Genomic DNA, 113,062 nt, shown 5'->3' on the forward strand with positions numbered 1-113,062 from the left:
AACCGACCCCGCCGGCGCCGCCGACCCTGACGACGCCCCTGCAAGTTGGCGAGGCCGGGGCAGGATAAAAGAGGTTTGGGGGGGTGGGGATAGATTCCAGGTCGATTTTCGATGAAGACCGCAGTCAGCCCCTCTCCCCGCGCACAGCGCGGGGAGAGGTTGGGTGAGGGGCTTGGGGATGAGTGGAAACGAAAAACGTGGGAGAGCGCTCGTTTTCGGAATGCACGCCCGGGCTCCTCCCCCGGCCCCTCACCTAACCTCTCCCCGCAAGCGGGGAGAGGGACCACAAAACAAAACCGCCCGGGCCTCTCGGCGCCGGGCGGCGGAAAATAGTCTCGTAATCCGTAAGGATTACTCGCTCGCGGCCTTGGGCTTGGTCTCGACGCGCTCGGCGATGCGGGCGGACTTGCCGCGACGGTCGCGCAGATAATAGAGCTTGGCGCGGCGGACCTTGCCGCGGCGGACCACCTTGATCGAATCGATCAGGGGCGCATGGACCGGGAAGACGCGCTCGACGCCCTCGCCGTAGGAAATCTTGCGGACGGTGAAGCTCTCATTGAGGCCGCCGCCGTTGCGGGCGATCACGACGCCCTCATAGGCCTGCACGCGGCTGCGGTCGCCTTCCTTCACCTTCACGTTCACGATGACCGTGTCGCCGGGACGAAAGTCGGGGATCGCCTTCCCTTCGATGAGCTTGGCGGCCTGTTCGGCCTCGAGCTGCTCGATGATGTTCATAAAAAACTCCTGCCGTTTCGTCTGTAGCCTTTCGGCCGACGAGCGTTTCGGAACGCTGTTTTAGTTGAGGCTGCTCCCCTTACAGCAGGGGGCGGCGTTTGTCGAGTGCGCATGCGCGAAAGAACCCTCCCGCGCCGCAAAAGAAAGTGGCGCGCCGGGGAGGCTCCTTATGGCGCCCGACCTATATAGCCTTGCCGGGGCGGCTGGCCATGAAAACTCGAGAACGGGAGCGCAAAATGACCCAGCAAGAGGAGCGCCGGGGAGAACGCGGCGGCGCCACGAGGGCGGCTTCGGACATTATGAGCGAGGGACGGCAACGGATCGAGGATTTTACCGACGCCCAGACTCAGTTCTGGGACCGCATTCAGGACTCCAACCGCAAATGGCTCGACCGGATGCAGAGCGAGGCTTCCATCGCCGCCGACTTCGCCAATAAGCTCACCGCGGCCAAATCTTTCACGGAAACCGCCAACATTTTCCAGAATTGGACGGTCAAACATATGGAAATGGCCACCGAAGACGCACGCCGCATGCTCTCCGACACGCAGGAAATCATTGCCGCGGGCACGCGCTTTTGGACGAATATCGGCAATGGCAAGAGCCGCGGGCATTAACGCGGCGTTTTGCGACATTCATACCATTTTCGTTTGAACGCTCTTATGGAGCTTCGTCATTCCCGGCGGGCCGAAGGCCCGACCGGGAATCCAGAGCCATCGTAGCTCGTGTCGCTCTGGATTCCCGATCGCTCGCTGCGCGAGCGTCGGGAATGACACTGAGCAAAGCAAGCGGATCTCTTCGAAGGCCCGCACGCCCAGAGCCCGTCATTGCGAGCGAAGCGAAGCAATCCAGTGCGTCCCTGGATTGCTTCGTCGGCTCCGCCTCTTCCTGTGTGTCCAAGCGGCGCGGGCGTCGGGGATGACGCCGAACCAATATTATTCGGTCTCGCGGTCGTGCGTGAAGCCGACCTTTATCGTCACCTGATATGTCTCCACATTGCCCTTGTCGATGCGGCCGCGGATCTGCACGACCTCGAACCATTGGAGATTGCGCAAGGTCAATCCGGCGCGCTGTATCGCCGTGCCGATCGCCCCTTCGACGCTGTCTGGCGAGGTGCCGACGAGTTCGACAATTTTGTAGACCGAACTTTCCATGAAACGCCCCTGCCGCTCGAACTGAACGTGAATGTAGAGCGGAGCGGCTTTAGGTCATCGGCCGCGGTTGTGACGACGCGCTAGAACTTCTTGACCTCTATCCCATGCTTCTGCAGCGCATAGCCGATCTGGCGCGGCGTGAGGCCGAGAAGACGCGCCGCCTTCGCCTTCACCCAGCCGGCGCGCTCCATGGCGTCGACGAGCTTCTCGTAATCGGTGCGCGGGTCTTTCTCGATCACCGTGCAGTTCTCGGCGCCGGGACAGGTGTCGCCGGGAGCCGGCGCGCAAGCGCTCGGCGCCTCGGCGGGCGGCGGCGCGGGCGGGCGCACCGGCTGCGGCGCGACGATCGGCAGCGGCGTCACCCCCGTCGGCCATTTCGACGACGAGCCGCTCCAGAGGATGGAGGAAAGACAGCCGTCCTTTCGGCAGGAGAAATCCTTGTCGATGATGATGTCGCCATGGGCGAGCGTCGCCGTGCGATAGATGCAGTTCTCGAGCTCGCGAATATTGCCGGGGAAGCCGCATTCGTTGAGCACGCTCATCGCGGATTCCGAGAGTTTCAGCTTGCCGCCCTGCTCCGTGTTGAAGCGGCGCAGGAACTCATTGGCCAGAAGATCGAGGTCGCCCTTTCGGTCGCGCAGCGGCGGCAGGAAGATCGGCACGACGCTGATGCGGTAGTAAAGGTCGGCGCGGAATTCGCCGCGCTGCACCGCTTCTTCGAGATTGCGGTTGGTCGCGCAGACCAGACGAACGTCGACTTTCAGCGTGCGCGCGCCGCCGACGCGCTCGAATTCGCCCTCCTGCAGCACGCGCAGAAGCTTTGCCTGAAAGGCCGGCGTGATCTCGCCGATCTCATCGAGAAACAGCGTGCCGCCATCGGCAAGCTCGAAGCGGCCCTTGCGCATATTGGCCGCGCCGGTGAAGGCTCCGCGCTCATGGCCGAAAAGCTCGGATTCGAGCACGCTCTCGGGCAAGGCCGCGCAATTGAGCTTGACGAAGGGCTTGTTGCGCCGTGGCGACTGATCGTGGATCGCGGCGGCGAACAGCTCCTTGCCAGTGCCGGATTCGCCGCGCAGCAGAACCGTCGATTTGGCTTTGGCGACGATGCGGATTTTCTCGACCACGGCGCGCACGGCGGGACTGTCGCCGACGATGCCCTTGAGGCCTTCCGCCTTCACTTCCGGCGGAATGGCCGACTTTTCGCGCCAGGCGCTTTCGATCATCAGCCTTTCGCGATCGCGCGCGATGAGCTTGTGAAGCCGCAGCGTCTGCCCGACCAGATTGGCGATCATGGTGAGAAAGCGCACGTCGTGATCGAAGAGCACGGACGAGCGCGTGTTGCGCGCCCGATCGACTGTCAGCGTGCCGACCACGGCGTCGCCATCCTTGATCGGCACGCCGATCATCGAGAAGGACTGACCGTCTTCATTCCCCCAGTCGGCGAGGTCCATCCCTTCGAAGAGCGGCGACGTCGCGACGTCATCGACGACGACCGGCATTTTCGTTGCAACGATCTGCCCGACGGCGCGTTCGGGCAGCCGATCGAAAAACACTTTCGCCGCGCCCTCGCTCCACCCCGAGCCGACGACAACCTCGGGCGCGCCTTTTGAATCGAGCAGCGCGATCAGCCCATGCCGCATGTCGAGAAAGCTGGAGAGAAGCGTCAAGACGCCCGCGAGCACATTCTCCAACCGGTTCGGCGAAGCGAGCAGTTTCGAGATTTCGTAGATACCGACCAGCGCGGTTTCGCCGGAAACCATCGTGCGCGGGGGAGGGGCGCCAATGGAGCCGCCGAGTTCAAGACCCATGGGAGCCTCATGACAGGCGTTGTTGTGCATCACGTCATACAAGCAAGCATCACGCCAACGCCGAAATCATCGATAAGACATGGAAGATCAAGCTATTGCAAAAAGCCGCCTAGTCATTGGAACGATTATAAAAACAAAGAAGGCGCCGCGAAATTGTCCCTGGCGCCGCTTCCGTTGGCGCCCATTTCGAGTGCATGTGACGCGCTCGATTGAATGTCGCCTTGCGAACATTTGTCCGAAGGCTTTGCGACAACTCGCCGCGCCTTTCCGAGGCGGCCAGCCAAACCTTCTACGACAGCATTTCCAATTAGTTACTGCAGATATTTACCCATGGCACGCTTGTTGCGGTCAAACCGCCAACGCCAACGGCCGACATTGGAATTGTTCCAGACGCCCCCTCAGGGGGACCACAACAAAATGCTTGAGAGGATTACGCAATGGACGACTCTCGCTCTTTCGAAACCTATGAAGCCGAACCCACTTCCGCGCCCGCGCAGCTCGACGACATCATGCAGAAGATGGCCGAGCACAAAGGCTGCGGCACGTCGGGCGGCAGCGGCAAAGCTAGCTGCGGCACCGGCGCGGGCGAAAACGACATGCCCACCGAAATCTGGGAGAAAGTCAAGAACCACCCCTGCTACAGCGAAGAAGCCCACCATCACTATGCGCGCATGCATGTCGCCGTCGCGCCGGCCTGCAACATTCAGTGCAACTATTGTAACCGCAAATATGACTGCGCCAATGAATCGCGTCCCGGCGTCGTCTCCGAGAAGCTGAGCCCCGAGCAAGCCGCCAAGAAAGTGCTCGCGGTCGCCTCCGCCATTCCGCAGATGACGGTGCTCGGCATCGCCGGCCCCGGCGACCCGCTCGCCAATCCCGGCAAGACGTTCAAGACCTTCGAGCTGATCTCGGAAGCGGCTCCGGACATCAAGCTCTGCCTCTCGACCAATGGCCTCTCGCTGCCCGACCATGTCGAGACGATCAAGAAGTTCAACGTCGATCACGTCACGATCACGATCAACATGACGGACCCGGACATCGGCGCTGAGATCTACCCCTGGGTGTTCTGGAAGCATAAGCGCGTCACGGGCAAGGAAGCTGCGAAGATCCTCACCGATCGTCAGTTGAAGGGCCTCGAGATGCTGACGGCCAACGGCATCCTCTGCAAGGTCAACTCGGTGATGATCCCGGGCATCAACGACGACCACCTCGTGACGGTGAACAGAGAGGTGAAATCGCGCGGCGCCTTCCTGCACAACATCATGCCGCTCATCTCGTCGCCCGAGCATGGCACGGTCTTCGGCCTCAACGGCCAGCGCGGCCCGTCCGCGCAGGAGCTGAAGGCGCTGCAGGATAGCTGCGAAGGCGAGATGAACATGATGCGCCATTGCCGCCAGTGCCGCGCCGACGCGGTGGGCCTGCTCGGCGAAGACCGCAGCGCGGAATTCACGACCGACAAGATCATGGAGATGGACGTCAATTACGACCTCTCCGCGCGTCAGGCCTATCAGGAGAAGGTCGAGGAAGAGCGCCAGGCGAAAGTCGCCGCGCGCAACGCCGAGCTGGAAACGCTCGCTGGCGAAAACGCGGATCTCAAGATCCTCGTCGCCGTCGCGACCAAGGGCTCGGGCCGCATCAACGAGCATTTCGGCCATGCCGACGAGTTCCAGATTTACGAACTCTCCAGCAATGGCGCGAAATTCGTCGGCCATCGCCGCGTCGACCTCTACTGCCAGGGCGGCTATGGCGAGGAAGAGGCGCTCGAGACGGTCATCCGCGCGATCAACGACTGCACCGCGGTCTTCGTCGCCAAGATCGGCCACTGCCCGAAGGAAGATCTGCTGAAGGCCGGCATCGAACCCGTGGATCAATACGCCTACGAGTTCATCGAGCAGTCGGCGATCGCCTACTTCAAAGACTACCTCGCCAAGATCAAGAGCGGCGAGATCACCCATGTCACACGCGGCGACGCCACGATCCGTCAGGGCGCCTTCGTCTCCGTGGACGCGTAGCGCGCTTCCGATCGGGCGGAAAACGCCCGATCGACAACAAATCGCGCTTTATCGAGATGTCGGAGCAAGTTCTCGAGGAGCTTGCTCCGAAGCCAAGCAAAGGAGCTCAGGTCATGACTTACAAGATTGTCGCTTCTCAATGCACGTCGTGCTCGGCTTGCGAGGCGGAATGCCCGAACGTCGCCATCTCCGAGAAGAACGGCACCTTCGTGATCAATCCGAAAAAATGCACGGAATGCATCGGCTATTTCGACGTTCCGCAATGCGTCGCCGTCTGCCCGGTGGACGACACCTGCGTCATCGACACCTCCCTCCCCCGCTACCAGCCGAGCGCCTAATGAATATCGCCTTCACCCCCGCCGCTGAAAAATTCATCCGCCGTCTTGTCATGTTCGACGGCGGCCCGGGCTATGGCCTTCGTCTCCTCGTGTCGCCGGGCGGCTGCTCGGGCATGTCGGCGGAATTCTCCGTCGAGCCCGCGCCGAAAGAAGGCGAGCAGGTTTTCCAGCATGCGCAGTTCAAGATGTTCTTGCCCGCGCAAAGCCGCCTGCTGCTCGACGGCGTGACGATCGACTTCAAGGAAACGGCGACCTCCACGGGCTTCGCCTTCATCGATCCCAAGGCGAAGAGCTGCGGTTGCTCATCCAAGACCGAAGCTCCCGCCTTCGAGGAAACGGCGTGAGAGTGTGACATGACGCGTGACGCGGCAGTGCAAACAGGCGCGGCGGAGCAGGACTTTCTTGCTTCCATCGTCCTCGGAGAGGGGCTCCCGGAAGAGGTCGAACGCCTTTTGCACGCCGCGGCCTTGTCTTACGATCAGGATGACGTGGCGCATAAATATCTGATGGAGGCGCGCGCGCTCGCGCCGACCCATCCGGCCACGCTGATCGGCCTCTACCGCTTCTACTTCTACAAGGGCCGCCTCAGGGAGTGCCTCGGCGTCGCCGAATCCTGCCTGACCCGCGCAGCGATCGACAATTCGCTGCCGCTCGACTGGCGGCAAGTCACGGCGCAAGACGCCGCTTTCGGCGACTACGACGCCATCGCCCCGCGCTTCTTCATGTTCTCGCTGAAAGGCTACGCCTATCTCAGCATGCGCCTCGGCGATTTCGAGGAAAGCGCCGCGGCGATCGACAAGCTTCTGGAGCTCGACCCGGCGGACAAGATCGGCGCGAAAGTGCTGCTCGGCGTCCTCGAACGCAGAGGGCTGGAAGATGTCGACTGACGATATCGACGAAGCAATCGACTGGCAGGGAAACGCCGTCGATTGCGCGGACTGTGACCATCAAGATCGCCTGAACGCCGAGCGCTGCAAGCCGCTGCGCGCCTGCGTGCACGATCGCTACGCCCGGCGCATCGACCGTTTCTTCGACTGGAATCCCGATCTCGCGCGCAATTATCTCACCCACGGCTATTTCGAGGTGCGGGCCTGCGCGTCGAAGGCGGCGGAGATCTTTCTGCTGCCCGCGATGCTCGACGATCCGGAGGAGGCGGTTCGCTGGAGCGCGGCGCGCCGCCTGCCCAACCGCTACATTCTGCGCCTGCGTAACGATCCGCACCGCGAGGTGCGCATCCGCATCGCGCTCCGCCTCGAGGGCACCGACCTGCTGCCGATGATCAACGACGAAGATTATGCGGTGCGACAGGCCGTCGCGAAAAAGCTGCCGCCGGACCTTCTCGTTCTGATGATCAATGACGAAGACGCAGGCGTGCGCCGAGTCATTGCGAGCCGCATCGCGCAAGAGGCGCTCATGCGCCTGACGAGAGACCACGATCCGGTCGTGCGTCTCGAAGCCGCCAAGCGCCTCGAAGCGGGTGACCTCGAAACGCTGATCAAAGACGCCGATTGGCGCATTCGTTACGAAGTGGCGCAAAGAGCCGACGTCAACTTTATCGGCGCGCTGGTCGACGACGACGATCCGCTCGTGCGCGAATGCGCAAGGGATCGGCGCAAGGCGGCCGGATTGGAAACATCCCCCAATGTCATCATGACGCAGAAGCGGAGTGATCAATGACAAATATCAGCAGAGACAGCGATCACGTCGAAGTCGATGGCCCGCCCTATTTCGACTATGGCGACAAGGTGCGCGCGAAACGCACGATCCGTAACGACGGCACTTTCCCCGGCAAGGACATTGGCGAAGTTCTCGCGAAGAAGGGCGAGATTGGCTACATCGTCAATATCGGCACCTTTCTGCAGCAGTTCTACATCTATGGCGTAGAATTTGAATCTACCGGCAATCGCGTGGGTATGAAACGCAAAGAGCTGGAAATGGTCGAGATCGACAGAGAGGATGACCGATGAGCGCGAGATATGACTGGGGCCAGCGTGTGCGCGCCGCCACCGACCTCGTCAATGATGGCTCGTACCCGGATCGCGCCCTGGACGAGCTGCTGGTCAAGAATGGCGACTTGGGTGAGATCGTGAATATCGGAACCCATGTCGATACGGAGATGGTCATCTATCTCGTCGAATTTTCGCCGCAGCTCGTCATCGGTTGCCTGGAGGACGAAATCGAGCCTGCCTGAGCCAGCCTGATTAATCTCTTTGCAACCCGCCAACGAAAGAGGCGCAACGTGAAAGTCATGATCCGCAGAGACGCAGAAGGCAGCCTCTCGGCCTATGTTCCAAAGAAGGATCTCGAGGAACCGATCGTCGAGGTCGAGAGGCCCGAACTGTGGGGCGGCTCTGTCACGCTTGCGAATGGCTGGGTGCTCAAACTTCCGGAAATGGCGGCCGGCACCTCTCTCCCGATCACCGTCGAAGCGAAAAAGATCGGAGGAGAATAAGATGACTCTCGCCCCTGCGCAGGTTGCACAAATTGACGCGGCGCTCGTGAAAGCCAGCGCCGACTCGCAGACGCTCGCGTCCATTCGCCAGCTTGCGCCGGGGCTGATGGTCACGCGCTGCGACGCGCTCGACATGCGCGAGGAGACTCCCTTCCGCATCTACGAGAACTGCTCGCTCTATCTCGTCGACGGGCGCGATCACTGCTGGAAAATCACCCAGGATCCAGGCTGCGCGACGGGCATCGCCCTCGCCCCCAATGGAGGCGCCGCATGAAGACTACTCTTCTGCCGTTGAACGATCCGGATCTTGCGCAAACCGATCTCGAGGCGGTTCTCGGCGTTCTTCAATCCGCGCGCGTCTCGCAGGGCGGCGTCGTCGATCAATTCGAGGAAGAGTTCGCCCGCTACATCGGCCGCAAACATGCTGTCTGCGTTTCCAGCGGCACGATCGGCCTGCTGCTGATCCTGCGCGCGATCGGCGTCGGCGCCGGCGACGAGGTGATCGCTTCCTCCTACTCCTTCTGCGAGACCGCGCATGCGATCACGCTCTGTGGCGCCCGTCCGGTCTTCGCCGACATCGACTACTGGGCCGGCACGCTCGATCCGGAAAAGGCGCGCAAAGCGATCACGGAAAAGACCCGCGCCATTGTCGCCGGCAACACCAACGGCCATCCGGCGCCCTGGGGTCCGCTGCGGGAGATCGCGACCGCGCATAATCTCGCGCTGATCGAGGATTCGACCGAGGCGATCGGATCGATCTACCAAGGCAAGATTGTCGGTTCCTTCGGCGATTGTTCGTTGTTCGACTTCTCACAACCCGGCGGACTGATCTCCGGCGAAGGCGCGATGATCGTCACGGACAATGATGATACCGCCACCATGCTGCGCCGGCTGCGCAATCGCAAGATCGAGGAGCGCTCCTCGGTCGTGCTCGGCGCCTGGCCGCCCTTGCAGGCTGGTCTGTCGGACATTGCCGCCGCGCTCGGCCTGGCGCAACTGCGCCGCATCGAGCTGCTGCTGGCGCGCCGCAAGCGCGTCGAGCGCTACTTCCTCGAATATGTGCGTTCCTTCGAGGGCATCAAGGATCCCTATATCGCGCCCGAGGTCGATCAGGTTCACTGGTTCCTTTACGTCGTGCATCTTGGGACGCGCTTCTCGCGCTCCAGCCGCGATTCGATCATCGACGATTTGCGTCAGGAAAATGTCGAGGCGGCCGCCTTTTCGAGCCCGTTGCATCTGCAACGTCACTACTTCGATCTCGGCTATCGGCGCGGCGATTTGTTCGTGACCGAAAAAGTCGCGGACCGCGCCGTCGCCCTGCCCTTCCACGCCCACCTCTCCGAAGACCAGGTCGCGTTCATCGTGGGCACGATGAAGGACGCGTCGATCAATGTCGGCGCCGGAACCGCCATCTACCTTTAACGGCCGCAATTGGCCCCAACACGCAAGGAGCGTAACAAAATGCCTACCGTGACCATTCTTCCCTCGGGCAAGACCGTCGAAGCCGCGACCGGCAGCCGTCTGCTCGACGCCATTCTCGCGGCAGGCGAACCGATCGTCAGCAAATGCGGCGGCGAAGCGAAATGCGGCGCGTGCCATCTCTTCGTGCAGGAAGGCAGGAAGAGCCTGTCGAAAACCACGCGCGCTGAAAATGAGAAGCTCGACTCCATTGTCGGCGTCGGCTCGAAATCACGTCTCGCCTGTCAGGCCATGCTCGGCGCCGAAAATGTAACGGTGGAGTTGCTGGGCTTCGGCTCCGGCTTTTAGTCCGACAAAGGAGACAAAAATGACAGACACAGTCCTGATCCACGTCCGTTTCAACAATGACGGCAGCGTGCTCGAGATCCAGGATCGTCCGACGAGCCTCACGCCCGAGCAATGGTTCACCAAGCTCTCGGAGAAAGCCGCGAACAGCTTCCAGGCGCTCACCGGCGGTCGCGGCGTGTTCCGCGTTTCGTCCGACGACGTCACGGCGCTGAAGGCGGCTGTTCTGCAGTAAGGCTCAACGTCGATCGCTTGGCGAGAGGATTTGAAACATGCTCAGTGAAATCGTAACGGCCTTTCGTCGAGGCGACGTGATTCCTTATCTGGGGCCGGGCGTGACCGGCCTCCCCGGGGAGGCGGCGCCACCGTCGCTTCCCGAAATTCTCGTGCAGCAACTCGTCGCTGGCGCGACGGTGCCGCATAAAATCCGCAACAATCTCACAGCGGCTTCGCAATATATCGAGAATTTCAAACATCGCAAGACGCTGACCTGTCTGATGGCCAAGGCCTTTGCAGTCGAGTGTGAGCCGAGCGCCTTTCACAAGTGGCTCGCGACGCAAGAGCAACTGCCGTTGATCGTGCACGCCTGGTACGACGATCTCGTCGTCAAATCCATGGCGGCGCGGAGCGATTGGGGTCTTGTTCAGGGCGTGACGCAAAGCGAACATTTCGGCGACTGGGTGAATTGGTTCCGCGCCGACCTCTCCGCCGTCCCGACGAAGGAATTCATCCGCGACGGCTCGGGCGCCAAGGCGCCTGCGGAAGCGCCGGACGAGACGCTCAAATGGCGCACGCTCGTCTATGAACCGCTTGGCGCCGTGACGCCTGCGTCGAACTTCATCGTGTCCGACTCCGACTATGTCGAAGTGCTGACGGAGATCGACATCCAAACACCGATCCCCGACTCGGTGCAGACCATCCGCAAGGGACGCAACTTCCTCTTCCTCGGCTGTCGCTTCACCAACCAGTTGGAGCGCAGCTTCGCGCGCCAGATCATGAAGCGCTCCTCGGACACGCATTGGGCTTTGATCGAGGGCGAGCTGACGCGCAACGAGGAGAAATTCCTGCGCGAGCAAAATATCCAGCGCATCGACGCCAAGCTTGCGGATTTTGCCGCCGAGCTGGCCCAATCCAATCTCGCCGCCGTCGCCGCTTGAGTGAAAGAGAGAGAATGATCGAGGATCTTCCGCAAGTCTTCAAATACCACGTCTTCACTTGCTTTCAGCAGCGCCCGACGGGACATCCGCGCGGCAGTTGCATGACCTCCGGCGGAAAGCCCTTGTGGGACCGCCTGCAGGCAAAGCTCAATGTGCAGCCCAACCCCGATATTTCCGTGACGGCGACCGGTTGCCTCGGCTTTTGCCGCGCGGGCCCGCTGATGGTCGTTTACCCGGAGGGCGTTTGGTATACGCCGCGCACGGAAGCCGACATCGACGAAATCTTCCAATCGCATTTCACCGAGGGCAAGCCGGTCGAGCGGTTGATTATCGTGCCGCAGCTTTGAGATCGAGCATCGCATAAGAAAAGAAGCCGCCGGCAAAACCGGCGGCTTTTTTCATTGTCGTAGAGCCGTCATTGCGAGGAGTGGAGCGACGAAGCGATCCAGGGTCGTCGTAGCTGCCTGGATTGCTTCGCTCCGCTCGCAATGACGAGGTTAGCGTTGGGCCCGAACCCGGCAGGGCGCGGACAAACTCAGAGCCGTCATTGCGAGGAGCGAAGCGACGAAGCAATCCAGGGCCGTCGTAGCTGCTCTGGATTGCTTCGCTTCGCTCGCAATGACGAGGTAGCGCTGGACCTCAACCCGGCACGGCGCGGACAAACTCAGAGCCGTCATTGCGAGGAGCGAAGCGACGAAGCAATCCAGGGCCGCCGTAGCTGCCCTGGATTGCTTCGCTCCGCTCGCAATGACGGAGTTGCTTACACCGGTTCCTTCGACGGGTTCCCCTCCGCGTCCTTGAATGGAAACAACCCCGACTGGAAACATTGCGTCATATGTTCCGCCCGAGCGATTGCGGCCGAGGCCAGCTCCTCGGGCATCGTCTCTTTCGCAGCCTCGGTGAAAAGCGACAACCAGCGGGGAAAATGTTCGACTTCGATCGGCAGCTTCACATGAACGCCGAAGGGCGTGCCCTGATAGCGCGTCGTTCCCAGAAGCGCATGCGACCAGAAATTCGAAACGATCTCCAGATGCGGCTCCAGCTCGGCGATCGTCTTTTCGAAGACGGGACCAAGCAAGGGATCGGCGCCGCCTTTCTCGTAGAAGCGCGTGACGCAGGCGCGAATGGCCGCTTCTGCGCTGGCATTGTCCGCTTTGGCCTCCTCAACCGCCGTTTCCATTGTCGCCTCCTCGTCGCTCAGCGCACATTGAGCACGGTCAGCGGAATTGTCACGCCGCCCGTGCCGCGGCCAAGCATCGCGTCCACCTTCTGACGAACGAATTCCACCTTCAGAGGCTTGGCGATAAAGCCATGAGCGCCGGCCGCAACGCATTCCTTGCCGAAGGCATTGTTATTCGGCTCGACCACGATCAGAATTTTCGCCTGAGGCTGCTCCTGCCGAAATTTGCCCAGAAGCGCCAATCCCTCTGCCTGCGGCAGAGTTTCCGCGAGAAGAATGAGATCCGGCGGCTGCGTCTTACCCTTTTCGAAAGCGATCGCCGTGCTCGCCACTTCATGCGCCTCGAATTCGTCGTGCAACATGAACTGAAGCGCCGCGCGAAAGATCTCATTGTCGTCGACAATGAACACCCGCTTGTTCTCCAGCGCCTTCGACATTTCCACGCCGATCTGCATTTCCCTTACCTCGTTCACGTTGCGATTGCCCGTTTTTCAAGCAAGCGACATGCCGAGGCGCTTGTGGGAAGCTGAGCTTTGGCGTTTGTCAGTTCGCTTGCGAACATCACTGTCGGCTTTGACACACGTGCCCGAGCGCCTCCCGAGCCGACCCTAACTCAAGCAAATCCAATATCTTAAGCATTTGTTACCGAGCTGGCACGCCCTTTGCGCAATACCCCACGCAAGGCTTTTGGCTGCCGGTTCAAATAGTCAATTGGGAAACGCCGGTCGCCCGCGCCTCGTCGCAGAGTGAGTGAACTTCGGCATGCGTGTGGCGCGCGCCGATCATGATGTTAGGTCCAAACAAGGAGAATGCAATGTCGCTTCGACAGATCGCTTTCTACGGAAAGGGTGGCATCGGTAAGTCGACCACCTCTCAGAACACCCTCGCGGCGCTCGCCGAGATGGGCAAGAAGATCCTCATCGTTGGCTGCGACCCCAAGGCCGACTCGACCCGTCTGATCCTTCACGCCAAGGCGCAGGACACCATCCTGTCGCTCGCCGCTGAGGCCGGTTCGGTCGAGGACCTCGAGCTCGAAGACGTGATGAAGGTCGGCTACCAGGACATCCGCTGCGTCGAGTCCGGCGGTCCGGAGCCGGGCGTTGGCTGCGCGGGTCGCGGCGTTATCACCTCGATCAACTTCCTCGAAGAGAACGGCGCTTACGAAGGCGTCGACTACGTCTCCTATGACGTGCTCGGCGACGTCGTGTGCGGCGGCTTCGCGATGCCGATCCGTGAGAACAAGGCGCAGGAAATTTACATCGTCATGTCCGGCGAGATGATGGCCATGTATGCGGCCAACAACATCTCCAAGGGCATTCTGAAGTACGCCAACTCCGGCGGCGTGCGCCTGGGCGGGCTGGTCTGCAACGAGCGTCAGACGGACAAGGAGCTCGAGCTTGCCGAGTCCCTCGCCAAGAAGCTCGGCTCCAAGCTCATCTACTTCGTGCCGCGCGACAATATCGTTCAGCACGCCGAGCTGCGCCGCATGACGGTCATCGAGTATGCGCCCGAGTCCCAGCAGGCCGCCCATTACCGCAACCTCGCCCAGCGCGTGGACGGCAATGCGGGCAACGGCACGATCCCGACGCCCATCACCATGGACGAGCTCGAGGATCTGCTCATGGAGCACGGCATCATGAAGGCCGTCGACGAGTCCCAGGTCGGCAAGACCGCCGCGGAACTGTCGGTCGCCTAAATTTCGCCAACTGCCCGGCTCTTTCGAGAGCCGGGCCTACCATCCTCTAGAAAGGCCTCCGTCATGAGTGTGGCGCAAGCTGAATCCATCGAAGACATCAAGGCCCGCAATAAGGAACTCATTCAGGAAGTCCTGAAGGTTTATCCGGAAAAGACCGCCAAGCGTCGCGCCAAGCACCTCGGCACGTTCGAAGACGGTAAGCCGGATTGCGGCGTCAAGTCGAACATCAAATCCATTCCGGGCGTCATGACCATTCGTGGCTGCGCCTACGCCGGTTCGAAGGGCGTTGTGTGGGGTCCGATCAAGGACATGATCCACATTTCGCACGGCCCGGTCGGCTGCGGCCAATATTCCTGGGCGTCGCGCCGCAATTATTACATCGGCACGACCGGCATCGACACTTTCGGCACGATGCAGTTCACCTCCGACTTCCAGGAGAAGGACATCGTGTTCGGCGGCGACAAGAAGCTCGCCCAGATCATGGACGAAATTCAGGTCCTCTTCCCGCTGAACAAGGGCATCACCGTTCAGTCCGAATGCCCGATCGGCCTCATCGGCGACGATATCGAAGCCGTCTCCAAGGCCAAGTCGAAGGAATATGAAGGCAAGACGATCGTCCCGGTCCGCTGCGAAGGTTTCCGCGGCGTGTCGCAGTCGCTCGGCCACCATATCGCCAACGACGCGGTTCGCGATTGGGTGTTCGACAAGATGGACGGCAAGCCCGCCCGCTTCGAGGCTACGCCTTATGACGTCGCGATCATCGGCGACTACAACATCGGCGGCGACGCCTGGTCTTCGCGCATTCTGCTCGAAGAAATGGGCCTGCGCGTCGTTGCGCAGTGGTCCGGCGACGGCACCATCGCGGAGCTCGAAGCGACGCCGAAGGCGAAGCTGAATGTTCTGCACTGCTACCGTTCGATGAACTACATCTCCCGCCACATGGAAGAGAAATACGGTATTCCGTGGTGCGAGTACAACTTCTTTGGCCCCTCCAAGATCGAAGAGTCGCTGCGCAAGATCGCGTCGCACTTCGACGACAAGATCAAGGAAGGCGCCGAGCGCGTCATCGCGAAATATCGTCCGCTGATGGACGCCGTCATCGCGAAGTATCGTCCGCGCCTCGAAGGCAAGAAGGTCATGCTGTTCGTCGGCGGCCTGCGTCCGCGCCACGTCATCGGCGCTTACGAAGACCTCGGCATGGAAGTCGTGGGCACGGGCTATGAGTTCGGCCACAACGACGACTATCAGCGCACGTCCCACTATGTGAAGGACGGCACGCTGATCTACGACGACGTCACGGGCTTCGAGTTCGAGAAGTTCGTCGAGAAGATCCAGCCGGATCTCGTCGGCTCGGGCATCAAGGAGAAGTACGTCTTCCAGAAGATGGGCGTGCCCTTCCGTCAGATGCATAGCTGGGACTACTCGGGCCCCTACCACGGCTACGACGGCTTCGCGATCTTCGCGCGCGACATGGACATGGCGATCAACTCGCCGGTCTGGAAGATGGCCAAGGCTCCCTGGGCCGCCTGATCTCCGTAACAAAAAGGTCTCGCCTCTCCCCTGGGGGCGAGACCGGCTAGCGGAAACGAGAGGAACTCCGAATGCCACAGAATGCTGACAACGTTCTCGACCACTTTAATTTGTTCCGCCAGCCGGAATACAAGGAGATGTTCGAGAACAAGAAGAAGAACTTCGAAAACCCCGTGGCGGACGCCGAGCTCGAGCGCGTTCGCGAGTGGACCAAGACCGAAGAATATAAGGAAAAGAACTTCGCCCGCGAAGCGCTGACCGTCAATCCGGCCAAGGCCTGCCAGCCGCTCGGCGCCGTCTTCGCGGCCGTCGGCTTCGAAAGCACCCTGCCCTTCGTCCATGGCTCGCAGGGCTGCGTCGCTTACTATCGTTCGCACTTCTCGCGTCACTTCAAGGAGCCGACCTCCTGCGTCTCCTCCTCCATGACGGAAGACGCGGCGGTGTTCGGCGGCCTCAACAATATGATCGACGGCCTGGCGAACGCCTACAATATGTATAAGCCGAAGATGATCTCCGTCTCCACCACCTGCATGGCGGAAGTCATCGGCGACGACCTCAACGCCTTCATCAAGACCTCGAAGGAAAAGGGCTCGGTTCCGCAGGAGTTCGACGTCCCCTTCGCGCATACCCCGGCTTTCGTCGGCAGCCACATCACCGGCTACGACAATGTCATCAAGGGCGTGCTGGAGCATTTCTGGGACGGCAAGGCTGGCACGGCCCCGGCTCTGGAGCGCAAGCCGAACAACAGCATCAACTTCCTCGGCGGCTTCGACGGCTACACGGTCGGCAATATGCGCGAAGTGAAGCGCATCTTCGAGTCCATGGGCGTCGAATATACGCTGCTCGGCGACAACAGCGACGTGTGGGACACGCCGACCGACGGCGAATTCCGCATGTATGACGGCGGCACCAAGCTCGAGGACGTCGCCAACGCGCTGCACGCCAAGGCGACCATCTCGATGCAGGAGTTCTGCACCGAAAAGACCCTGCCCTATATCGCCACCAAGGGCCAGGAAGTCGTCGCTCTGAACCATCCGGTCGGCGTCGCCGCGACCGACAAGTTCCTCATGGAGATCTCCCGCATCACGGGCAAGCCGATCTCCGCGGAGCTGACCAAGGAGCGTGGCCGTCTCGTCGACGCCATCGCCGACTCTTCCGCCCACATCCACGGCAAGAAGTTTGCGATCTACGGCGATCCGGACCTGTGCTACGGCCTCGCGGCCTTCCTGCTGGAGCTCGGCGGCGAGCCGGTTCACGTCCTCGCCACCAATGGCGGCAAGGCCTGGGCGGAGAAGGTGCAGGCGCTGTTCGACTCGTCGCCCTTCGGCAAGAACTGCCACGTGTATCCGAACAAGGATCTGTGGCACATGCGCTCGCTGCTCTTCACGGAGCCGGTCGACTTCCTCATCGGCAACACTTACGGCAAGTATCTCGACCGCGATACGGGCACGCCGCTCATCCGCATCGGCTTCCCGATCTTCGATCGCCACCACAAGCACCGTTATCCGGTGTGGGGCTATCAGGGCTCGATGAACGTCCTGGTGTGGATCCTCGACGCGATCTTCGAGGACATCGACCGCAACACCAATGTCGTGGCGAAGTCGGACTACTCCTTCGACATCATTCGCTAAGCAAGACAATTTCGCCGGGCCAATTGGCCCGGCGAATGCTTCTCTAAGCGTAAGTTCAGTTAGTTTGCTGTCACTCCCGCGCTCGGAACGAGCGATCCGGCATCCAGAGCAAAGCTGGCGCGATTTTGGCTCTGGATTCCCGAACGATCATTCAGCGCCTCGGGGATGAGCAACCCACCCTGAAGCGCTCGAGCGGAACGGCATCAAGGCGCGACGAACGCGCGACGCAGTCAGCAGGAGGCATTTGAATGGCGAGTCTGTCGGAAAAAATCCAGGACGTCTTCAACGAGCCGGGCTGCGATAAAAACCAAGGCAAATCCGAAAAAGAACGCAAAAAGGGCTGCACCAAGCAGCTCGCGCCCGGAGCCGCCGCCGGCGGTTGCGCCTTCGATGGCGCGAAGATCGCCCTGCAACCCATTACCGACGTCGCCCATCTCGTGCATGGCCCGATCGCCTGCGAAGGCAATAGCTGGGACAATCGCGGGGCCAAGACGTCCGGCTCCTCGCTCTATCGCACCGGCTTCACGACCGACATCGCCGAGAACGATGTCGTGTTCGGCGGCGAGAAACGGCTCTATCGGTCGATCAAGGAAATCATCGACAAATATGATCCTCCGGCGGTCTTCGTCTATCAGACCTGCGTGCCGGCGATGACCGGCGACGACATCGAAGCGGTGTGCAAGGCGGCTGCGGCGAAGTTCAACAAGCCGGTGATCCCGGTGATCTCGCCCGGTTTCGTCGGCCCGAAAAATTTGGGCAATAAGCTCGCGGGCGAGGCAATCCTCGACCATGTGATCGGCACGCAAGAGCCCGAATACACCACCCCCTACGACATCAACATCATCGGCGAATATAATCTCGCCGGCGAATTGTGGCAGGTGAAGCCGCTGCTCGACGAGCTGGGCATCCGAATTCTCGCCTGCATCTCGGGCGACGCGAAATATCATGAGGTCGCTTCGTCGCACCGCGCCCGCGCGGCGATGATGGTCTGCTCCAAGGCGATGATCAATGTCGCGCGCAAGATGGAGGAGCGCTACGACATCCCCTTCTTCGAGGGCTCCTTCTACGGCATCGGCGATATGAGCGACAGCTTGCGCGAGATCGCGCGGCTGCTGATTGAGCGCGGCGCGCCCGCGGAGCTGATGGATCGCACGGAAGCGGTCATCGCCCGAGAAGAGGCGAAGGCCTGGGCGCGCATCGCGCCTTATCGCAAACGCCTTGAGGGCAAGCGCGTGCTGCTCATCACCGGCGGCGTGAAAAGCTGGTCGGTTGTCGCGGCGTTGCAGGAGGCCGGTCTCGAACTCGTCGGCACAAGCGTCAAGAAATCGACGAAGGAAGACAAGGAGCGCATCAAGGAGCTGATGGGCCAGGACGCCCATATGATCGACGACATGACTCCGCGCGAGATGTACAAAATGCTTCGCGAAGCGCGCGCCGAAATCATGCTCTCCGGCGGCCGCTCACAGTTCATTGCGCTGAAGGCGAAAATGCCCTGGCTGGACATCAACCAGGAGCGCCATCACGCCTATGCCGGTTACGAGGGCATGGTCGAGCTCGTCCATGAGATCGACAAGGCGCTTTACAACCCGGTGTGGGAGCAGGTGCGTCGTCCGGCGCCTTGGGAAGAAAAGAGCTGGGAACAGCGCGCCGACGAAGCGATCGCTGCTGAGGCAGCCGCCCTTGCCGCCGATCCGGTAGCTGCCGAAGCGGCGCGGCGCGACAAGCAGGTTTGCTCCTGCAATCTCATCTCGGTTGGCGCGATCGAAGACGCGATCCGCGACGGCGCCAATGACGTCGCCGCTGTCGGAAAAGCGACGGCCGCAGGCACGGGCTGCGGTGGTTGTCAGGAACGCATCGCCGCCTTGCTCGAGGCGGCGTCCAACGCGAGCGCGGTCGCCGCGCCGCAAGCGGCTTGAGGCTCGATATGGCGCGCGTCACCGTCTCCAAGAAATCCTGCGCGGTAAATCCGCTGAAAATGAGCCAGCCGATCGGCGGCGCCCTCGCCTTCATGGGCGTCTCAGGCTGCATGCCGGTGCTGCATGGCTCGCAGGGCTGCACCTCCTTCGGTCTCGTGCTCTTCGTTCGGCACTTCAAGGAAGCCATCCCGCTGCAAACCACGGCGATGAATGAAGTCGCGACGGTTTTGGGCGGCCTCGAAAACATCGAGCAGGCGATCCTCAACATCGTGAAACGCGCCAAGCCGCAGGTCATCGGCATTTGCTCGACCGGCGTGACGGAAACCAAGGGCGACGATGTCGACGGCTATCTGCAGTTGGTGCGCAAGCGCCACCCGGAACTCGACGACATCGGCATGGTCTATGTCTCGACCCCCGATTTCAAGGATGCGTTCCAGGACGGGTTCGGCAAGACCGTCACCAAGCTGATCGAAACCTTTGTGCCCGACGAAATCCCCTCGCGGCGTGCGCCGCAGCGCGTGAATGTGCTTGCCGGCTGCCATCTCACGCCCGGCGACATCGACGAGCTGCGCGACATCATCGAAGCCTTTGGATTGGAGCCGACCTTCCTGCCGGATCTCTCCGGCTCGCTCGACGGGCATATTCCCGACGACTTCACGCCGACGACGCTGGGCGGCGTCACCAAGGAAGACATCGCCGCCATGGGCAGCGCGGCCTGGACGATCGCCGTCGGCGAGCAGATGCGCGCCGCTGCGGAATTGCTGCAAAAGCGCGCCGGCGTGCGCTACGAGCTGTTCGAGCGGCTCACTGGCCTCGCGCCCAATGACGAACTCATCGGCCTGCTGTCACGGATCAGCGGTCGTCCGGTTCCGATCAAATTCAGGCGCCAAAGGGGTCAGCTTGTCGACGCCATGCTGGACGGGCACTTTCACTTCGGCGGAAAGCGCATCGCCATCGGCGCCGAGCCCGATCTTTTGTTCGCGATCAGCCAATGGCTGACGGAAATGGGCGCGGAAGTGACGGCGGCCGTGACCACGACACACTCGCCGGTGCTCGAAAAGATCATGACCGAAGAGGTGCTGATCGGCGACCTCGAGGATTTGGAGAACCGCCTTGCCGGCTGCGATCTGATGATCACCCATTCCCACGGGCGCCAAGCCTCCGAACGCAGCGGCGTGCCGCTCTATCGCATGGGCCTGCCGATGTTCGATCGCATCGGCGCGGCGCATGAGCTGTCTGTCGGATACCGCGGCACGCGCGATCTCATCTTCAAGCTCGGCAATTTGTTCATCGACCAGGTTCCGGAGCCCACCACCGAGACGTGGCGCGGGGAAAGCGCGGAACACGACGGCACGACGCTTGCGTCGGAGAATGACATCGCGCCGATCAGCGCTCACTGACGACATAGGAGGCGTCATGAAAGTCGCATTCGCCACCCAAGACCTCGAAAGGGTCGACGCCCATTTCGGCTGGGCCAAGAACATCGCGATCTACGATCTCTCGCCCGACTCCTACACTTTCGTCGAGGCCGTCGCTTTTTCCGGCGACCTTCAGGAAGACGGCAACGAGGATAAGCTGCAGCCGAAGCTCGAAGCGATCAAGGATTGCGCGATCCTCTATGTGGCCGCGATCGGCGGCTCGGGCGCCGCGCGCGTCGTTGCATCGAACATTCACCCGATGAAGGTCAAAGAGCCCGAAAAGATCACCGATCTGATCGAGAAGCTCCAGGTCGTGCTGCGCGGAAATCCGCCCCCATGGCTGCGTAAGGTTTTGTCGAAGAGCGGCGACCGCAACTTCGATTTCGAGGAGGAGACCGAAAATGTCTGAAGCCGCCGCCGTAGAAGCCGCATCGAAGCCCGAGGACAGCATCTTCCTCAAGGAGCTGATCAAGGTCTGGCGCGCGCAGGACACGCATGGAACCTGGGAGAAGAAGACCGACCTCAGCCTCCTCGATCCCTATATCGTCACCAAGGAGCAGCGCAAGGAAATCCCGATCATCGGCGATCCGGACCCTGAGATGCTCTGGCGTCTCGAGCTGTTTTACAACGCTGTCGGCCTCGCCATCGAGCGCCGCACGGGCTGCATGGTGCAGCCGATGATGAAGATGAGCCATGAGGGCTTCGGCCGCATGATCCTGACCACCGGCCGTCTCATCGTCGTGAACAAGCAGTTGCGCGACGTGCATCGTTTCGGCTTCGAGTCGTTCGAGAAGCTTGCGTCGGAAGGCGAGAAGTTCGTCGACGCCGGCGTCGAGATGATCGAGAAATTCCCCGAAGTGGCCAAGTTCTGATCGGAGGCGCGGAGAATGAGCAGCGTCGATGAATTGAAGGCGGAGATCAAAAAGCTCTCGGCCAAAGCGATGAACATGAAAATGAACCTGCACGACCTCTCGGAGGAGCTGCCGGTCAATTGGACTACCATCATGTCGATTGCGCAGGAGACTCATGACGCCTATGCGGCGTTGGAGGCGGCGCGCAAAAAACTCAAGGAACTCGAGGCTGCCTAAATGAGCGAGTTCAAGACGCGAGACGGCTCGCCTTATACGCCGCTCTATCTCACCGACATCAACGCCGAGACCTGCATCGGCTGCGGACGTTGCTTCAAGGTCTGCCCGCAAAGCGTGATGGCGCTTTACGGCGTCAATGACGAGGGTGAAATCCTCGGCATTGTCACCGAGGACGACGACGATGATTTCGACGGCGATCTCAACCGCAAGATCATGAAGGTGGAGCACGCCGGCGCCTGCATCGGCTGCAACGCCTGCTCGAGGGTCTGTCCGAAAAACTGCCAGACCCATTTGCCCGCGGAAGAGATCGCGGCCTGACCGATGAATATGCTCGCGCCCCCCCATCGACAAATGGCGGGCGCGCGCCCTTTACCAACGGCCGAGCAGATTTACTGCGCCATCCGCGCAGACGCCACCAATCTTGCCGCAGCCGATCCTTTTACCGCGCATGTCCTCGGCTGCGCGCTGACCATCGGCCTTTCCGAGGCGCTGGAACGTGGAGATACGCTCTCTTCCGGTCTCGGGCTCGACCGCGCCAGCCTCGAAGCTTTGACAACGCAATGGGCTCCGGGCGCGCGGCAATTTTTCGACCTTCAAGCCGAACCGGAAAAACTCGATCTCGACGAGGAAGAGACACAGCTTCACGAGCTGCTCGCCCGCTTCAAATCGGACACCACGCCGCTCTGCGCCTGGATGATCTCGATCGTCGCGCGTCGCGCCATGTCGCCGCGCCACCTTTGGCAAGATCTCGGCCTGATCGAGCGCAGCGAGCTCACCAAGCTGATGGCGCAGTGGTTTCCGGCGCTTGCGGCGGCCAATGTCGACAATATGAAATGGAAGAAATTTTTCTACCGCAAGCTTTGTGAGCTCGAGGGCTTTTCGCTCTGCGCGGCGCCAACCTGCCGCGAATGCGGCGATTTCGACAATTGTTTCGGCGCGGAAGATGGCGCGAGCGTGCTCGCGCGTCTGTCACAGCGCTGATCCTCCCCCGACGCATTCCGCCGAGCGCCTGAAACAGCTTTGTCAGTTCTCTGACAATGTCTGCATTACAGACAAGCAAGGTCATAAAGACCCTTTGGATTTCCATAAGATTCCGCGCTGGCACATCGGTTGCTTTTCCCTTGTCAGACAATCTTAACGAGGGAGCTGTCGCGATGATCGAGCTGACGGATAGCGCGGTGACGGCGGTAAGGTCGGCTATTGCCGGCGCCGGCCAGGAAGTTGAAGGCCTGCGTATCATGGTGGAGGCCGGCGGCTGTGCGGGCCTGAAATACTCAATGGGTCTCGTCAATGAAGCGGACCCCAACGACCATATCTTCGAGAATGACGGCGTGAAGGTCTATGTCGAGGAAGGTTCGCTCGTCTATCTCGACGGCACCAAGATCGACTTCGTCATCGGCCTCGAAGGCTCTGGTTTCACCTTCGACAATCCGCAAGCCAAATCGAGCTGCTCCTGCGGCAAGTCGTTCGGCTGAACCCACGACATCTCGACGGTTCAGACGCGACGCGGGAAGCGCCCAGGAGGCTGGCGATGTGGGATTATTCTGACAAGGTCAAGGATTACTTCTTCAATCCGAAGAACGCCGGCGTTCTGGGCGAGGCCAATGCTGTCGGCGAAGTCGGCGCAATCTCTTGCGGCGACGCGCTGAAGCTGATGCTGAAAGTGGACCCGGAAACGGAAATCATTCAGGACGCGAAGTTCCAGACCTTCGGATGTGGTTCCGCCATCGCCTCCTCCTCTGCGCTTACCGAGCTCGTCATCGGCAAGACTCTGGAAGAGGCCGTCTCCATCACCAACCAGGACATTGCGGATTTTTTGGGCGGCCTGCCGCCGGAAAAGATGCATTGCTCGGTGATGGGCTATGAGGCGCTGCAGGCGGCCATCGCCAATTTCCGCGGCGAGGAATGGCACGACGACCATGAGGAAGGCGCCCTCGTCTGCAAATGCTTCGGCGTCGACGAAGGCGTCATCGAACGCGCCATCCGCATGAACAAGCTGACCTCGATCGAGCAGGTCACGGATTACACCAAGGCCGGCGGCGGCTGCCTCACCTGCTTCGACAAGCTCGAAGAGCTTCTCGCCAAGGTGAATGGCGAACTCGTCGCGGAGGGTCTTCTTGCCGAACATGCGGCCTATCGCATCGGCGGCTCCGACGCCGCCGAACTCAAGGCTAAAGCGAAGGCGAAAAAGGAAGCAGAAAAGGCCCCCGTGCGGGAAGTCGCCGCTCAAGCGACGTCTCCGATCGCGCCCTCTTCTCCCCTGCCGCCGCCTTCCGCCGGCATGACCAACCTCAAGAAGATCCGGCTGATCGAAGAGGCGATCGAGGAGCTTCGGCCGTATCTCAAAAAGGACGGCGGCGACTGCGAGCTGATCGACGTCGACGGCAATAATGTGATGGTCAATCTCAAGGGCGCCTGCATGGGCTGCCAGATGGCGAGCGTCACCATCTCCGGCATTCAGGAACGCCTGATCGCCAAGCTCGGCATGCCGATCCGCATCATTCCCGTGAAGAACAACACTCATTGAGGGGGAAGACCATGCGTCCAGTCTATCTCGACAATAATGCGACGACGCGGGTCGATCCGGTGGTCGTCGACGCCATGCTCCCCTTCTTCACGGAGCAGTTCGGCAATCCGTCGTCGATCCACTCTTTCGGCGCGAGCGTCGGCGTGTCTGTGAAGAAGGCGCGCCAGCAATTGCAGCAATTGCTCGGCGCGGAGCATGATCACGAGATCATCTATACGGCGAGCGGCACGGAAGCCGACAATACCGCCATTTTGTCGGCGCTGGAGGCCATGCCCGGCCGTGACGAGATCGTCACCAGCGCGGTGGAGCACCCGGCCGTTCTCGCGCTCTGCCAGCATCTGGAAAAGATCGGCCGCGCCAAGGTTCATTATATCGGCGTTGACTCGCTCGGGCGGCTCGACATCGAAGCCTATCGCAACGCGCTTTCCGACAAGGTCGCTCTCGTCACGCTGATGTGGGCGAACAATGAGACCGGAACGCTCTTCCCGGTGGAGGGGCTCGCGGAGCTGGCCAAGGAGCATGGCGCGCTGTTTCATACCGACGCTGTGCAGGCCGTCGGCAAAGTGCCGATCGTCCTCAAAGGCAGCGCCATCGACATGCTGTCGCTTTCCGGCCACAAGCTGCACGCGCCCAAGGGCATTGGCGCGCTCTATGTCAAGCGGGGCACGCGCTTCAAACCGCTGCTGCGCGGCGGCCATCAGGAGCGCGGGCGCCGCGCGGGCACGGAGAATGCGCCCGGCATCATCGGCCTCGGCAAGGCGGCGGAACTGGCCATTGAACATATGGTCGACGAGCAGACGCGCGTGAAGGAGCTGCGCGACCGTCTCGAAAAGGCGATCCTGCAGCGCATTCCCAATTGCTTCGTCAATGGCGACCCGCGCGAACGCCTGCCGAACACGAGCAATATCGCCTTCGAATATGTTGAAGGCGAAGCGATCCTGCTGCATCTGACCCGCCAGGGCATCGCCGCCTCGTCGGGCTCGGCTTGCACCTCGGGTTCGCTGGAGCCTTCGCATGTGATGAAGGCGATGAATGTGCCGTTCACGGCGGCGCATGGCTCCATCCGCTTCTCGCTCTCGCGCGACAATGTGCCGGAGGATGTCGATCAGGTGATCGAGGCGCTGCCGAAGATCCTCGAAAAGCTGCGCGAGCTCTCGCCCTTCTGGGACGGCGCGAACAAGGACCCCAAAGATTTCAAACCCGTCTATGCGTGAGTTGAAGCCGTGAACGTCGACCACCCCCGCATTTTTATCAATGACACGACGCTCCGCGACGGCGAGCAGGCGCCGCGCGTCGCCTTCACGGCGCGCGACAAGGTTGCGATTGCGAAAGCGCTCGCAGCCGCGGGGGTGGATGAAATCGAAGCCGGCACGCCGGCCATGGGACGCGACGAAATCGACGCCATCGGCGGCGTTGTGGCCGAAGGTCTTCGCTGCCGCGTGATGGCCTGGTGCCGGTTGAATAAGAGTGACGTCGATGCGGCTTTGTCGGCCGGCGTCTCGCATGTGAATATCTCCGCGCCCATGTCGCGGCTGCAGATCGGCGTCAAGCTCGGCGTCGATGTCGCAACCGTGGCCGAACGTGTGCGCGCGGTCGTTTCTTACGCTTGTGAGCGGGGTCTCACTGTGGCGCTCGGCGGCGAGGATTCGTCCCGCGCCGATCCGCGCGACATCGGCGTCATTCTCCGCGCCGCACAGCAAGCCGGCGCCTGGCGCTATCGCTTCGCCGACACGCTCGGCCTGCTTGACCCGTTCTCCGCCTTCGAGGCGATTTCCAATGTCCGGGCGGAGACCGATTTGCCGATCGAATTCCACGGCCATGACGACGTTGGCCTTGCGACCGCCAATACGCTCGCGGCCATCCGCGCCGGCGCCACGCATGCCTCGGTCACCGTGCTCGGTCTTGGCGAACGCGCCGGCAACGCCGCTCTGGAAGAGATCGCTGTCGCGCTCGGCCATGTCGCGCGGGGCCGCACCAATATCGCCGCCGATCAGCTCCCTGGGCTGGCGAAGCTCGTTGCCCGCGCCGCGCGCCGGCGCATCGGCCGCTCGAAGGCGATCGTCGGCGCCGACGTCTTTACCCATGAGTCGGGCATTCATGTCGCCGCGCTCTTGAAAGACGCGCGCACCTATCAGGGGATCGACCCTGCGCTGCTCGGCCGGCGCAACACTGTCGTGCTGGCCAAGCACTCGGGCGTCGCGGCGCTGAAAAGCAAGGGCGCGGAACTGGGTTTCGACATCGACCGCGATCTGGCGAATGCGCTTCTCGCACAAATCCGCCAGCGCGCGAACGAGAAGGCGGCGCCAATGACGAAGCGTGAGTTGAAGAATCTCTTCAAGAGCGCATGCGGAGGCGCGCCATGAGTCTCGCCGCCTCAGCTCCGCTGACAACCGCCACAACACCGACGCTTTTCGTCAAATTGCGCGGCGACGTCTCCTGCGTTCTGAGCAGAGATCCCGCGGCGCGCAATTCGCTCGAAGTTGCCCTGCTCTATCCGGGCGTTCATGCGATCCTGTTTTATCGCATCGCCAACAGCCTTTGGCGCCGCGGCGTCAAATTCCCGGCGCGATTCCTCTCCTGGTTCGCGCGGCTGATCACTAATATCGACATCCATCCCGGCGCGACGATCGGCGAGCGTCTCTTCATCGATCACGGCGCGGGCGTGGTGATTGGCGAGACGGCGGTCATCGGCGACGACGTCACGCTCTATCACGGCGTCACCCTCGGCGGCACGTCATGGGCGCCGGGCAAGCGTCATCCGACGATCGAAAGCGGCGTGCTCGTCGGCGCCGGCGCTAAAATCCTCGGCCCGATCACCGTCGGCGCGCGCTCCCGCATCGGCGCCAATTCGGTCGTCATAGAGGACATTCCGCCAGAGATGACGGTCGTCGGCATTCCCGGCCGCATCGTGAAAGTGGAGCGGCGCCGCTCGGGGCCGGACGGTCGCATCGACCTCGAACATCATCTCATTCCCGATCCGGTCGGCGACGCCATTTCGGTGCTGATCGACCGGCTCGACTTCCTCGAAACGCGCCTCGCGCATCTGCAGGCGCGCAAGAACGAAACCCTTTCGAAGACCATTGAAAAGGAGACGACGCCATGAGCGTGTTCGACGAATTGCGGAAGCTTCACTCCGCCGAGGATTTCTTCGAAGCGCTCGGCGTCGATTACGACCCGGCCGTGGTGCGCGTCGCGCGCCTCCATATTCTGCGCCGCATGGCGGAATATCTCTCCAAGAACGACTTCGACGGCGTCCCCGACGAAGAAACGCGCGCCGCCTGCAAAGAGACGCTCACCAAAGCCTATGAGGATTTCGCGGCCTCTTCGCCCATCGCCGAGCGCGTCTTCAAGGTCCACAAGGACGCCGTGAAGCCGAAAGAAGAACCGGCGAAGCCCTTCGTTCCCTTGACCACGCTGACCGTCGCCCGCAGCTGAGCCAGGAAAAGACAAAATGAAAATCCTCGTCTGCATCAAGCAGGTTCCGGATAGCGCGCAAATCCGCGTTCATCCCGTGACCAACACGATCATGCGGCAGGGCGTGCCGACGATCATCAATCCTTATGATCTCTTCTCGCTGGAAGAGGCGCTGCGCCTGCGCGACAAATTCGGCGGCGAAGTCACCGTGTTGACCATGGGCCCGCCCATGGCCTCGGAGTCGCTGCGCAAGGCTTTGGCGATCGGCGCCGACCGCGCCGTGCTGCTCACCGACCGCTTTTTTGCGGGCTCCGACACGCTGGCCACCACCTATGCGCTCGCGCAGGCGATCCGCAAGATCGAGCAGACCTTCGGCAAGCAGGACATCGTCTTCACCGGCAAGCAGACGATCGACGGCGATACGGCGCAGGTCGGTCCTGGCATCGCCAAGCGCCTGAACCTTTTGCAGCTCACTTACATCTCCAAGCTCGTCGACTGCGATCCCGAGAAGGGCGAAGTCGTCGTCGAGCGCCGCGCCGAGGGCGGCGTGCAGGTTCTCAAGACCGCCATGCCCTGCCTCATCACCATGATCGAGGGCTCCAATGAAGTGCGCCGCGGCGCCTTCAACGACGCGCTGCGCGCCGCCCGCGCCGAGATCGTCACCTGGAGCGCCAAGGACGCGGAGATCGAGGATCTCACGAAATGCGGTCTCAAGGGCTCGCCGACCATCGTGAAGAAGGTCTTCGCGCCGGCGCCGCGATCAGAGAAGGCCGCTTTTGTCGAGCCCGGCAAGACGGCGGGCGATTCCGCCGAGGCGCTGATCGCCTCCATCTTCGGGCGCCATCCGGCGCTCGAAGCCGACATGACCAAACTCGCTTCCGGACTCTAGAGCGCGTGGCGAAAAAGTGGAAACCGGTTTTTTGCGCGAAGCGCGCTCGAAAATTCGAAACAGGAGCTGACGATGTCCCCCACGCCGCCGCCCGCCACTCGCGCTAGCGCAAAAAAAGAGCTGCCGGAGCATTTCCGCGGTTACAAGCATGTTTGGGTCTGCGTTGAACAGGAGCGCGGTGACGTTCACCCCGTCTCCTGGGAGCTTCTCGGCGAAGGCCGCAAGCTTGCCGACAAACTCGGCGTCGAGCTCGGCGCCGTCGTGCTCGGCGGCCCCGGAGAGGGCACCAAGGAAGCGGCGGCCGAGGCCTTCCGCTACGGCGCGGATGTCGCCTATCTCGTCGAGCATCCGGTGCTGACGGACTATCGCAACGAGTCTTACGCCAAGGCGGTGACTCAGCTCGTCAACGCCTATAAGCCGGAAATCCTGCTGCTGGGCGCGACGAATCTCGGCCGCGACCTTGCGGGTTCGGTAGCGACGACGCTGCTCACCGGCCTCACCGCCGACTGCACCGAGTTGGCGGTCGACGCCGATGGCTCGCTCGCCGCGACGCGCCCGACCTTCGGCGGCTCGCTGCTCTGCACGATCTACACGCTGAATTATCGCCCGCAGATGGCGACCGTGCGTCCGCGCGTGATGCCGATGCCGGAGCGCGTCGCCGATCGCGTCGGCCGCATCGTGCCCTTCACGCCCGAGCTCGACGAAGACTCGATCATCACCAAGCTGCTGCGCTTCATTCCCGATCGCGACTCCAACAAGAGCAATCTCGCCTTCGCGGATGTGGTCGTCGCCGGCGGCATGGGCCTGCAGAGCGCCGAGAACTTCCAGCTCGTGAAGAACCTCGCCTCCGTGCTCGGCGCCGAATATGGCTGCTCGCGTCCGGTCGTGCAGAAAGGCTGGGTCCCGGCCGAGCGCCAGATTGGTCAGACCGGCAAGACGATCCGGCCGAAGCTCTATATCGCCGCCGGCATCTCGGGCGCGATTCAGCATCGCGTCGGCGTCGAAGGCGCGGATTGCATCGTCGCGATCAACACCGACAAGAATGCGCCGATCTTCGACTTCGCGCATATCGGCATCGCGACCGACGCCATCCGCCTGCTGCCGGCGCTCACCGAAGCCTTCCGCGCAAGACTGTCGCCCCATCAGCGTGATCGGCTCGCGGGCTAATGAACACTTCGAAATTATCCGGCGTGGCGCCGGTTGCATGTGAATGGAGACTGCCATGATCGAAGAAAGATTCGACGCGATCGTGATCGGCGCCGGAATGGCCGGCAACGCCGCGGCGCACACCATGGCGTCCCGCGGCCTCAAGGTACTGCAGCTCGAGCGCGGCGAGTATCCGGGCTCGAAGAATGTTCAGGGCGCGATCCTCTACGCCGATATGGTCGAGAAGATCATCCCGAACTTCCGCGAGGAGGCGCCGCTCGAGCGCCATCTCGTCGAACAGCGTTTCTGGATGATGGGCGATCGCTCCCACACCGCCATCCAATATCGCAACGACGACTTCAACGAAGACAAGCCGAACCGCTACACGATTGTTCGTTCGCAGTTCGACCGCTGGTTCTCCAAGGAAGTGCAGGCGCAGGGCGCGATCGTCATCTGCGAAACGACGGTGATGGAGCTGGTGAGCGACGCTTACGGCAAGGTCATCGGCGTGCGCACGGATCGGCGCGGCGGGACCATCTTCGCCGATGTCGTCGTGCTGTGCGAAGGCGTCAATGGCCTACTTGGCACGCGCGCTGGCCTGCGTCCGTCGCCGAAGCCCGAGCATGTCGCGCTGGCTGTGAAGGAAATGCACTTCCTGCCGCGCGAAACGATCGAAGCGCGCTTCAATCTCCATGGCGACGAAGGCGTCGTCGTCGAGGCGGCCGGCGTCATCTCCAAGGGCATGACGGGCATGGGCTTCGTCTATACCAACAAGGAGAGCATTTCGGTCGGCATGGGTTGTCTGGTTTCGGACTTTGCTGAAAATAAAGATACGCCCTACGGCCTGTTGGAGGCGTTCAAGAACCACCCCTCGATCAAGCCGCTGCTCGAAGGCTCGGAAGTGAAGGAATATGCCGCCCATCTGATCCCCGAGGGCGGGTACAACACAATTCCGGAGCTTTTCGGCGATGGTTGGGTGGTTTGTGGCGACGCCGCGCAACTCAACAACGCCATTCACCGCGAAGGCTCCAATCTCGCGCTGACATCGGGCCGTCTTGCGGGCGAAGCGATCTTCCAGATCAAGTCGCGCAAAGACGCTATGACGAAGCAGAATCTGGCGCTTTACAAAAAGCTCCTCGACGACAGCTTCGTTATGAAGGACCTCAAGAAATACAAGGATATGCCGGCGCTTCTGCACGCCAATTCGCAAAATTACTTCCTGGCTTATCCGCAGCTCGTCTCGAAGGCCATGGAGAATTTCCTGCGCGTCGACGGCACGCCGAAGTTGGACAAGGAGAAGGCCACCATCGGCGCCTTTATAAAGGAACGCAAATGGTCGGGTCTCTTTGGCGACGCTTGGAAGCTTGCGCGCGCCTGGCGCTGACGCATCGAGTTGGCGTTGTTCTTGCGTAATCGAGGAAAGAACATTCCGAGAGGAGAAATCCTATGTCCCTCGCCGCCCGAGTTGAGGAAAAACTCTACCAAAATCGCTATCTCGTGGACGCAGGCAAGCCGCATATCGCCATTCGTCCGCACGAAAAACCCTCTGAAAATCTCCTGGCGATGACTCACATCTGCCCGGCGGGCTGCTATTCTGAAACCAGTTCGGGACAGGTCGAAATCACGCCGGACGGCTGTCTCGAATGCGGCACCTGTCGGGTGTTGTGCGAAGCGTCCGGCGACATCACCTGGAACTACCCGCGCGGCGGTTTCGGCGTGCTGTTCAAGTTCGGATAGGAAACGCCATGCCCAATGTCACTTTCCAGTCGCCCTTGTTGCATAAGAATGTCACTGTTTATGCGATCGCGGGCGATACGTCGACGATCCTCTCCGTCGCCGATGCGAACAAGATTGCGGTCCCGCATGATTGTCGCGACGGCGAATGCGGCTCCTGCCTGATCGAGGTGGTCACGCTGTCGGGAAAGACCATGGGCTCGCTTCTGACCGAGAAGGAAAAGGCCCAGCTCAAATCACTCGGCAAAATCACCGCCGAGGAAATCCGCTTGGCCGAAGTGGAAGATGTGGCGCCAAAATATCGCCTTGCGTGTCAGTATATTGTCCGTGACCAAGATATTCTGGTGAAGTTCAGCGGCGAGCCGGGCGGCGCCTGACGCTCGAAGCGCCGAGAAGCTTCACGAGCCGGCGGTCACGCGACCGCCGGTTTTTTGTTGGTGAACGCGCGTCGGGCAAAAGCATATAAACGTAGGCCGCCCCGTCATTGCGAGGAGCGCAGCGGCGAAGCAATCCAGAGCCGCGATGACGCCCTGGATTGCTTCGCTGCGCTCGCAATGACGAGAGACGCCCGGGACAACGCTCCGAGTTTCGTCGCCGTTGTCGGAGGCGGGTAGGAACCATCTACAAAGACCGCCACCGTCATTGCGAGGAGCGCAGCGACGAAGCAATCCAGAGCCGCTGTAGCTGCCGTGGATTGCTTCGCTGCGCTCGCAATGACGGTGAGAGGCGCACGGGAACAACGCTCCGAGCTTTGTCGCCGTCGCCGGAGGCGGGTAGGAAGCATCTACAAAGCCTGCCCCGTCATTGCGAGGAGCGTAGCGACGAAGCAATCCAGAGCCACGTAGCTGCCCTGGATTGCTTCGCTCCGCTCGCAATGACGGAGTTGTTTTTTATCGGGTCCGCTTAGATTGGGTCGGCGTCATGCCCGACGCTCGCGTAGCGAGCGATCGGGAATCCAGAGCAACCCGCGCTTTTGTGGCTCTGGATTCGACGCGAGCTGTTCAAAAGGAGGTATCAAACGGCCCCGCGCAAACTCCCGCAGCTTCAAACCAGCTTGTCGCCGACCAGGAACTCCATCGCGCGATCGAGCCTGATATGCGGAAGCGGCAAAGGCTCGCGGTCTTTTGCGACCTTGGCGACCGGCGGACGAAATTTCAGGAAGCGGAACTCGGCTTCCTCCTCGTCGAGCGCCAAAGCGTCTCCGCGAAACACCGCTTTCGGATCGGCGGGCAATTCGCCGGGAAAGATCGCGCCTTCCGCGACGCCATCGAAAACATCGTCGCCGATGCGCTCGCCCTCGATCGGCGTCCCGACGATCGCCGACAGCTTCTCACCTTCGTGGCGCACGACGGCTTCGCGCGTCGCCCGCACCGCGGCCATGGCGATCACGTCGATCTCCGCGCCGACCCCTTCCGCCCGGGCAATGGCGCGGCCCGTCAGATGGCGCAGGATCGCCTCCAGCCGGTCGTGGCTCGTATGGTGCAAATGATCGGCCTTTGTCGCCGCAAACAGGATGCGGTCGATCTTCGGGCGGAAGATGGTCGAGAGCAAATTGGAACGACCGGTGCGGAAAGCGTTCAGCACGTCGGTGAGCGCGTTTTCAAGATCGCGCACCGCCGCCGGGCCGGAGTTCAGCGCCGCCAGCGCGTCGACCAGCACGATCTGCCGGTCGAGGCGGGCGAAATGGTCGCGAAAGAACGGCTTTACGACATGGGTCTTATAGGCTTCGTAGCGGCGCTCCATCTCCCGCCCGAGGCTGCGATAGGGCAGCTCCTCGCCCTCCTCCACCGGCAGCGGCGCGAAGGTGAGCGCGGGCGAGCCTTCGAGATCGCCGGGCATCAGAAAACGCCCCGGCGGCAGGGTCGAGAGCGCGAAGCGCTCGGTCTTGGCGAGACGCAGATATTCGGTAAAGAGCCGCGCCAGCTTCTGGGCGGACTGCTCCGCGTAACGCCCCTTGGGATCGACGCCGACGGTTGCGCCGCGCCATTCGGCGGCGATCGGGGCGCGCGCGGCCGCGCTCGCCGCCTCCAGCGTCTCATGCGACCATTGCGCATAGGATTTGCCGAGCAAGGGCAGATCGAGCAGCCATTCTCCGGGGTAATCGACGATGTCTATGTCGAGATGCGCCGTCTCCTGGCCGATATGACGCAGCGACCAGGCGTTGGATTTGAATTCGATGGCGACGCGCAGCTCGGAAATGCGGCGCGTCGATTGCGGCCAATGGCGCTCATCGCCGCTCGTCAGCGCCTCGAGATGCTCCTCATAGGCGAAGCGCGGCACGTTGAAATCCGGCTGCGGATCGAGATGGGCCGAAACGATGCGGCCTTCCGCCAGCGCGCGAAAAACCGGCAGATGCGCCTTGCGCCCGGCCGCCAGCGCGCGCGTCAGATGATGCACGAGAGAGGTGATGAAGACCGTCTTGCCTGAGCGTGACAGGCCGGTGACGCCGAGCCGCAGACGGGCGCCCGAGACGAAATCGGCGAGGCTCTCGGCGGCGACCCGGGTCTCGAACCAAAGATCGGACATTTGCGAGGAAGGCACGGCGGCTCCGGGAAGAGACGAGACGGAACCTCATCTAATCCAAGAGCCGCCAATTTGGGAGAGCGGACCGCGAGCCTTCAGGCTCGCATAGCCAAGAGCGAGCCTGAAGGCTCGCGGTCCATAAGCTCTTACCGCTTCGACATCGGCACATAATCGCGCCGTTTCTCGCCCGTGTAGAGCTGGCGCGGGCGGCCGATCTTGGAGCCGGAATCCTCGATCATCTCCTTCCACTGGGCGATCCAGCCGACCGTGCGCGCCACGGCGAAGAGCACGGTGAACATGGCGACCGGGAAGTTCATCGCCTTCAGCGTGATGCCCGAATAGAAGTCGATGTTCGGATAGAGCTTCTTTTCGATGAAATAGTCGTCCGACAGCGCAATGCGCTCGAGCTCCAGCGCGACGTCGAGGAGCGCGTCCTTGACGCCCAGCTCGTTCAGAACCTCGCGCGTCGTGCGCTGCATGATCTTCGCGCGCGGATCATAGTTCTTATAGACGCGGTGGCCGAAGCCCATCAGGCGGAAGGGATCGTTCTTGTCCTTGGCGCGGGCGATGAACTGCGGAATGCGGTCCGGCGTGCCGATCTCGGAGAGCATCTTCAGCACGGCCTCATTGGCGCCGCCATGCGCCGGGCCCCACAGCGAGGCGATGCCGGCCGCGATGCAGGCGAAGGGATTGGCGCCCGAGGAGCCGGAGAGACGCACCGTCGAGGTCGAGGCGTTCTGCTCGTGATCGGCGTGCAGGATGAAGATGCGGTCGAGCGCGCGGGAGAGGACCGGATTGACCTTATATTCCTCGCAAGGCACGGCGAAGCACATGCGCAGGAAGTTCGACGTGTAGTCGAGGTCGTTCTTGGGATAAACGAAGGGCTGGCCGATCGAATATTTATAGGCCATCGCCGCCAGCGTCGGGATCTTGGCGATCATGCGCGTCGAGGCGACCATGCGCTCGACCGGATCGGCGATATTGGTCGAGTCGTGATAGAAGGCCGAAAGCGCGCCGACGGACGCCACCATGACCGCCATCGGATGCGCGTCGCGGCGGAAGCCCTGGAAGAAGCGCGCCATCTGCTCATGCACCATGGTGTGGCGCGTGATGCGATAGTCGAAATCGGCCTTTTGCGCGCCCGTCGGCAATTCGCCATAGAGCAGCAGATAGCAAGTCTCGAGAAAGTCGCCGTGCTCGGCGAGCTGCTCGATCGGATAACCACGATAGAGCAACACGCCCTCGTCGCCGTCGATGAAAGTGATCTTCGACTCGCAAGAGGCGGTGGAGGTGAAGCCGGGATCAAAGGTGAACATCTCCGTCTCGGCGTAGAGACTGCGGATGTCCATAACGGACGGTCCCATCGTGCCTTCCATGACGGGAAGGTCGATGGTTTTGCCGCCCACTGAGAAAGAAGCCTTGTTGTCGGCCATTGCGCACCCTCGTTAGTCGGCCCGGACGCGCAGCGGCGCCGTGCCCCAGCCGCCGCGACGTTCTCTTATAAATACGTCGCGATGCCGGCAGGCCTTTGGTTTTTTGCACATCTAGGGCGGGGACGACCTCTTGTGCAGCGCAAAAAGGTTACCGCTACCGCGAAGACTGTCAAGCTTTGAAGCTCTTGGGAAAGGACCGCGGGCCTTCAGGCCCGCATTTCGAGCGCGCCTGAAGGCGCGCGGTCCATACCGTCAGTCCCTGCCGTCACGCACTCTGATCAGCGATGCGCGCGAGGCTCTCGTCGCGCCCGAGAATGTCGAGCACGTCGAAAATGCCGGGCGAGGTCGCGCGGCCGGTGAGCGCGGCGCGCAAGGGCTGCGCGAGGTCGCCGAGCTTCACGCCGAGTTCGACCGAAAGATCGCGCACGACGCCTTCCGTCGCAGCGGCGCTCCATTCGGTCAACGCCGCAAGCTTCGGCCCCAGCGCGGCAAGGCGCGATTTCGCTTCCGGCGAAAGGAGCTTTTGCGCCTTCTCGTCCATCGGCAGCGGACGCTGGACAAAGAGGAAGCCGGCGCCGTCGACAAGCTCGTTGAGCGTCTTGGCGCGCGCCTTCAGGCCCGGAAGCGCCGCGCGGAGCTGGGCGCGCTTATGATCGTCGAGCGCCGCCAGCACCGCCTCGCCGCCCTGGAGATAAGGCAGCGTGTCGACCAAAATCTGGAACAGCTCGTCGTCGGGCGTATCGCGCAGATAATGCCCGTTCATATTTTCGAGCTTCACGAAGTCGAAGCGCGCCGGCGAGCGATGCACCTGGGAGAGATCGAACGCCTCGATCATCTCCTCTTGCGTGAAGAACTCCTTGTCGCCCTGACTCCAGCCCAGACGCACGAGATAGTTGCGCAGCGCCGCCGGCACATAGCCCATGGCGCGATAGGCGTCGACGCCGAGCGCGCCATGGCGCTTGGAAAGCTTGGCGCCGTCCGGCCCGTGAATGAGCGGAATATGGGCGAAAGCCGGCGTCTCCCAGCCCATCGCCTCATAGATGTGCTTCTGCCGCGCCGCGTTGGTGAGATGGTCGTCGCCGCGGATGATTTGCGTCACGCCCATATCGTGGTCGTCGACGACGACGGCGAGCATATAGGTCGGCGTGCCGTCGGAGCGCAGCAGGATGAAATCGTCGAGGTCCTTATTGGGGAAGACCACCCTGCCCTGCACGGCGTCCTCGATCACTGTCTCGCCCGCCTCGGGCGCCTTGATGCGCACGACGAAAGGCGCGCCGGCGGGCGCCTCGGCGGCATCGCGGTCGCGCCAGCGGCCGTCGTAGCGCGGCGGGCGCTTTTCGGCGCGCGCCTTCTCGCGCATCTCCTCGAGCTCCTGCGGCGTCGCATAGCAACGATAGGCCAGGCCTTTCGCCAGCAGCTCATGCGCCACCTCGGCGTGGCGCGCGGCGCGCGAAAACTGGTAGATGGCGTCGCCGTCCCAATCGAGGCCGAGCCATTTCATGCCGTCGAGAATGGCCTCGATCGCCGCCTCGGTGGAGCGCTCGCGGTCGGTGTCCTCGATGCGCAGCAGCATCCGCCCGCCATGGCGCCTCGCGTAGAGCCAATTGAACAAAGCCGTGCGCGCGCTGCCGATATGCAGGAAGCCGGTGGGCGACGGGGCGAAGCGGGTAACGACCTCGGACATGGGGCGGCGATGATCCAGCGGAGCGAGCGCCCGTCATTGCGAGGAGCGAAGCGACGAAGCATTCCAGAGCGGCCATCACGGCCCTGGATTGCTTCGCTCCGCTCGCAATGACGGCGGGTCGCGAATTTCGAGAGCGCCCGTCTAGCACGCGCGTTCTTGCAATGCGAGCCTGAAGGCTCGCGGTCCAAAGCCCCCCGGACCGCGGGGCTTTCAGGCCCGCACAGGCTGCTGACAAATTGGCGTCTTTGCTGACCCGAGATTAATTTTCTCTAGTGGGAAAAATCAGACGGAAGGTCCTCCCGAATGTTGCCGTCGCCGGCGCGCTTCCATCGCTGCCGGGGAGACCGTAGGAAGGTCGGCGCCGTGGGGGAAAATCGCCGCTAGAGGAAGTCGTGTCAGAATTTCAAAAGTCGGACCTGCAAAGTCTTCGTCGCGGCGACCTCGCCGGCATACGCGAGCTTCGTTTGCCGGGGCTGACCGAATTCCCGCGGGAGATCTTTGGCTTGGCTGATACGCTCGAGGTCTTGGACCTCAGCGGTGGCCGGCTTACTGAACTCCCCAATGACATGAGCCGCCTTCATCGGCTGCGCGTATTATTTTGCTCAGGCAATAACTTCGAGCGACTTCCCTCGGCGCTTGGGGATTGCCGCTCCTTGAGCCAGATCGGTTTCCGGGCGTCCGGGCTACGAGAAGTTCCCGAAGAAGCTCTGCCGCCAAAATTGCGCTGGCTGATCCTCACTGAAAACCGCATTGAGCAGCTCCCCGAAGCTCTTGGCGAGCGACCGCATTTACAGAAGTTGATGCTGGCGGGGAATCGGCTCCGCATTCTTCCGAGCAGTCTGGCCGATGCGTCGTCTCTGGAGCTGGTGCGGCTGAGCTCCAACCGCTTTGATGCGCTTCCACCGTGGCTTGTGCAGCTTCCCAGCCTCGCCTGGATTTCCTGGAACGGAAATCCTCTGCAGCGCGATTTGCCGCCCGCAGTCGCTGCGCCCGTTTTTTGGGCGGATCTCGACATCGGAGCGCGTCTTGGCCGAGGCGCCTCCGGAGAAGTGCACCACGGGCTTTGGCGAGTAGAGAAAGCCAGTGAGCCGATCTCTGTGGCGGTGAAACTTTTCCTGGGCGCCATGACGAGCGACGGTTCCCCTCTAAGTGAAATAACGACGTGCCTGGCTGCGGGGGAACATCCTAACCTTACGGCGGCTTTGGGTCGTTTGGTGGATCACCCCGAGGGGAGAGATGGGCTATTGATGCCGCTGCTACCGGCTCATTGGCGCCCGCTCGCGGCCCCTCCAAACCTCACGACCTGTAGCCGTGACGTGTATTCCTCCGAATTGCGTCTAACACCGACGGCTGCCCTTCAGCTAGCGCGTGGCGTCGCGTCGGCCACTGCTCATCTGCATGCGAGGGGGTTACTGCATGGCGATCTTTACGCTCATAATGTTCTTTGGGACGGGCAAAACGGCGACGCGGCGCTTAGCGATTTCGGCGCGGCGTGTGTGCTTCCGGTCGGTGAAGAAGGGAGTCTTTGGCAACGAACCGAAGTCCGTGCCTGGGGTCTGCTTCTTGGCGAATTGCTAGAGCGGTGTACGGCTGCGCCTACAGAGCTGCTTAAACTGCAAGAGCTGGTCCACGCTTGCGTGCAACCACACACAGCGAGCCGCCCATCAATTGCGGATGTTGCTGAGTTCCTGAGCGACATGTGACGCGATGGAATGGTCAGCACCACCGACTAATGGAAGGCCCCAAACCGCAGACCGATCAATACTTGGCGAGAACCGGAGCCGGCGGAGCGAACCAATTGAAGTGATAGTTCACGCCAGCGCGGGCGATGACGCCATCGTATTTGATGCGAGTCACAGGCGCGTTAGCAGTCAGTAATTGGCCGGCTGAAACATTGACGCCGCCAAGGTTGATCGTAAATGGTGACACGAGGCTCACTGGGGTAGAGTAGAGTGCCGCGCTCCCAAGATTGTAATAAAGCGCCTCAACTTTCAGACTCCAATTGGGCATGAACATCCATTCCACGCCGCCGCCGGCTATCCATCCGACCTGTGTGTTGGAGTAACTGACTGCTCCCGGTATGTTTGGAAGAGTATATGTGCCATTAAATTGCGCATAATTAAATGGCACTGGAAAAGCAGAGGCATTCAGCCCTGTCAGGACGGCCTGCGTTACACCGCCGTGAGTCGACGACCCATGAACGCCGCCAAAGGCGAGACCGCCCGTACCATAAATCAGCATGGTGGGCGTGAAGAGATAGCCAAGACGACCACGAACGGTGCCCATCCAGTCCACGCCCGCGGTGACTTGTCCGAAGCCCAGCGCGCTGCGGGTAAGGTTGCAGCCAGCCCAGCAGGGCCCAGCGTTCGTAAGAGGGACCCCGCCGACAACAACAATGGGAGGGATACCAATCGGGTCTCGCCAAGCTATGTGGTCCTGCGACGCGCCGGTGTATGACCCGCTCCCTCGGATGGTGGATCCTTGAATATCGGCTTCAAGGCCGGCGACAATGTTCTGGCCCCACTGGTAGTTGTAACCGATTTGGCCGCCGCCGACGAAGCCGCTCTGATTCACGTTGGCGACGCCGCTATTTGCTAGCGCAGTGCTCCCATTAATGAGGCCGGTCCCTGGAAGCTGGTTCTTGGGGTCAAGATTATTAGCGGCGAAAGCCACAGCATCAAGCAGCGGTGCGCTAACAGTGGTCGCATTATTCGTGGCGCCCCAGCCTCCGCCAGCGTTCAAGCCAGCATAGAACCCCGTCCAAAGAGCAGGGGGTGGCGGCGGGGCTAAGGGCGGAGCCTTTGCGCTGGGGAGGTCGGCGGCGAAGCCTGAAGTGGCGACTGCGAAGCTGAGGGCGGTCGCCGAAATCAGTGGTTTTGCCATCGGATTATCCTTTAAGCGGATGAGCTAAGAACGCATCCCCTAAACAAAGACGTCTTCCGACCGGGACAGTCCAGGCAAAAACTATGCTAAGTTAAAGCCGCAGCAGCCGTTTCTAGCGCAGTGTGACAAACCCGCCACGTCGTATTTTGCTCCAAACAACCCAGGCGATTTGGTCAATGGCCGATTTAGGGTCATAAGCGGAAATTCTGCCTGACGAACTAACCCATTAAGCGTCCACCTTATCGCTCTCCCTCTCCTCCGCCACCGCCTGGTCCACCGAGGAATCGTCCGGAGACGAAAGCTGCACGATCCCCGCCTCGATCGCGAGCGCGCTTGCCGCGGCGGCGGCGGCGAGCTTGTCGAGCTCGGGAAGCTGCAGGATCGTCTTCGCCGGCGGCGCTGGCTCGGCTGCGATCTTTATGCCCGCCTCGCTGAGCCGGCGATACAGGTCGAAATGCAGATCGCTGCGCACGCGCGAGGATTTCTCGACGTCCTCGACATAGCACCAAAGCTCGAATTTGAAGGCGGTCGTCTCCATGCCGAGGAACATCACCTGCGGCGCGGGGATGCGCAGCACGCCCTCCTGCGCGCGGGCGGCGGCGATCATGATGTCGCGCATCTGCTCGGGATCGACGCCCGGATGCGGAGAGAGCGCCACCTTGATGCGCCCCACCCGATCGCCGCGCAGCCAGTTCTTCACGACGCCGGTGACGAGGTTGGAGTTCGGCACCACCATCGTGGCGCGGTCGAAGGTCTCGATCTCTGTCGAGCGCACATTGATGCGACGCACATAGCCCTGCTCGTCGCCGACCACGACCCAGTCGCCGACGCGGATGGCGCGCTCCCAGAGCAGGATCAGCCCCGAGACGAAATTATTGACGATGGATTGCAGGCCGAAACCGATGCCGACCGACAGCGCGCCGGCGACGATGGCGAGCTTCTCGACGCCGATGCCGATGCTCGACAAGGAGGTCATCACCGCCGCAATGACGCCGGCATAGCCGAGCGTGGCGCTGATCGAGCTGCGCAGGCCGGTGTCGAGCCGGGTCAGCGGCAGAAGGCGGGTGTCGAGCCAGCGCCGCAACCCCTGCGCCGCCGCCAGCACCAAGAGGAACAGCGAAACCGCCGTCAGCGCCGCCGAAGGCGAGATGGTGACGTCGCCGATCTTGAAGGAAACGAAGGAGCTCCAGAGATTGGCGAGGATGTCATTGGACGAATAGCCGAAAGGCGCGATGGCGAGCAGCGCGGCGGCGCCCCAGGCGACCAGGGTCACAATGCCGGCGAGCAGCACGCCGACCGGCGCGAGCTGCTCCCGCTTGAGGCCCAACGCCTCGATCATGCCGCGGCCGAGCAGCCCTTCGGCGGAGAAGGCATGCTCCACCCCGCCAGCCGCCAGGACGACCGAGACATAGAGAACGAAGGCGACCGCCGCGATCCAACTGGCGTGAAGGATCATGAAATTGGCGAAGGTCACATAGCCGGCGACGCAGGCGCCGAGGATGACAACGAGCATTAAGGCGCCCGACAGACGCAAGGCGACGAGCCAGTCGCGCGTCTTTCCAGCGCCCGCCGAGGCTTCCCCTTCTCGCGGCGCGAGCGCGACGAGCCCCCAGAGCAGCAGGCCCGCGTGGATCATGACGCTCGTCCCAAGCGTCACGATGACGACGGGCATGCTCGCCTGCACGGTCTCCTCGACCTGCTCGAAGATCCGCGTAACGGAAAGGACGGCCGCCCCCAAGACGAAGAGACGAACGAACAATCTGGCGAGTCGGTCGCCGAGATCGATCACCCGCCAATCGGGATGCCCTGGCGCGAAAACGGCGCGGGCGACGCCATAGACGAAGGCGATGCGCGCGACCCCCTCAAAGAGCCGCTCGGCCAGGGGCTCAAGAGTTGAATCGAGCAGATCATAGGCTTCGAGGACCGAACCCAAAGCCGCCACGGCGGCGATCGGCGCGGCGGCAGCGACGAGAGCGGTCCAGCCGGCCGCCGCGGCGCGCCGCATGGGCGTCACTTTCACGCCGTCGTGATTGCGCCTCAGCACCCGGCGCGCGAGCAGGAGCGCAGGCGGCAGGGCCAGCAGGATCGCCAGAACGAAGGCGATCAACGGCAGGCGACGCCCATCCGTGCGGGCGATGAAATTGGCGGAGCGGTCGCGCAGAAAGGCTTCCGCCGCGCCGAAGACGCCGGGCGCGTCCCGGACCGCCTCCCGCCACAAATCCACCGAGAAGAGGCTCTTCGTGCGCAGGAAAACCGTCTTGGCGAAAAGCGCGCGCTGCCGCGCGACGATGGCGACCGTGAGCTGACGGGTTTCGAGCAGCAGGGCGCGGGCGCGCTTCAGCGTCGCGTCCGTGGCGTCATGGAGCTTGCGCTGCTCGTCGAGCTCGGCGTTCGCGCTCGCTTCCGCCGAGGCGACCGGCTGCTCCGGCGCGGTCACAACGGGCGGCGGCTGCGATTTGACCGCGTCGGGCTTGGGCTGTTGGTTCGGCGCGCCAGACCGGGTGGCGGGCGGCGGGGCCGGCGCCTTCGTTTGCGCCGCCGGGGGCGGAGCGGCCTGTGGGGCGGCTTGCGGCGGCGCAGCCTGCATCTGGGCAGGCTGAATTTGAGGCTGCGCCTTGGCTGGCGCCGGCGACTCGGCCGCCTTGGTTTCCGTCGGCGCCAGCTCCTTGAGCCGCGCGTCGATCGCGGCGAGACGCGGCGTGAGCGCCTCGATAATATCCTCGAACTCCTGGCGCAGCGGCTCCGTCCGGTCGCGCAACTGGCGCAGGGCCCGGTCGTTCAGCGCCGGATCTTCCATGCTCTTTTGCGCGCTCTCCAAACTGGCGTGGGCGCGGTCGAGCCGGGCGTTGTAATGCTCGATGGTCGTCGCGGATTCATCGGCGCGCGCCATCGCCAAAGCGAGGGCGCTGAAACACAGCACAAGAATAAGCGTCAGTCTGCGCAACGCATCTCTCCAGAAGGCGAAACCGCGACAAAGCGCCGAATCGCGACAATCTTGAGGCGATCTTAGAGATCGTCGCGATAGAGATGCAGGCGCCCTGCCCGATCAGCGACGCGCCAGCCCCCCGCCCCGTCCGGCTCCAACGCCGAGACGGGAATTTTCCCGAAGCCGCCAGGAATATCGAGCACATAGGAAGGAAGACCTATCCCGGTGATGCGGCGCGCCAGCTCGGCGTGAAGGACCTTGCCGGCCGCAATGCTCGAGCGGAAATGGCCAGTGCCGGGCGCGAGGTCGGGATGATGCAGGTAATAGGGCTTGACGCCCTGAGCAAGAAGCGCGCGCATGAGCTGCTCGAGGATCGCGACGTCGTCGTTGACGCCGGCGAGCAGCACGGTCTGCGACAGGAGCGTCGCGCCCGCCGCGCGCAAGCGCGCGATGGCCGCGCAGGCGCCCGCCGAAAGCTCGCGCGCATGATTGATATGCAAGGCGACATAAAGCGCCTTGCCGCTCTCCCGCAGCGCCGCGAGCCGCTCTGGCGTCACGAGGTCGGGCGCGGCGGTCGGCGCGCGCGTGTGAACCCTCAGGACGGCGACATGCGGGATCGCCGCCAGCCGCCGCGCGACTTGCGCCAGACGCCGGGCGGAGAGCATCAGCGGATCGCCGCCCGTGAGAATGACCTCGAAGATTTGCGGGTTGGCGGCGATGTAATCCAGCGCCGCCTCGACCTCGGCCTCGCCGAGCAGATCGCCCTTGCCGCGCCCGACGCTCTCGCGGCGAAAGCAGAAGCGGCAATAGACCGGGCAGACCGTGAGAAGCTTGAGCAGCACGCGGTCGGGGTAGCGGTGCACGATTCCCGGCACGGGACTGCGCGCTGTGTCGCCGATGGGGTCGGTTAATTCCTGCGGCAGAGTCACGATTTCGCGCGCGTCGGGCAGGAATTGCCGCGCGATCGGGTCGGCGGGATCAGATGGATCGATCAGCCCCGCGATCTCAGGCGTGACAGCGACGCTGTAGCGGGACTCAACCTCGGCCAGCGCCGCGGCGCGCCTCGCGGGGATAAGCCCAGCGGACGCGAGATCGGCGCTCGACGCCAATGTCCTTGCGGGCAGCGCCGGCCGCGGATCGTGTTGTAACGCCATAGCGGCCGGATTAAGCGCCGCGACGCCGTTCCGCAATAGTCGCTGGACCGCGCGCCTTCGGGCGCGCTCAAAAATGCTGGCCTGAAGGCCCGCGGTCCGCGAGGCACCTCTACTTCGATGGGGAAAAGCCATCCGCAAGGTTGCGGGGCCCTTCCGCCGGCGGGACATTAGGCTTCCACGGAGAAAGCCGATGAGCCGCAAGAAGAAAGCCGCTGGCGCGCCCAAGAACAAGGAAAGCGCGCCAGACAAGTCCGCGCAGTTGCAGGAACTGCTGAACAGCGTCAACCCGGAGGACCTCGCCGCTTTCCTCGAGGCGGCTGGCGGCGCTACCCGTGGCCCCGAGGACGCAGCCGATCTTTTCGACGAGTTCATCTCCGCCTGCGTCGAAGGGGACATGGACGACGCCGAAAGGGAGGATTTCTCGCATTCGCTCATCGACGCTCTCGTCGATGTGCGCATCCAGGCAAATGGCGGAGACCGGGCCGCCCGCCGCGAATTGCAGGAGATCCGCGAACTTGTCGAGGGCGCCGTGGAGGTGGAGGATCTGGCGGTCGACGACCTGATGCTCCTCGGGCGCGTCATGATCGAGGCGGAGCTGGAGGCGCCTGACGCGCTGAAGCAGGCGGTCGTCGCGAAATTGCAGGACCAGCCGGCAGTCGGCGCAGTCACGGCCCTGGGAGCCGGCCTCGCCGAGCTGGTGGAGAAATCCGGTCTCGATCTTTTCGGCGCGCATGAGCAATTGCGCAAGACTTTCGCGCTTTTCCCCTCGGAGGACGCCCTGCGCTGCCTGAGCGAAATTGCGTCTATCGGCCTACCGGTCATGGGGGGCGCGATCGCGGGCTTCGCCCTCCACAAGGACACAGCGCTCGCGCAAGCGGCGCTCGGCAATCTTGCCGGACGGGCGCAAGACAAGAGCCGGGACCGGCTGCTCGCGCGCATGCGCCCTTGGCTCCCGCCGCAGCGGCAGGAGTGGGTCGATGCGGCGATGAAGACCGCGCCCGAGATCGGCGGCGCCGCCAAGACCAAAGTGAAGCTGCACAAATGCTACGCCTCGGTCTGCGACGCGACAGGCGCGCGCACGCTGGTCGCGGCGAAGAAGGAAGGCGCCAAATTTCAGGCGGCGCTCTTCATGCTGAGCGAAAAGGGCGTGGCCAACGTCATCGTGTCGGACCCCATGAGCAAGCACGAGCTGGATTTGCTGCTTCACGGCGCGTCGCTCGCGGCGCATCTGTCGGAAGTAAAACTCCCACTGCTGCTGCGGATTCTGTCACTGGCGCTGGCGGAAAATCTCAAGGCGGGAACCCTGCCGCCTTTCGAGCTGGCCCATGCGGCCGAGACTTTCGATTTCCCGCCGCTGGCGCCGGAGGCGAGCACGCCGGCCGAGATCATCGATCGCCTGCTTTCTGAGTTTCCAGCAACCGGCTCCGGGCGGGACGCCCTGGCTGCGGCGGACGCCCTCGCAGCGGCCTCTGACTACACGCAAGACTGGTTCGAGGCCGGGCCTGACATCGACGACATCTTCGCGAAGGTGAAAGGCAAGAAGCGCCGCGCCGAGGCCGTTCTGAAATCCTATCTGCCGGGCCGGCGCGATTTTTGGGCGCGCCAATGCGCGCTCACCGCTCTGTCGCTGCATGCGGAGAATCCGGTCGATCCGGTCTGGCGCGCGCTGGCGGTCATCGGCCGGAACCTCGCCAGCGGCGCGCCGCTCGACGAAATCCCGCTGATGCGGATCATCGCGGAGCAAACGGTCGAAAATTACGTGGCCACTTGAGAAAAACCGGACCGCGCGCCTTCAGGCGCGCAGACTTCTGACAAAGTGGCGATGACGCCCCTCATGCTTCGAGACGCCTGCTGCGCAGGCTCCTCAGCATGAGGAGCTTCTGCAACTTCGTCAAACACTTAGGCCTCATCCTGAGGAGCGAGCGACGCTCGCGTCTCGAAGGACGAGGCCGCCTCGGAGGTTTATCGACAAACGCGCGCGCCTTCCGGCGCGCTTAAAAGTGCGGGCCTGAAGGCCCGCGGTCCGTAGGGGAGCGTCACGCCGTTCCCTGCGCCGCCACAGGCGTCCACAGCACCTGCTCGATCCTCTCCGCTCCCGTCGCGAGCATTACGAGGCGATCGAAGCCGAGCGCCACGCCCGAGGCCGGCGGCATCTGGCCGAGGGCGGCCAAAAAGTCCTCGTCGATCGGATAGCGCTCGCCGTAGATCCGCGCTTTTTCCGCCATCTGCGCTTCGAAACGCGCCCGCTGCTCGGCCGGATCGGTCAGCTCCGCGAAGCCATTCGCAAGCTCCACCCCGCACACATAAAGCTCGAAACGGTCGGCAAAGCGCGGGTCGTCCGCGCGCGTGCAAGCGAGCGCAGCCTCGCTGGCGGGATAATCGGTCAGGATCGTCGGCCGCTCACTCCCGAGCTTCTCCTCGATCTTCTCGGACAAAATCTTGCTGAAGAGGTCCGACCATGTGTCGTCCTCGGCCACCCGAATGCCGTCCCGCGCGGCGGCCTTCGCCAATCCGTCGCGGTCGCCGAGCAGCTTTTCAAGATCGATGCTGGCGTGAGTCGCAAAGGCCTCGCAGACGGTGACGATCTCCGGCTCCGCGAAGGGGTCGGAGACCCGGCCGCGCCACGAGAAATCGCGCGTCCCGGCCGCCCGCGCCGCCGCCGCCATCAGCCCGGCGCAGTCCTCATAAATACGCAAGGTCGGCGCGCCGGCGCGATACCATTCGAGCATGGTGAACTCTGGATGGTGCAGGGCCGAGCGCTCGCGATTGCGGAACACCCGCGCCAAGGTGAAAATCCGCTCCTCACCCGCGGCCAGCAGCTTCTTGCAGGCGAATTCGGGAGAGGTATGGAGATAGAGCTGCGAACGCGCGCCGTCCTGCCCGATCATCTGCGTGGCGAAAGCGGTCAGATGGGTCTCATTGCCGCCCGAAACCTGCAGCGCGGCGGTTTCGACCTCGGCAAAGCCCTCCCCTTCAAAAAAACGCCGCGTCGCAGCCGTTATTGCGCCGCGCGCCTTGAGAAATGGCTTGCGATCGGCGTAAACATCCCGAGCCCACCAGGGCGAAACGCGCGTCATGAGGGCTCCGTTTGAAGGGGACCACGCGATCCGGCGGACAGATTTGCCGACGCGCGCGAAATATGGTCTTACCCCGTTCATAGACCAGCCCGGCCGAGGCCGGCAATGAACGCGAGCCGGCGCGCCGGCAATGAAGGAACCGAACCTGTGAAAGTCATCGCCAGCTCGATTCGCAAGGGCAATATCATTGAGCGTGAGGACGGCAATCTCTATGTCGTGCTGACCGCAGAAAGCTTTTTCCCCGGCAAGGGCACGCCCACGACGCAGATCGATATGCGCCGCCTCTCCGATGGCGTGAAGGTTTCCGACCGTTACAAGACCACAGAGCAGGTCGAGCGCGCTTTCGTCGAGGATCAGGACTTCAGCTTCCTCTACAATGACGACGACGGCTATCACTTCATGAATCAGGAGAGCTATGAGCAGATCGCCGTGCCGGGCGACGTCATTGGCGATCAGGCCCAGTGGCTGCAGGAAGGCATGCAGTGCATCCTCTCCATGTTCAACGGCCTGTGCGTCGCGATCCAACTGCCGCAGCGCGTGACGCTCGAGATCGTCGAAACCGAGCCGGCGATGAAGGGCCAGACGGCGTCGTCCTCTTATAAGCCCGCCAAGCTCTCCAACGGCGCCCGCGTGATGGTGCCGCCGCACATTCAATCCGGCACGCGCGTCGTCATCCAGACGGAAGACGGCACCTACGTCGAGCGCGCGAAGGACTGATAACTGTCATTCCCGACGCTCGCGAAGCGAGCGATCGGGAATCCAGAGCCGAGCCGGCTATTTTTGCCCTGGATTCCCGATCGGGCCTTCGGCCCGTCGGGAATGACAAGCGTTCGAGAGCGCGGCTTTTACGGCCGCTCGGCGCTCTTCGCCAGCAGCGCCGAGGTCATCGCCGCCATGATCTCCGCCTTGGCCGCGTTTGCGCTCTGCTGCTCCGCCGCCACAGGAGCGGCCTGCGCTAAGGCGTCGACAAAAACGCCCTTCCCCGAATTCATGGCTGAAATCGCCTCGCCGGCGCTCGCCGCCGCGACCTCGTAAATCTGCGAGCGGTCCGTGGGCGCGCCTTTGGCGACGGCGGCGCGCGCGATGGCGGCCGAGAACTGCGCATAGGCCGTCGGGATCTGGTTGATGCCGAACCGCGTCGAGGAAACGATGAACATGGCGTCTGCCTGCGCTTGGTTTTCCCAAAGAGTATACTGTCAATCCGACATTTTCCGACGGGGTCGTGAAGATGCGCACAACAAATTCGCTAGAGTTCGAGCATTGGCGGGTGAAGGCGGTCATGTCTCGGCGCCGAAGAGAAAAGCCCGCAGCTTTTGCTCCAACGCGGCTTTGTCCTTGATCTCGCATTCCCACACGATGAGCGCCCGCCAGCCCTGTTCGGTCAGGCGCTCACGATGCGCGGCGTCGCGCGCGACATTGCGCGCGATTTTCGCGCGCCAATAGTCGGCGTTGGCCTTGGGCATACGGGCGCCGCGCGCGCAATCATGCCCGTGCCAGAAACAGCCATGAACGAAGATCGCCTGCTTGCGGCCGACATAAGCGATGTCGGGATTGCCGGGGATGTCTTTGCGATGCAGGCGGTAGCCCGGCGCTAAGCCTCGCAGCAAGGCGCGGACTTTCAGCTCGGGAGTCGTGTCGCGCGATTTGACCGCGCGCATGATGGCGGAGCGTTGGGCGGGGGATTCGGGTTTGCTCACATACTATCCCGCTTGTCATCGCGCTTAGGCAGGATAAGCGGCTTATAGGTCGTTGACAAACTTCCAAGGCGGCCTCGTCCTTCGAGACGCGAGCTTCGCTCGCTCCTCAGGATGAGGCCTAAGTGTTTGGCGCAGATGCTAAAGCCCCTCATGCTGAGGAGCTTGCGCAGCAGGCGTCTCGAAGCACGAGGGGCGTCGACAAAGCGGTCTACTAAGCCGCTTCCCGCAAAACGCCCGCATTCAGCAACGGCTCGATGAGATGCGCCGCAATGTGCCTGACCACTGGCGCGACCACGCCATCGCCCGTCAAGTGATAGGCCTCATTATACTTCTGCGGCAGCACATAATCATCCGGCAGCCCCATCAGCCGCGCCGTCTCCCGCGCCGACATCAGCCGCGAGCGCACCAAGCCGTTCTCGACGACCAGCACAAATTGGCGGCTGGAGCCGCCGGCCGGCGTGCGTAGACAGCCGGCGACATCATCGAACCGCGCTTCGGCCCGCTGGATTTTCGCACCCTTCTCATAGCGCGTGCGGCGGTAGAGCGTGCCGACCATTTTGCGGCCGGCGCGTCTGGCCTCCTCGACTTTCGCGAGATTGGCGTCGCTCATCATGTCGATCAGTCGCCGCGTCTCCTCCGGCCTGTGCCACGCCACATCGGGCGGCGCGTCCTCGATGATCTGAGACAAGGCAGCGTTGCGCGCCAGCGGCTGAGGGAGCCGCCACCAAAGCCATTTGGCCTGCAGAGCAGGCGGCAAATGCTCGAAGGCGGCGATCAATGTGCGCGTGAAAAACGGCGGCTCCCCCGTCATTGCGAGCGAAGCGAAGCAATCCAGGGCCGCGCCGGGGTTGCTGGATTGCTTCGTCGGCTTCGCCTCCTCGCAATGACGGGCAGCGAGGGCGCTGGAAACCGCTACATCCTCCCGCACGGCGACGATGAACAACCGCGGTCGCGATTGCGGCAGAAACAGCGCCGCGTCGATCACCAGCGCGCCGAAGCGATAACCCTCGCCCGCGAGCGCCTTGCAGATCGACTCGAAATCCTTGCCGCCATGCGAGGTCAGCGCGCCGCAGACATTTTCGAGAACGATCGTCGCCGGGGCCCGGCCCTCGGCGCGCAGGGCTTTCATCAGCGACCAGAAGGACCAGAAGGTTCCCGAACGCTTTCCCTCGAGCCCCGCGCCGGCGCCCGCGAGCGACAAATCCTGGCAGGGAAAGGAGGCCCAGACGAGATCGGCGCGGCCCGGCAGTTGCGCGGTCGTCACTTTCGCCACGTCGCCGACAAAGAGTTCCTCGCCGCCCCAATTGCGTCGATAGCTTTCGGCTTTCTTGGCGTCGAAATCATTGGCGAAGAGGCAGGTCCAGCCCGCGCCCAGCCCCGCGCGCGCCATGCCGCCGCCGGCGAAGAATTCGTAATAGCTCGGCTTGCTGCTTGTGCCCGACTCGCGCGTCATAGGAGCAGCTTACCTTGTCCGCCCGAGCCTAGCGAGCGCCGAGGCGGCTGATGGCCTGGGCGGCGAGCCTCAGCCCCGCCGCCGCGGCCGATTTCGGATCGGCGCCCGACCGCAAAGCGGCGATGACGCCGGCGTTGAACGCGTCGCCGCCGCCGGTGCGGTCGATGGCTTCGACGGGCGTCGCGGTCACCGTCTCGACTTGTCCTGCGCCGATGACCGTCGCGCCTTCTTCGCCCCGCGTGACGAACCAGATCGCGGGGCTATCGCCATGCCGCTCGGTGAGGAAGCCGATCGGATCGCTTGTATCGAGGACACGCGCCAGCTCGTCGCAATTGGTGAAGAGATAATCCGCCACAAAAGCGAAAGCCGGATCGTAACGGCCGTCCAGTTCGAGCGAGAGGATCGGCCTGCCGCCCGCGCGTCTGGCTTGCCGCAGAAAGGCGGCGTCGCAGACGGTCGTATGCAGCCAGTCGACGTCCTGGCCGAGTTCGCCGATGTCATAAGGCGTCCAGGGCGCATCGATGATCGGGCTCGTGATGATCCGCTTGTCTTGCGGCGTCGCGAGGCAAATGGCCAGCGGCGACGGCGCGGCGAGCACTTTGACGCCTTGGGTATCGACGCCATTGAGTTGGAGCTCGCGTAGCGCGAGCGCGCCGAGCGGATCGTCTCCGACCCAGCCGAGCATGCGCACGCTCACGCCTTGCCGCGCAATCCAGACCGCCGTGTTGGCCGCCGAGCCGCCGCCGCTGACGGCGGTCTCTCTGGCCATCAGTTTTTCATGCTGATCGGGAAGACGATCGAGCCGCAGGGTGACGTCGACGTTGATGCTCCCCAGACAACAAACGCATCCCCGCATCTTCCGCCTCATTAAAATCTCATCGTGGGAGATACAGCCCCCAAGCAGCCGACGCCACCCGATGTCTCGCTGGCGTCGTCTTTGGGCCGCATCTTCGAGCGGTCGCCCTCGCGTGGAGATTCGGCGTGGATGCAAAGGCTAGGGGTTCAGCTTTCGCAAAACCGGCGCCCGAGATCGGGCATCCTGTCACGAATTTTCCCGACGACCCGCGCTTCCACCCTCTACCGCATGCCCCCGAAGCCGATTTCAGCCTGTCGTTGGAGGCAATTCTTCCCGGCGTGACCGAAGCGGCGGAACAGGCGGGCGCGCTCGCCTTTCACGCGCTGGGCGATACCGGCGGCATCCATGGCGCCGAAACGCAGAACGCCGTCGCGGCGGCGATGCAGGAGCAGATCGCCAAATCGCAAGGAGGGGAGCGGCCGCGATTTCTGTTCCACCTCGGCGACGTCGTCTATCTGAGCGGCGAAAGCAGCCAATATGTCGCGCAGTTCTATGAGCCCTACCAATATTACGACGCCCCCATTTTCGCGATCCCCGGAAACCACGACGGCGAGACGACAGCGGAGACGCGCTGCGGGCTGGAGGGCGAAACTGCGCTGCTCGGTTTTATGCAGAATTTTTGCAGCGCGTCGCCGAGGCGGCTTTTCAAGCACCGCTCGACGATGACGCAGCCCTATTGCTATTGGCGGCTCGCCGCGCCTTTCGTGCATGTGATCGGGCTCTATTCGAACATCGACGGGCAATTGGACCGACGCGGCGAGAGCCGGCAGCAGGAATGGTTCATCGAGCAATTGCGATCGGCGCCCGACGATAAATGGCTCATCGTCGCGGCGCACCACCCGTGTTTCTCCCTCGACGAGACGCATGGCGGCTATGTGGAGATCATGTCGGCGATGGACGCGGCTTTCCGCGAAAGCGGCCGCACGCCCGATCTCATTCTATCGGGGCATGTCCACGCTTATCAAAGGTTCTCCCGCGATCTTTCGGGAAAGGCGCTGCCCTATATCGTCGCCGGCAATGGCGGCTTCGCGAATTCCTCCCGCTCGCTCCACAAGATGCAGAGGGGCCTTGTTATCGAGCGGCTACCGTTCCAGACGGCGCTGCCGGCGGTTCGGCTCGAAAGCTATGATGTGATGAACGCAGGCTTTGTGCGTGTGACGGCGGGATCGGACTGCCTCACTGTGGATTACTTCTCGGTGTCTTTCGACGATCCGCCGGCGGTTTCGAGAGAGCCGCGGGATTCGGTGACTGTTCGAAGCGCCGGGATGAAGACGGCCCGCTGACGCCTAGCGCGTCATTGCGAGCGAAGCGAAGCAATCCAGAGCCGCTGCCGGGCTCTGGATTGCTTCGTCGCTTTGCTCCTCGCAATGACGGGGGCGGTCATAAGCCTAAGCCGACACCACCATCACATGCACGATGGGCTTCTTGCCCCAGATCGAATAGATGGCCCCGCGCAGCGAGCGTTCGATGGCCGTAGACACCGTATCGGGATCGCGACGGCGGGCGCGCGGCAGGCCGTCGAAAGTCGCAAACAGCGCCTCGTCGATGACTTCGCCCATGTCTTCCCCGAACTTGCCCTTCTTCGGCACGCCCGCGAAGACGACGTCGGGATCGCCGACGAGATCGCCTTTTTTGTCCACGGCGAGGGCCACAGACACGACGCCCGCGAAAGCGAGCTTATTGCGCTCGCGCACGGTCCCGTCCTCCTCGCTGAGGACGACGTCGCCGTCTTTCAGCAGGCGGCCGTGCGGCAGGCGGTTGACGATGGTCGGCGGCCCGGGAAGCAATTGAACCATGTCGCCGTCGCGCGCCGACAGCGCATGCTCAACGCCGCGCGACTTGGCGAAGGCCACATGCTGCGTGAGATGATGCGCCTCGCCATGCACGGGAACGGCGCTCTTCGGCCGCACCCACTCATACATTTGCGCAACCTCGCCGCGCCGCGGATGGCCGGAGCAATGCACGAGATGATCGTGATCCGTGATCACCTCCACCCCGAGATTGCAGAGATTGTTGATGACGCGATGGACCTCGCGCGCATTGCCCGGAATGGCTCGGGAGGAAAAGATGACGCGATCGCCGGGACCGAGCTTGATCGAGGGATGATCATTCTGCGAGGCGCGCATCATCGCCGCGCGCGGCTCGCCCTGGCTGCCGGTGGCGATGACCACAGTCTTGTCGCGCGGCAGATTGGGCAGCATCTCCGGCGAGTGGAAGCCGGGAACCCCGTCGAGATAGCCGCATTCGCGCGCCACCTGAACCACGCGATCCATCGCGCGTCCGGCGACGACGACCGTGCGGCCGCAGGCCTGCGCCGCCTCCGCAATGGCGCGCAGCCGCGCGACATTGGAGGCGAAGGTCGTTATCACCACGCGTCCGCTCGCCTCCGCGATGAGCGGCTGCAGCACGCGCGCGACGTCGCTCTCGGAGAAACTGTCGCCCTCGCGCAGAATATTGGTCGAGTCGCAGATGAGGACGTCGACGCCCTCCTCGCCGAGCGCCCGCAGCCGGGCTTCATCGATACGATTGCCGACGCCGGGCTCGGGATCGATCTTCCAATCGCCCGTATGCACCACCCTGCCGAGCGGCGTTGTGATGGCGAGCGCATTGGCTTCGGGGATCGAATGGGCGACGGCGACATATTCGACCGTGAAGGGATCGAGATCGAGCACCGCGCCCGCGTGCACGGGCCGAATGTCGATGCTCGGCGCGCCGGGCTCGTTGAGGCGCTTGACTTCCAGCAGCCCGGCCGCGAAGGGCGTCGCATAGACCCTGCATTTAAGCTTCGGCCAGAGCGTCACCAACGCGCCGATGTGATCCTCATGCGCATGGGTGATGCAGATCGCGACGACGTCCTTGGCGATCTTCTCCACGAAGGCGATGTCGGGATAGACGACGTCGATGCCAGGAAGCTCCGAGCCGGGAAAGCCCAGGCCGCAATCGACCATCAGCCATTTGCGCGCGCGCGGCGGGCCATAGCCGTAAAGCGCGAGATTCATACCGATCTCGCCGACGCCGCCGAATGGAACGAAGACGAGATCCGTGTTCGGCGTGCTTGTCATGCCAGCGCCCCTCCGGTTGCGCGCGGGCCAATGAGCACGTCGCCAGCTTCAATGGTGCGTCGGCCGTCCGTCGTTTCGAGAACCAGCCGCCCGGAGGCGTCGATGGTCTCGAAGCGCCCTTCGAGCTTTTCGTGGCTCAGCACGACGGTTATGTCCTGTCCGAGCCCGGCGGCGGAAGCCAGCCATTCCTGCCGGATCTGCGCAAAGCCTTCGCCGCCGTTCCAGAGTTCGAGCGCCTCCGCCATAGCGTCAGAAAAATGCGCAAAGAACGCCTCCCGCGAGGGGGCTGAAAGCGCCTCGCAGAGCGCGCGCGCCGGATAGGGCGTATCAATGGGCGCATCTACGAGATTGACGCCGACGCCGATGATTGCGACCGGCGCCGTCGAGGCGTTCATACATTCGAGGAGAATGCCGCCGAGTTTCGCGCCGTCGAGTAAAAGATCATTCGGCCATTTGAGCTGGAAAGCGCCATGCTCCGCTAGCGCGCGCAAGGCGCGCATCGCCGCCACCCCGGTAACGAAACCGAGCTCAGGAGCAACGCGCACTTCAGAAAACTCGCCAAAAACGAAGCTCGCGTAGAAATTGCCGGGCCGAGAAATCCACTCTCGCCCGAGGCGCCCGCGCCCTTTCGTCTGGCGCGCGGCCACGATCCACAGCGGGCCGCGCTCGCCGGTCTCGATCAACCGCCGCGCTTCGTCATTGGTCGAGTCGATCTCATCCAGTGAGAGGAGGCGGACGCCTCTTGCGCGCGCAATCGATCCTAACTGCACGCGCAAGACCTCTTAGAAGAGCGATTTTGCGGCGGCGGTCGCCGCATCCATGATCGGCGCCGGATAGACCCAGAAGCCGAGCACCGCGACCGTCGACAGCGCAAGCACTGCGCGGACCGCGAGCGGCGAGCGATCGAAGCCGGGAGCCGGCTCGTCGAAATACATGACCTTGACGACGCGCAGATAGTAGAAGGCCGCAACCGCGGAGGTCAGCACGCCGGTGACGGCGAGCGGATAGAGACCCGCATCCACGGCCGCGAGGAACACATAATATTTCGCGAAGAAGCCGGCGAGCGGCGGGATGCCCGCGAGCGAGAACATCAGCATCGCGAAGAAGAAGGCCATCAGGCCGTTGGTGCGCGAGAGACCCGCGAGATCCGAGATATTCTCGACGTTCCGGCCGTTGATCCGCATGGCGAGGATCGCGGCGAAGGAGCCGAGCGTCATCACGAGATAGACCGCGAGATAAACGATCACGCCCTTGACGCCCGCCTCACTGCCCGCCGCAAGGCCGATCAGAGCGAAGCCCATATGGCCGATCGACGAATAGGCCATCAGACGCTTGATGTTGTTCTGGCCAATCGCTGCAAAGGAGCCGAGCAGCGTCGAGGCGATGGCGAGGAAGATGATGATCTGACGCCACTGGGACGTGATCGCCGGGAAGGCCGTAATCACAAAGCGCGCGGTGATGGCGAAGGCCGCCATTTTGGCCGAAGACGCGAAGAAGGTCGTGACCGGCGTCGGCGCGCCCTCATAGACGTCCGGGGTCCACATATGGAAAGGCGCGGCCGAAATCTTGAAGGCGAGGCCGGCCAGGACGAAGACGAGGCCGAAGATCACGCCAACCGGCGGCTGCTCGGTAACGGCCTGGGCGATGCCCGCGAAAGACACCGTGCCGGAGAAGCCATAGAGCAGCGACGAACCGTAAAGCATCATGCCGGACGACAAAGCGCCGAGCACGAAATACTTCAGGCCCGCTTCCGACGCCCGGCCATCGTCACGCGCGAAGGCCGCCATGACGTAGAGCGCGAGCGACATCAGCTCGAGCCCAAGATAGAGCGCGATCAGATTGTCGGCGGAGATCAGCAGCATCATGCCCAGCGTCGAGAGCATGACGAGGACGGGATATTCGAATTTCTCGAGCCCATTGCGCTGCAGCCAATCGACCGACAGCAGGATCGACGCCATGGCGCCGACGAGCGTGAGGACCTTCAGAAAGCGCGAGAAGGCGTCGTCGATGAAGGCGCCGTCAAAAACGGTCACGTCCACCTGCTTGCTCGACAACAGGATGACGACGATGGCGAGGCCGAGGATGCCGACAGCCATCTCGTCGACGAGGCTGAAACCCTTCTCGCCGCGAAAGGCGCCGATCAGGATCAACAGCATCACGCCGATGGCCAGGATGACCTCGGGAAGGAAGTGATGCGTGAGTTCTGCGAAGAAGGGCATATGAACAGTCCGTCAGTGGCCGGCGGCGGCGAGCTTCACCGCGTCGAGCAGCGCCGTATGGGATTGGATGAGATGATCGACCGAGGCCTGCGTCGAGGCGAGGATCTGCCCCGGCAGCACGCCGTAATAGATCGTCAGAACGACTAGCGGCGCAAAGATCAGCATCTCGCGCGGCGACAGATCGACGAGGTCCTTGAGGCTCGCCTTCTCCAGCGCGCCGAAGACGACCCGGCGATAGAGATAGAGCGCATAGGCCGCAGAGAAGATCACGCCGGTCGCCGCGAAGAGCGCCACCCAGCTATTGGCCTTGAAGGCGCCGGCGAGCGTCAGGAATTCGCCGATGAAGCCCGTGGTGCCCGGCAGGCCGACATTGGCCATGGTGAAGAGCATGAACACGAAGGCGTAAACCGGCATGCGGTTCACGATGCCGCCATAGGCCGCGATCTCGCGCGTATGCATGCGATCGTAGATGACGCCGACGCAAAGGAAGAGCGCGCCCGCGACCAGGCCGTGCGAGATCATCTGGAACATCGCGCCCTGCACGCCCTGCGGGTTCAGCGTGAAGAGGCCCATCGTCACATAGCCCATATGGGCGACGGAGGAGTAAGCGATGAGCTTCTTGATGTCCTCCTGCACCAGCGCGACGAGCGAGGTGTAGATGATCGCGATGATCGACATCGCATAGATGAGCGGCGCGAAATAGACCGAAGCGTCGGGGAACATCGGCAGCGAGAAGCGGATGAAGCCGTAGCCGCCCATCTTCAGAAGGATCGCCGCCAGAATGACCGAACCCGCCGTCGGCGCCTCGACGTGGGCGTCGGGCAGCCAGGTATGAACCGGCCACATCGGCATCTTCACCGCGAAAGAGGCGAAGAAGGCCAGCCACAGCCAGGTCTGCATGTTCTTCGGGAAATCGGTCTTCAACAGCACCGTGATGTCGGTCGTATGCGCGTGATTATACATCGCGAGGATCGCGACCAGCATCAGCAGCGAACCGGCGAGCGTGTAGAGGAAGAATTTGAAGCTCGCGTAGACGCGCCGCTTGCCGCCCCAAATGCCGATGATCAGGAACATCGGAATGAGGCCGCCCTCGAAGAAGAGATAGAAGAGGACGAGGTCCAGCGCGCAGAAGACGCCGATCATGAGCGTCTCGAGCACGAGGAAGGCGAGCATATATTCCCGCACCCGCTTCGTGACCGACTCGAAGGAAGCCAGGATCGAGAACGGCATGATGAAGGTGGTGAGCAGGACGAGCGGCATCGAAATGCCGTCGACGCCGAGCTTGTAGATCAGGCCCGAGCCGAACCAGTTCTTTTCCTCGACGAACTGAAAGCCCGGGTTCGACGTATCGAAGCCCGCCCAAATGTAGAGCGACAGGGCGAAGGTGACGAGCGTCGTCAGCAGCGTCGCCCAGCGGATGTTGCGCAGGCTCGCCTCGTCGTCGCCCTTCTGCGTCAGCAGAAAGGCTGCGCCCACCAGCGGTAGAAACGTAAGGCCGGTAAGAATGCCGAACCCAAACATCAGCGCAGCCCTCCGGCGACGAAATAAGTGACGATAGCGGCGACGCCGATGAGCATGGCGAAGGCGTAGTTGTAGATGAAGCCGGTCTGCAGACGGACGGCGATCTTGGCGCCGTCGGCGACGCGCGCGGCCACGCCGTCCGGGCCCAGCCCGTCGATGATGGCGCCGTCGCCGCCCTTCCAGAACAGACGGCCGATCACGAAGGCCGGCTTCACGAAGATCGCGTCATAGAGCTCGTCGAAATACCACTTGTTGAGCAGGAACTGGTAGAGGCGCGGGAAAGCGCCCGCGAGTTGCTGCGCGGTTCCGGGCTTCAGCACATAGACGTAGAGCGCCACGAGGAAGCCCAGCACCATCATTGCCGTGGGCGAATAGCCGGCCCAGGCGGGGATGCTGTGCATCTCGTGCAGCACCTCATTGTGCTCGCTCGTGAACAGCGCGCCCTTCCAGAATTCGCCGTAAGCATGGCCGGCGAAATAGGGCTCGAAGATGTAGCCCGCGCCAATCGCTCCGACGGCGAGAACCGCAAGCGGGATCAGCATGACGATCGGCGACTCATGCGGCGCATGATGCCCATGCCCGTGATCGTCGTGACCATGCGCGTGATCGTCGTGAGCGGCGGTCTCCGCGTCATGCGTGTGATGCGGCGCCTCATGCCCCGCGCGATGACCGAAGAAGGTCATGAACACCAGGCGCCAGGAGTAGAAGGAGGTCAGACCCGCCGCAACCACCGTCGAGACAAAGCCGAGCATCGCAGCCGTGCTGTGGCCGCTCGCCGCAAAGGCCGCCTCGATGATGCCGTCCTTGGAGAAGTAGCCCGCGGTCAAGGGGAAGCCCGTCAGCGCCAACGTGCCGATGGTCATCATGGCGAAGGTGAAGGGAATGTCCTTCCGCAGCCCGCCCATGTTGCGCATGTCCTGCTCGTGATGCATCGCATGGATGACCGAGCCGGCGCCCAAGAAGAGCAGCGCCTTGAAGAAGGCGTGCGTGAAGAGGTGGAACACGCCGAGCGAATAGGCGCCGACGCCCTCGGCGACGAACATATAGCCGAGCTGCGAACAGGTCGAATAAGCGATGACGCGCTTGATGTCGTTTTGGACCAGACCGACCGTCGCGGCGAAGAAGGCGGTGACGGCGCCGATGACCGTCACGAACGCGAGGGCGGCCGGCGCATGCTCGAAGATCGGCGACAGACGCGCGACCATGAAGACGCCGGCGGTGACCATGGTGGCGGCGTGGATGAGCGCCGAGACCGGGGTCGGGCCTTCCATGGCGTCCGGCAGCCAGGTGTGCAGGAAGAACTGCGCCGACTTGCCCATCGCGCCGACGAAGAGAAGGAAGGCGGCGATCGTCAGCGCATCGACGTCGAGACCGAACACATGGATCGGCTTGCCGGCGAGGCCGGGCACAGCGGCGAAGACCTCGTTGAAGGTCAGCGACTGGGTGAGCTGGAAGATCAGGAAGATCCCGAGCGCAAAACCGAAATCGCCGACGCGGTTGACGACGAAGGCTTTGATGGCGGCGGCGCAGGCCGAGGGCTTCTCATACCAGAAGCCGATCAGCAGGTAAGACGCGAGACCCACGCCTTCCCAGCCGAAGAACATCTGCACGAGATTGTCGGCCGTCACCAGCGTGAGCATGGCGAAGGTGAAGAGCGACAGATAGGCGAAGAAGCGCGGACGCGACGGATCCTCATGCATATAGCCGATCGAATAAAGGTGCACGAGGCTCGACACGGTGGTCACGACGACGAGCATCACCGCTGTCAGCGTATCGACGCGCAGCGCCCAATCGACCTTCAGCGCCCCGACCGTCATCCAGTTCGCGAGCACCGGCGTGAAGCCGTGGTTATGGCCGAGCGCGACGTCGACGAAGGTGATCCACGACATGGCCGCGGAGGCGAACAGCAAGCCCGTGGTGACGAGCTCCGAAGGGCGCGGCCCGATCTTGCGCCCGAAGACGCCGGCGATCAGGAAGCCGAGCAGCGGCAGGAAGACGATTGCTTGGATCATCGCTCTAGATCAGCCCTTCAAGGAATTGATGTCTTCGACCGCGATGGTGCCGCGGTTGCGATAGAAGGCGACGAGGATCGCGAGGCCGATCGCGGCCTCCGCCGCCGCCACGGTGAGCACGAAGAGCGCGAACACCTGGCCGACGAGGTCGCCGAGCGACTGCGAGAAGGCCACGAAATTCAGATTCACCGACAAGAGGATCAGCTCCACCGACATCAGAATGACGATGATGTTCTTGCGGTTGAGAATGATGCCCGCGACGCCGAGCGTGAACAGGATCGCAGCGACGACGAGGTAATGTGTCAGGCCGATGGTCATGGTCTTTCCTCGTTAGACGCCCGTCCGGAACGGAACCTTCTTGACTTCAATGACATTCTTCGCGTTGCGCGCGTTCTGCGCCGCGATGTTCTGCCGCTTGACGTTCGGCTTGTGATGCAGCGTCAGAACGATCGCGCCGATCATGGCCGTGAGCAGCACCAGCGCCGACGCCTGGAAGAAGATCACATATTTTGTGTAGAGCACCTGCCCCAGCGCGGCGGTGTTCGAGACATTGGCGGCGATCGGCGTCTCGAGGAGATTTTTCGAAGCGCTCGACGGCTGCCAGCCCACGGCGACCATGCCGAGCTCGGCGAGCACGACGACGCCGACAGCCGCGCCGACTGGCAGATATTTCGAGAAGCCCTGCTTCAACTCCGCGAAGTCGACGTCGAGCATCATGACGACGAAGAGGAAGAGCACCGCCACCGCGCCGACATAGACCACGATCAGCAGCATCGCGAGGAATTCGGCGCCCGCCAGCAGGAAGAGTCCCGCGCCGTTGCAGAAGGCGAGGATCAGGAACAGCACCGAAATCACCGGATTGCGGGCGAAGATCACCACGCAGGCCGACGCGATCATGATCGTCGCGAAGAGGTAGAAAAATACAGCCGCCACGGCCTCATCCTCTCATCAAGAGCCGCGCGAGGCGGCTCGTATCGTTCCTTACCGGTAGGGCGCGTCCAGCGCGATGTTGCGCGCGAGCTCGCGTTCCCAACGGGCGCCGTTCTCGAGCAGGCGCTCCTTGGTGTAGTAGAGCTCCTCGCGCGTCTCGGTCGCGAATTCCTGGTTCGGCCCCTCGACGATGGCGTCGACCGGGCAGGCTTCCTGGCAGAAGCCGCAATAGATGCACTTCACCATGTCGATGTCGTAGCGCGTCGTGCGGCGGGTGCCGTCGTTGCGGCGCGGGCCGGCCTCGATGGTGATGGCCTGGGCGGGGCAGATCGCCTCGCAGAGCTTGCAGGCGATGCAGCGCTCTTCGCCATTGGGGTAGCGTCGCAGCGCGTGCTCGCCGCGGAAGCGTGGCGAAATCGGGTTGCGCTCATGCGGATAGTTGATGGTCGCCTTCGGCTTGAAGAAGTAGCGCATCGACAGCAGGAAGGCGCCGACGAACTCGGAGAGGAAGAGCGACTTTGCGGCTGTGTCCAGTCTCATGACTTAGCTCGCGATCAGGCCGGGGCCGAATTGAAGGGCCGCAGCGACGACGATGACCATGACGAGCGAGATCGGCAGGAAGACTTTCCAACCGAGGCGCATGAGCTGATCGTACCGGTAACGCGGCACGAAAGCCTTCACCATGGCGAAGAAGAAGAAGAAGAAGCTGACCTTCAGGATGAACCAGATCACGCCCGGCACGAGGGTGAAAGGCGCGATGTTCACCGGCGGCAGCCAGCCTCCGAAGAAGAGGATCGTCAGCAGCGCGCACATGGTCACGATCGCCACGTATTCGGCGAGCATGAACAGCACGTAGGGCGTCGCCGAATATTCGATCATGAAGCCCGCAACGAGCTCCGACTCGGCTTCGACGAGGTCGAAAGGCGGGCGGTTCGTTTCAGCCAGCGCCGAGACGAAGAAGATGATGAACATCGGGAAGAGACGCAGCCAATACCAGCCGGCCATGCCGTAGGACGTGTCCTGCGCGCGGACGATGTCGGTCAGGTTCAGCGAGCCGGCGCAGAGCAGCACGGTGATGATGACGAAGCCGATCGAGACTTCGTAGGACACCATCTGCGCGGCGGAGCGCAGCGCCGACAGGAAGGGATATTTCGAGTTCGACGCCCAGCCGCCCATGATCACGCCATAGACGCCCAGCGACGACAGCGCGAAGATGTAGAGGATGCCGACATTGATGTCGCCGACGACCCAGCCGCCGTCCGACACAGGGATAACCGCCCAGGCGGCGATGGACAGCGTCGCCATGATGAAGGGCGCGAACAGGAACACGCCCTTGTTCGCCGTATCCGGGATCACCGGCTCCTTGAGCGCGAATTTGATGAAATCCGCGAAGCTCTGCAGCAGGCCCCAGGGACCGACGACGTTCGGGCCGCGACGCAACTGCACCGCCGCCCAGATCTTGCGGTCGGCGAGAATGACATAGGCGACATAGATCAAGAGCACGACGGCAATGAGCACGCTCTTGATGAGCGCGAGCAGAACCGGGCTCTCGGCGAGATAGGCAGTGATGGCGTTCATCCAATCGCTCACGTCTTCGCTCCTATTCCGCCGCTTGGGCCTGCCGGCCCTGCGCGAGAGCCGAACAATCCGCCATGACCGCCGAGGCGCGCGCGATCGGATTGGTGAGGTAGAAATCGCCGATCGCGGGGACGAAAGCGTCCTTCATTGCGACGGCCGCATGGCCGGCGAGCTTGACGACATCGCCCGGATTGCCGGCCTCGATCTGGTCGATGCGGGCAAAATGCGGATGCGCCTCGACGAGCTTCTTGCGTAGCTGCGCCAGCGAGTCGAAGGGCAGCGCATGCCCGACCACCGCCGACAAAGCGCGCAGGACCGCCCAATCCTCGCGGGCTTCGCCCGGCGGGAAGACGACGCGCGAGGCAAGCTGCACGCGGCCCTCTGTGTTCACATAGAGACCGGATTTTTCCGTATAGGCGGCGCCCGGCAGGATCACGTCGGCGCGATGCGCGCCACGGTCGCCATGCGTGCCGATATAGACGACGAAGGCGCCCGGATCGACCGCGATTTCATCCGCGCCCAGCAGGAACAGCAGGTCCATCGCGCCGGCCTTGGCCATCGCCTGCGCATCGAGGCCGCCCTGAGCCGGCGTGAAGCCGAGATCGAGCGCGCCGACGCGCGAGGCTGCGGTATGCAGCACCGAGAAACCGTTCCAGCCTTCCGCGCTGCTGAGCTTCTGCGCCGCCTGGGCCGAGAGCGCGAGGATGGCGTCGCCGTCGGGACGCGACAGAGCGCCCTGCCCCACGATCACCAGAAGCTTGCCGACCGGCTTCGCCTCCTGGATGAAGCGCAGCAGCGAATCCGGGCCGGCGCCGATATAGTCGTAGTCATAGGTGAGATCGGCCTTCTCGCCGACCACCGAGATCTTGAGATCGCCCTTCAGCCAGCGCTTGCGGATGCGGGCGTTGAGAACCGGCGATTCCTTGCGCGGGTTGGAGCCCACGATGAGCAGCGCGTCCGCCTGATCGATGCCGGCGATCGTCGAATTGAAGATGTAGGAGCCGCGGCCGAATTTCGGATCGAGCTTGGCGCCGTCCTGGCGGCAGTCGAAATTCGGCGAGCCGAGCTGCTGCATCAGCAGCTTTAGCGCGAAAACCTCTTCAGCGGCGGCAAGGTCGCCCGCGATCGCGCCAGTGCGGCCCGGCGCGCTCGCCTTGCGCTTGGCGGAAATCAGCTCGAAGGCTTCCTTCCAGCTCGCAGGGCGCAGTCGGCCGTTCTCGCGCACATAGGGGCGATCGAGGCGCTGCGTCTTCAGGCCGTCGACGATCTGGCGGGTCTTGTCGGAGATCCACTCCTCATTCACCGCGTCATTGACGCGCGGCAGGATGCGGATGACCTCGCGGCCGCGCGAGTCGACGCGGATCGCCGAGCCCAGCGCATCCATGACGTCGATCGTCTCGGTCTTCTGGTATTCCCACGGACGGGCGCGGAAGCTCTGGGGCTTGGGCAGCAGCGCGCCGACCGGGCAGAGGTCGGCGACATTGCCCTGCAGCTCCGAGGTCATCGCGCCTTCGAGATAGGTGGTGATCTCCATATCCTCGCCGCGGCCGATGGCGCCCATGTCGCCGGTGCCCGCGACTTCCGCGGTGAAGCGGACGCAGCGCGTGCAGTGGATGCAGCGGTTCATCTCGGTCTTGACAAGGACGCCGATATATTTGTCCTCAACCGCGCGCTTGTTCTCGTGATAGCGCGAGCTGTCGCCGCCGAAGGCCAGCGCCTGGTCCTGCAGATCGCATTCGCCGCCCTGATCGCAGATCGGGCAGTCGAGCGGATGGTTGACGAGCAGGAACTCCATCACGCCTTCGCGCGCCTTCTTCACCATCGGAGATTTGGTGAAGACTTCCGGCGGCGCGCCATTCGGGCCCGGACGCAGATCCTTGACCGACATGGCGCAGGACGCCTGCGGCTTCGGCGGACCGCCCTTCACCTCGACGAGGCACATGCGGCAATTGCCGGCGATCGACAGGCGCTCGTGATAACAGAAGCGCGGCACCTCGGCGCCCGCCTCCTCGCACGCCTGGAGAAGCGTGAACTCTCCCGGAACGTCCACCTCGACGCCATCGACGAGAATCTTTGTCACTTCGCTCTCTCCGAAGTCGTAACGCGCTTGTTCATGATCACTCCGCCGCCTCGCGAATGGGCTCGGGGTGCGGATTGGCCGAGTATTGGTCGATGCGCTCTTCGATCGTCTCGCGGAAATGCGTGATGAGGCCCTGGATCGGCCAGGCCGCCGCATCGCCGAGCGCGCAAATGGTGTGGCCTTCGATCTGCTTCGACACGTCGAACAGCATATCGATCTCGCGCTTATGCGCGCGGCCTTCGACCATGCGCTGCACGACGCGATACATCCACCCCGTACCCTCACGGCAGGGCGTGCACTGGCCACAGCTCTCGTGCTTGTAGAAATAAGCGAGGCGCGCGATGGCGCGGATGATGTCGGTGGACTTGTCCATGACGATCACCGCCGCCGTGCCGAGGCCGGAGCCGAGCTTGACGAGGCTGTCGAAGTCCATCGGGCAGTCGATGATCTGATGCGCAGGAACGCAGCGCACCGACGAGCCACCGGGAATGACGGCGAGCAGATTGTCCCAACCGCCGCGAATGCCGCCGCAATGCGCATCGATCAGTTCGCGGAAGGAGATGGACATCGCCTCTTCGACGTTGCACGGCCGATTGACGTGGCCGGAGATCGAAAAGAGCTTGGTGCCCGTGTTGTTCGGCTTGCCGATGCCGGCGAACCAGGCCGGGCCGCGACGCAGAATAGTCGGAACGACGGCGATGGATTCGACGTTATTGACCGTGGTCGGGCAGCCATAGAGGCCGACATTTGCCGGGAACGGCGGCTTCAGGCGCGGCATGCCCTTCTTGCCTTCGAGGCTCTCGATCAGCGCCGTCTCTTCGCCGCAGATATAGGCGCCGGCGCCGTGATGGACGTAGAGGTCGAAGGGATAGCCGTGGACATTGTTCTTGCCGATGAGGTTCGCCTCATAGGCTTCGTCGACGGCCTTCTGCAGAGCGATGCGCTCGGCGATGAATTCGCCGCGCACATAGATGTAGCAGGCATGCGCGCCCATCGCGAAAGACGCGACCAAAGCGCCCTCGACCAGCGTATGCGGGTCGTTGCGCATGATCTCGCGGTCTTTACAGGTGCCGGGCTCGGATTCGTCGGCGTTGATGACGAGGTAATGCGGCCGCTTGGGGTCGACTTCCTTCGGCATGAAGGACCATTTGAGGCCCGTCGAGAAGCCCGCGCCGCCGCGGCCACGAAGGCCGGAAGCCTTCACTTCCTCGATGATCTTGTCGCGGCCCCTGGCGAGCAAAGCCTTGGTGCCGTCCCACTGGCCGCGCGCGCGGGCGCCGGCGAGCGAACGGTCGCCGAGGCCGTAGAGGTTCGTGAATATGCGGTCTGCGTCGGAAAGCATGATCCGTCCTTACGCGTGCGGCGTGTCGATGATTTCGAGGCGGCGCTCGATGCGGGACATGCGCCCCTCCATCGCGCCGGACGCCTCGTAAATATTCGCCAGATCCATATGAAAAGCGCCCATGCGATTGTCGATTGCAGCAATGGCCGACCGAAGCGCCCTGACCTCCCCACGCGATTCGCGCATGGATTCTTCGAGATTGCCGAGGCGCGCCTGTATCGCCTTCAGCACTTCATAGATCAGTTCGTTCGTGACTTCGGCCATAGCGCGCTCCGTCACTTCTGGCCGTAGAGCGAGGTGAGGCTCGTAAGCCCTCCCTCGGGCTCGGAGGATTCGCGGCCCTTCTGCGAGCCGATCTTCACCGGACGGCCGGCGGCGAGATCGTCGAGCAGCTTCTCGAAATTCTCGGCCGTGAGGTCCTCGTAATAATCGTCGTTGATCTGCACCATGGGCGCATTGCAGCAGGCGCCGAGGCACTCGACTTCGAGCCAGGAGAACAGGCCGTCGGCCGTCACCTTGCGTTGCGGACCCACGCGGCGCTCGAGCACCTTGATGAGATCGTCCGAGCCGCACAGCATGCAGGGCGTCGTGCCGCAGAGCTGGATGTAGAATTTCCCAACCGGCTCGAGGTTGAACATCGTGTAGAAGGTCGCGACCTCCAGCACGCGGATCTTCGGCATGCCGAGCGTCTCGGCGACCTTCTCGATCGCCTTCTGCGGCAGCCAATAATTATTCTGCTTCTGCGCCTGCCACAAAGCGGGCACGACCGCCGAGGCCTGACGGCCGTCGGGATATTTGGCGATCTGCTTTTCGAGCCACGCCAGATTTTCTTGCGTGAACTCGAAGCTCTCGGGCTGCTGGTCGGCGAGACGACGGACGGACATTAGCGATCGACCTCCCCGAAGACGATATCGAGCGAGCCCAGGATCGCCGAGACGTCGGCGAGCATATGGCCCTTACACATGAAATCCATGGACGAGAGATGGGCGAAGCCCGGCGCGCGGATCTTGCAGCGATAGGGTTTATCGCCGCCGTCCGACACCAGATAAACGCCGAATTCACCCTTGGGCGCCTCGACCGCCGCGTAGACTTCGCCGGCCGGAACGTGGAAGCCCTCGGTGAACAGCTTAAAGTGATGGATGAGCGCTTCCATCGAGCGCTTCATGTCGCCGCGCGACGGCTGGGTGATCTTGTGGTTCGGCGTCAGCACAGGACCCCGACCGTCGGCGCGCAGCAGCTTCTCGACGCACTGCTTCATGATGTAGGTCGACTGGCGCATCTCCTCCATGCGGATCACCGCGCGGTCGTAGCAGTCGCCGTTCTTGCCGACGGGGATGTCGAACTCCATCTCCTCGTAGCACTCATAGGGCTGCGCCTTGCGCAGATCCCAGGCCGCGCCGGAGCCGCGCACCATCACGCCCGAATAGCCCCATTTCCAGGCGTCCTCGAGCGAGATCACGCCGATGTCGACGTTGCGCTGCTTGAAGATGCGGTTCTCGATGAAGAGGTCCGCGAGATCGTCGCAGAGCTTCAGAAAGGGGTCGCAGAAGGCGCCGATGTCTTCGACGAGCTGATCCGGCAGATCGCGCGCAACGCCGCCCGGACGGAAATAATTGGCGTGCATGCGCGCGCCGGAAGCGCGCTCATAAAACACCATGAGCTTCTCGCGCTCTTCATAGCCCCACAGCGGCGGGGTCAGCGCGCCGACGTCCATCGCCTGCGACGTGACGTTCAAGAGGTGCGACAGCAGACGGCCGATCTCGGCGTAGAGAACGCGGATGAGCTGGCCGCGGCGCGGCACCTGCACGTCGAGCAGGCGCTCGATCGCGAGGCAGAAAGCGTGCTCCTGATTCATCGGCGCGCAATAGTCGAGCCGATCGAAGTATGGCACGTTCTGCAGATAGGTGCGCGACTCCATCAGCTTCTCAGTGCCGCGATGGAGGAAGCCGACATGCGGATCGACGCGCTCGACGACTTCGCCGTCGAGCTCCAGAATCAGGCGCAGAACGCCATGCGCCGCCGGATGCTGCGGGCCGAAGTTGATGTTGAAGTTACGCAGGCCCTGGGATTCGGGCTTCGTGGGGGCGATAGCTTGATCGTTCATCTGCGCCGCGCTCACTTGCTCGCCTTCTCATCGCCGGGAAGGTCGTATTTCACGGCCTCCCAAGGCGAGAGGAAATCGAAATTGCGGTATTCCTGCTGGAGCCGCACGGGCTCGTAGACGACGCGCTTGCGCTCATCGTCGTAACGCACCTCGACGAAGCCGGTCATGGGGAAGTCCTTGCGCAGCGGATGACCGTCGAAGCCATAGTCGGTCATGATGCGGCGCAGGTCGGGATGGCCCGCGAAGATCACGCCGAAGAGATCGTAGGTCTCGCGCTCGTACCAATCCGCGCCGGGAAACAGCGGAACGATCGAGGCGATGGGCGTGTCTTCGGCGACCGACGCCTTGATGCGGATGCGGCGATTGTGCTTGGGCGACTGGAAATGCGCCACGACCTCGAAACGCTCCTCGCGCTCCGGATAATCCGCGGCGGTGACGTCGATGAAGTTGACGAAGAGGCACTCGGGATCGTCGCGCAGATAGGTCGCCGCGTCGATCCAGCGGTCGCGCGCGATGGTGAGCGTGAGCTCGCCAAAAGCGACCTTCACCTCGGTCACCGCGCCGGGAAGAGCGCCGCTGACCCGCGCGCCGAGAGCTTCCAATTCAGCCGACATTCGTCAACCCCATTCAAGGACGCGAGCGCGTCCGTCACATTCCGTCATTGCGAGCGGAGCGAAGCAATCCGGTCCGCCGGATTGCTTCGTCGCTTCGCTTCTCGCAATGACGGCAGGCGCCATTGCCAATTTGCTTACCGCTCGATCGTGCCCGTGCGGCGAATCTTCTTCTGCAGCAGCAGCATGCCGTAGACCAGCGCTTCCGCCGACGGCGGGCTGCCCGGCACATCGCCGTCGGCCGGAATGATGAGGTCGCAGCCGCGCACCACCGAGGAGGAATAGTGGTAGTAGCCGCCGCCATTGGCGCAGGAGCCCATGGAGATGACGTAGCGCGGCTCCGGCATCTGGTCATAGACCTTGCGCAGCGCCGGCGCCATCTTGTTCGTCAGCGTGCCGGCGATGATGATGCAGTCCGACTGGCGCGGCGAGGCGCGCGGCGCAAAGCCGAAGCGCTCGAGATCGTAGCGCGGCATAGCCGCCTGAATCATCTCCACCGCGCAGCAGGCGAGACCGAAGGTCATCCACATGAGCGAGCCGGTGCGCGCCCAATTGATGACGTCGTCGGTCGCCGTGACGAAGAAGCCCTTGTCGGCCAGCTCTTCGTTGATCTGCAGGAAGAAGGGGTCGTCCGAACCGACCGGCTTGCCGGTGCGCGGATCGATGAGTCCCTTGGCCTGCGGCGCCACCAGCGTCTGATGGCCCTGGTTCGTGATCAATCCCATTCCAGCGCTCCCTTGCGCCACTCATAGACGAAGCCGACGGTCAGCACGCCGAGGAAAACCATCATCGACCAGAAACCGAAGACCCCGGCGTCCTTGAAGGCGACCGCCCAGGGGAAAAGAAACGCCACTTCGAGATCGAACACGATGAAGAGCAGCGACACGAGATAGAAGCGCACGTCGAATTTCATGCGCGAGTCGTTGAACGGATTGAAGCCGCACTCGTAAGCGGAGAGCTTCTCCGGATCCGGCGCCTTGAAGGCGAAGAGGAAGGGCGCGACGAGCAGCGCGCCGGAGATGATCGCGGAGAGCGCGATGAAGATCGCCAGCGGCATATATTGTTCGAGCAGCATCGGCATGAGTCGTGTCCGGTCGGTCCGACAGTGCGGCGGGGCGAAGGCCGCTTTCTCGGGAACTCTAAGTTGGAAAAGCTCCAGGCCGCGGGTTCCGTAACGCAGCGCCTTGTGCAAAGCAAGAGACAAGGACGGCCACGGCGAAGTTATGAGGGGAAAGCTTTTGGGAGAGACGCCTTTTCAGGCGTCCTGCCCATTTGCCGGTCCTTCCATCGCGCATTCTGAGAGAAACGCCGCCGCCGCCATTTCCTTGAATCGCGCCTCTCGGCGCGCCAGCGCCTCGGCGTCCGCGCCCCAGGCCCGCATCTGGAAGTCCTCGTCGATATGGGCGGCGGCCCAAGCCTGCGCAAGGTCGATATGATTCAGAGACTTGGCAAGCGCGAGAATCAGTGAGCCGGTCAGCGTCGTCATGACATGCAGGGCCGCGAGCCGCAGCGGCGCGCCCGCCCCCTCGCCGACATGCCGACGCACGGCCTCGGCGAGCGCCGCGATGGACTCGTCGGGCTGAGAGGCGAACATCACGCCCTCGGCGAGCGTCAGCCGCGCGCCGAACCGCTCGCGCGCGAAGGCCAGCAGCGGGTCCCATGCCGCCCTTTGCGCCGCAGCGAGACTCGCGGGCTCGCCGGCGCGGTAGCAGATCATGTCGGAGCCTGCGTATTTGACCAGCTCCGCCTCGACATCCGCCATTTGTGCGGCGACGCCGTCGAGGGCTGTGTTCACGAGCTTGGTCAGCGGCATTGTGGCCGGGTCGATATAGTCGCCCTGCCCCGCCCATTCCGCTGCGAGCGCCTCGGCGAGCTTGCGTGAGGGAACGACGACCCGGCGCCTAGCGGGGGTGTTGACCGGGCGCCCGTCGAGCAGGATCGAAAAGCCGCCTTCCGCCGCGCCGACCGTGGCCTCCTTGTAGAAGCGCTTCGGCAACGGAAGCGCGGGGTCGCGCGCGGCTTTCACGGGGTCACGCTCGGCGGCTGGCACGAAGAAGTCGGCGTCGAAGCCGGTGGGGGTGTCGGGCATGGGTTTTTCCAGTTTGTTGGAGCTGCTTGGCCCCCTCCCTGTCCCTCCCCCGCTCTCGCGGGAGAGGGGACGCTCACGATCGGCATCCCTGCTGAAGGCTACGATGTGCCCCCTCTCCCGCGTGAGCGGGGGAGGGTTGGGGAGGGGGCGCTACGCGTCCGGCGCATCCTCGATCGGGTCATATTGCTTCACATCGAAGCCGAAGAGCTCCCAGCTCTTCCTCATATGGTCGGGCAAAGGGGCGGTGACATCGAGCACGCCGCCTTTGGGATGCGGCAGCACGAGGCGCCGGGCCAGGAGATGCAGCTTGCGCTCCAGCCCGTCGGGCATGGCCCGCAACGGATCGCGGCGGCGCACCTCGTCCTCGGGGCGATGGCCATATTTGGGATCGCCGAAGATCGGATGGCCGATCGCCTCGGCATGGGCGCGCAATTGGTGGGTGCGGCCGGTCAGCGGCTTCATCGACAGCCAGGCGCAGCGCGGCGCCACCTTGTCGACAATGGCGTAATAGGTCAGCGAATGTTGCGCGTCGGCCTCGCCATGTTTGGCGACCCGCATTTTTTCGAGATCCCGCCCGGCGCCGCGCGTCTTCTCCATCCCTGCGCCCTTCGCAAGATAGAGCGAGACCCGCCCCTGCGCGGGCTTCGGCACGCCCTCGACCAGCGCCCAATAGATTTTCTTGGCCTGCCGCGAGCGGAAAATCTCGCCGAGGTCGGCCGCCATGCGCCGGTTCTTGGCGACGAGCAGCACGCCGCAGGTGTCGCGGTCGAGGCGGTGCACCAGCACGGGCCGGGAATCCCCCTTGGCCAGCGATTCGAGCATGCCGTCGATATGGCGCTTCTGGCCCGAGCCGCCCTGGGTCGCGAGACCAAAGGGCTTGTCGAGGACCATCAAATCCTTGTCCTCGAAGAGGGTCATCTCGCTGAGCGCCCGCGCGTCCTCGGGATTGGCGCGCTTGACGGCGGGGCTCGCGGGCTCCTCGATCTTGAGCGGCGGCACGCGGACCTTCTGGCCCTCCTCCAGCCGCGTCGAGGTCTCGACGCGCTTGCCGTCGACGCGCACCTCGCCCTTGCGGCAGATTTTGGCGAGATGGGAGAGCGCGAGCGACGGGTAGCGCCGCTTGAACCAGCGGTCCACGCGCATCCCCGCTTCGTCCTCGGTGACCATGGTCGTGGTCACGCCGGCGGCTTTGGCTTCCGGCGCGCTCATCGGGCGGCTCCCGGTCGCATATGTTTCGAAACTGCATGCATCGCCGCCTTATCGGACAATCCGCGCCGCCTGTCGATGGCGCTCGGCGCGTCGAAAAGCTGCGGGTCCGACGACCGTCGTCGCCGTAAGCTCGCGTTTTTGCCCTCGCCTTAGGCAGGAATTAATATTCGAGCCGCATGCAAGGGTTGCGGCAACCGCCTTCTTCCGAAGGCGCGTCCAAGGCCGCCTGGGCGGGCCATGAAAACCGAAAGCCTGATTGAAGCGAGATGGGCCGAGTTGATGCAAGAGGCTTCGCCGGCGGCGAAGCAATTGCTGGTGGCGCTCTGCGAAGGTCATGCGCGCGAATTCGCGGCGACCTTCTACACGGCAATGCTGCAGGACCCCGATGCGCACGGATTTCTCTCCGGTGAGGGGATGGTCGAGCGTCTGAGCGAAACCATGCGGCGCTGGATCGACGATATTCTGATGAATTGGGAGCCGTCGGCTCTCCCCCAACTGGTGGCCGCCCAGCGTCAGCTCGGCGCGGTGCACGCTCGCATCGGGATCCCGCTCGAACTGGTCATGCGCGGGATGCGTCTGCTCAAGCAGACGATCATCAACGCGCTGCTCGGCAACGCGATCAACCCCGACCATCTCGAAGCCGTGAAGATCTCCGTCGAGCGGATAGACATGGCCCTCGAAATCGCGGCGCATCAATATTACGCATCGAGCGAGACCGAGGCGCGCAAGGACGAGGCGTACCGCAATTACGCCGCCAGCGCGAATATGTCGGTCGAGCGGGAGCGTCAGCGCGCGGCCCTGTTCAGTTGGGAAAATGAGCTGCTGCACACTTTGGTGGTTAGCTCGGGCGAGAAGGCTCTCACGCCGATCTCACAATCGGGCTTCGGCCTTTGGCTGAGGCACAAGGCAAACTCGATCTTCCCGGCCGACGGCGAGTTTCTCGAGATTGTCGAGGCGACGGAACGGATCGACCGCGATCTGGCGCTTTTGCAATCGCCCGATGCGCCGCGCGCCTCCCAGGAAGAGGTCAAGCGCGTCATCGATCTCGTGTCGAAAGAGACCCGGCTTATCCGGGAAATTATCGAAACGCTCTTCGAGCGGCAGATCAATCTGGAATCCGGCCGCGATGCGCTGACGCATTTGCTGAGCCGGCGGTTCGAATCGACGGTTCTTGCCCGTGAAATCGAGATCAGCAGGAACACCGGCAAGCCCTTCGCGGCGCTCCTGCTCGACGTCGACCACTTCAAGAGCGTGAACGATACCTATGGCCATGAGGCAGGCGATCACGTCCTGCAGCATGTGGCGGGCGTCTTCATCGAAAATGTGAGAAGCGGGGATTTCGTTTTCCGCCATGGCGGCGAGGAGTTCCTGATCGTCTGCGTGGAGCTGACCGCCCAAGAGGCGCTCTGCGTCGCCAACAAGGTCCGCGCCGCCATCCAGGCGGAGCCCATCGCGATCTCGGACACGACCAAGCTTTCGCTTACGGTCAGCATCGGCGTTGCGGCCTATGACGGGCATCCGGATTATCAGCGCCTCATCGCGCGGGCGGACAGAGCGCTCTACGCAGCCAAGAACGGCGGCCGCAACAAATGCGTGCTCGCGGTCTGAATGGCGCGACGCACAGCGGTTTGACGATTTCTCGCGCGCCCCGTTACTCTCTTCGAAGTCATTGAAGAGAGAAATCAAAATGTCCAATTTTTACGGCCCTGCCCATCGCGAGCTCCAGGACGCGTTCGATTCGCGCCGTTTGGCCGACTTGATGGAAGGCGGCGTGATGCACGGCGAATTCGCGCCGCATGAAATCGGCTTCATCGAATCGCGCGACATGTTCTTTCTCGCCAGCATCGACCCGGCCGGCCGGCCGACCGTCTCCTACAAGGGCGGCGCAACGGGCTTCGTGCGCGTCACGGGGCCGAAGTCGCTTGTTTTTCCGTGGTTCGACGGCAACGGCATGTTCTATTCGGCCGGCAACATCGCCGAAAACAGCAAGGTCGGGCTGCTCTTCATCGACTTCGTGACCCCCAATCGCCTGCGTGTGCAAGGCGAGGCCAAATTGCTGCGGGACGCGGAGGCGGCTGCCGCTTTCCCCGGCGCGCAATTCGTCGTCGAGGTCGCGGTCGAGTCGATCTGGGTGAACTGCCCCCGCTATATCCATCCGCACCAGAAGGTCGCCGACTCGAAATATCTGCCCGACGCGGCGGGAGAGTCGCCGCTGCCCGGCTGGAAGCGGCTGGATGTGGCGCAAGAGGCCCTACGCCCCGATGACCGGGAGAAAGTCGCGGCCGCCGGCGGGGTCTTGGATTTCGAAGCCTATGGGGCGTTGATTCAGCGCGGCGAGGGGTGACGGATTTCCAGGCGAAACGCCGGGCGTGATCCCATCCCTCCCCTTTACGGGGAGGGTGGCCCCGCGTGAGCGGGGTCGGGTGGGGTGGGCAAAACCCCAACTATGTCGTTGCGGCGCGAACCCCACCCGGCGGCCTTTGGCCGCCGACCTCCCCGTAAAGGGGAGGTATTGGGCTAGCCGCGCGAGATCGCTATTTGCCGGTTTCCCAGTAAGGGCTCCTTCCCCCCTCACCCGGGCTCCGCTACTCTCCCCTCGCCCCAAGAGCGAGAGACCAAAAATGAGAGAGCGCCCAGGCGAAGCCGTTTTGTTCGACCGCGCCAATCTCGATTCGCGAATCGCCTTCGTCTCCGCGGGCTTCCTCCTTGCCTATGGCTTCGCGGCCCTGCTCGACCGCGTCGGCGCGCCGGAGCGTTTCGTGGCGGCGGCGCCGCCCTGGTTCACGGTCCTGGCGCTCGCCGCGCTCGGCTTCCTGCTCCATTCGATGCGGGTCTCCTTCTATTATGCGGGCGGCCGCGCGGTTCCGGCGAATTATGCGGGCTTCGCCAACGCCGCCATCGCCGTCGCGCTGCTGCTGCCCTTCGCGACCCGGCTCGCCGGTCGTTCCTGGAGCGTGGGCGTCGTCGCCGGCGCCTTTCTCGGGCTCGCCGGCGCGGCGTTGTTTTTGGGGCCACTGCTGCGCAAGACCGGCGTGTTCTCCGTCTCCGGGCTTCTCGCCGCGCGCTTTCCTTCCGCCGCCCCGCGCTTCGGGCTGATCGCGGCGGTCGCGCTGTCCTCGGGCCTGCTCGCCGTCGCGGGCGGGCAGATGGCGGTCGACGCCCTCGTCGATCTGAGCGGCGCCAGCCGCGCCTTCGCCGCCTTCACCATCGCCGGCGCAGGACTTTTCATCGCGGGCCCGGGGGGATTGGGCGGCGCCATCTGGGCGGCCGCCGCCGCGGCGGGCGTCGCCTTGCTCGGCCTCGGCTGGCCCATCGCCGCTTTGGGCTTTCGCGGCGAATTGCCGGTCGACCTCTTGGGCGGCGGCGGCTGGCCGGAGGCGGCCAGCCTCCTGTCGGAATGGCGGATCATGCCGGCGCCCGCCGGGCTTGGCGTCGAGCTCGGCGCGACTATCGCAATCGCCATGGGCGTTGTGGCGCTGGCGCCGGTTCTCGCCCCCGCCGTGACGACGCAGGACAACGAGTCGGCGCGCGCTTCGGGCGTGGCGACCCTCGCCTGGAGCCTGATCTTCGCGCTGCTTGTCGCCGCCGCTGTCGCCGTCTCGGCGGTGAGCCTAGCGGCAAGTGTGTCCGGCCAGACGGTCGAGCGCCTGCCGGAGTCCGTCTACGCCGCGAGCGGGCGCGGACTGGTCGAGATCTGCGGGGCCAAGGTCAACACGCCGTCCCAAGCCCTGCGCGCCTGCGCGGCGGAGAAGATTCCGCCCGGAACGCCGCTTCGCCCCGTGGATGTGCGGCCGCTCGACAGCGATTATCTCCTGGGCGCGTTTCCCGGCGCGGCGGGACTCGGCGCCGCGGCGTCGGGCCTTCTCGCCTCGGCGATCGTCGGCCTCGGCCTCGCGCTGGCCGCCGTCGGGCTCCAGGCCTGCGGCGCCGCCGTCGGCCATGACGCGCTCTACCGGCTGCGCGGCGAGGTCGATCTCACCAGCCGCCGCCTCGCCATTACGCGGCTGGCCCTCATCGTGGTCGCCACCGGCAGCTATGTCGCGAGCGCGACGCAGATGGTGACGCCCGGCGGGCTGATCGGATTGGCGCTCGGGATTTCCGCCGCTTGCGTCGCCCCTTCCCTCGCGCTGGCCTTTTGGAATCGCGCCGCCGATCGCGAAGCTTTGGCGGCGCTGCTCGGCGGCGGCGCCGGATTGGCGGCCGCCCTGCTGCTCGAGGGACCAGCCCGAAAAATCGAGGCCTATGCGCTCGCCGCTCTGGCCGGCGCCACGCTGGGACTTGCAGCCGGCGTCCTCTCCGGCCTCGCCTCGCGCGAGGAGAAGCCGGCGGCCGTCGCCTTCGTCCGGCGCGTGCTGCGCGGCGACGGGCAGATCGTCACGCCGGACAAGGGCGCTTGATTATCTGAATTCGGCGCCCGCCTTGCCGAGGACGACCGGCTTGTCCGTGCCGCAGACGAAATCCCGCGCGTGTTTATCGGCGATCTCACGGGCGAGCGCATTGGCGTCGGCGTTCGCGCGCGCATCGACATAGCCCACATGACAAACTGGCCCTGGCGGCAGGCGCGTGACCACCAGCGCGCGCCCACTTGTCGTCCGCTTGTCTGTTTCCGCCGGCGCCTTGTAGTTCCAGCGCATGATCGTCGCGAAGGGCTTGCCTCCCGCGAGGCGCCATTCGATCGTCCCCTCATAGAAGTCATTGAAGGGCGCCAGCGTCTGGCCCGCCGCCGGCTCGTCTCTCGCCTTGGCGCCAAAGCTCACATACATGCGCTGGTCCCCGGCGCCGAGCCAGATCGGCACGCCCGCATAGCCCATGCAGCGCCAGTCGCCGTAATCCTCGGGCGCGACGCCCCGGCGATGCTTGCAATCTTTTTCGATGTCGATCTTTGTGTAAGCCGACGTCGCTTCCTGCCCGCTCGCAGATGCAACCGAGAGAATAAGGAAGATCAACGCTGCGGCTCGCCTGCCCCCGATAGGCTCCATAAATACTCTCCCGTCGACATCCTGCGGCAGGATACGCCCCTCGGCGAAGCTTTCCATGCGCTCGCGCACGGTCCGGGCCCTCGATCTCGCTGGCCCGCTTCTTGCCACCCTCTATCATTTCCGTTCGTTTCTGTTATAAGGCGCACGCACGCCCGGCCTCGCCGGGCGGCGCCGTTTGGGATCGACCTCGCTGGACGACATCCCGGCCAAGGCCTCTCCCTGCGGGATACTTCCAACAAAAAGGAAAGACGGATGTCGATCACTGCCGAGCGCAAGCAGGCGCTCATCAAGGAATACGCCACCAAGGCGGACGACACGGGCTCGCCCGAGGTTCAGGTCGCGATCCTCACGGAGCGCATCGTGAATCTCACCGAGCACTTCAAGACGCATGTGAAGGACAATCACTCGCGTCGCGGCCTGCTGAAGCTCGTCTCCCAGCGCCGCCAGCTCCTCGATTACGTCAAGAAGCGGGACGAACCCCGCTACAAGAGCCTCATCGAGCGGCTCGGCATTCGCCGCTGATTTAAGCCTCGCGAAGGCGGCGCGCCCGCGCCGCTTTCGCATTTTTGGACCGCGAGCCTTCAGGCTCGCTGAAATTTGCGAGCCTGAAGGCTCGCCGTCCATCGGGCGCCGGCATGGGGCCGTCGCCAACAAACCGGCGCAAACCCGTCATGGCAGGATCGCCGGACGCTGCGTGGCGTTGAAACCCGCAGCCTCTCGCCGTCTTGCTCATGACGAAGCGCCGGCTTCGTCAGAGAAAGATCACACATGTTCCAAGTCCACCGCGAAGAACTCGACTGGGCCGGCCGCAAGCTCGTCCTCGAGACCGGCAAGATCGCCCGCCAGGCCGACGGCGCCGTTCTGGCGAGCTGGGGCGAGACCTCCGTGCTCGCGACCATCGTCGCCGCCAAGGCCCCGAAGCCGGGCCAGGACTTCTTCCCGCTGACCGTCAATTACCAGGAGAAGGCCTTCGCTGCCGGCCGCATCCCGGGCGGCTATTTCAAGCGTGAGGGCCGTCCCTCGGAGCGTGAGACGCTGATCTCCCGCCTCATCGACCGCCCGATCCGTCCGCTCTTCCCCGACGCTTTCCGCTGCGACACCCAGGTCATCGTGACCGTGCTGTCGCATGACCTCGAAAACGATCCGGACATCCTCGCCATGGTCGCGGCCTCCGCCGCGCTGACGCTCTCGGGCGTGCCCTTCATGGGCCCCGTCGGCGGCGCGCGCGTCGGCTATATCAACGGCCAGCTCAAGCTCAATCCGACAATCGAGGAGATGAAGCTCTCCGAACTCGATCTCGTCGTCGCCGGCACGCAGGACGCCGTGCTGATGGTCGAATCGGAAGCCAAGGAGCTTTCCGAGGAGCTGATGCTCGAGGCGGTGATGACCGGCCACCGCGGCTTCCAGCCGGTGATCGACGCGATCATCCGCCTCGCCGAGCGCGCCGCCAAGGACCCGCGCGACCTGGTCGTTCCCGATCGTTCGGAAGTGGCCGCTTTCGTCTCGCGGATCGCCGAGGCCGAGCTGCGCGCCGCCTATAAGCTCACCGTGAAGCAGGAGCGCTACGCCGCCGTCGACGCGGTGAAGGCGAAGGTCATGGCCGAGCTCCTCCCCGAGGGCGAAGCGACGAACTTCACCAAGGAAGAAGTCGCCGAGGTCTTCAAGGAGCTGCAGGCCAAGGTCGTCCGCTGGAACATCCTCGACACGGGCATTCGCATCGACGGCCGCGACGTGAAGACCGTGCGCCCGATCGTCGCCGAAGTCGGCGTGCTGCCGCGCACCCATGGCTCGGCGCTCTTCACCCGCGGTGAGACGCAGGCGCTGGTCGTCGCCACGCTCGGCACGGCGGAGGACGAGCAGTTCGTCGATTCGCTCGAGGGCACCTATAAGGAGCGCTTCCTGCTCCATTATAACTTCCCGCCCTACTCTGTCGGCGAAACCGGCCGCATGGGTTCGCCCGGCCGCCGCGAGATCGGCCATGGCAAGCTCGCCTGGCGCGCGATGCACCCGATGCTGCCGGCCGCGGCCGAATTCCCCTACACGCTGCGCGTCGTCTCGGAGATCACCGAGTCCAACGGCTCGTCGTCGATGGCGACGGTCTGCGGCACCTCGCTGGCGCTGATGGACGCCGGCGTGCCGATCAAATCGCCGACGGCGGGCATCGCCATGGGCCTGATTCTGGAAGGCGAGCGCTTCGCCGTGCTCTCCGACATTCTCGGCGACGAGGATCACCTCGGCGACATGGACTTCAAGGTGGCGGGCACGTCGAACGGCGTGACCTCGCTGCAGATGGACATCAAGATCGCCGGCATCACCGAAGAGATCATGCGCGTCGCCCTCGGCCAGGCCAAGGAAGGCCGCCTGCACATCCTCGGCGAGATGGCCAAGGCCATCACCACCTCGCGCGCGGAGCTCGGCGAATTCGCGCCGCGCATCGAGACCTTGAAGATCGCGACCGACAAGATCCGCGACGTCATCGGCTCGGGCGGCAAGGTGATCCGCGAGATCTGCGAGAAGACCGGCGCCAAGATCAACATCGAGGACGACGGCACGGTGAAGGTCGCCTCCAGCGACGGCAACTCCATCAAGGCGGCGATCAACTGGATCAAATCCATCGCCTCCGATCCGGAAGTCGGCGCGATCTATGAAGGCACGGTCGTCAAGACCGCGGACTTCGGCGCCTTCGTCAACTTCTTCGGCGCCAAGGACGGCCTCGTCCATATCTCGCAGCTCTCCAAGCAGCGCGTTGCGAAGACGACGGACGTGGTGAAGGAAGGCGACCGCGTGAAGGTGAAGCTCCTCGGCTTCGACGATCGCGGCAAGGTGCGCCTCTCCATGCGCGTCGTCGATCAGGAGACGGGCGAAGACCTCGAGGCCAAGGAAAAGGCCGAGAAGGAAGCGGCCGCCGCCAATGGCGAGTGAGCGCTAATGCACAGTTTTGAACATCGAGCCGCCCGATAACTCGGGCGGCTTTTCTTTGAGGGGGCAATAATGCGCAGACTGGTTATGATAGCGGCGACGGTATGCCTTGCGGGAGCGGCGCAGGCCGAACCCGATTTCTCCACCGTTCTCGATTCCAAGACGCTGTCCTTCACGGACGGCAATACGGACCGCGCCGTTCTGGTCGAGAACGGCGACTCCGGGGCCGATCTTTACCTCTATCTCAATCTCGAACCGGCGCGGGACATCACGAAGCCGCTGAAGGCGGCGCTCGTAAAGAAGAGCGTGGCCTGGAGCGGCGGCATGTGGGGCACGCGCCCGTCGCTGGAGACGACCGCCAGGGGCTCGTTGCTGATCAAGTCGGAAAACACCGGCGTCGGTAGAGACCGCTGGACCCAGACGCTCACGGTCGTCTATCGCAACAAGGACTTCGTCGTCGCCGGCCTCACGCGCGAATCCTACGACACGCTCGACCCCAACGCCGCCCATAGCTGCGATCTCAATTTCCTCAGCGGCAAAGGCAAGCGCGACGGCAAGGCGATCGAAGTCAAAACGCCCGCGAAGAAACTTGAGAGCTGGTCCGAGGACGCGCTGCCGAAAGAATGCGTGTTCTGAAAATGAATGCGCGCGCCGGATTGCGCCGGCGCGCGCCTCCCATTACACGCGCAGCCGCAGCAGTAGAGTTTTAGCCACATTTTCCGAGCTTCGACGAAGCTCGCCTGCGCCGCCGGGGCAGATCGCAGGCAACATGCGCGTTTGCCCACGCCCGAGACGCCTTATCTAAAGGGCCCGACACTGCGGAGGGGCCGATGGCGGATCGAATAAAAGTGGAAGAGGCGCAGCTCGTGGAGCTCACCACCGGCGGCGAGCCGATCGATGTCTATCTTCTCGTCCGGCTAGGCTTCACCGCCCTCTTCGTGATTGTCACGGCGCTGATCGTCGAGCCTTACTTTGCGAGCCTCACCTGGGCGCTCGTGCTGGCTGTGCTCTTCGTGCGCCCGCATCGCTGGTTCGAATCTCGTGTCGGCCCCAATACCGCGGCGGCGCTGTCCGTAACGAGCGTCGCGCTCATCATCGTCGCGCCCTTGCTGTTCATCTCCCAACGCCTCATCGCCGAGGCGCTGGCCGGCGTGACTTACATCCAGAAGGCCGTTTCCGAGGGAAACTGGGGCGCGTTTCTCGACGCGCATCCTTGGCTGAAATGGCTGGGCGAGCGCGTCGATGCGCCGACCATCGCCGCCCGGATCGGCGAATTCCTCACCAACATCGGCGCGTCGCTGCTCAAGCAGTCGACCGGCCAGGCGATCACCCTCGTTCTCGCCTTCTATCTGCTCTTCTTCTTTTTGCGCGACCGGCGCACCGGTCTCGACGCCCTCGTGCGTCTCTCGCCCTTCTCGAATGTAGAGACGGGCAAGCTCATCATACGCGTGCGCGACACCATTCATGCGACGATCTTCGGCACGCTCGCCGTCGCGGCCCTGCAAGGCGCGCTCGGCGGCTTCATGTTCTGGTGGCTCGGCTTCCCCTCGCCCGCGCTCTGGGCTGTCGTGATGGGCGTCATCTCCATCATCCCCGTGCTCGGCTCTTTCGTCATCTGGATACCGGCGACGATCTATCTCTTCCTTGAGGATCGCTGGGCCGACGCCATCACGCTTGCGCTTTGGGGCGGCGTGGTCATCTCGACGGCGGATAATGTCGTGCGTCCCTTGCTCGTCGGCGAAACCCTGCGGCTGCACACGGCGCCCGCTTTCGTCGCCATGCTCGGCGGCCTTCAACTCTTCGGCGCCCATGGTTTGATCCTGGGCCCGATCGCATTCACGATGACGACGCTCATGCTGGAATTCTGGCGCCGTCGCAGCGGTCCGGAGCAGCATGAGGAGTGATAGAGTCTTCTCCGTTGACAAACTCGCGTTGGCGCCTGTCATTCCCGGCGGGCTGAAAGCCCGACCGGGAATCCGGCCCCCATCGTCATTGCGAGGAGCGAAGCGACGAAGCAATCCAGGGCCGAGGCGGGGCTCTGGATTGCTTCGCTTCGCTCGCAATGACGGCGCTGGTTTTGCTCTGGATTCACGATCGCTCGCTACGCGAGCGTCGGGAATGACAGGCGCCAAAACGAAAACGGGACGCGTCGTTTGCCGCAGCTCAACCGTTCTTCAGGGCCAGCGCCAACGCCGCATCGAGCGCCGCGTCATCCGCTTCCACGACAGACGCAGTCTCGGTCCAAATAATAAAGCAGCGCGCCTTCTTTTGCGGATAAAGCGGCGCGAACGCCGCCCTGTAGAGCGCGAGCTGACGAAGCTGAGTCGCGTCGAGCGCCTCGCGCGGGCGGCTCGTCTTGAAATCGGCGATCAGCAATTCATCGTCCGTCTCGGCAAGCCGGTCGATGCGGCCCGACACGACATGGCCTTCGGCGAGCGCCGATACGATGTCGACCTCAGCCGCCGAGCGCGACCCAAAGAGCTGCGCGAGCCGCGGATCTGAAACCACTGCCATCGCAGCCTTGACGATCTGTGCGCGCGCGGCGTCGTCGAGCGTTGCGCCGCGAAGGTCGATAAAGCGCTTGGCTGCCTCTTCGCGACGCGGCTGCGGGCACTCGGGAAGATGCTGCAGCAAAGCATGCGTCAGACGCCCGATCAAAATGCGCGCGGCGTCGCTCTTCCTGGGCGCCGCACCATGGAGATCGCCAAGCGCATCGGCGCCGGCCAATGCGCTCGACGGGCGCAAAGGCGGCATGGGTGCGCTCTCACGCGGCGCGGGCGCGCGCGCAAAGGATGGAATTTCGATGCTGCTGAAGACCGCGTCGCCACACGCAAGATCGTGGCGGAACTGAACGTCGCCACGACTCAGAATGTACCCGTCGGGCGCGTCGGGATCGTCGCGTTCTTTGCAGCTTTCCTTCAAGGCGTCGACGATCATCTTGTGCCAGCAGCCGTCGGCGGGCCCCTTCTCGCCGTGGTATCCCGCAATATAGAGCCGCTCCTCGGCGCGCGTCATGGCGACGTAAAGCAAGCGCCGATGCTCCGCGCGTTCGGCCTCGCGATGCGCCTCGCGCGCAGCGGTAATGGCGGCAGGGTCGCTGTCCTTGCCGCGCGACCAGACAAGCGAAAGCGCGTCTTCGTCGCCGAGCGTGAAGAGCTTGGGATCGTGTTTTCCCGATGGGGCGCCGCAAGTGTCGGGCAGAAACACGATCTTCGCTTCGAGCCCCTTCGCCGCATGAGCGGTCATCACGCGCACGGCCGCGCCTGCCGCTTCCATGTCGCGCTTGATGGAAAGATCGAGCCTTTCCACCATCGCCAGAAAGCCGACGAGCGAGGGCGACTCCTCACGCTCGAAGGAGAGCGCAAGCCGCAGGAATTCGTCGATCACGTCATTGGCTTCGGGCCCCAGACGCGCGACGACACGGCGCCGCCCCTCGCCCGGCCCGAGTATCTTCGCGTAAAATTCAAACGGCGCCAGCGCGAAGGCGTCACGCCGCCAGCTCTCAATCAAGCGCGCGGCGGCGCGATAGCGTTCGTCTTCGGCTTGCGCAAGCGCATCAAAGAGTGAAGCGGGCCTGGGCGGCGCGAGCTTGATGAGATCGTCGTCATCAAAGCCGAAGATCGGCGATTTCAAAACTGTCGCGAGCGTGAGATCGTCCTGCGGGAGCAGCACGACGCGCCCCAAAGCGACGAGGTCGTTCACGGCGATATGGGCGCCGAGGTCCAGCCTGTCGGCGCCGGCGACAGGAACATTCTCCGACTTCAGCGCACGGATCAGCGCTTCGAAGAAAGCGCCGCGCTTGCGCACGACGATGAGAATGTCCCGCGGCTCGACGCGCCGCGCCGTCTTGTTCTCGTGCACGCACTCGCCGCTCTCGGGCGCCAAAAGAGCGCGAATTTTTTTCGCGATTCTGCGCGCGAGACGTTCGGGCGGATCGCTCGATGTGGCGTAATCGAGCGGCAGGCGCCAGTCCTCGGGCTCCTCCTTGCCGGATGGGCCGATCGGCTTCCAGATCTCGACAAGCGCCGGAAGGTGGCTTTTCGCCGCCTCATGTTTAAGTGGCGGCTTGTCCGGATCGGAGTCGCAAGTTAAGCCGACGTCATTATCCGCAAAGTTGAACACGTCGTCGACGGCGGCGAGGACGCCCGGCGCCGAGCGGAAGGATTCAACGAGCCGCACATATTCGAAACGCTGTTCGACAGCGAGAAAGCCGCGCTCGAAGCTGCGCCGCATGGCGTCGAATTTCTCCGGCGCCGCGCCCTGGAAGGAGAAGATCGACTGCTTGTCGTCGCCGACGGCGAAGAAGCTTCGGGCCAAGCGCCGCACGCCGACGCCCGCGCAAAATTCCTTGGCGATCGCCGTGAGAATGTCCCATTGCCGCGCGCTCGTATCCTGCGCCTCGTCGAGCAGGATGTGATCGATTTGCGAGTCGAGCTTGTAGAGCACCCAGGAGGGATTCGAGCGATTGAGCAGGCGCCGCGCGCTTTCGATGAGATCGTCGTAATCGAGGAGATTGCGGTAGCGCTTCGATGCCTCGTACTCGGCGATAATCGCGTCGCCGAGGAGCGCGAGCGCCAGGGAACGCTCGACCACAGCCGCCGCTTTGCGTTTTTCGATGAGCGGTCCGAGCCGATCGCGCTCCGCCTCCAACCGCTCCAACAGGCCCGGCGCGCGCTTCTGCAATCCGCTCGTGATGATCTTTGTTTTCTCGCCGCCGCGCGGCGTTCCTTTATCGGTGTAGAAAACAGAGACGTAACTGTCGGCGCGCTCAGTGGGCGACGTTAACGCCATCGCTCGCTTGAGATGTTCGGCGAGCTTCTTGTCGTTGGCCGAACCGAGTTGTAGCAAAGCGAATAGCTCGGGCCACGTTTCGTGACCCTCGACCATCTCCGCTTCGATTAGCGCGAGCGTCTCGTCCTCATCGAGACCCAGACGGCGCCGCAGGCGATGCGAATAATCTTCTCGATCGAAAGCCTGCGCCAGCGCGTCGCGCTTGGTGAGCAGCTCGTTGCAGAGATCGTCGAAGCCATTCTCCGTCGTCTCCTGCGCGACGAGCGTCAGCGCGTCGTGCAAGTCGCCCTCGCTCCGCATTGCTTCTTGGATCGCGCGCAGCTTCGAGGTCTGCAAAAGCTCGGCGCGCGCCATATCGTCGAGCACGCTGAAGCCCGCCGGCGCATTGGCCTCAAGCGGAAAAATATGCAGCAGCTTTTCGCAGAAGGCGTGGATCGTCTGGATTTTCAACCCGCCCGGCGTCTCCACCGCGCGGGCGAACAGGCGGCGCGCGAAATCAAGCTGCGCCGGCGTCGGCGCTCCCGCGCCCATCTCCTCGATTTCTCGGGCGAGCGTTTCGTCATCGAGCAAGGCCCATTGCGCCAGCCTGTCGAAAATACGCGTCGACATATTGGCGGCGGCCGCCTTGGTGAAGGTCAGGCAAAGGATCTGCGATGGCCGCACGCCTTCGAGCAACAAACGCAACACGCGTTGCGTGAGCACATAGGTCTTGCCGGAGCCCGCATGCGCCGACACCCATGCCGACACGCGCGGATCGGACGCCTTATGCTGAGCGCGGACGGTCATCGAGACAAAGATGCGGTCGCTCATGCGCCCTCTCCGCCGCCGCGCGACCATTCCTTCACGCGCGCGAGATGGTCGTAATCGCCTTCATGCGCAACGAGCGCCACAAAGGGGCGCGACGGATAGGGCGTCTCGGGATTGCGATATTGCGAGAGCATCTTCACGAGTTCTTGCGCGTGCTTCGCAACCACCTCCTCGAAAGAGGCGCCGTCGAATTTCAAAGCCTGCGTCTTGCCGCCGTCCTTCAGCCCCACATAAGCGGCGCCGGAGACGACATGCGCGCCAATCTCCTTGAACGCGCCCGCTTCGACCATCGCCGCTTCGAGGGTGAGCTGCGGCGCGAAACCCGCCTGCACCTGCTTCATGCTCGGCGGCTTGCCAGTCTTGTAGTCGAAGACGCAGGCTCTCTTATCGGGCCCGATCTCGATGCGGTCCGCCTTCGCCGTCAGCGTGAAACTCGAGCCGTCGATCAGCGAAAGCGCCCAGGACGCCGATTTCTCCATGAAGATCACGCCGCCCTCGGCGCGCCTTTGCGTTTCGAAGTCGAGGGCGTGATCGAGCCCCGCCATGAGCCTCGGCCAGACAAAGGTCTCGAAGGCGGGATCGGCAAGGAATTCCTTCAAACGCGCGCGTGCGATCTCCTGAAGCTCCTCGCGCGCCGTCGGCGGCAGAGGACCGCTCGGGTGACTCTTCACGAAGGTTTCGAGCGAGTCATGAACCGCCGTGCCGATCTCGCGCGGGCCGAGTTCGACGCCTAGCGGATCGAGCGGCTTCAACTTCAGAATATACTCGGCGAAGATCGCATATGGGTCGCGCCGCAAGACTTCGATGCGCGTGACGCTGAGGCTCTCTGGACGCAAGTCGATGGGCGGGCATGGCGCCGGCCGCGACAGCGCCGTGGCCTCATCCACGCCTGGCTGATCGAGCGCAGTTGCGATCGCGAGCATTTTTGCGCCGCGCGCGCGACAGGCGTCGATCGCTTCGCCAGCGAGCGCTTCGAGGCGCGTGAGGAAGCGTGACGCAACGGTCGGCGAGCCATCGCGTTTGGCGGCGCGGCTGAGCACGACGCGTGTCGCGCCGAGCCCCATCATGAAGTCATGCGCGCTCTGTCCGATGCGCCGTTCGGGCGGCGAGAGGCCGAGCTGCGCGCGCATCGAACGGTTCAGAAAGGCGCCGGTTTCCGTCTGCGGCGGCCAAATGCTTTCGTCCAGTCCCGCGAGCAGCATGAGGTCGGCGTCGATGAGGCGCGCTTCGAGAGGCCCGAGAATTTTCAAGCGCGGATGGGCGCGGCGCGGCCCTCGCAAAGTTGTTTCGAACGCAATGCGATCGAAGAGCGCCGCATAGGCCGATGCGGTGAAGCGCGATGGCGCATCGGCGCGCGCGAGCCGCTCGAAGAGATCGAAAAGCGCCAACGCGCCTTCGTCGTCAGTCTCTTCAGCCCCTTGCGCGATCGCCTCGAAGGCCGCGCGATGCGCTCGCGCGAAAGCCCGCAGATCCTGTGCGTCGCGCAAGGCGAGAAGCGGCGCCAAGGCTGCTTCCATATCTCGCAAAAGCGACTCGATCTGCTCCCATTGTGCGGCGTCGATGCGGCGCGCCGCAGGATGCGCGCGCCAATCGCCCGCCGCCCGCTGCGCTTCCCCCGCCCGTTGCGCATAGCCAGCCGCGCTTGCCGGCAAACCCCGCAGCGCGCCGATCTCGACGAGCGGCGCCAGCGCCGCAATCTCTTCCCGCGTGTGACCAAGACGCGTGAGCGGATGCGCCAGCAGCGACGCGATGGCGATGGCGTCGAGCCCCGTCGCGCCGATCCCGGCCAGCTCCCGCGCCAGCGCGCCCGCCTGTGTCGAAGCGAGCGACGCGCCGCCGGAATCGTCGATCTCGATCTCGAAGCGCCGCAGCTCGGCGGCGACGCGCCGCGCGATTGTGCGGTCGGGCGTAACGAGGGCGGCTGTTTGGCCGGGCGTCTCCAGCGCCTCGCGCAGGAACAAGGCAAGCGTGAGCGCCTCGGCCTGTTCGTCGGGCGCTTCGAGCAAGGCGACGCCGTCGAGCGCAGCGTCGAAACTCGCGCTATGGACGCTTCGGAAATCGCGCCACACGGCCGTCGCATCGGCCGGCAACATCGCTTGCGAGACGAGCCGGCGCCGCTCGGCGCGCATATCGGATGTCGATAGCTCGCGCACGTCGCCGCGCGTCAATTGCATCACGCCGAGCAGGCGCTTCAGCATGGTCTGCGGATGGGTGAAAGCGGGCTCGCCGTCCCCCTCCCCCACTTGCGCCCAGGCGGCGTCGCTCATGTCGAGATCGAGCCCCGGCAATACCACCGCGCCATTGTCGCGCGCGGCGATGGCGGAGAGCAGCCGCGCCGTGGTCGGCTGCGCGCCTGTCGAGCCGATCGCGATCACCGGCGCGTGATCCTGGCTTTCCGAGAGCTTCGCGATCTGCGCTTCGATCAGGCGCTTCTGACGCGCCGAGGCGTCGATGCGGCCCATCTCCTGCAGCATCTGCGGCCATTGCTGCAAGGCGATGCGCAGGAAGGTCGTGGTGATCGACCAATAGGGATCGAAGGCGCTGTCGTCGATTGCTCTATCTATGGCGTCAGCAGGGATGTCTTCGATGATGAATTCATCGACGAGCGCGCTGAGGTCGGCCGCAAGCGCATAGGCGCCGGCGGGCGAGGAGGCGACGAGGAAAGGCTCGCTTTCGTCATAGATGAAGTCGCCCTGCCCATCCGCTGAAACGATGGCGGCGCCGACGGCCTCGGACCATTTCACGATGAGCTGCGCCAGCAGAAGACGCCGCTCCAGCTCCTCGATCTGCGGCAGCGCAGCGGCGTCGAAATCATCCGAGAAATCGCCGAAGAGCGCGGTGGTCTCTCGCTCCTCCAATCCGCCGAGCGGCAGGATGCGCGGCAAGAGCGTTGCGCCTTTGTCGAAGGCGCGGGCGAATTGCGTGCGAAGGGCGCGCGCCGCGCGCTGCGTCGGCACATAGATCGTCGTTCGCGCCATCACGAGCGGCGGCGTCTCACGCGAAAGCGTGGAAACGATCTCGCCTGCGAGAAAGGCCTCGACGAAGGTTTCGAGAAACGGCGCGCCTGGCGCAATGGTGAAGACGTTGCGCCTGACGCCCAAGCTTATCTCCCTTGCGCGAGGATCGCTTTCTCGGCCTCGGCGATCGCCGCGACCGTGCCGACGTGAAGCCAGAGTCCCGTGGAGACGACGCCGAAAAGGCGCCCTTTTTCGGCCGCCGAAAAAAAGAACGGCGCAAGCTTGAAGACGTCGCTGGTCTCTTGCGCGAAAAGCTGCGGCTTGATCAGGCCCACGCCGGAATAAACGTAAGGCTTTGGCCCGGCGCGGCGGATGATGCGGCTTTCTTCCGAAAGATCGAAGTCGCCATCCCAATCGACGCCGATGCTGCCCTGCGTCGGCGCAAGCAGCAGCGCGGCGTCCATTTCATCCGCGTTCCACGCTTGCGCGAGCGCGAGGAGATTGGATTGCGGCGCGCCGAACCAGAAGGCGTCAGTGTTGCAGATGAAGAAGGGGTCTTCGCCGATGAGCGGCAGAACCTTCTTGATGCCGCCGCCCTGATCGAGCAGCAAAGTGCGCTCGTCGGAGATCACGATGCGCGGCTCGCGCCGAGCGACTAGATGCGCTTCGATCTGGTCGGCGAGGTGATGCACATTGACGATCGCCGTCTCAATGCCGGCGCGCGCGAAATCGTCGAGCGCGCGGTCGATCAGCGTGCGGCCGGCGACTGTGACAAGTGGCTTGGGCGTCTGATCGGTGAGAGGCCGCATGCGCGTGCCGAGCCCCGCCGCGAAGACCATGGCGGTCTTCGGCATGGCGACGCGCTCAGCCGTCACTGAAGAGTCCTGGCAGATTGGCTTCATACCAGGCGTTTATCTCAGCCAGAGCCGGGTGTCGCAAGCTCTTCTTCAAATAGGCTTCCACCCGCGGCATATGGGCCAGATATTGCGGCTTGCCGTCGCGCTGATTGAGGCGCGCGAAGATGCCGAGCACCTTGGTCGCGCGCTGGGCCGCGAGCGTCATATAGGCCTTGGCGAAGGCCGCCATATCGAAGGTCTCATCTGCGTCGCGACGCAGCTTGGCGTAATGGGCGAGAAGCCTCACCTCCAGCTGGTCGGGCACAGTGACGCGCGCGTCCTGGCCAAGGGAGGCCATGTCGTAAGCAGGGTGGCCGAGCACGCAATCCTGGAAGTCGATGACGCCGACGCGCTTGATCCCCTCGCGGCCGTCGAGCCAGATGAGATTGGGCGAATGATAGTCGCGCAGCGTCCATGTCGGCTGGGCGCTGGCGATCTCCAGCAGCGCCTGACGCCAGAGATTGGCGAAGATGGCGCGCGCGCCGGACGCGACGCTCGCCTTTTTATGGGCGACATACCATTCGAGCAACAGGTCCACCTCGACCAGCAGCGCGTCCATGTCATAGGGCGGGATGTGATAATTGCCCGCGCCATCGACCGGCAGCGTATCCGGCAGCGGCTGCGAATGAAGATGGGCGAGCGCGCCGGCCGCTTCGAGATAGCGTTCGTGGATCGGCCCGTTCTCGTTGACAACGCCTTCGCGGCCGAGGTCCTCTACGATGAGGAGACCGGCGGCGATGTCCTGGCCATAGATTTCCGGCGCGGAAAGGCCATGCGCGCGAAGCCCATTCGCCATGGCCACGAATGGCTTCACATTTTCGGCGAGCCGCGCGATGGCGCTGTAGGATTTGCCGTAGCGGATCGGCGGTCCGTCCGGGCGCGGCGGCGAGATCATCAGGATCGCGCGCTGGCCGTCGGGCTTTTCCAAAGTCTCATAGGCGCGCGTCGAGGCGTCGCCCATCAGGAAGCTGCGTTTGGCGTCGCTCCACCCCTCGCGGCGCAGAAATTCGCGCAGCGCCTTGAAGGAGGCGAGCCGTTGCGCGAAGGAGCCATGGCCGGAGATGGTGACGCGCCGCGCGTCGCGATTATCGACGTCGGCGAAGCTCAAACGCACGTCGAGGCGGTCCGGCGGAAGAACCTCCGGCGCACGCTCGGCCCATTCCACGAGGACGATGGCGTCCTCCACCGCTTCTTCCCAGCCGAGGCCGGAAAGCTCCGAAGAGGAGTCGATGCGGTAGAAATCGGCGTGAACGATGCGAAGTTGATCGCTCTCGTAGACCTGCATGAGCGTGAAGGTCGGGCTTGGCGCCTCCACCGCCGGGTCTTCCATCAGCTTGCGGATGAGCGCGCGGGCGAAGGTCGTCTTGCCGGCGCCGAGGTCGCCGGCGAGCGTTACCGTATCGCCGTTTTCGAGCAGCGAGGCGAGATCCTGCGCGAGGGCGGCCGTCGCCGCCTCGTCTTTGACTTCCACGCGCCAGACGGTTTTCCCTGCGGCTTCGTCCGTCACTCGGCGCCTCCTTCATGCGCGATCAACCGCGCTTCTTCTTCGGCCGCAAGAGCCGGAAAGACGCAAGTGACGGTCGTCCCCTCGCCCGGCGCCGTGTCGATGAACACTTTCCCGCCATGAAGCTCCACGAAAGCGCGCACGATGGAGAGGCCCAGGCCGACGCCGCGATGGCGCGAGCCTGCGGTATGCGACTCGAAGCGTTCGAAGACGCGCTCCAGAACCTCCGCCGGAATGCCGCGGCCGTGGTCAGTGACCTTGAACACGACCTCATCGGCGCGGCGCAGGGCGGCGAGCGTCACGGTCTGCCCGGGGCGAGAGAAGCCGATGGCGTTGGACAGAAGATTGAAGAGCACCTGCCGCACGCGCTTGGCGTCGCCCCGGAACGTCCCGATGTCGTCCAACGCGATGATCTGCACGTCGATCGAATTCTCGGCGAGACGATCCTGAACGCCTTCGATTGCGGCGCGCATCGTGGCGCCCACGTCGACGTCCGAGATTTCGAGCTCCATGGCGTCTTCGTCGATCGTCGCAAGATCGAGAATGTCGTCGATGATCGCGAGCAACGCCGCCGAGGACTTGCTGACATAGCCCAGATATTCGAGCTGGCGCGGATTGAGCGGGCCTGTCGACTCTTCGCCCAGGAGATGCACGAATCCGTTGATGTTGTTGAGCGGCGAGCGCAGCTCATAACTGACATGATGGATGAAGTCGTTGCGCAGCTTCTCGGCCGCGACCAGCGCGGTGTTGCGGTCGGTGAGCGCGCGCTCGACGTTCACGTCGGCCGTCACATCGACGAAGGTCAAGAGCGCCGCGCCTTCGAGCAGAGATTGCGCCGTGCAATCCAGCACCATGCCGTCGCTGCGCTCGATACGCCGCGTGAAGCCCTCACGCATATCGTTGAAGCTCGTCACAAAGCCCTTCAGCGCCGCCCAGGTGTCGTCATTGTCGTGCAGCGTCTTGCACTGCGTCACGATCGCCTCGAAGCGTGGCTTTTTGGCGAGCACGTCGGGATCGAGCCGCCAGAGTTCCGCGAAGGCCGGGTTGCAGAAGCTCAGCCGTCCATCGGCGCCGAACACCGCGACGCCCTCGTGCAGCGTCTCCAGCGTCTCGCTTTGCGTGCGATTGAGCGCGTTGAAACGCGTTTCGAGATCATAAGCTTTGGTTGTGTCGTCGTAGAGGTAAGTGACGCCGCCCTGCGTGTTGGGATGGGCGACAACCTCGAGGATACGACCGTCCGGCAGATGCCAGGTGTGGCGAACGGGCTCCGGAGAACGATAGGCTTCGAACAGCCGCTCCTTCCAGGCCTTATAGTCGGATTCGACCGGCATGCGCTCGCCGGCGCGCAGGCGATCGAGAATTTCGCCGTCGGTTGGCTTGTGGTCGAGGAAGCGCGGTTCGAGCTGCCAGAGCTTGGCGTAGGCGTCATTGTGATAGACGAGCCGCCGCCCGCGATCGAAGATCGCGACCGCCGTCGGCAGTTGATCGAGCGTGCGCACATGCGATTGCATCTGCTGCTGGAGATCGGCGCGCACCGTCTCCACCTCGTGCTGGTCTATGGCGATCGAGGCCGCCATGGGCCCCGCCGCCTGCGTCACATCGAGCATATGACGGGCGCCCGCGACGACCGCCGGCACGCGCGCGCGCCACGCCACGCCCTTGGCGATCGCCTTCGCGGCTTCCGATCGGGCGGACTGATCCAGAAGCTCCAGGCCGCGCGCAATGGCGTCGGCGGGATCTTTCGCCTCGACGGCGGATGCGTAAGCGCTGTTGACGAAAGCGAGCCGGCCGTCGGCGTCGCGCGCCCAGACGGGGGTCGGCGAGGCTTCCAACAGCGCATGCAGGCCGGAAAGCTCCTTTTGGGTTTCGGCGTAGCGCTCGCGCAGACCGATGAGCTCCAGCCGGTCGCCCGAGACTTCGCGAATGCGCAATACGGCGCTGCCGCCGACCGCGCGGCCGTCTGCATCGAAATGCCGGCCGACCGCGCCCGCAAGCTGCAGACGGAAGGACTCGCCGCTGTTGCGGAGGCGCTCGACGGCGGCTTCGAGGTCTTGCGCACCCTTCGGAGCCAGCCAGCTCCCGAAGGCGAGGATGCGCCGCGGCGAAATCGCCGCATCGGATGGGAGCAGCGTCGACGCGCTGACGTCGGGCTCGCTGTCCGGGGTCGTCCAGGCGATGAAGACCTGCGGCTCGCTCGCCATGAAGGTCTTTATGCGATCGAGCCGCGCGCGCGCGTCTTCGAGCTCCTCCAGCAGCTCGGTCTCGCGCCGGCGCCAGCCATTGCGCTCGCCGATATGGGCGATGGCCACCACGGCGGAAAACAGGGCGAGCCCGCCGCTGAGGGCGAAACTGACGACATTCGAGTCGAAAGGAATATCCGCAACGAGCGCCTGCGCGAGCGCCGGCGTCGCGAAAAGCGCGGCGAGCGCCGTAGCGCCATTCGCAACAGCGCAACGCAAACCACCTGCCCCGGCATATTGAAGCTTCTGAGAATTCGTTTGGCGGCGCCGCGTCATGAAGGACAGAATTCCTTTCGCGCGCAAACCAGCTCTGGCGTCATGAGACCAAGCTCCAAGAGATCATCGGGGTGCTCATCACATCAACGCCGCGGGACCGCACAGGTTGCGCAATTTCCCGCCAGGACGCGCGCGCGGACTCCCATCGCCCCCTGGGCGAGGGCGGCAACACATTCGGCCCGGCTGTTACGCTGCGCCGACGACGCTCGATACGAATCGCCTCAATCTAAAACGCGATGGGCCAAAACGGAATCCGATTTCTATTAGAAATTGACTAAAAAATGCGGCCCCGCTCCATGGAGGGGGCCGCAAGGCATGGGAAACCGAAAGCTGACGGCGGGCCGGGCGGGATTTCTGGCCAAACCCCGCCCGTAAACGCCGGGCTCAGTAGCGGTAGTGATCCGGCTTGAACGGGCCGTTCACCGGCAGGTTGAGATAGGTCGCCTGCTGATCGGTCATCTTGGTGAGCTTCACGCCGATCTTGTCGAGGTGGAGCGCCGCGACCTTCTCGTCGAGGTGCTTGGGCAGCGTGTAGACGCCCGTCGGATACTGACCCTGCTTCGTGTAGAGCTCGATCTGCGCCAGCGTCTGATTGGTGAAGGACGCGGACATCACGAAGGACGGATGGCCCGTGGCGTTGCCGAGGTTCACGAGGCGGCCTTCCGAGAGCAGGATGATGCGCTTGCCGTCCTGGAACTCGATCTCATCGACCTGCGGCTTCACATTGTGCCACTTGAGATTGCGCAGGCCGGCGACCTGGATCTCGGAGTCGAAGTGGCCGATGTTGCAGACGATGGCGCGGTCCTTCATGGCGCGCATATGCTCGATGGTGATGACGTCGACATTGCCCGTCGCCGTGCAGAAGAGGTCGGCGCGCGGCGCCGCGTCTTCCATCGTCGTGACCTCATAGCCTTCCATCGCCGCCTGCAGGGCGCAGATCGGATCGATTTCGGTCACGAGCACGCGGCAACCCGCGTTGCGCAGCGAAGCCGCCGAGCCCTTGCCCACATCGCCGAAGCCCGCGACGCAAGCGACTTTGCCGGCCATCATCACGTCGGTGCCGCGGCGGATGCCGTCGACGAGCGACTCGCGACAGCCGTAGAGATTGTCGAACTTCGACTTGGTGACGGAGTCGTTGACGTTGATCGCCGGCCAGAGGAGCTTGCCCTCCTTGTGCATGACATAGAGGCGATGCACGCCAGTGGTCGTCTCTTCGGTGACGCCCTTGATCGTCTCCGCGTTGCGCTTGTACCAGCCCGGATTGGCCTTCAGGCGCTTCTTGATGGCGGCGAAGAGGACTTCCTCTTCTTCATTGGTCGCCTTGTCGAGAAAAGCGGTGTCGCCACCCTCGGCGCGCAGGCCAAGATGGATGAGCAGCGTGGCGTCGCCGCCGTCGTCCAGGATCATGTTCGGGCAGCCGCCGTCGGCCCATTCGAAGATCTTGTGGGTGTAGTCCCAATAGTCCTCGAGGCTCTCGCCCTTGCGCGCGAAGACCGGCGTGCCGGTGGCGGCGATGGCGGCGGCGGCGTGGTCCTGCGTCGAATAAATGTTGCAGGAGGCCCAGCGCACGTCTGCGCCGAGCGCCTTCAGCGTCTCGATCAGCACGGCCGTCTGAATGGTCATATGCAGCGAGCCGGCGATGCGGGCGCCCTTCAGCGGCAGCGACGCGCCATATTCGGCGCGCGTCGCCATCAGGCCCGGCATTTCGGTCTCGGCGATGTTGATTTCCTTGCGGCCCCAATCGGCCAGCGAAATGTCGGTGACGGCGTAGTCATTGAAATGAGCGGTCATGCGAATCCTCTGCTCGCGAAGGCCGGCGCCCCGGCGTTGAGCGCCTATAGCAAAGGCGGAAGGTGAAGGCAATAAAGATATAAAGATTTGTTTATGTGATGACCGTCGCTCCCTATTCAGTGCCCTCTCGCCGCTGGAGCGCGCGCTCATCCCCGCCCGAGTTTCGTAAGAACTCCTTCAAGGCCAATTGCATCAACAGCCGAACGATCGCCACGGACAGCGGCTCATTCGCCACGGCCGCCAGGGACAGACGCATCGCCTTCGCGAGTTCCTGCTGGATCATAAGCTCGTCTTGCGCCTGATCGGAATTGTCGTTGTCGGGCAGCATTTTAGGAGACTCCCTGAGCCTCCCGAACGCACGGAAATTTAGGTAGTTCCCACTAGGAAAAATTACGGCAGAGGCCCGAAGATTTACGCGGCGCGATCACTCATGCGCGAATTCGACGCTCAACGCCGTGCCCGCGCCGGGGGCGACTTCAAGCGAGCCGCCGAGCTGGGTAGCGAAAGCCTCCATAATGCCCATCCCGAGGGAGCTCGACTCCGTCTCTTGGGCGCCAGCCATTCCCGGTCCATCGTCTTTGATGACGAGATGGAGGTGACCCTTCTCATTCTTCGACAGGGCGACGTCGAAGCGCGTTCCCAACCCTTTGGAGAACACATGCTTTGCGGCGTTGAGCGCCGCCTCGTTCACCAGGAGCGTCATAGCGGTCATCTGATCAATCGAGAGGTCGGCGGCGCCGCTGACATCCACCGTGACTTTGACGGGCAAATCGTGGAAGGCATGGCCAAGCATTTCCCGTAGCAACGGCTCGAGCCCATTCACATAAGCTAATCCGTCATGAAGGCGGCGGTGCAACTCGGACATTGCAAGGATGCGCGACTCGGCGTCGCTGAGGGTCTCCGCCGCGACCACAGGGTTCCGCAAATTGCGCTGGGCGTTGCGCAGCAGCGCCACGACGAGCTGCAAATTATTGGCGACGCGGTGCTGGAGCTCACGGAAAAGCGTCTCCTGAACCGCCTTCGCCAATTCCACGCGCCTGATCGTCTCCCGCAGGGCCGCCACCAGAACGATATTGAAGCCGCCGACGAGCAGGAAGGCGACAAGCGCGCCGACACTGGGGCTGTCCGTCAATTGGAAAGAACTCGCCGGCTCCAGAAACAAATACCAGGCGGCGAGAGCCGAGAGGGAAAGGACGAAGACTCCCTGGAGCCAGCCGCAGAGAAGCGTCGCGGCGACGATAGCCGGATGAAAGGTCAGAAATTTCATCCCTGCCAGAACCGGCTCGAGGAGAATCCGCGCCGCAAGGCTCGCCGCAAACAACAGCAAGGCGACCGCCCAGGGCAAAAGGCCCCGGCGCTTGATGGAGGCGGTGTGGATTTTATGGACCCAGGGCATGCGCGCCTCTGCTCGATAATCGACCGAGCTTGGACTGAGATGCTTGTTAACGAGCGGGACCGGCGTCTGGTTCCATAGGGCGCAGAGCGCACGCGGCGCGTGGGCGGCGCCGAACAGCGATCAAAGAAACGGACGATCCGGCGCCTAGGGAAAGGCGCCGCGCCATCGCGACGACGGAGTGTCGGCAGTAGAGGCGGCTTGGCGCCGCCCCTTTAACCCGGCAATTAAAACTCGTCCCAATCGTCCTGTTGCGGAGCGAGGGCCGCGCCGCCCCTGCCGACGGATTTCATGGCGACGACGGGAGCCGCCGCCGGCTTGGCCACCGCCCGGACGGACGCCAGCGCATCCTGCGTCAGCCGGAAATCCCTCACAGTGAGGGCGAGATTGCTCGTCTCCTCCTGAAGCGCACGGGAGGCGACAGTCATCTCCTCCGCCATTTGCGCGTTCTTTTGCGTGTTCCGATCGATCTGCGAGACGACGGAATTCACATCCGTGAGGCCCGCGGCCTGCTCGCGGGCGCTGGAGGCGATATCCGCGACGGCCCGTTCCAGATTGAACACATTCGTGACGATTTTCCCCAGCGCGGTGCCGGCGAGGCCCACGAGCTCCACGCCCTGCGCGACCTCCGTGGAAGACGCGGAAATCAGGGTCTTGATCTCCTTCGCCGCCTCGGCCGAGCGCTGCGCCAAAGCGCGCACCTCCGACGCGACCACGGCGAAGCCGCGGCCCGCCTCGCCCGCGCGCGCCGCCTCCACCCCGGCGTTCAGCGCCAGGAGATTGGTCTGGAAAGCGATCTCGTCGACGACCGCAATGATCTGACCGATGCTCTGCGAGGATTTCTCGATGAGATTGATCGCCTCCACGGCGCGGCGGACCACGGCTCCGCTTTCTTCCGCCTCCGTCCGCGTCGCGCCGACGATCTTGTTCGCCTCCCCGGCGCCAACGGCGATATGCCGCGCGCTCTCGGTGATCTCATGCAGAGCCGATGAGGCGCGCTCCAGGCCCTCGGCTTGCTGCTGGGCCTGCCCGGAGAGTTCCTCGGCGGCCGAGGCGATCGATTCCGCGCCCGGCGCAATCGCGCCGACGCCGGATTTCACGACGGCGACCGCGTTTTCGAGCTGCTCGATGGCGGCGTTGAAGTCGAGCTGCAGCCTGGCGTAGGCCTCCGGCAAATCGCGATCCATACGATAGTCGAGGTTCTTGGCGGACAACTCCGAAAGACCGGCGCCGATGGAGGCGGAAACCAGCTCCCGCTCGGCCAAGATCGCCCGTTCCTCGGCGAGGCGGCGCTCTTCGCGATGGCGATGCTCGTCTTCCGCCGCGCGCAACCGGCTCTGTTCGCGCTCGATCAAGGTCTCACGGAACAGATCGACCGCGCGGGCGACCCCGCCGATCTCGTCTGAATTGTTCGTGTAAGGCACGCTTTCGCCGTAGCGTCCCTCGGTCAATTGCTCGAGATAGGCGGCGAGCGCGCCGAGCGGCTCGCACGATCTGCGCCGCAGATAGCGGATGACCGCCCACATGCTCACGAAGACGAGCGCGGCCAGACCGAACATCACCGAGAGAAAGAGTTTCGCCTCGAAGGCGGCATTGGCCTCGGCCTGCGACGAGAACTCGTTGGCCTTCACCACCATTTCATCGACGACGGCGCGGTGCGCGTTATAGGCGCTGGTGAGCTCCGCCATGGCGCGGGAAATCTGCGTCGAATCGCCGGATTTCAGCGCGGCGGGCAAAGACGTCTCGATCGTGCGCCAGAATTTCTGAACGTCGTCGTCCGAGCGCGCGACAAGCGCCTTCAGCTCCGCGGGGAGCACCTCGGACCTTCGCCAGAATTCGCGCCGCGCGGAATAGTCGGACTTCAATTGCTGAACGCGCTCGAGATGCGCCTGCATTTCCTTGGGCTCGCGCAAGGCAAGATGCGCTTCGAGATAAGACTCGATCACATAAGCGGGCGGCGGCAGAATATCCGCCACGAGATCCTTGCCGGCGACGATCTTTTCATAAGCGGGCCCGCCGATCTCCAGGCGATGAAGCGCGACGCTGCTGGCGAGCAATGAGACCGCGAAGCCCGCAAGTATCAGACATGCGCTCAACGAAAACAGCTTGGATATCGTTAAACGCATATGGCCTCCTGGAGAGCGTACGTGATTGCGCTCGCGCGTGGGCGCGAGTGAACCATGGAAAAACGGGGGTGAAGGGAACGAGCGCGCTGGCGTCATGCCCGCGAAAGCCGGCTCCGCCGACGTCAAGATATTCTGAGACCAAAGCCTAAAATGTCGTAAATAGTTCGAGATATATTTCAGAGTCCGATCAAGGGGCGGGCGCCTCACGCTTGCCCTAAACGCTTGCCCGACACGCTTGCCCTACCCTTGCGCGCGCCCCTGCTCTATAGCAACGCAACCGCATCCTTTCGGCTTGGCTCACCATGTTAGACGCGCTCAGATCCTTCATCACCGAACTCACCGGCGACGCCAACGCGCCCAAACCCGTCGAGGCGGCCGATTACCAGCTCGCGGCCGCCGCGCTGCTCGTCAATATCGCCTCGATCGACGGCGACTTCGACGACAACGAGAAGGCGCGCATCCAGCTCCTCGTCGAGACGCGCTTCGGGCTTCCGCCGGACGAGGCCCGCGCCCTCATCCAGCAGGCTTGCCAGAACGAGCGCGAGGCCGTCGATCTTTATCATTTCACCAGCGTGCTCAAGCGGCGGCTCGACGAAGACGGCCGCAAGCAGGTGATCGGCATGATGTGGGACATGGCCCATGCCGACGGCACGGTGCATGAATTCGAGGAGAACGTCGTCTGGCGCGTCGCCGAGCTGCTCGGCGTCTCGACGCGAGAGCGCGTCGAGCTGCGCCGCGAGGCGCGCGAGGCGCTGGAGAACCCGCCGCCGCTCGACGGCCCCTGGTCCCGCCCCAAGGAGTGACGTTTCATGACGCAATTTTCGAATGCCCGCCCGGCGGCCGTCGTCACCGGCGCGTCGGAGGGAATCGGCGCCGAGCTTGCCCGCGTCTTCGCCGCAAAAGGCCATGAGGTGGCGATTGTCGCCCGGCGCGGCGACCGGCTGGCGACGCTGGCCGACGACATCGCCGCCAAGGGCCACAAGCGCCCGATCGTGGTCGAGCTGGACCTCCTCGCCGAAGGCGCCGCGGAGACGCTCGCCGCGCGGCTCACTGAGGCCGGGCTCGCGCCGCAATATCTCGTCAACAACGCGGGTTTCGGTCTGATCGGCGCCATCGCCGATCTCGATCAGGCCGAGCAGCTCGCCATGATCGACCTCAATATCCGCGCGCTGACCGCTCTGACGCTGCGCTTCCTGCCCTCGCTGACGCAGACCAAGGGCGGCGTCATGAATGTCGCCTCGGTCGCCTCCTTCATGCCGGGGCCGGGCTTTGCGGTCTATTACGCCACCAAGGCCTTCGTGCGCTCCTTCAGCGAGGCGATCTCATACGAGCTGAAGCCGGCCGGCGTGAAAGTGTCCTGCCTCTGCCCCGGCCCGGTGCTCACGGGCTTTCAGGCCCGCGCCGGCATGAGCTACGACGGGCTGATGAGCGCGATGAAGCCGGCGCTGGTGCCGGCGGAGGAAGTCGCGCGCCAGGGCTATGAGGGGCTGATGGCCGGAAGGCGCGTCGTCGTCCCGGGGACCATGAACAAGTTCATGGTCTGGAGCGCCCGCCTCTCGCCGCGCGCGATTCTGCTGCCGCTGCTCGGGACGGCGCAGATGAAGCGGGTTTAACTGACGGGAATCGCGCCCTCGCCCTTCGAGACGCGCCCTGCGGGCGCTCCTCAGGGGGTGAGGGCTGATAGGAGCCAGAAACGAAAAACCCCTCATGCTGAGGAGCCTGCAAAGCAGGCGTCTCGAAGCACGAGGGGTTTTTCGTTTTAAGGACAAGAAGGCCCGAAAGCCCGCTTATTCCTCGGCCGACTTGACCTTGAGCACCTGACGGCCGCGATACATGCCGGTCTTCAGGTCGATATGGTGCGGACGGCGCAGCTCGCCCGAATCCTTGTCCTCGACATAGGTCGGAGCCTTCAGCGCATCGGCGGAACGGCGGAAGCCCCGCTTCATCGGGGAGGTTTTTCTCTTCGGAACGGCCATTTTCTTGTCTCTCTAAACAGCGAAGGCCGCGGGCGTTGCGCGCCGCGCGGCGGAAACTGGTGCCGGGCGTATACGCGAAAACATGCCCCGTGGCTACCCCTCAGCCCGCCGCCAACGGTAGCTTTCTCGTCCCAGAGAAGCTATGCTGGCGCATCTTTAATGACAAAGCGATTGAGGGAGACTTCGTGAAAGCCTCTCAAACCAAAGAAATCGGTCGCAGCGCGGTGATAAGCACGAGCGTAATCGGCCGCGACCAAGCGGCGCTGCCCGCCGCGCTGCTCCAAGAAATCGACGACGCCCTGCAGCGCATTGCGAAGGCTATAGAGCGAACCTCTTTCACCGATTCCGAGCAGCCGCCTCCAAACTGGAAGATCTTGAAGCCGCTGATTATCGAAAAACTCGGACTGGATACGATCGATAGTCCAGACCGACACCTCGCATATATTCGAGAAAAAATTTCCGGAGTGCTGTCGTCCGATGCTCAGCAGAAACAAAGCGGCTGATCTAGCTCAAGATATTGCCAACCATCTTCAGGTCCCGGAACAAATACGAAGCCTCCAAACCGCACAAAAGGAAATCGCCGACGCGATCCGTCGTCTAGAGAGCCGAATGAATGAGATAGAAGTCGAGCTTCGGGTCTTGAAGGCCGAGACCAAGCTGGACGCCTTGCGGGAGGCGCAAGCCGTCGTAAATGCGGTTCAAGGCAATCTGAACCAACGTATAGAGGACCTTGCGGTCAAGGTCGCGGTAATGGAGGCGAAGCCCAGCTCCCACCGAATCTTGGATGGGAGCGCGACTCTCCCGAAGCCGGCGCCCCAACTGAGTCTCTCCAGCGACCCCGATATGTGATCCGCTTGATTGGCGCGGTGTCATTCCAGACGCTCGCAAAGCGAGCGATCGAGAATCCAGAACAACACCAGCGCTTTTGTGGCTCTGGATCTCTGTCGGGCTTGCAGCCCGCCGGGGATGACACGCCCCAATGCGAGCTGTTCTCGGAAGGAATCAACCCTTGTCGGGCTGCCCGCCTTCGATCGCCGCGGGCGGAACCGGCCCGCCTTGCGTCGGCGCGTCTTTCTCATAGGCGCCCTTTTCGACGCCTTTGAGCATCGCCGGATCGTCCTCGATGAGCTTATTCGCGGCGCGCTCGTCCACGATCGGCTTAGGCGCCGCCGCCGCTACCGGCGCGGCCTTTATGCCGGTCGTCGAGGAGAGCCAGCCGCGCCAATGCTCATGGGAGCCGTTGAAGGTGTTCTGGTCCACGGCGCCGACGATTCCGGGCACGCGGCCGTCCGAGCGATATTGCCAGAAGGTCCATTTGCGGTCGCCGTAGCGCACCTTGGGGTGGTATTTCGTCGAGCGCACCCAGATCGGATATTCCGACAGCGCGTCAGGCTGCAGAATCGCCTGGTAGAAGTCGACCGAAGAATAGATGATCGGCTTCTTGCCGTAATGGCGCTCCATCGCCTCCAGCATGACCCGCATGTCACGGATCGCCTCCTCGCGATACAGGGTGCGCTTGCAGCTCTTGGACTCCGGCGTCGGCTCGACGTCGAGCACGGGCGGCAGCGCGTCCGGATCGTTGGGCACGACCGAGGCGAAATTGGCGATTTCCTCGTGCGGCGGCCGGCACCAATAGACGAAGTGATAGGCGCCGCGCGGCACGCCCGCGGCCTTGGCGGCCGCCCAATTGTACTGGAACTTCGAATCGGCCTTGTCGCCGCCCTCGGTCGCCTTGATGAAGGCGAAGGCGACGCCCGACTCCTTCACCTGCTCCCAGTCGATGTCGCCCTGATATTTGGACACGTCGATGCCATGGACGGCGAATTCGGCGCTGCGCGTGGCGGGGAAGAGGTGAAGATCCGATTCCGGCACCGCATAGGCGAGGAAGGTCGGGTCCCGCTTGGCGTTCAGGAGGGGGGCGCTGGTCGCAAAACGCGGCCGCTTTGCATGGCCGGGATCATAGCTGCTGCCACAACCGGCGAGAGTCGCCGCGCCGGCCGCAACGCAAGCAAGCGCGGTGATACGCAATACGGAACTATTCAACGAGCACATTTCGTCAAATTATCCCAGGAGGCGGTAACGAAGCGTTAACGCGCCGCGCCGCGAATGCAAGCCGATTGGGGATTTTTATGATTCTTTGCAGCCGAAATATGTTGGTGGGGGGCAGGCGAGCCCGAAGGCTCGCGGTCCAGGGGGCCGGACTTTGGACCGCGAGCCTTCAGGCTCGCTTACTTCAAATGGAACCACATGGTCGCGATCGTTAAAAACGCCCCATAACCAACCACATCGGTAATCGTCGTCACGAACGGCCCCGAGGACACCGCCGGATCGAATTTGAAGCGATTGAACAGCAGCGGCACCGCAATGCCGCCAAAGGCGCCCGCCACCAGATTTGTGAACATCGCCAGTGCCATGACCGGCCACAGGCCGACATTCTGGAACCAGTTGGCGGCGACAAGGCCTGTCACCAGGCCGAAAGCCGCGCCATTCACCGCGCCGATCGCCAATTCGCGGAAGATGATCTTCATGGCGTTGGCGCGGTTCAGTTCGCGAGTCGCCAGCGCGCGGACGGCGACGGTCATGGTCTGGGTCGCCGAATTGCCGCCCTGCCCCGCGATGATCGGCCCGAGCACCGCGAGCGCCACCATCTGCTCCAGTTGTGACTGGAAGGTCTTGAGCACGGAAGAGGTGATGAAGGCGGTCAGCAGATTGATGAACAGCCAGGTAAAGCGGCTTTTGGCGATCCACCAGAAATCATCGGTCAGCTCTTCTTCCGGGTTCACGCCGCCGAGCGCCTTGATCTCTTCAGAGGCCTGCTCCTGAATGACGTCGACGATGTCGTCGATGGTGAGCGCGCCGACGAGGCGCTCGCTTTCGTCGACGACCGGCGCCGACACGAGATTGTAGCGCTCGAAAAGCCGCGCCGCCTCGGTTCCGTCCTCGGTCGCCTTCACCCGGCGCCGGTCGGCCTGCATGATCTCGTCGAGCCGCGCATTCGGCTTGGCGCGCACGAGGGCGTCGAGAAAGACCGTGCCGAGCAGGTGATAGCCGGGGTCGACGACGAAGACCTCGAAGAAAGTTTCAGGCAATTCGTCGCCATCCGTCTCGCGGAAGAAGTCGAGCACGCGGCCCGCCGTCCAGAAGGGCGGCACGGCGATGAGCGTCGTCTGCATCAGACGGCCGGCGGAGCCTTCCGGATAATCGAGCGAGCGGCGCAGGACGATGCGTTCCTGCGCAGGCAGGGCTTCGAGAACCTCCGCCTGCTCCGCAGGCTCGAGCGTCTCGAGAATGGCGACGGCGTCGTCGCTTTCGAGATCGCGCATCCCCTCGACCAGGGTCTCGACCGGCAGCTCTTCGAGAATATCTTCGCGGGTGGCTTCACCCACTTCCATCAGCGCGGTAAAATCGAAGTCCGCGCCCATCAGCTCGACGAGGCGCGGGCGGGCCTCATGGCTCAAAAGCTCGAGCAGCGCGCCGAGATCGGCCTCGTGAAGATCGCCGACGAGTTCATGGACCTTGGCGGAGTCGCCGAGGGCGACGGCGGCCTCGACCGCGAAGACGAAATCGCGGTCCGGCCCGCCGTTTTCTTCGCGGAAACCCTCGGCGCCCGCCGCCGTTTCTTCATGATCGAGTGGCATGCCGATTCCCGCTACCAGGCTTCAGGCTCCTTAACCCGCGCAGATGCGGAAGCAAACCGGCAAAACCGAAATGATCAAACTTTCGAGCGTCACTCTCTGCGCCCTCCTGGCCCTCGGCGCGACGGCCGCCGTCGCCCGCGACTGCGAGCCTGACGCGCTCGGCGTCTCGCGCACCATCGCCATCGGCCCGAAGGGAACCGCCGTCGGATTGCAAAGCTATCCGCGCACGCTCGATCTGCAGGACCATGAGGTTGTCCTCACTTTCGACGACGGGCCGGCCGAGCCGACCGCGCGCGTGCTCGATGCGCTCGCCAAGGAATGCGCGCTCGCGACATTCTTCGTCATCGGCCGCAACGCCGAGGAGGCGCCGGCTTTGGTGCGGCGCGAGGCGGCCGAAGGCCACAGCATCGGCTACCACTCCTACAGCCATCCCGCCAATACGCTTCGGCTGATGTACGACGACGCGGCGAAGGCCGACATCGAGAAGGGCGTTGCGGCGGTCGAAAAGGCGTCGGCCGGCAAATCCGCGCCCTTCTTCCGCTTTCCGGGCTTCGCCGATACGCCGGAGCTTGTCTCTTACCTCGAAGGCAAGGGCTTCACCATTTTCGGCTCTGACCTATGGGCCTCCGACTGGTCGCCCATGGCGCCCAAGGCCGAGCTCGATCTCGTGATGTCGCGGCTGGAAAAGGCGGGCAAGGGAATCGTGCTCTTCCACGACTCCAAGGCGCAGACGGCGGCGATGCTGCCCGACTTCCTGCGCGCACTGAAGGACCGAGGCTACAAGCTCGCCCATATCGTCCCCGGCGCAGGCGAGACGCCGATCGTCGAGGCGGGGCCGGAGTGGACCTCGACCACCGAGCCGATCATCGCCAAGACGCTTGCGGGCAAGGTTAAAGGCGCCGCCGCGGGAGACGGCCACGGCCACTCCCACGGCGATCAATAGTCAGCCATTCTCGCAGGCGTAGAAGCCCTTGGCGCCCCAGCAGGCCCCGGTCTTGTAGACTTGGCCGAGATTACGGCCGCCGAGCGTCGCCGTCCAAACCCGCCCGTGCTTATGGGCGATTTCGAGCGGCTTGCCCGGCAGATCGAAGGTCACAGCCTCGGCCGTGTGATGGACCTTGCAAGCGCCGCTGTTCTGCACGCGGCCCGCAAGCTTCAAGTAGCATTTCGCCATATGCGCATCGTCCGTGGCTTCCGCCTGTCTCGCGGGCGAAGCGGGTTCCGCTTTGGCCTGCGGCGCCGGCGCGGCGGGGAGCTCGGCGACATTGGCGTCGTCGGGCGACGTCGCCGTCTCCTGGCTTTCGCCGCCCTGCCCGGCTCCGAGCTTCTCCCGCACGGAGACTGGCGGCGGCGCCAAAGGCTCCGGCGCGCGCGTGGGCGCGGCCGTTGTCTCGGTCATGGGGCGCGCATCGAGGAAGGGATCGAGGGCCGATGTCTTCAGCGCGGGAGCCGCGGGCTGCGGCGCGGCGGCGGGCGCCGTCTCGGTCGCCGGCGCCGGTTTCGCGCCCATCTCCTCCTCGACGGGCGCCGCGACGGCGACGGCTGCTTTCGGCGCCACGAACTCGGGCTGGGCTTCGCTCGTTCCGCCGAGCGGCGCGCCCGGGCCAAAGAGCGCCGTGCTCATGATCGCGGCGGCGCCGCCGACAATCGTGAAGGCGAGAACCAGATGGATGACGCCTTCGACGCGATCGTAGGACAGGCCCCAAAGCGGCGCACGATAGGCGTCACGAGCTGGCGGCGCCGTCCGCGGGCGGGACAGAAAGGCAGGAATGCTGGAGGCGCGCGCGACGGGGCGCTTGGCTTCCGGCTTGGCGGCGCCGTTACGACGGCGGTTTTCTAGAATGACGCTCATGTTACTCTCTCCGGGCACGAGGCTCGAGAGACGACAGGGGCGCGCCGCGCTTCCAGAGCGGCCTTTGACGCGCCACGTCTCGCGAGTCCGATATGCCGGGACGTTCTCCCGGACGGTTTTTCCCAGCCCAACCAGCGCGGGCAGCCATGCTCGGCCCTCTCTCTGCGCCAGTTCCAGACGCATCTTGCGGGGGAAAATGTGGCTGATCTTTGCCCTGGCCGGAACTTCCGCTTTCGGACCGCCGGCGGCGCCCAAAAGAGGCGCCCACTTGGATAATCAATAATTTGGCGTCGCGGATCGGCTGCCTCGATCCGCGACGCGAAGGATCAGCGGGAAACGCTGAACCCCTGCTCGGCGAAGATCGCCTTGCCGGGCTTGCTCAGAAGGAAGGAGAGCAGCTTGGCCGCCCCGTCGCCCTGCGCCGTGGCGGTGAGGGCGATCGGGTAAACGATCGCCGGGTGAGTATTCGCCGGGAAGGTGGCGACGACTTTCACCTTGGGCTCCGATTTGGCGTCGGTGAGATAGACAATTCCGAGCGGCGCTTCGTCACGCGCAACGAAATTGAGCGCGGCGCGCACATTATCGGTGAAGGCGAAATTCGGCTCGGCGACCGACCACAGCCCCAACTTCTCCAACGCCGCCTTCGCATATTTGCCGACGGGGACGGAGGCCGGGTCGCCGGTCGCGATCTTGCCCGACCCGATCGCCTCCGTCAGGGCGTCCTTCGTGAAGGCGAGCTTTTCCAGCTTCGAGGATTTCGGCGCGACGACGACAAGCACATTGCCGAGGAAATCGGCGCGCGTATCGGCGCGGATCAGGTTTTTGCCGGAGAGATAATCCATCGACGCCGCATCGGCAGAGACGAACACATCCGCGGGCGCCCCGGATTCGATCTGCTTGGCGAGCGCCATCGAGCCCGCATAGCTGATTTTCAACTCGATTCCGCTTTTCGCTTTGAAGGCGGCCGCCGCCGTGTCCAGCGCGTTTTTGAGGCTCGCCGCGGCGAACACGGTCACCGTAGGCGCAGTCGCCTGGGCATTTGGCGGCGGCGACGCGGCGGGACCTTCCGCGAAAACCGAGGCGGCGGCGAGCGAGAAGGTGAGCGTGAAGGCGAGGGTGAGCAATCTGATCATGGACAATCCTCGAAGAGGCGTGGGCTCCCGCAGAACCGCGGACGTCAGTATGTGAACTTAGGAATAGTTTAACGCCATGCTGGAGTCATGCGCATATTTTCCGCAAATAACGCCTAACTTCACACCAAAATGCACCTATGCAGCAGGGCCAACGACCGTTGCGCGGCCTGCCGTCATTCCCGACGCCCGCAAAGCGGGCGATCGGGAATCCAGGAGCAAAACCAAAGCTCTTGTGGCTCTGGATTCCCGGTCGGGCCTTTGCCCGCCGGGAATGACCCAGTCGCGATGCGTGCTATTCAAAGAGGAGTGGATCGATGGTTTGGTCGGGGCTAAGCGCACCGAGGCCCGCTCCCGTAACCCCTAGACGCCGAAGGTCACGAGACCACGCTCGTCGATTGGCCAGGCGGGGTTCCACGCGATTTCCCAGGCGTGATCGTCTGGATCGGCGACGTAGCCGCGAAAACCGCCATGCGGCGGCTCGTCAGCAGGGCGGATGATGACGCCGCCAGCCTGCTCGAGCCGTTTCATCAAGGGAATCACGTCCTCTTTCGCGGATACATTATGTGCGAGTGAGAAAGCGCCCGGTTGCAGCAGACCGGCGCGATTCATATCGGCTTCCAGGGCGGCCTTCAGGAAGGTCCCCAAAACGAAGCCGTTCATTTGATAGAAGACGATCTGGCTGGCCTCGAAAACCGGCGACCACCCAAAGCCGTCGACGTAAAACCGCCGCGACCGATCGAGATCCATGACGCCAAGGGTAATGACGGAAATTTGTTGTTGCACCCTAAGACCTCCTGTTCGCCGACACGCGATTGCATCGGGCGTTAAAGGCCAGGGGACTCATCGCTGTCGCGAAGGTCAGGACCCGCTTCCACGGGGATCGGGCTAACCGCACCGATCTCTCCTTTTTTGACAGTCGGGGATTAGCAGCGCCTCGCCTGCTATTCAATGCCTCGTTGGGCAGAAACAGGCGCGTTTGCGTCGAAGAATGCAGCGGCTAGAGCCGCTCACCGATCTTCCGCGGCTCAGGGAATGCCCGCTGGAAAATTTTGGTGCGGTCGAGAGGACTCGAACCTCCACTGGTTGCCCAACTAGCACCTCAAGCTAGCGCGTCTACCAATTCCGCCACGACCGCATCGGGCGCTTCGACTTGTGCTGTGAAGCGCCGGCGCGCAGCCTCTAACAAATTGACTGGGCGCTGACAAGGGCGGCGCCATAATTTTGCAATCGACCGGGCGCCAAGGGGGGAAAAGTCGAGCCAAACCAAGGGAAAACCGCGCATGGGGGCATCTGGGGGAGCGGCCGGGCGCCCATGCGGGGCCTCGGGCGGGCGTCTTAGACCGTCCCTCCTCGGGCGTACAGATTCGACGCGCCCGAGCCTGGGTCGAGATGCCGCATAATCTTTCAGAAATGCAGGGGCCTGAGTGATTTGACAAGAGCGCGGCTATAGCCGAAGGGTTTCCCGGCGGCAAAAAACAAGAACGAAATGGCGCGTCGCGCGCCCCCGGGGAAGAAAAAATTGAACGACACGATCGCTACTTTAGGCGGTAGCCTGGAAACAGGCGAACCGGACGGGCGGGCGCTCGCCCAACGCATGGCGGCGCTCAAAAACGAGGCGCGCGAAAAGGGCTATTTCAACGTCCCGCTTTGGGAGCAGGCGCTTCGCGGCGTCGAGCTCGTCGGCGTTCCGACGCTGGCTTTCGCTTTGCTCGCGAAAGGCGGGCTTGCGGCCGCGGCCGGCGCGCTGCTGCTCGGCGTCCATTATCCGCGCACGGCGTATCTGGGCCATGACGTCGCCCATAACCAATGGGGACCGCGCGAGGAGCCGAAAGCGCGCGTCATGCTCGCGGCGGCGGCGCTGTTCCAGGGCTTCGGCGCCTCCTGGTGGGTGGAGAAGCACGAGCTGCATCACTCCTTCCCGAACGGGTGCAAGACGAACGCCGACGGCGTGCTGACGCCGATCGACGGCGATATCGATTCGGCGCCCTGGATCGTGTGGGACAAGCTCCTCGTCGAGCACAATGACACGGCCCAGATGTCCGGCTTCTCGAAGTTTCTCGCCCCCTTCCTGCGGCGGTTCCAGGTCGCCCTCTTCTTCCCGCTGCTCATGCTCGCCCGCTTCAACTGGAGCTGGCAGAGCATCGCGACCGCGGCGCGCAAAGAGAAGACGCTCGAGACGGCGCTTTGCGTGGCGCATTGGGTTCTGGGCCTCACGCTCGCGGGCTTCCTCACGCCGGGCGCCGCCTGGACGGGTTGGGCCTGGTTCGTGTTCGCGCAGCTTCTCGGCGGCTTCATCCTCGCCTTCGTCTTCGTCCTCAATCACACGGGGATGGAAGTCTATGACGCGGCGAAGGCCATGGGCTTCTATGACCGTCAGGCGCGCTCGACCCGCAACACGCCAACCTCGACCTTCCTGGATTGGCTTACCGGCGGCCTCAACAGCCAGATCGAGCACCATATGTTCCCGACCATGGCGCGGCGCAATTTGAGCAAGATGCGCGAGGCGACCCGCAAAGCCATGCAGGAGTGCGGCTACGCCTATCACGAGCTGAACAACCGCGAGGCCATGCGCGCGGTTCTGACGACCTTGGACGAGGCCGCAAGGGCTTAAAACAATTCGGGAGGCTGATGCTGTCAGCCTCCCTACCAAAAGGCGCCAAGGCCCGGCCTCGCCTAAAAATTAGATTGGCAGAATCGCAGCCATTGCGCCGATCGTGATGAAGCCGGCCAAGGCGATCATTATCGTGAGCTTGTCCATCCGACCCTCCCCTGCCTCCGCCCAAATTGGCGCGAGCACGTCAATAACGCCACAGTTTTCTTTTGGTTGCATTCTGTGATGCAGCAAAATGCACCGAAAAATCTTCGCAAGCGCACAATCAAGCCGACGCAAGTCACTGTCGAGCCTAAGAGAAATACTGTTCAATATTGCGAGACCGCTTTCCGACGGCCTCAGTGTTCCACAGCCGCCGAAAGAGACGTGTCGCTTCCGCCTTGATCCTGCCCGCCAACTCGGCAAAAGTTAGCCGCATTCATCCGATCCGGTCTGAGCGATGGCGAGTCACTACGAGGTTCTTGGCGTCCACGAGGACGCGACGCGGCGCGAGATCAACGCGGCCTATCGCCGTCTCGTCAAGCAGCATCATCCGGACAAGGGCGGCGACCCCGCCAAATTCCAGCGCGTGACGCAGGCCTATAATGCGCTCAAAAGCGCGCCCGAGCGCGAGGCCTATGACTTCGAACATAAGTTCGGCAGCTTCCTCGACGAGACCGCCAACAAGCGCACGCTGCTGCAGCGGCTGAGCGCGTTTCTACGCGACCGCGCTTTCGCCGCGCTGAGCGCGCTCTCTTTCCTGCTCGGCGTGCTGCTGATCGACGCCGGCGACGGCGTCAACGAGAGTTACAATCCCTTTCTGCTGGCGGCGGGCTGCGCTTTCATCCTGCTATGCGTCGGCTTTTTCGCCAATCGCGGACAGGCTTACGACGGCCTTGGCGCGGCGCTGCTGCGCGCCGTGTTCTCGATCCTGTTTTTCCTCTTCGACGTGCTCATGCGCGTCTATGTGATTCTGGCGCTGATGTTTTCGGTCGTCGTTCTCGTCGCGCTGCTCAATTGGCTCAAGAAAAACTTCCTGCACCTGCTTCCGCTTCATTTCTGAAGGCGTTCGATCAGCGCCATGGCGGCGGCGGGGTTTTTCTCCTTCGCGCCGCGAATGACATAAAGATAAACGTCGCGCCCGCTGCGTTTGGGCGTATTGGCGCAGATCCGCGGCAGATCGCCGGGCGCGCCGCCTTCCGCCCATTTTTGGGCGCGGGCGGCCCAGAGATCGAGCCGCTCGCGATCGTAGCCTTGCTTGCGCGACGCGCGCGTTCCCATGATGCGCGCATAGACGAAGGGCGCGGTGAGATCGGCGATCAGCGGAAAATCAGAATCGCCTTCGACGACGATCGCCGCGTGATGCGCGCGCGCCAAAGCGATGAATTCGCTCGTCACGAAGCTTTCGTCGCGCGCCTCGATCGCATGACGCAGCGCGACGCCTTCGCTCTCTCGCGGCAATGCTGACAGAAAGGCCGCGCAGAAATCGGGATCGAACTTGCGCGTCGGCGGGAATTGCCACAGCACAGGCCCGAGCTTTTCGCCGAGCGCCGCGACGCCGCTGTCGAAGAAATGCGCAATCGACTCTTTCACGTCATGCGGCGTTCGCCGGCTCATGGCGTAGCGCGGTGCCTTCACGCTGAAGACGAAGCCCTCGGGCGTCTGGTCGCGCCAGCTCAGATAGGTCTCGCGCGTTTGCGTTCGATAGAAAGTCGCGTTGATTTCGATCGAGGTGAGATGACGGCTCGCATATTCCAGCTCATGCGACGTCGGCAGTCCCGGCGGGTAGAACGCCTCGCGCCAGGGCGCAAAGCTCCAGCCTCCGACGCCGACATAAATGCGGCCCGTCGTCATCCGCGCTCCTTTGCCCACGACTGGAGTTAGCGCGCGCGTCGCGGCGAGCGAGGGTGAACCGGCGCTGGGAAATTGTCTTGTGATCATTGCTCCTCGAAAAAGTGATCGAGAAGAAAGGAAGGATTATGGCTGCGCGGCGGGAAGACGGCGCCGAAATGTGATTGTCCTCGATTACAATCACGCGCGATGTGCGGGCGCGCACAGGACTTTTTTGCGGAGCTTGTTACTGTCGCGCCCAACTCGAACCAAGAGAGATTCGGCTCGTGCCAGACTTTTTCTCCGGCCTTTTGGCGTTCGCTGTTTATTTCACGGGCGCAGCAGGCTTCTGCGCCATTTTCTGTGTCGTTTACACGCGGGTGACGCGGCACGACGAATTCGCGCTCATTGTCGCGACGCAGAGCGCCTCCGCGGCAATCGCCTTCGGCGGCAGCCTTGTGGGATTTGCGATCTCGCTTGCGGCGGCGATCCACCATACAGGCTCCATCGCTGAATTCGCCGTCTGGGGCGTTGTCGCGCTCGTCACGCAGATCATCGCCTATGGGCTTGCACGGCTTGCGCATCCGGGGCTGTCGCAGGCCATCCAGGAGAATGTGCTCTCGGCGGCAATCTGGGTCGCCGCCGTCTCCATCGCGGCCGGCCTGCTCAGCGCCGCCTGCATGAGCCCGTAACGCCATGGCCGACGGGACGCCCAAGGACTTCGGCAGGCGCGCGCCGCCCGTCGTTCTGCAGAAACCCAAAACGTCGAAGGAACGACCGAACTCGATGCTTCCCCAACGGAAGCGTTCGCTTGCCGTGTCCCTTGTTGTGGTGGGCGCGGTCTCGCTCGGCGGCTACGGGCTCTACGAATGGATCGAAAGCCCGCACTGCGAGCCGGACCCGAATAATCCCGACCAGCAGATCTGCAGGCATAGCAACGGCTCGACCTCACACAGCTCCAGGGGCTGGCATTGGTCGTCGGGCTCCAGCGCCTCGACCCATGGCGTCTCCTTCGGCGGCTTTGGACACTCTGGCAGCGGCGGCGGCTGATGAAACGAGAAATCTCACGACCCCGTCCCGGCGTCGAAGCGCATTTCAAAAACATCGGCTTCGCCTACGCCCATATGGACGGCGAGCCTTATTGGGACGAAAGCGCGCGCTATATCTTCACCCTTCGCGAGATCGAAGACGACATCGAGGCCGCAACGCGCGAGCTCGACGCGCTCTGTCTGGAGCTCGTCGGCCGCATTGCGGAAAGCGAAGAGACGATGGATCGCCTGCATGTGGCGAAACATGCGCGCGAGCTTATCGCCGAGAGCTGGAAGCGGCGCGACC

At 63.5% G+C, this 113,062-nt stretch carries 109 protein-coding genes and 1 tRNA gene (1 of these 110 cut by a window edge); 57 read left to right on the forward strand and 53 right to left on the reverse strand.

Going from position 1 to position 113,062, the window contains the following annotated elements:
- Positions 1–351 precede the first annotated feature (351 nt).
- Positions 352–735 (reverse strand): 50S ribosomal protein L19, encoded by a 384-nt coding sequence (gene rplS, locus JJT62_RS13705; RefSeq protein WP_202073344.1) that lies wholly within the window; start codon positions 733–735, stop codon positions 352–354.
- A 236-nt stretch (positions 736–971) separates the two neighbouring features.
- Here rplS and JJT62_RS13710 point away from each other — a divergent pair, with 236 nt between their 5' ends.
- The gene (locus JJT62_RS13710) at positions 972–1,349 is read left to right on the forward strand and encodes a hypothetical protein (protein WP_246744905.1); all 378 of its coding nucleotides are present in this window, start codon (positions 972–974) and stop codon (positions 1,347–1,349) included.
- 318 nt (positions 1,350–1,667) lie between these two features.
- Here the strand turns inward: JJT62_RS13710 and JJT62_RS13715 are convergent, their stop codons facing one another.
- Positions 1,668–1,886, reverse strand: coding sequence for a dodecin (locus tag JJT62_RS13715; RefSeq protein ID WP_202073345.1), 219 nt, complete (start codon positions 1,884–1,886; stop codon positions 1,668–1,670).
- 80 nt (positions 1,887–1,966) lie between these two features.
- The gene (nifA, locus tag JJT62_RS13720) at positions 1,967–3,694 is read right to left on the reverse strand and encodes a nif-specific transcriptional activator NifA (RefSeq protein WP_202073346.1); all 1,728 of its coding nucleotides are present in this window, start codon (positions 3,692–3,694) and stop codon (positions 1,967–1,969) included.
- 509 nt (positions 3,695–4,203) lie between these two features.
- Between nifA and nifB the strand changes: the two genes are divergently transcribed.
- The 14 genes from nifB (at position 4,204) to JJT62_RS13790 (ending at position 11,764) form a co-directional block, all read left to right on the forward strand.
- A complete protein-coding gene (gene nifB, locus JJT62_RS13725; RefSeq protein WP_246744915.1) occupies positions 4,204–5,706 on the forward strand; it encodes a nitrogenase cofactor biosynthesis protein NifB in 1,503 nt (500 codons plus the stop codon).
- 113 nt (positions 5,707–5,819) lie between these two features.
- Positions 5,820–6,044 carry a 4Fe-4S dicluster domain-containing protein gene (locus tag JJT62_RS13730; RefSeq protein ID WP_202073347.1) on the forward strand — a complete coding sequence of 75 codons (225 nt, stop codon included), beginning with the start codon at positions 5,820–5,822 and terminating at the stop codon, positions 6,042–6,044.
- Positions 6,044–6,388: an iron-sulfur cluster assembly accessory protein gene (locus tag JJT62_RS13735; protein WP_202073348.1), complete on the forward strand. Its 345-nt coding sequence runs from the start codon at positions 6,044–6,046 to the stop codon at positions 6,386–6,388. The genes JJT62_RS13730 and JJT62_RS13735 overlap by 1 nt, the downstream gene beginning before the upstream one ends.
- Before the next feature lie 9 nt (positions 6,389–6,397).
- Entirely contained in the window at positions 6,398–6,931 is a 534-nt protein-coding gene (locus JJT62_RS13740; RefSeq protein WP_202073349.1) for a hypothetical protein, read from the forward strand.
- Positions 6,921–7,721 carry a 4Fe4S-binding leucine-rich repeat protein gene (locus JJT62_RS13745; RefSeq protein ID WP_202073350.1) on the forward strand — a complete coding sequence of 267 codons (801 nt, stop codon included), beginning with the start codon at positions 6,921–6,923 and terminating at the stop codon, positions 7,719–7,721. The genes JJT62_RS13740 and JJT62_RS13745 overlap by 11 nt, the downstream gene beginning before the upstream one ends.
- Positions 7,718–8,011, forward strand: coding sequence for a nitrogen fixation protein NifZ (locus tag JJT62_RS13750; protein ID WP_202073351.1), 294 nt, complete (start codon positions 7,718–7,720; stop codon positions 8,009–8,011). Before JJT62_RS13745 ends, JJT62_RS13750 begins: the two co-directional genes overlap by 4 nt.
- Positions 8,008–8,235 (forward strand): nitrogen fixation protein NifZ, encoded by a 228-nt coding sequence (locus JJT62_RS13755; protein WP_202073352.1) that lies wholly within the window; start codon positions 8,008–8,010, stop codon positions 8,233–8,235. The genes JJT62_RS13750 and JJT62_RS13755 overlap by 4 nt, the downstream gene beginning before the upstream one ends.
- A gap of 48 nt (positions 8,236–8,283) precedes the next feature.
- A complete protein-coding gene (nifT, locus tag JJT62_RS13760) occupies positions 8,284–8,496 on the forward strand; it encodes a putative nitrogen fixation protein NifT (protein WP_281928057.1) in 213 nt (70 codons plus the stop codon).
- Position 8,497: 1 nt separating this feature from the next.
- Entirely contained in the window at positions 8,498–8,770 is a 273-nt protein-coding gene (locus JJT62_RS13765; RefSeq protein ID WP_202073353.1) for a hypothetical protein, read from the forward strand.
- Positions 8,767–9,918 carry a DegT/DnrJ/EryC1/StrS aminotransferase family protein gene (locus JJT62_RS13770; protein ID WP_202073354.1) on the forward strand — a complete coding sequence of 384 codons (1,152 nt, stop codon included), beginning with the start codon at positions 8,767–8,769 and terminating at the stop codon, positions 9,916–9,918. The genes JJT62_RS13765 and JJT62_RS13770 overlap by 4 nt, the downstream gene beginning before the upstream one ends.
- 39 nt (positions 9,919–9,957) lie before the next feature.
- A complete protein-coding gene (locus tag JJT62_RS13775; RefSeq protein ID WP_165049021.1) occupies positions 9,958–10,263 on the forward strand; it encodes a 2Fe-2S iron-sulfur cluster-binding protein in 306 nt (101 codons plus the stop codon).
- A 19-nt stretch (positions 10,264–10,282) separates the two neighbouring features.
- Positions 10,283–10,495: a hypothetical protein gene (locus JJT62_RS13780; protein WP_165049023.1), complete on the forward strand. Its 213-nt coding sequence runs from the start codon at positions 10,283–10,285 to the stop codon at positions 10,493–10,495.
- A 37-nt stretch (positions 10,496–10,532) separates the two neighbouring features.
- Positions 10,533–11,417: an SIR2 family protein gene (locus JJT62_RS13785; RefSeq protein WP_202073355.1), complete on the forward strand. Its 885-nt coding sequence runs from the start codon at positions 10,533–10,535 to the stop codon at positions 11,415–11,417.
- Between the two features lie 14 nt (positions 11,418–11,431).
- Positions 11,432–11,764 carry a ferredoxin gene (locus JJT62_RS13790; RefSeq protein ID WP_202073356.1) on the forward strand — a complete coding sequence of 111 codons (333 nt, stop codon included), beginning with the start codon at positions 11,432–11,434 and terminating at the stop codon, positions 11,762–11,764.
- Positions 11,765–12,177: 413 nt separating this feature from the next.
- Here the strand turns inward: JJT62_RS13790 and JJT62_RS13795 are convergent, their stop codons facing one another.
- Positions 12,178–12,597 (reverse strand): group III truncated hemoglobin, encoded by a 420-nt coding sequence (locus JJT62_RS13795; RefSeq protein WP_202073357.1) that lies wholly within the window; start codon positions 12,595–12,597, stop codon positions 12,178–12,180.
- 17 nt (positions 12,598–12,614) lie between these two features.
- Positions 12,615–13,052, reverse strand: a complete 438-nt coding sequence (locus JJT62_RS13800) for a response regulator (RefSeq protein WP_202073358.1) — start codon at positions 13,050–13,052, stop codon at positions 12,615–12,617.
- Positions 13,053–13,411: 359 nt separating this feature from the next.
- Here JJT62_RS13800 and nifH point away from each other — a divergent pair, with 359 nt between their 5' ends.
- From nifH to JJT62_RS13905, 21 genes are all read left to right on the forward strand, one after another.
- Entirely contained in the window at positions 13,412–14,293 is an 882-nt protein-coding gene (gene nifH, locus JJT62_RS13805) for a nitrogenase iron protein (RefSeq protein ID WP_202073359.1), read from the forward strand.
- Between the two features lie 63 nt (positions 14,294–14,356).
- Positions 14,357–15,823, forward strand: a complete 1,467-nt coding sequence (gene nifD / locus JJT62_RS13810; RefSeq protein WP_202073360.1) for a nitrogenase molybdenum-iron protein alpha chain — start codon at positions 14,357–14,359, stop codon at positions 15,821–15,823.
- Between the two features lie 71 nt (positions 15,824–15,894).
- Complete coding sequence (gene nifK / locus JJT62_RS13815; protein ID WP_202073361.1) at positions 15,895–17,454, forward strand: nitrogenase molybdenum-iron protein subunit beta; 1,560 nt, start codon at positions 15,895–15,897, stop codon at positions 17,452–17,454.
- A 248-nt stretch (positions 17,455–17,702) separates the two neighbouring features.
- The gene (nifE, locus tag JJT62_RS13820) at positions 17,703–19,370 is read left to right on the forward strand and encodes a nitrogenase iron-molybdenum cofactor biosynthesis protein NifE (RefSeq protein WP_202073362.1); all 1,668 of its coding nucleotides are present in this window, start codon (positions 17,703–17,705) and stop codon (positions 19,368–19,370) included.
- An 8-nt stretch (positions 19,371–19,378) separates the two neighbouring features.
- Complete coding sequence (gene nifN, locus JJT62_RS13825; RefSeq protein WP_202073363.1) at positions 19,379–20,770, forward strand: nitrogenase iron-molybdenum cofactor biosynthesis protein NifN; 1,392 nt, start codon at positions 19,379–19,381, stop codon at positions 20,768–20,770.
- Between the two features lie 16 nt (positions 20,771–20,786).
- A complete protein-coding gene (gene nifX / locus JJT62_RS13830) occupies positions 20,787–21,197 on the forward strand; it encodes a nitrogen fixation protein NifX (RefSeq protein WP_202073364.1) in 411 nt (136 codons plus the stop codon).
- The gene (locus JJT62_RS13835) at positions 21,190–21,660 is read left to right on the forward strand and encodes a NifX-associated nitrogen fixation protein (protein ID WP_202073365.1); all 471 of its coding nucleotides are present in this window, start codon (positions 21,190–21,192) and stop codon (positions 21,658–21,660) included. The genes nifX and JJT62_RS13835 overlap by 8 nt, the downstream gene beginning before the upstream one ends.
- Positions 21,661–21,675: 15 nt before the next feature.
- A complete protein-coding gene (locus JJT62_RS13840; RefSeq protein ID WP_202073366.1) occupies positions 21,676–21,876 on the forward strand; it encodes a CCE_0567 family metalloprotein in 201 nt (66 codons plus the stop codon).
- On the forward strand, positions 21,877–22,194 hold the full coding sequence (fdxB, locus tag JJT62_RS13845; RefSeq protein ID WP_202073367.1) for a ferredoxin III, nif-specific: 318 nt from the start codon (positions 21,877–21,879) through the stop codon (positions 22,192–22,194).
- 3 nt (positions 22,195–22,197) lie between these two features.
- A complete protein-coding gene (locus JJT62_RS13850) occupies positions 22,198–22,857 on the forward strand; it encodes a nitrogen fixation protein NifQ (RefSeq protein ID WP_202073368.1) in 660 nt (219 codons plus the stop codon).
- A 173-nt stretch (positions 22,858–23,030) separates the two neighbouring features.
- Positions 23,031–23,351 (forward strand): iron-sulfur cluster assembly accessory protein, encoded by a 321-nt coding sequence (locus tag JJT62_RS13855; protein ID WP_202073369.1) that lies wholly within the window; start codon positions 23,031–23,033, stop codon positions 23,349–23,351.
- A 56-nt stretch (positions 23,352–23,407) separates the two neighbouring features.
- Positions 23,408–24,403, forward strand: coding sequence for a Fe-S cluster assembly protein NifU (gene nifU, locus JJT62_RS13860; RefSeq protein WP_202073370.1), 996 nt, complete (start codon positions 23,408–23,410; stop codon positions 24,401–24,403).
- An 11-nt stretch (positions 24,404–24,414) separates the two neighbouring features.
- Positions 24,415–25,617 (forward strand): cysteine desulfurase NifS, encoded by a 1,203-nt coding sequence (gene nifS / locus JJT62_RS13865; RefSeq protein ID WP_202073371.1) that lies wholly within the window; start codon positions 24,415–24,417, stop codon positions 25,615–25,617.
- A gap of 9 nt (positions 25,618–25,626) precedes the next feature.
- The gene (gene nifV / locus JJT62_RS13870; protein ID WP_202073372.1) at positions 25,627–26,766 is read left to right on the forward strand and encodes a homocitrate synthase; all 1,140 of its coding nucleotides are present in this window, start codon (positions 25,627–25,629) and stop codon (positions 26,764–26,766) included.
- Complete coding sequence (gene cysE, locus JJT62_RS13875; protein WP_202073373.1) at positions 26,763–27,506, forward strand: serine O-acetyltransferase; 744 nt, start codon at positions 26,763–26,765, stop codon at positions 27,504–27,506. The genes nifV and cysE overlap by 4 nt, the downstream gene beginning before the upstream one ends.
- Positions 27,503–27,838 (forward strand): nitrogenase stabilizing/protective protein NifW, encoded by a 336-nt coding sequence (gene nifW / locus JJT62_RS13880; protein WP_202073374.1) that lies wholly within the window; start codon positions 27,503–27,505, stop codon positions 27,836–27,838. Before cysE ends, nifW begins: the two co-directional genes overlap by 4 nt.
- A gap of 16 nt (positions 27,839–27,854) precedes the next feature.
- Entirely contained in the window at positions 27,855–28,706 is an 852-nt protein-coding gene (locus tag JJT62_RS13885) for an electron transfer flavoprotein subunit beta/FixA family protein (protein ID WP_202073375.1), read from the forward strand.
- A 72-nt stretch (positions 28,707–28,778) separates the two neighbouring features.
- Positions 28,779–29,873 (forward strand): electron transfer flavoprotein subunit alpha/FixB family protein, encoded by a 1,095-nt coding sequence (locus JJT62_RS13890; RefSeq protein WP_202073376.1) that lies wholly within the window; start codon positions 28,779–28,781, stop codon positions 29,871–29,873.
- Between the two features lie 55 nt (positions 29,874–29,928).
- A complete protein-coding gene (locus JJT62_RS13895) occupies positions 29,929–31,236 on the forward strand; it encodes an FAD-dependent oxidoreductase (protein WP_202073377.1) in 1,308 nt (435 codons plus the stop codon).
- 62 nt (positions 31,237–31,298) lie between these two features.
- Positions 31,299–31,589 (forward strand): ferredoxin family protein, encoded by a 291-nt coding sequence (locus JJT62_RS13900; protein WP_165049071.1) that lies wholly within the window; start codon positions 31,299–31,301, stop codon positions 31,587–31,589.
- A gap of 8 nt (positions 31,590–31,597) precedes the next feature.
- A complete protein-coding gene (locus tag JJT62_RS13905) occupies positions 31,598–31,963 on the forward strand; it encodes a 2Fe-2S iron-sulfur cluster-binding protein (protein ID WP_202073378.1) in 366 nt (121 codons plus the stop codon).
- 667 nt (positions 31,964–32,630) lie between these two features.
- Here JJT62_RS13905 and JJT62_RS13910 read toward each other — a convergent pair.
- The 3 genes from JJT62_RS13910 to gltX form a co-directional block, all read right to left on the reverse strand.
- Positions 32,631–34,112 (reverse strand): YcjX family protein, encoded by a 1,482-nt coding sequence (locus tag JJT62_RS13910; RefSeq protein ID WP_202073550.1) that lies wholly within the window; start codon positions 34,110–34,112, stop codon positions 32,631–32,633.
- Between the two features lie 143 nt (positions 34,113–34,255).
- Complete coding sequence (locus JJT62_RS13915; RefSeq protein ID WP_202073379.1) at positions 34,256–35,542, reverse strand: citrate synthase; 1,287 nt, start codon at positions 35,540–35,542, stop codon at positions 34,256–34,258.
- A 265-nt stretch (positions 35,543–35,807) separates the two neighbouring features.
- Positions 35,808–37,226, reverse strand: a complete 1,419-nt coding sequence (gltX, locus tag JJT62_RS13920; RefSeq protein WP_202073380.1) for a glutamate--tRNA ligase — start codon at positions 37,224–37,226, stop codon at positions 35,808–35,810.
- A gap of 392 nt (positions 37,227–37,618) precedes the next feature.
- Here gltX and JJT62_RS13925 point away from each other — a divergent pair, with 392 nt between their 5' ends.
- On the forward strand, positions 37,619–38,929 hold the full coding sequence (locus tag JJT62_RS13925; RefSeq protein ID WP_202073381.1) for a leucine-rich repeat-containing protein kinase family protein: 1,311 nt from the start codon (positions 37,619–37,621) through the stop codon (positions 38,927–38,929).
- Positions 38,930–38,984: 55 nt separating this feature from the next.
- On the opposite strand, the gene JJT62_RS13930 is transcribed toward JJT62_RS13925, so the two are convergent.
- The 3 genes from JJT62_RS13930 to JJT62_RS13940 all read right to left on the reverse strand — a co-directional run bounded on the left by JJT62_RS13930 (position 38,985) and on the right by JJT62_RS13940 (position 44,189).
- Entirely contained in the window at positions 38,985–40,109 is a 1,125-nt protein-coding gene (locus JJT62_RS13930; protein ID WP_202073382.1) for an outer membrane protein, read from the reverse strand.
- Between the two features lie 226 nt (positions 40,110–40,335).
- Positions 40,336–43,053: a DUF3772 domain-containing protein gene (locus JJT62_RS13935; protein ID WP_202073383.1), complete on the reverse strand. Its 2,718-nt coding sequence runs from the start codon at positions 43,051–43,053 to the stop codon at positions 40,336–40,338.
- Between the two features lie 62 nt (positions 43,054–43,115).
- Positions 43,116–44,189 (reverse strand): lysine-2,3-aminomutase-like protein, encoded by a 1,074-nt coding sequence (locus JJT62_RS13940; RefSeq protein WP_202073384.1) that lies wholly within the window; start codon positions 44,187–44,189, stop codon positions 43,116–43,118.
- A 190-nt stretch (positions 44,190–44,379) separates the two neighbouring features.
- On the opposite strand from JJT62_RS13940, the gene JJT62_RS13945 reads away from it, so the two are divergent.
- Positions 44,380–45,960 (forward strand): hypothetical protein, encoded by a 1,581-nt coding sequence (locus JJT62_RS13945; RefSeq protein ID WP_202073385.1) that lies wholly within the window; start codon positions 44,380–44,382, stop codon positions 45,958–45,960.
- A 265-nt stretch (positions 45,961–46,225) separates the two neighbouring features.
- On the opposite strand, the gene epmA is transcribed toward JJT62_RS13945, so the two are convergent.
- The gene (gene epmA / locus JJT62_RS13950; protein WP_202073387.1) at positions 46,226–47,266 is read right to left on the reverse strand and encodes an EF-P lysine aminoacylase EpmA; all 1,041 of its coding nucleotides are present in this window, start codon (positions 47,264–47,266) and stop codon (positions 46,226–46,228) included.
- Positions 47,267–47,413: 147 nt separating this feature from the next.
- Here epmA and efp point away from each other — a divergent pair, with 147 nt between their 5' ends.
- A complete protein-coding gene (efp, locus tag JJT62_RS13955; protein ID WP_202073551.1) occupies positions 47,414–47,983 on the forward strand; it encodes an elongation factor P in 570 nt (189 codons plus the stop codon).
- Positions 47,984–48,111: 128 nt separating this feature from the next.
- On the opposite strand, the gene JJT62_RS13960 is transcribed toward efp, so the two are convergent.
- The 4 genes from JJT62_RS13960 to JJT62_RS13975 all read right to left on the reverse strand — a co-directional run bounded on the left by JJT62_RS13960 (position 48,112) and on the right by JJT62_RS13975 (position 51,272).
- Positions 48,112–48,423, reverse strand: a complete 312-nt coding sequence (locus JJT62_RS13960; RefSeq protein ID WP_202073389.1) for a hypothetical protein — start codon at positions 48,421–48,423, stop codon at positions 48,112–48,114.
- Positions 48,424–48,543: 120 nt separating this feature from the next.
- Positions 48,544–48,963 carry a very short patch repair endonuclease gene (locus JJT62_RS13965; protein WP_370568560.1) on the reverse strand — a complete coding sequence of 140 codons (420 nt, stop codon included), beginning with the start codon at positions 48,961–48,963 and terminating at the stop codon, positions 48,544–48,546.
- Positions 48,964–49,174: 211 nt separating this feature from the next.
- Positions 49,175–50,416 carry a DNA cytosine methyltransferase gene (locus JJT62_RS13970; RefSeq protein ID WP_202073390.1) on the reverse strand — a complete coding sequence of 414 codons (1,242 nt, stop codon included), beginning with the start codon at positions 50,414–50,416 and terminating at the stop codon, positions 49,175–49,177.
- Positions 50,417–50,444: 28 nt separating this feature from the next.
- A complete protein-coding gene (locus JJT62_RS13975) occupies positions 50,445–51,272 on the reverse strand; it encodes a carbohydrate kinase family protein (RefSeq protein ID WP_202073391.1) in 828 nt (275 codons plus the stop codon).
- 125 nt (positions 51,273–51,397) lie between these two features.
- On the opposite strand from JJT62_RS13975, the gene JJT62_RS13980 reads away from it, so the two are divergent.
- Complete coding sequence (locus JJT62_RS13980; protein WP_202073392.1) at positions 51,398–52,555, forward strand: metallophosphoesterase; 1,158 nt, start codon at positions 51,398–51,400, stop codon at positions 52,553–52,555.
- A 105-nt stretch (positions 52,556–52,660) separates the two neighbouring features.
- Here JJT62_RS13980 and JJT62_RS13985 read toward each other — a convergent pair whose 3' ends face one another.
- The 19 genes from JJT62_RS13985 to JJT62_RS14075 form a co-directional block, all read right to left on the reverse strand.
- Positions 52,661–54,334 carry a ribonuclease J gene (locus tag JJT62_RS13985; RefSeq protein ID WP_202073393.1) on the reverse strand — a complete coding sequence of 558 codons (1,674 nt, stop codon included), beginning with the start codon at positions 54,332–54,334 and terminating at the stop codon, positions 52,661–52,663.
- The gene (locus JJT62_RS13990) at positions 54,331–55,104 is read right to left on the reverse strand and encodes a biotin--[acetyl-CoA-carboxylase] ligase (protein ID WP_202073394.1); all 774 of its coding nucleotides are present in this window, start codon (positions 55,102–55,104) and stop codon (positions 54,331–54,333) included. Before JJT62_RS13990 ends, JJT62_RS13985 begins: the two co-directional genes overlap by 4 nt.
- A 12-nt stretch (positions 55,105–55,116) precedes the next feature.
- A complete protein-coding gene (gene nuoN, locus JJT62_RS13995; RefSeq protein WP_202073395.1) occupies positions 55,117–56,553 on the reverse strand; it encodes an NADH-quinone oxidoreductase subunit NuoN in 1,437 nt (478 codons plus the stop codon).
- A 12-nt stretch (positions 56,554–56,565) separates the two neighbouring features.
- Complete coding sequence (locus JJT62_RS14000) at positions 56,566–58,074, reverse strand: NADH-quinone oxidoreductase subunit M (protein WP_202073396.1); 1,509 nt, start codon at positions 58,072–58,074, stop codon at positions 56,566–56,568.
- Complete coding sequence (gene nuoL, locus JJT62_RS14005; protein ID WP_202073397.1) at positions 58,074–60,086, reverse strand: NADH-quinone oxidoreductase subunit L; 2,013 nt, start codon at positions 60,084–60,086, stop codon at positions 58,074–58,076. The genes JJT62_RS14000 and nuoL overlap by 1 nt, the downstream gene beginning before the upstream one ends.
- A 9-nt stretch (positions 60,087–60,095) precedes the next feature.
- Complete coding sequence (nuoK, locus tag JJT62_RS14010) at positions 60,096–60,404, reverse strand: NADH-quinone oxidoreductase subunit NuoK (RefSeq protein ID WP_036287502.1); 309 nt, start codon at positions 60,402–60,404, stop codon at positions 60,096–60,098.
- 12 nt (positions 60,405–60,416) lie between these two features.
- Positions 60,417–61,019 (reverse strand): NADH-quinone oxidoreductase subunit J, encoded by a 603-nt coding sequence (locus tag JJT62_RS14015; protein ID WP_202073398.1) that lies wholly within the window; start codon positions 61,017–61,019, stop codon positions 60,417–60,419.
- A gap of 48 nt (positions 61,020–61,067) precedes the next feature.
- A complete protein-coding gene (gene nuoI / locus JJT62_RS14020; protein WP_165049116.1) occupies positions 61,068–61,556 on the reverse strand; it encodes an NADH-quinone oxidoreductase subunit NuoI in 489 nt (162 codons plus the stop codon).
- 3 nt (positions 61,557–61,559) lie between these two features.
- Positions 61,560–62,594, reverse strand: coding sequence for an NADH-quinone oxidoreductase subunit NuoH (gene nuoH / locus JJT62_RS14025; protein ID WP_202073553.1), 1,035 nt, complete (start codon positions 62,592–62,594; stop codon positions 61,560–61,562).
- A gap of 22 nt (positions 62,595–62,616) precedes the next feature.
- Positions 62,617–64,674, reverse strand: a complete 2,058-nt coding sequence (gene nuoG / locus JJT62_RS14030; RefSeq protein WP_202073399.1) for an NADH-quinone oxidoreductase subunit NuoG — start codon at positions 64,672–64,674, stop codon at positions 62,617–62,619.
- Between the two features lie 37 nt (positions 64,675–64,711).
- Positions 64,712–66,016 (reverse strand): NADH-quinone oxidoreductase subunit NuoF, encoded by a 1,305-nt coding sequence (gene nuoF, locus JJT62_RS14035; RefSeq protein ID WP_202073400.1) that lies wholly within the window; start codon positions 66,014–66,016, stop codon positions 64,712–64,714.
- Positions 66,017–66,025: 9 nt separating this feature from the next.
- A complete protein-coding gene (locus JJT62_RS14040; RefSeq protein WP_202073401.1) occupies positions 66,026–66,280 on the reverse strand; it encodes a hypothetical protein in 255 nt (84 codons plus the stop codon).
- Positions 66,281–66,291: 11 nt separating this feature from the next.
- The gene (nuoE, locus tag JJT62_RS14045; protein ID WP_202073402.1) at positions 66,292–66,900 is read right to left on the reverse strand and encodes an NADH-quinone oxidoreductase subunit NuoE; all 609 of its coding nucleotides are present in this window, start codon (positions 66,898–66,900) and stop codon (positions 66,292–66,294) included.
- Positions 66,900–68,120: an NADH-quinone oxidoreductase subunit D gene (locus tag JJT62_RS14050; RefSeq protein WP_202073403.1), complete on the reverse strand. Its 1,221-nt coding sequence runs from the start codon at positions 68,118–68,120 to the stop codon at positions 66,900–66,902. The genes nuoE and JJT62_RS14050 overlap by 1 nt, the downstream gene beginning before the upstream one ends.
- An 11-nt stretch (positions 68,121–68,131) precedes the next feature.
- On the reverse strand, positions 68,132–68,734 hold the full coding sequence (locus tag JJT62_RS14055; protein WP_202073404.1) for an NADH-quinone oxidoreductase subunit C: 603 nt from the start codon (positions 68,732–68,734) through the stop codon (positions 68,132–68,134).
- 134 nt (positions 68,735–68,868) lie between these two features.
- On the reverse strand, positions 68,869–69,456 hold the full coding sequence (locus tag JJT62_RS14060; protein ID WP_202073405.1) for an NADH-quinone oxidoreductase subunit B family protein: 588 nt from the start codon (positions 69,454–69,456) through the stop codon (positions 68,869–68,871).
- Positions 69,447–69,812 (reverse strand): NADH-quinone oxidoreductase subunit A, encoded by a 366-nt coding sequence (locus JJT62_RS14065; RefSeq protein WP_202073406.1) that lies wholly within the window; start codon positions 69,810–69,812, stop codon positions 69,447–69,449. Before JJT62_RS14065 ends, JJT62_RS14060 begins: the two co-directional genes overlap by 10 nt.
- A 174-nt stretch (positions 69,813–69,986) precedes the next feature.
- Positions 69,987–70,820, reverse strand: coding sequence for an ATP12 family chaperone protein (locus tag JJT62_RS14070; RefSeq protein ID WP_202073407.1), 834 nt, complete (start codon positions 70,818–70,820; stop codon positions 69,987–69,989).
- 150 nt (positions 70,821–70,970) lie between these two features.
- Positions 70,971–72,029 carry an RluA family pseudouridine synthase gene (locus tag JJT62_RS14075; protein ID WP_202073408.1) on the reverse strand — a complete coding sequence of 353 codons (1,059 nt, stop codon included), beginning with the start codon at positions 72,027–72,029 and terminating at the stop codon, positions 70,971–70,973.
- 237 nt (positions 72,030–72,266) lie between these two features.
- On the opposite strand from JJT62_RS14075, the gene JJT62_RS14080 reads away from it, so the two are divergent.
- The 3 genes from JJT62_RS14080 to JJT62_RS14090 all read left to right on the forward strand — a co-directional run bounded on the left by JJT62_RS14080 (position 72,267) and on the right by JJT62_RS14090 (position 76,426).
- On the forward strand, positions 72,267–73,637 hold the full coding sequence (locus JJT62_RS14080) for a diguanylate cyclase (RefSeq protein WP_202073409.1): 1,371 nt from the start codon (positions 72,267–72,269) through the stop codon (positions 73,635–73,637).
- A gap of 79 nt (positions 73,638–73,716) precedes the next feature.
- Positions 73,717–74,373: a pyridoxamine 5'-phosphate oxidase family protein gene (locus JJT62_RS14085; RefSeq protein WP_202073410.1), complete on the forward strand. Its 657-nt coding sequence runs from the start codon at positions 73,717–73,719 to the stop codon at positions 74,371–74,373.
- 277 nt (positions 74,374–74,650) lie between these two features.
- Positions 74,651–76,426, forward strand: coding sequence for a sodium:solute symporter (locus JJT62_RS14090; RefSeq protein ID WP_202073411.1), 1,776 nt, complete (start codon positions 74,651–74,653; stop codon positions 76,424–76,426).
- On the opposite strand, the gene JJT62_RS14095 is transcribed toward JJT62_RS14090, so the two are convergent.
- Positions 76,427–77,077: a hypothetical protein gene (locus JJT62_RS14095; RefSeq protein WP_370568561.1), complete on the reverse strand. Its 651-nt coding sequence runs from the start codon at positions 77,075–77,077 to the stop codon at positions 76,427–76,429.
- 183 nt (positions 77,078–77,260) lie between these two features.
- Between JJT62_RS14095 and rpsO the strand changes: the two genes are divergently transcribed.
- The 4 genes from rpsO to JJT62_RS14115 all read left to right on the forward strand — a co-directional run bounded on the left by rpsO (position 77,261) and on the right by JJT62_RS14115 (position 81,831).
- The gene (gene rpsO / locus JJT62_RS14100) at positions 77,261–77,530 is read left to right on the forward strand and encodes a 30S ribosomal protein S15 (RefSeq protein WP_202073412.1); all 270 of its coding nucleotides are present in this window, start codon (positions 77,261–77,263) and stop codon (positions 77,528–77,530) included.
- A 246-nt stretch (positions 77,531–77,776) separates the two neighbouring features.
- On the forward strand, positions 77,777–79,930 hold the full coding sequence (gene pnp / locus JJT62_RS14105) for a polyribonucleotide nucleotidyltransferase (RefSeq protein ID WP_202073413.1): 2,154 nt from the start codon (positions 77,777–77,779) through the stop codon (positions 79,928–79,930).
- A 69-nt stretch (positions 79,931–79,999) separates the two neighbouring features.
- On the forward strand, positions 80,000–80,563 hold the full coding sequence (locus JJT62_RS14110; protein ID WP_202073414.1) for a hypothetical protein: 564 nt from the start codon (positions 80,000–80,002) through the stop codon (positions 80,561–80,563).
- Between the two features lie 194 nt (positions 80,564–80,757).
- The gene (locus tag JJT62_RS14115; RefSeq protein ID WP_202073415.1) at positions 80,758–81,831 is read left to right on the forward strand and encodes an AI-2E family transporter; all 1,074 of its coding nucleotides are present in this window, start codon (positions 80,758–80,760) and stop codon (positions 81,829–81,831) included.
- 259 nt (positions 81,832–82,090) lie between these two features.
- Here the strand turns inward: JJT62_RS14115 and addA are convergent, their stop codons facing one another.
- The 9 genes from addA to JJT62_RS14160 form a co-directional block, all read right to left on the reverse strand.
- Entirely contained in the window at positions 82,091–85,528 is a 3,438-nt protein-coding gene (gene addA, locus JJT62_RS14120) for a double-strand break repair helicase AddA (RefSeq protein ID WP_202073416.1), read from the reverse strand.
- A complete protein-coding gene (gene addB, locus JJT62_RS14125) occupies positions 85,525–88,626 on the reverse strand; it encodes a double-strand break repair protein AddB (protein ID WP_202073417.1) in 3,102 nt (1,033 codons plus the stop codon). Before addB ends, addA begins: the two co-directional genes overlap by 4 nt.
- A 2-nt stretch (positions 88,627–88,628) precedes the next feature.
- Positions 88,629–89,321, reverse strand: a complete 693-nt coding sequence (locus tag JJT62_RS14130) for a nucleotidyltransferase family protein (protein ID WP_202073555.1) — start codon at positions 89,319–89,321, stop codon at positions 88,629–88,631.
- Between the two features lie 25 nt (positions 89,322–89,346).
- Positions 89,347–90,885: a tRNA (adenosine(37)-N6)-threonylcarbamoyltransferase complex ATPase subunit type 1 TsaE gene (gene tsaE, locus JJT62_RS14135; RefSeq protein ID WP_202073418.1), complete on the reverse strand. Its 1,539-nt coding sequence runs from the start codon at positions 90,883–90,885 to the stop codon at positions 89,347–89,349.
- Positions 90,882–93,398, reverse strand: coding sequence for a PAS-domain containing protein (locus tag JJT62_RS14140; RefSeq protein ID WP_202073419.1), 2,517 nt, complete (start codon positions 93,396–93,398; stop codon positions 90,882–90,884). The genes tsaE and JJT62_RS14140 overlap by 4 nt, the downstream gene beginning before the upstream one ends.
- Positions 93,399–93,782: 384 nt before the next feature.
- Positions 93,783–95,189, reverse strand: coding sequence for an adenosylhomocysteinase (gene ahcY, locus JJT62_RS14145; RefSeq protein WP_202073420.1), 1,407 nt, complete (start codon positions 95,187–95,189; stop codon positions 93,783–93,785).
- Positions 95,190–95,301: 112 nt separating this feature from the next.
- A complete protein-coding gene (locus JJT62_RS14150; protein ID WP_202073421.1) occupies positions 95,302–95,517 on the reverse strand; it encodes a hypothetical protein in 216 nt (71 codons plus the stop codon).
- Between the two features lie 96 nt (positions 95,518–95,613).
- Entirely contained in the window at positions 95,614–96,585 is a 972-nt protein-coding gene (locus JJT62_RS14155; RefSeq protein WP_246744906.1) for a histidine kinase dimerization/phosphoacceptor domain -containing protein, read from the reverse strand.
- Between the two features lie 224 nt (positions 96,586–96,809).
- Positions 96,810–98,708, reverse strand: a complete 1,899-nt coding sequence (locus JJT62_RS14160; protein WP_202073422.1) for a methyl-accepting chemotaxis protein — start codon at positions 98,706–98,708, stop codon at positions 96,810–96,812.
- A 302-nt stretch (positions 98,709–99,010) separates the two neighbouring features.
- Between JJT62_RS14160 and JJT62_RS14165 the strand changes: the two genes are divergently transcribed.
- Both JJT62_RS14165 and JJT62_RS14170 read left to right on the forward strand, forming a co-directional pair.
- On the forward strand, positions 99,011–99,511 hold the full coding sequence (locus tag JJT62_RS14165) for a TerB family tellurite resistance protein (protein WP_202073423.1): 501 nt from the start codon (positions 99,011–99,013) through the stop codon (positions 99,509–99,511).
- 6 nt (positions 99,512–99,517) lie between these two features.
- Positions 99,518–100,321, forward strand: coding sequence for an SDR family oxidoreductase (locus JJT62_RS14170; protein ID WP_202073424.1), 804 nt, complete (start codon positions 99,518–99,520; stop codon positions 100,319–100,321).
- Positions 100,322–100,495: 174 nt separating this feature from the next.
- Here JJT62_RS14170 and rpmF read toward each other — a convergent pair whose 3' ends face one another.
- The gene (gene rpmF / locus JJT62_RS14175) at positions 100,496–100,684 is read right to left on the reverse strand and encodes a 50S ribosomal protein L32 (protein ID WP_016919986.1); all 189 of its coding nucleotides are present in this window, start codon (positions 100,682–100,684) and stop codon (positions 100,496–100,498) included.
- A gap of 89 nt (positions 100,685–100,773) precedes the next feature.
- Here rpmF and JJT62_RS14180 point away from each other — a divergent pair, with 89 nt between their 5' ends.
- Positions 100,774–101,187: a hypothetical protein gene (locus tag JJT62_RS14180; protein ID WP_202073425.1), complete on the forward strand. Its 414-nt coding sequence runs from the start codon at positions 100,774–100,776 to the stop codon at positions 101,185–101,187.
- A gap of 106 nt (positions 101,188–101,293) precedes the next feature.
- The gene (locus tag JJT62_RS14185) at positions 101,294–101,533 is read left to right on the forward strand and encodes a hypothetical protein (RefSeq protein ID WP_202073426.1); all 240 of its coding nucleotides are present in this window, start codon (positions 101,294–101,296) and stop codon (positions 101,531–101,533) included.
- A gap of 153 nt (positions 101,534–101,686) precedes the next feature.
- Here JJT62_RS14185 and JJT62_RS14190 read toward each other — a convergent pair whose 3' ends face one another.
- Positions 101,687–102,712 (reverse strand): glycoside hydrolase family 25 protein, encoded by a 1,026-nt coding sequence (locus JJT62_RS14190; protein ID WP_246744907.1) that lies wholly within the window; start codon positions 102,710–102,712, stop codon positions 101,687–101,689.
- A 200-nt stretch (positions 102,713–102,912) separates the two neighbouring features.
- On the reverse strand, positions 102,913–104,322 hold the full coding sequence (mgtE, locus tag JJT62_RS14195; RefSeq protein WP_202073428.1) for a magnesium transporter: 1,410 nt from the start codon (positions 104,320–104,322) through the stop codon (positions 102,913–102,915).
- A 70-nt stretch (positions 104,323–104,392) separates the two neighbouring features.
- On the opposite strand from mgtE, the gene JJT62_RS14200 reads away from it, so the two are divergent.
- The gene (locus JJT62_RS14200; RefSeq protein WP_202073429.1) at positions 104,393–105,265 is read left to right on the forward strand and encodes a polysaccharide deacetylase family protein; all 873 of its coding nucleotides are present in this window, start codon (positions 104,393–104,395) and stop codon (positions 105,263–105,265) included.
- Here the strand turns inward: JJT62_RS14200 and JJT62_RS14205 are convergent, their stop codons facing one another.
- The 4 genes from JJT62_RS14205 to JJT62_RS14220 form a co-directional block, all read right to left on the reverse strand.
- Positions 105,266–106,174, reverse strand: coding sequence for a hypothetical protein (locus tag JJT62_RS14205; RefSeq protein WP_202073430.1), 909 nt, complete (start codon positions 106,172–106,174; stop codon positions 105,266–105,268).
- Between the two features lie 326 nt (positions 106,175–106,500).
- Positions 106,501–107,307 (reverse strand): molybdate ABC transporter substrate-binding protein, encoded by an 807-nt coding sequence (modA, locus tag JJT62_RS14210; protein WP_202073431.1) that lies wholly within the window; start codon positions 107,305–107,307, stop codon positions 106,501–106,503.
- A 360-nt stretch (positions 107,308–107,667) separates the two neighbouring features.
- On the reverse strand, positions 107,668–108,090 hold the full coding sequence (locus JJT62_RS14215; protein ID WP_202073432.1) for a VOC family protein: 423 nt from the start codon (positions 108,088–108,090) through the stop codon (positions 107,668–107,670).
- A gap of 267 nt (positions 108,091–108,357) precedes the next feature.
- Positions 108,358–108,442: transfer RNA gene (locus JJT62_RS14220), tRNA-Leu, on the reverse strand.
- 384 nt (positions 108,443–108,826) lie between these two features.
- Between JJT62_RS14220 and JJT62_RS14225 the strand changes: the two genes are divergently transcribed.
- Positions 108,827–109,918, forward strand: coding sequence for a fatty acid desaturase (locus JJT62_RS14225; RefSeq protein ID WP_246744908.1), 1,092 nt, complete (start codon positions 108,827–108,829; stop codon positions 109,916–109,918).
- Positions 109,919–110,357: 439 nt separating this feature from the next.
- Positions 110,358–110,960: a J domain-containing protein gene (locus tag JJT62_RS14230; protein WP_202073434.1), complete on the forward strand. Its 603-nt coding sequence runs from the start codon at positions 110,358–110,360 to the stop codon at positions 110,958–110,960.
- On the opposite strand, the gene JJT62_RS14235 is transcribed toward JJT62_RS14230, so the two are convergent.
- Entirely contained in the window at positions 110,951–111,751 is an 801-nt protein-coding gene (locus JJT62_RS14235) for a DUF72 domain-containing protein (protein WP_202073435.1), read from the reverse strand. The genes JJT62_RS14230 and JJT62_RS14235 overlap by 10 nt on opposite strands.
- 263 nt (positions 111,752–112,014) lie before the next feature.
- Between JJT62_RS14235 and JJT62_RS14240 the strand changes: the two genes are divergently transcribed.
- The 3 genes in view from JJT62_RS14240 to JJT62_RS14250 are tightly spaced (at most 4 nt apart) and all read left to right on the forward strand, a layout consistent with a single transcriptional unit that may run on beyond the window.
- Positions 112,015–112,419 (forward strand): DUF350 domain-containing protein, encoded by a 405-nt coding sequence (locus tag JJT62_RS14240; RefSeq protein WP_202073436.1) that lies wholly within the window; start codon positions 112,015–112,017, stop codon positions 112,417–112,419.
- Positions 112,420–112,423: 4 nt separating this feature from the next.
- Positions 112,424–112,777, forward strand: coding sequence for a hypothetical protein (locus tag JJT62_RS14245; RefSeq protein ID WP_202073437.1), 354 nt, complete (start codon positions 112,424–112,426; stop codon positions 112,775–112,777).
- Positions 112,777–113,062, forward strand: the beginning of a protein-coding gene (locus JJT62_RS14250) for a glutathionylspermidine synthase family protein (RefSeq protein WP_202073438.1). The gene runs 872 nt beyond the window's last position; the window shows 286 of its 1,158 coding nt (coding positions 1–286); it begins with the start codon at positions 112,777–112,779; its stop codon lies off the right edge, out of view. The genes JJT62_RS14245 and JJT62_RS14250 overlap by 1 nt, the downstream gene beginning before the upstream one ends.

It is taken from the genome of Methylocystis sp. Sn-Cys, assembly GCF_016745395.1.
Taxonomy (GTDB): Bacteria; Pseudomonadota; Alphaproteobacteria; order Rhizobiales; family Beijerinckiaceae; genus Methylocystis; species Methylocystis iwaonis.

What these genes read in the sequence shown, in the direction of transcription:
- JJT62_RS13900 (WP_165049071.1), top strand. Translation starts at nt 31,299, where the DNA reads ATGTCCCTCGCCGCCCGAGTTGAGGAAAAACTCTACCAAAATCGCTAT.
- nifW (WP_202073374.1), top strand. Translation starts at nt 27,503, where the DNA reads ATGAGCGTGTTCGACGAATTGCGGAAGCTTCACTCCGCCGAGGATTTC.
- nuoF (WP_202073400.1), bottom strand. Translation starts at nt 66,016, where the DNA reads ATGCTTTCCGACGCAGACCGCATATTCACGAACCTCTACGGCCTCGGC.
- nuoN (WP_202073395.1), bottom strand. Translation starts at nt 56,553, where the DNA reads ATGCCCTTCTTCGCAGAACTCACGCATCACTTCCTTCCCGAGGTCATC.
- modA (WP_202073431.1), bottom strand. Translation starts at nt 107,307, where the DNA reads ATGATCAGATTGCTCACCCTCGCCTTCACGCTCACCTTCTCGCTCGCC.
- nuoI (WP_165049116.1), bottom strand. Translation starts at nt 61,556, where the DNA reads ATGAGACTGGACACAGCCGCAAAGTCGCTCTTCCTCTCCGAGTTCGTC.
- JJT62_RS14230 (WP_202073434.1), top strand. Translation starts at nt 110,358, where the DNA reads ATGGCGAGTCACTACGAGGTTCTTGGCGTCCACGAGGACGCGACGCGG.
- JJT62_RS14050 (WP_202073403.1), bottom strand. Translation starts at nt 68,120, where the DNA reads ATGAACGATCAAGCTATCGCCCCCACGAAGCCCGAATCCCAGGGCCTG.
- JJT62_RS14055 (WP_202073404.1), bottom strand. Translation starts at nt 68,734, where the DNA reads ATGTCGGCTGAATTGGAAGCTCTCGGCGCGCGGGTCAGCGGCGCTCTT.
- nuoK (WP_036287502.1), bottom strand. Translation starts at nt 60,404, where the DNA reads ATGACCATCGGCCTGACACATTACCTCGTCGTCGCTGCGATCCTGTTC.
- JJT62_RS13890 (WP_202073376.1), top strand. Translation starts at nt 28,779, where the DNA reads ATGTCCCCCACGCCGCCGCCCGCCACTCGCGCTAGCGCAAAAAAAGAG.
- nifX (WP_202073364.1), top strand. Translation starts at nt 20,787, where the DNA reads ATGAAAGTCGCATTCGCCACCCAAGACCTCGAAAGGGTCGACGCCCAT.
- JJT62_RS13715 (WP_202073345.1), bottom strand. Translation starts at nt 1,886, where the DNA reads ATGGAAAGTTCGGTCTACAAAATTGTCGAACTCGTCGGCACCTCGCCA.
- fdxB (WP_202073367.1), top strand. Translation starts at nt 21,877, where the DNA reads ATGAGCGAGTTCAAGACGCGAGACGGCTCGCCTTATACGCCGCTCTAT.
- rpsO (WP_202073412.1), top strand. Translation starts at nt 77,261, where the DNA reads ATGTCGATCACTGCCGAGCGCAAGCAGGCGCTCATCAAGGAATACGCC.
- JJT62_RS14165 (WP_202073423.1), top strand. Translation starts at nt 99,011, where the DNA reads ATGTTAGACGCGCTCAGATCCTTCATCACCGAACTCACCGGCGACGCC.
- JJT62_RS14200 (WP_202073429.1), top strand. Translation starts at nt 104,393, where the DNA reads ATGATCAAACTTTCGAGCGTCACTCTCTGCGCCCTCCTGGCCCTCGGC.
- JJT62_RS13945 (WP_202073385.1), top strand. Translation starts at nt 44,380, where the DNA reads ATGAGCCGCAAGAAGAAAGCCGCTGGCGCGCCCAAGAACAAGGAAAGC.
- JJT62_RS14245 (WP_202073437.1), top strand. Translation starts at nt 112,424, where the DNA reads ATGGCCGACGGGACGCCCAAGGACTTCGGCAGGCGCGCGCCGCCCGTC.
- JJT62_RS14155 (WP_246744906.1), bottom strand. Translation starts at nt 96,585, where the DNA reads ATGCCCTGGGTCCATAAAATCCACACCGCCTCCATCAAGCGCCGGGGC.
- epmA (WP_202073387.1), bottom strand. Translation starts at nt 47,266, where the DNA reads ATGACGCGCGTTTCGCCCTGGTGGGCTCGGGATGTTTACGCCGATCGC.
- JJT62_RS13780 (WP_165049023.1), top strand. Translation starts at nt 10,283, where the DNA reads ATGACAGACACAGTCCTGATCCACGTCCGTTTCAACAATGACGGCAGC.
- JJT62_RS14130 (WP_202073555.1), bottom strand. Translation starts at nt 89,321, where the DNA reads ATGGTCTTCGCGGCGGGGCTCGGCACGCGCATGCGGCCTCTCACCGAT.
- JJT62_RS13770 (WP_202073354.1), top strand. Translation starts at nt 8,767, where the DNA reads ATGAAGACTACTCTTCTGCCGTTGAACGATCCGGATCTTGCGCAAACC.
- JJT62_RS13975 (WP_202073391.1), bottom strand. Translation starts at nt 51,272, where the DNA reads ATGCGGGGATGCGTTTGTTGTCTGGGGAGCATCAACGTCGACGTCACC.
- nifD (WP_202073360.1), top strand. Translation starts at nt 14,357, where the DNA reads ATGAGTGTGGCGCAAGCTGAATCCATCGAAGACATCAAGGCCCGCAAT.
- nifN (WP_202073363.1), top strand. Translation starts at nt 19,379, where the DNA reads ATGGCGCGCGTCACCGTCTCCAAGAAATCCTGCGCGGTAAATCCGCTG.
- JJT62_RS14160 (WP_202073422.1), bottom strand. Translation starts at nt 98,708, where the DNA reads ATGCGTTTAACGATATCCAAGCTGTTTTCGTTGAGCGCATGTCTGATA.
- JJT62_RS13970 (WP_202073390.1), bottom strand. Translation starts at nt 50,416, where the DNA reads ATGACGCGCGAGTCGGGCACAAGCAGCAAGCCGAGCTATTACGAATTC.
- JJT62_RS14115 (WP_202073415.1), top strand. Translation starts at nt 80,758, where the DNA reads ATGGCGGATCGAATAAAAGTGGAAGAGGCGCAGCTCGTGGAGCTCACC.
- JJT62_RS14085 (WP_202073410.1), top strand. Translation starts at nt 73,717, where the DNA reads ATGTCCAATTTTTACGGCCCTGCCCATCGCGAGCTCCAGGACGCGTTC.
- nifU (WP_202073370.1), top strand. Translation starts at nt 23,408, where the DNA reads ATGTGGGATTATTCTGACAAGGTCAAGGATTACTTCTTCAATCCGAAG.
- JJT62_RS14070 (WP_202073407.1), bottom strand. Translation starts at nt 70,820, where the DNA reads ATGCCCGACACCCCCACCGGCTTCGACGCCGACTTCTTCGTGCCAGCC.
- JJT62_RS14150 (WP_202073421.1), bottom strand. Translation starts at nt 95,517, where the DNA reads ATGCTGCCCGACAACGACAATTCCGATCAGGCGCAAGACGAGCTTATG.
- JJT62_RS13745 (WP_202073350.1), top strand. Translation starts at nt 6,921, where the DNA reads ATGTCGACTGACGATATCGACGAAGCAATCGACTGGCAGGGAAACGCC.
- JJT62_RS13895 (WP_202073377.1), top strand. Translation starts at nt 29,929, where the DNA reads ATGATCGAAGAAAGATTCGACGCGATCGTGATCGGCGCCGGAATGGCC.
- JJT62_RS14110 (WP_202073414.1), top strand. Translation starts at nt 80,000, where the DNA reads ATGCGCAGACTGGTTATGATAGCGGCGACGGTATGCCTTGCGGGAGCG.
- ahcY (WP_202073420.1), bottom strand. Translation starts at nt 95,189, where the DNA reads ATGACCGCTCATTTCAATGACTACGCCGTCACCGACATTTCGCTGGCC.
- nuoE (WP_202073402.1), bottom strand. Translation starts at nt 66,900, where the DNA reads ATGTCCGTCCGTCGTCTCGCCGACCAGCAGCCCGAGAGCTTCGAGTTC.
- nifK (WP_202073361.1), top strand. Translation starts at nt 15,895, where the DNA reads ATGCCACAGAATGCTGACAACGTTCTCGACCACTTTAATTTGTTCCGC.
- nuoL (WP_202073397.1), bottom strand. Translation starts at nt 60,086, where the DNA reads ATGATCCAAGCAATCGTCTTCCTGCCGCTGCTCGGCTTCCTGATCGCC.
- rplS (WP_202073344.1), bottom strand. Translation starts at nt 735, where the DNA reads ATGAACATCATCGAGCAGCTCGAGGCCGAACAGGCCGCCAAGCTCATC.
- JJT62_RS14185 (WP_202073426.1), top strand. Translation starts at nt 101,294, where the DNA reads ATGAATGAGATAGAAGTCGAGCTTCGGGTCTTGAAGGCCGAGACCAAG.
- JJT62_RS13885 (WP_202073375.1), top strand. Translation starts at nt 27,855, where the DNA reads ATGAAAATCCTCGTCTGCATCAAGCAGGTTCCGGATAGCGCGCAAATC.
- JJT62_RS13800 (WP_202073358.1), bottom strand. Translation starts at nt 13,052, where the DNA reads ATGCAGATCGGCGTGGAAATGTCGAAGGCGCTGGAGAACAAGCGGGTG.
- JJT62_RS13910 (WP_202073550.1), bottom strand. Translation starts at nt 34,112, where the DNA reads ATGTCCGATCTTTGGTTCGAGACCCGGGTCGCCGCCGAGAGCCTCGCC.
- nifH (WP_202073359.1), top strand. Translation starts at nt 13,412, where the DNA reads ATGTCGCTTCGACAGATCGCTTTCTACGGAAAGGGTGGCATCGGTAAG.
- nifA (WP_202073346.1), bottom strand. Translation starts at nt 3,694, where the DNA reads ATGGGTCTTGAACTCGGCGGCTCCATTGGCGCCCCTCCCCCGCGCACG.
- JJT62_RS13850 (WP_202073368.1), top strand. Translation starts at nt 22,198, where the DNA reads ATGAATATGCTCGCGCCCCCCCATCGACAAATGGCGGGCGCGCGCCCT.
- JJT62_RS14040 (WP_202073401.1), bottom strand. Translation starts at nt 66,280, where the DNA reads ATGGCCGAAGTCACGAACGAACTGATCTATGAAGTGCTGAAGGCGATA.
- addA (WP_202073416.1), bottom strand. Translation starts at nt 85,528, where the DNA reads ATGAGCGACCGCATCTTTGTCTCGATGACCGTCCGCGCTCAGCATAAG.
- JJT62_RS14060 (WP_202073405.1), bottom strand. Translation starts at nt 69,456, where the DNA reads ATGGGATTGATCACGAACCAGGGCCATCAGACGCTGGTGGCGCCGCAG.
- JJT62_RS13740 (WP_202073349.1), top strand. Translation starts at nt 6,398, where the DNA reads ATGACGCGTGACGCGGCAGTGCAAACAGGCGCGGCGGAGCAGGACTTT.
- mgtE (WP_202073428.1), bottom strand. Translation starts at nt 104,322, where the DNA reads ATGCCACTCGATCATGAAGAAACGGCGGCGGGCGCCGAGGGTTTCCGC.
- JJT62_RS13790 (WP_202073356.1), top strand. Translation starts at nt 11,432, where the DNA reads ATGATCGAGGATCTTCCGCAAGTCTTCAAATACCACGTCTTCACTTGC.
- nifB (WP_246744915.1), top strand. Translation starts at nt 4,204, where the DNA reads ATGCAGAAGATGGCCGAGCACAAAGGCTGCGGCACGTCGGGCGGCAGC.
- JJT62_RS13710 (WP_246744905.1), top strand. Translation starts at nt 972, where the DNA reads ATGACCCAGCAAGAGGAGCGCCGGGGAGAACGCGGCGGCGCCACGAGG.
- JJT62_RS13840 (WP_202073366.1), top strand. Translation starts at nt 21,676, where the DNA reads ATGAGCAGCGTCGATGAATTGAAGGCGGAGATCAAAAAGCTCTCGGCC.
- pnp (WP_202073413.1), top strand. Translation starts at nt 77,777, where the DNA reads ATGTTCCAAGTCCACCGCGAAGAACTCGACTGGGCCGGCCGCAAGCTC.
- nifE (WP_202073362.1), top strand. Translation starts at nt 17,703, where the DNA reads ATGGCGAGTCTGTCGGAAAAAATCCAGGACGTCTTCAACGAGCCGGGC.
- JJT62_RS14075 (WP_202073408.1), bottom strand. Translation starts at nt 72,029, where the DNA reads ATGAGCGCGCCGGAAGCCAAAGCCGCCGGCGTGACCACGACCATGGTC.
- JJT62_RS14205 (WP_202073430.1), bottom strand. Translation starts at nt 106,174, where the DNA reads ATGAGCGTCATTCTAGAAAACCGCCGTCGTAACGGCGCCGCCAAGCCG.
- JJT62_RS13855 (WP_202073369.1), top strand. Translation starts at nt 23,031, where the DNA reads ATGATCGAGCTGACGGATAGCGCGGTGACGGCGGTAAGGTCGGCTATT.
- gltX (WP_202073380.1), bottom strand. Translation starts at nt 37,226, where the DNA reads ATGTCCGAGGTCGTTACCCGCTTCGCCCCGTCGCCCACCGGCTTCCTG.
- JJT62_RS14090 (WP_202073411.1), top strand. Translation starts at nt 74,651, where the DNA reads ATGAGAGAGCGCCCAGGCGAAGCCGTTTTGTTCGACCGCGCCAATCTC.
- JJT62_RS13755 (WP_202073352.1), top strand. Translation starts at nt 8,008, where the DNA reads ATGAGCGCGAGATATGACTGGGGCCAGCGTGTGCGCGCCGCCACCGAC.
- JJT62_RS14170 (WP_202073424.1), top strand. Translation starts at nt 99,518, where the DNA reads ATGACGCAATTTTCGAATGCCCGCCCGGCGGCCGTCGTCACCGGCGCG.
- rpmF (WP_016919986.1), bottom strand. Translation starts at nt 100,684, where the DNA reads ATGGCCGTTCCGAAGAGAAAAACCTCCCCGATGAAGCGGGGCTTCCGC.
- JJT62_RS14140 (WP_202073419.1), bottom strand. Translation starts at nt 93,398, where the DNA reads ATGACGCGGCGCCGCCAAACGAATTCTCAGAAGCTTCAATATGCCGGG.
- JJT62_RS14000 (WP_202073396.1), bottom strand. Translation starts at nt 58,074, where the DNA reads ATGTTTGGGTTCGGCATTCTTACCGGCCTTACGTTTCTACCGCTGGTG.
- JJT62_RS13985 (WP_202073393.1), bottom strand. Translation starts at nt 54,334, where the DNA reads ATGACAAGCACGCCGAACACGGATCTCGTCTTCGTTCCATTCGGCGGC.
- JJT62_RS13905 (WP_202073378.1), top strand. Translation starts at nt 31,598, where the DNA reads ATGCCCAATGTCACTTTCCAGTCGCCCTTGTTGCATAAGAATGTCACT.
- JJT62_RS13750 (WP_202073351.1), top strand. Translation starts at nt 7,718, where the DNA reads ATGACAAATATCAGCAGAGACAGCGATCACGTCGAAGTCGATGGCCCG.
- nuoH (WP_202073553.1), bottom strand. Translation starts at nt 62,594, where the DNA reads ATGAACGCCATCACTGCCTATCTCGCCGAGAGCCCGGTTCTGCTCGCG.
- JJT62_RS13930 (WP_202073382.1), bottom strand. Translation starts at nt 40,109, where the DNA reads ATGGCAAAACCACTGATTTCGGCGACCGCCCTCAGCTTCGCAGTCGCC.
- JJT62_RS13785 (WP_202073355.1), top strand. Translation starts at nt 10,533, where the DNA reads ATGCTCAGTGAAATCGTAACGGCCTTTCGTCGAGGCGACGTGATTCCT.
- JJT62_RS14065 (WP_202073406.1), bottom strand. Translation starts at nt 69,812, where the DNA reads ATGCCGATGCTGCTCGAACAATATATGCCGCTGGCGATCTTCATCGCG.
- nifS (WP_202073371.1), top strand. Translation starts at nt 24,415, where the DNA reads ATGCGTCCAGTCTATCTCGACAATAATGCGACGACGCGGGTCGATCCG.
- JJT62_RS13765 (WP_202073353.1), top strand. Translation starts at nt 8,498, where the DNA reads ATGACTCTCGCCCCTGCGCAGGTTGCACAAATTGACGCGGCGCTCGTG.
- JJT62_RS13735 (WP_202073348.1), top strand. Translation starts at nt 6,044, where the DNA reads ATGAATATCGCCTTCACCCCCGCCGCTGAAAAATTCATCCGCCGTCTT.
- JJT62_RS14235 (WP_202073435.1), bottom strand. Translation starts at nt 111,751, where the DNA reads ATGACGACGGGCCGCATTTATGTCGGCGTCGGAGGCTGGAGCTTTGCG.
- JJT62_RS13795 (WP_202073357.1), bottom strand. Translation starts at nt 12,597, where the DNA reads ATGGAAACGGCGGTTGAGGAGGCCAAAGCGGACAATGCCAGCGCAGAA.
- JJT62_RS13940 (WP_202073384.1), bottom strand. Translation starts at nt 44,189, where the DNA reads ATGGCGTTACAACACGATCCGCGGCCGGCGCTGCCCGCAAGGACATTG.
- JJT62_RS14080 (WP_202073409.1), top strand. Translation starts at nt 72,267, where the DNA reads ATGAAAACCGAAAGCCTGATTGAAGCGAGATGGGCCGAGTTGATGCAA.
- cysE (WP_202073373.1), top strand. Translation starts at nt 26,763, where the DNA reads ATGAGTCTCGCCGCCTCAGCTCCGCTGACAACCGCCACAACACCGACG.
- JJT62_RS13835 (WP_202073365.1), top strand. Translation starts at nt 21,190, where the DNA reads ATGTCTGAAGCCGCCGCCGTAGAAGCCGCATCGAAGCCCGAGGACAGC.
- JJT62_RS13730 (WP_202073347.1), top strand. Translation starts at nt 5,820, where the DNA reads ATGACTTACAAGATTGTCGCTTCTCAATGCACGTCGTGCTCGGCTTGC.
- JJT62_RS13915 (WP_202073379.1), bottom strand. Translation starts at nt 35,542, where the DNA reads ATGGCCGACAACAAGGCTTCTTTCTCAGTGGGCGGCAAAACCATCGAC.
- JJT62_RS13960 (WP_202073389.1), bottom strand. Translation starts at nt 48,423, where the DNA reads ATGTTCATCGTTTCCTCGACGCGGTTCGGCATCAACCAGATCCCGACG.
- JJT62_RS13775 (WP_165049021.1), top strand. Translation starts at nt 9,958, where the DNA reads ATGCCTACCGTGACCATTCTTCCCTCGGGCAAGACCGTCGAAGCCGCG.